The 115,343-nt window shown below is 57.4% G+C and carries 108 protein-coding genes (1 of these 108 only partly in view); 45 read left to right on the top strand and 63 right to left on the bottom strand.

Annotation, left to right across the window (positions count from 1 at the left end; all coding sequences use genetic code 11):
• Nucleotides 1-60 precede the first annotated feature (60 nt).
• Both GFN93_RS04290 and GFN93_RS04285 read right to left on the bottom strand, forming a co-directional pair.
• Nucleotides 61-651: a hypothetical protein gene (locus GFN93_RS04290; protein ID WP_153499207.1), complete on the bottom strand. Its 591-nt coding sequence runs from the start codon at nt 649-651 to the stop codon at nt 61-63.
• Nucleotides 648-1,259 carry a hypothetical protein gene (locus GFN93_RS04285; protein WP_153499206.1) on the bottom strand — a complete coding sequence of 204 codons (612 nt, stop codon included), beginning with the start codon at nt 1,257-1,259 and terminating at the stop codon, nt 648-650. Before GFN93_RS04285 ends, GFN93_RS04290 begins: the two co-directional genes overlap by 4 nt.
• Before the next feature lie 270 nt (nt 1,260-1,529).
• Here GFN93_RS04285 and GFN93_RS04280 point away from each other — a divergent pair, with 270 nt between their 5' ends.
• Nucleotides 1,530-2,210 carry an HNH endonuclease gene (locus GFN93_RS04280; protein WP_235901647.1) on the top strand — a complete coding sequence of 227 codons (681 nt, stop codon included), beginning with the start codon at nt 1,530-1,532 and terminating at the stop codon, nt 2,208-2,210.
• 203 nt (nt 2,211-2,413) lie between these two features.
• On the opposite strand, the gene GFN93_RS17310 is transcribed toward GFN93_RS04280, so the two are convergent.
• Both GFN93_RS17310 and GFN93_RS04270 read right to left on the bottom strand, forming a co-directional pair.
• Complete coding sequence (locus GFN93_RS17310) at nt 2,414-2,710, bottom strand: hypothetical protein (RefSeq protein ID WP_235901645.1); 297 nt, start codon at nt 2,708-2,710, stop codon at nt 2,414-2,416.
• Nucleotides 2,711-2,964: 254 nt separating this feature from the next.
• Entirely contained in the window at nt 2,965-3,195 is a 231-nt protein-coding gene (locus tag GFN93_RS04270; protein WP_153499203.1) for a hypothetical protein, read from the bottom strand.
• A 173-nt stretch (nt 3,196-3,368) separates the two neighbouring features.
• On the opposite strand from GFN93_RS04270, the gene GFN93_RS04265 reads away from it, so the two are divergent.
• Nucleotides 3,369-4,469 carry an alpha/beta fold hydrolase gene (locus tag GFN93_RS04265; protein ID WP_153499202.1) on the top strand — a complete coding sequence of 367 codons (1,101 nt, stop codon included), beginning with the start codon at nt 3,369-3,371 and terminating at the stop codon, nt 4,467-4,469.
• Nucleotides 4,470-4,507: 38 nt separating this feature from the next.
• Nucleotides 4,508-5,098: a class I SAM-dependent methyltransferase gene (locus GFN93_RS04260; protein WP_235901643.1), complete on the top strand. Its 591-nt coding sequence runs from the start codon at nt 4,508-4,510 to the stop codon at nt 5,096-5,098.
• A gap of 218 nt (nt 5,099-5,316) precedes the next feature.
• Here GFN93_RS04260 and GFN93_RS04255 read toward each other — a convergent pair whose 3' ends face one another.
• The 6 genes from GFN93_RS04255 to GFN93_RS04230 all read right to left on the bottom strand — a co-directional run bounded on the left by GFN93_RS04255 (nt 5,317) and on the right by GFN93_RS04230 (nt 10,791).
• On the bottom strand, nt 5,317-5,907 hold the full coding sequence (locus tag GFN93_RS04255) for a GNAT family N-acetyltransferase (RefSeq protein WP_153499200.1): 591 nt from the start codon (nt 5,905-5,907) through the stop codon (nt 5,317-5,319).
• A gap of 217 nt (nt 5,908-6,124) precedes the next feature.
• Nucleotides 6,125-6,859, bottom strand: coding sequence for a sulfite exporter TauE/SafE family protein (locus GFN93_RS04250; protein ID WP_153501815.1), 735 nt, complete (start codon nt 6,857-6,859; stop codon nt 6,125-6,127).
• A 9-nt stretch (nt 6,860-6,868) separates the two neighbouring features.
• On the bottom strand, nt 6,869-7,663 hold the full coding sequence (locus tag GFN93_RS04245) for an SDR family NAD(P)-dependent oxidoreductase (RefSeq protein WP_153499199.1): 795 nt from the start codon (nt 7,661-7,663) through the stop codon (nt 6,869-6,871).
• Entirely contained in the window at nt 7,660-8,598 is a 939-nt protein-coding gene (locus tag GFN93_RS04240; protein WP_153499198.1) for an SDR family oxidoreductase, read from the bottom strand. The genes GFN93_RS04245 and GFN93_RS04240 overlap by 4 nt, the downstream gene beginning before the upstream one ends.
• Nucleotides 8,580-9,500, bottom strand: coding sequence for a bile acid:sodium symporter family protein (locus GFN93_RS04235; RefSeq protein ID WP_153499197.1), 921 nt, complete (start codon nt 9,498-9,500; stop codon nt 8,580-8,582). Before GFN93_RS04235 ends, GFN93_RS04240 begins: the two co-directional genes overlap by 19 nt.
• Nucleotide 9,501: 1 nt before the next feature.
• The gene (locus GFN93_RS04230; RefSeq protein WP_153499196.1) at nt 9,502-10,791 is read right to left on the bottom strand and encodes a flavin-containing monooxygenase; all 1,290 of its coding nucleotides are present in this window, start codon (nt 10,789-10,791) and stop codon (nt 9,502-9,504) included.
• Between the two features lie 126 nt (nt 10,792-10,917).
• Here GFN93_RS04230 and GFN93_RS04225 point away from each other — a divergent pair, with 126 nt between their 5' ends.
• Nucleotides 10,918-11,883 (top strand): AraC family transcriptional regulator, encoded by a 966-nt coding sequence (locus tag GFN93_RS04225; protein ID WP_153499195.1) that lies wholly within the window; start codon nt 10,918-10,920, stop codon nt 11,881-11,883.
• Here the strand turns inward: GFN93_RS04225 and GFN93_RS04220 are convergent, their stop codons facing one another.
• The 5 genes from GFN93_RS04220 to GFN93_RS04200 form a co-directional block, all read right to left on the bottom strand.
• Nucleotides 11,884-13,155 carry an O-acetylhomoserine aminocarboxypropyltransferase/cysteine synthase family protein gene (locus GFN93_RS04220; RefSeq protein WP_153499194.1) on the bottom strand — a complete coding sequence of 424 codons (1,272 nt, stop codon included), beginning with the start codon at nt 13,153-13,155 and terminating at the stop codon, nt 11,884-11,886. It lies immediately after the preceding gene.
• Nucleotides 13,156-13,211: 56 nt separating this feature from the next.
• Complete coding sequence (locus GFN93_RS04215) at nt 13,212-14,078, bottom strand: crotonase/enoyl-CoA hydratase family protein (protein ID WP_153499193.1); 867 nt, start codon at nt 14,076-14,078, stop codon at nt 13,212-13,214.
• A gap of 2 nt (nt 14,079-14,080) precedes the next feature.
• Nucleotides 14,081-14,863, bottom strand: coding sequence for a helix-turn-helix domain-containing protein (locus GFN93_RS04210; RefSeq protein WP_153499192.1), 783 nt, complete (start codon nt 14,861-14,863; stop codon nt 14,081-14,083).
• Nucleotides 14,864-14,906: 43 nt separating this feature from the next.
• Entirely contained in the window at nt 14,907-15,398 is a 492-nt protein-coding gene (locus GFN93_RS04205; RefSeq protein ID WP_153499190.1) for an Mpo1 family 2-hydroxy fatty acid dioxygenase, read from the bottom strand.
• Between the two features lie 156 nt (nt 15,399-15,554).
• Nucleotides 15,555-15,965 (bottom strand): CBS domain-containing protein, encoded by a 411-nt coding sequence (locus GFN93_RS04200; protein WP_153499189.1) that lies wholly within the window; start codon nt 15,963-15,965, stop codon nt 15,555-15,557.
• Between the two features lie 186 nt (nt 15,966-16,151).
• Here GFN93_RS04200 and GFN93_RS04195 point away from each other — a divergent pair, with 186 nt between their 5' ends.
• Together GFN93_RS04195 and GFN93_RS04190 are read left to right on the top strand one after the other, a co-directional pair.
• Nucleotides 16,152-18,893 carry an ATP-binding protein gene (locus GFN93_RS04195; protein WP_153499187.1) on the top strand — a complete coding sequence of 914 codons (2,742 nt, stop codon included), beginning with the start codon at nt 16,152-16,154 and terminating at the stop codon, nt 18,891-18,893.
• On the top strand, nt 18,886-19,689 hold the full coding sequence (locus tag GFN93_RS04190) for a mechanosensitive ion channel family protein (protein WP_153499185.1): 804 nt from the start codon (nt 18,886-18,888) through the stop codon (nt 19,687-19,689). Before GFN93_RS04195 ends, GFN93_RS04190 begins: the two co-directional genes overlap by 8 nt.
• Before the next feature lie 3 nt (nt 19,690-19,692).
• Here the strand turns inward: GFN93_RS04190 and GFN93_RS04185 are convergent, their stop codons facing one another.
• From GFN93_RS04185 to GFN93_RS04155, 7 genes are all read right to left on the bottom strand, one after another.
• Nucleotides 19,693-19,932: a hypothetical protein gene (locus GFN93_RS04185; RefSeq protein WP_153499184.1), complete on the bottom strand. Its 240-nt coding sequence runs from the start codon at nt 19,930-19,932 to the stop codon at nt 19,693-19,695.
• 94 nt (nt 19,933-20,026) lie between these two features.
• On the bottom strand, nt 20,027-20,899 hold the full coding sequence (locus tag GFN93_RS04180) for a metal-dependent hydrolase (protein WP_153499183.1): 873 nt from the start codon (nt 20,897-20,899) through the stop codon (nt 20,027-20,029).
• 88 nt (nt 20,900-20,987) lie between these two features.
• Complete coding sequence (locus GFN93_RS04175; protein ID WP_153499181.1) at nt 20,988-21,932, bottom strand: GGDEF domain-containing protein; 945 nt, start codon at nt 21,930-21,932, stop codon at nt 20,988-20,990.
• A 2-nt stretch (nt 21,933-21,934) separates the two neighbouring features.
• Entirely contained in the window at nt 21,935-22,447 is a 513-nt protein-coding gene (locus GFN93_RS04170; RefSeq protein WP_208993717.1) for a methanogen output domain 1-containing protein, read from the bottom strand.
• Nucleotides 22,448-22,672: 225 nt separating this feature from the next.
• Entirely contained in the window at nt 22,673-23,260 is a 588-nt protein-coding gene (gene rsmD, locus GFN93_RS04165; RefSeq protein ID WP_328594235.1) for a 16S rRNA (guanine(966)-N(2))-methyltransferase RsmD, read from the bottom strand.
• Nucleotides 23,247-24,761 (bottom strand): M16 family metallopeptidase, encoded by a 1,515-nt coding sequence (locus tag GFN93_RS04160; RefSeq protein ID WP_328594234.1) that lies wholly within the window; start codon nt 24,759-24,761, stop codon nt 23,247-23,249. Before GFN93_RS04160 ends, rsmD begins: the two co-directional genes overlap by 14 nt.
• Nucleotides 24,758-26,086: a M16 family metallopeptidase gene (locus GFN93_RS04155; RefSeq protein ID WP_153499174.1), complete on the bottom strand. Its 1,329-nt coding sequence runs from the start codon at nt 26,084-26,086 to the stop codon at nt 24,758-24,760. The genes GFN93_RS04160 and GFN93_RS04155 overlap by 4 nt, the downstream gene beginning before the upstream one ends.
• Before the next feature lie 221 nt (nt 26,087-26,307).
• Here GFN93_RS04155 and ftsY point away from each other — a divergent pair, with 221 nt between their 5' ends.
• The 15 genes from ftsY to GFN93_RS04080 all read left to right on the top strand — a co-directional run bounded on the left by ftsY (nt 26,308) and on the right by GFN93_RS04080 (nt 41,372).
• The gene (gene ftsY, locus GFN93_RS04150; protein WP_153499171.1) at nt 26,308-27,492 is read left to right on the top strand and encodes a signal recognition particle-docking protein FtsY; all 1,185 of its coding nucleotides are present in this window, start codon (nt 26,308-26,310) and stop codon (nt 27,490-27,492) included.
• Nucleotides 27,493-27,637: 145 nt separating this feature from the next.
• On the top strand, nt 27,638-28,327 hold the full coding sequence (gene ftsE / locus GFN93_RS04145; protein ID WP_153499169.1) for a cell division ATP-binding protein FtsE: 690 nt from the start codon (nt 27,638-27,640) through the stop codon (nt 28,325-28,327).
• Entirely contained in the window at nt 28,314-29,342 is a 1,029-nt protein-coding gene (gene ftsX / locus GFN93_RS04140; RefSeq protein ID WP_235901640.1) for a permease-like cell division protein FtsX, read from the top strand. Before ftsE ends, ftsX begins: the two co-directional genes overlap by 14 nt.
• 299 nt (nt 29,343-29,641) lie before the next feature.
• Nucleotides 29,642-30,505, top strand: a complete 864-nt coding sequence (gene rpoH, locus GFN93_RS04135; RefSeq protein WP_153499167.1) for an RNA polymerase sigma factor RpoH — start codon at nt 29,642-29,644, stop codon at nt 30,503-30,505.
• Nucleotides 30,506-30,840: 335 nt separating this feature from the next.
• On the top strand, nt 30,841-31,209 hold the full coding sequence (locus GFN93_RS04130; protein WP_153499165.1) for a DUF423 domain-containing protein: 369 nt from the start codon (nt 30,841-30,843) through the stop codon (nt 31,207-31,209).
• An 8-nt stretch (nt 31,210-31,217) separates the two neighbouring features.
• On the top strand, nt 31,218-31,415 hold the full coding sequence (gene thiS, locus GFN93_RS04125; RefSeq protein ID WP_153499164.1) for a sulfur carrier protein ThiS: 198 nt from the start codon (nt 31,218-31,220) through the stop codon (nt 31,413-31,415).
• Between the two features lie 56 nt (nt 31,416-31,471).
• The gene (locus GFN93_RS04120; protein ID WP_153499162.1) at nt 31,472-32,251 is read left to right on the top strand and encodes a thiazole synthase; all 780 of its coding nucleotides are present in this window, start codon (nt 31,472-31,474) and stop codon (nt 32,249-32,251) included.
• A 276-nt stretch (nt 32,252-32,527) separates the two neighbouring features.
• Nucleotides 32,528-33,244, top strand: a complete 717-nt coding sequence (trmB, locus tag GFN93_RS04115; protein ID WP_153499160.1) for a tRNA (guanosine(46)-N7)-methyltransferase TrmB — start codon at nt 32,528-32,530, stop codon at nt 33,242-33,244.
• 146 nt (nt 33,245-33,390) lie between these two features.
• Nucleotides 33,391-33,558: a hypothetical protein gene (locus GFN93_RS04110; protein ID WP_153499158.1), complete on the top strand. Its 168-nt coding sequence runs from the start codon at nt 33,391-33,393 to the stop codon at nt 33,556-33,558.
• A 68-nt stretch (nt 33,559-33,626) separates the two neighbouring features.
• Entirely contained in the window at nt 33,627-35,357 is a 1,731-nt protein-coding gene (locus tag GFN93_RS04105) for an ATP-binding cassette domain-containing protein (protein WP_153499156.1), read from the top strand.
• Entirely contained in the window at nt 35,341-38,487 is a 3,147-nt protein-coding gene (locus tag GFN93_RS04100; RefSeq protein WP_153499154.1) for a type 2 lanthipeptide synthetase LanM family protein, read from the top strand. The genes GFN93_RS04105 and GFN93_RS04100 overlap by 17 nt, the downstream gene beginning before the upstream one ends.
• 9 nt (nt 38,488-38,496) lie before the next feature.
• A complete protein-coding gene (locus GFN93_RS04095) occupies nt 38,497-39,168 on the top strand; it encodes a sulfotransferase family 2 domain-containing protein (RefSeq protein WP_153499152.1) in 672 nt (223 codons plus the stop codon).
• Entirely contained in the window at nt 39,165-39,908 is a 744-nt protein-coding gene (locus GFN93_RS04090) for a phytanoyl-CoA dioxygenase family protein (RefSeq protein ID WP_153499150.1), read from the top strand. Before GFN93_RS04095 ends, GFN93_RS04090 begins: the two co-directional genes overlap by 4 nt.
• Nucleotides 39,898-40,566, top strand: a complete 669-nt coding sequence (locus GFN93_RS17605) for a CatB-related O-acetyltransferase (protein WP_194285742.1) — start codon at nt 39,898-39,900, stop codon at nt 40,564-40,566. The genes GFN93_RS04090 and GFN93_RS17605 overlap by 11 nt, the downstream gene beginning before the upstream one ends.
• Complete coding sequence (locus GFN93_RS04080) at nt 40,563-41,372, top strand: hypothetical protein (RefSeq protein ID WP_153499147.1); 810 nt, start codon at nt 40,563-40,565, stop codon at nt 41,370-41,372. Before GFN93_RS17605 ends, GFN93_RS04080 begins: the two co-directional genes overlap by 4 nt.
• Nucleotides 41,373-41,493: 121 nt before the next feature.
• On the opposite strand, the gene GFN93_RS04075 is transcribed toward GFN93_RS04080, so the two are convergent.
• Both GFN93_RS04075 and GFN93_RS04070 read right to left on the bottom strand, forming a co-directional pair.
• Nucleotides 41,494-42,132: an outer membrane beta-barrel protein gene (locus GFN93_RS04075; protein WP_153499145.1), complete on the bottom strand. Its 639-nt coding sequence runs from the start codon at nt 42,130-42,132 to the stop codon at nt 41,494-41,496.
• A gap of 139 nt (nt 42,133-42,271) precedes the next feature.
• The gene (locus GFN93_RS04070; RefSeq protein ID WP_153499143.1) at nt 42,272-43,573 is read right to left on the bottom strand and encodes an MFS transporter; all 1,302 of its coding nucleotides are present in this window, start codon (nt 43,571-43,573) and stop codon (nt 42,272-42,274) included.
• Between the two features lie 88 nt (nt 43,574-43,661).
• Between GFN93_RS04070 and GFN93_RS04065 the strand changes: the two genes are divergently transcribed.
• The 5 genes from GFN93_RS04065 (at nt 43,662) to GFN93_RS04045 (ending at nt 47,710) form a co-directional block, all read left to right on the top strand.
• Nucleotides 43,662-44,177 carry a hypothetical protein gene (locus tag GFN93_RS04065; protein WP_153499141.1) on the top strand — a complete coding sequence of 172 codons (516 nt, stop codon included), beginning with the start codon at nt 43,662-43,664 and terminating at the stop codon, nt 44,175-44,177.
• 87 nt (nt 44,178-44,264) lie between these two features.
• Complete coding sequence (metX, locus tag GFN93_RS04060) at nt 44,265-45,443, top strand: homoserine O-succinyltransferase MetX (RefSeq protein WP_153499139.1); 1,179 nt, start codon at nt 44,265-44,267, stop codon at nt 45,441-45,443.
• Nucleotides 45,436-46,026: a methionine biosynthesis protein MetW gene (metW, locus tag GFN93_RS04055; RefSeq protein ID WP_153499137.1), complete on the top strand. Its 591-nt coding sequence runs from the start codon at nt 45,436-45,438 to the stop codon at nt 46,024-46,026. Before metX ends, metW begins: the two co-directional genes overlap by 8 nt.
• A gap of 124 nt (nt 46,027-46,150) precedes the next feature.
• The gene (rdgB, locus tag GFN93_RS04050) at nt 46,151-46,741 is read left to right on the top strand and encodes an RdgB/HAM1 family non-canonical purine NTP pyrophosphatase (protein WP_153499135.1); all 591 of its coding nucleotides are present in this window, start codon (nt 46,151-46,153) and stop codon (nt 46,739-46,741) included.
• Between the two features lie 240 nt (nt 46,742-46,981).
• On the top strand, nt 46,982-47,710 hold the full coding sequence (locus GFN93_RS04045; protein WP_153499133.1) for a hypothetical protein: 729 nt from the start codon (nt 46,982-46,984) through the stop codon (nt 47,708-47,710).
• On the opposite strand, the gene GFN93_RS04040 is transcribed toward GFN93_RS04045, so the two are convergent.
• A complete protein-coding gene (locus GFN93_RS04040) occupies nt 47,701-48,147 on the bottom strand; it encodes a YaiI/YqxD family protein (protein ID WP_153499131.1) in 447 nt (148 codons plus the stop codon). The genes GFN93_RS04045 and GFN93_RS04040 overlap by 10 nt on opposite strands.
• Before the next feature lie 131 nt (nt 48,148-48,278).
• Here GFN93_RS04040 and hemW point away from each other — a divergent pair, with 131 nt between their 5' ends.
• The gene (hemW, locus tag GFN93_RS04035) at nt 48,279-49,430 is read left to right on the top strand and encodes a radical SAM family heme chaperone HemW (protein WP_153499129.1); all 1,152 of its coding nucleotides are present in this window, start codon (nt 48,279-48,281) and stop codon (nt 49,428-49,430) included.
• Between the two features lie 58 nt (nt 49,431-49,488).
• Nucleotides 49,489-50,265 (top strand): TetR/AcrR family transcriptional regulator, encoded by a 777-nt coding sequence (locus GFN93_RS04030; protein WP_153499127.1) that lies wholly within the window; start codon nt 49,489-49,491, stop codon nt 50,263-50,265.
• A 108-nt stretch (nt 50,266-50,373) separates the two neighbouring features.
• On the opposite strand, the gene GFN93_RS04025 is transcribed toward GFN93_RS04030, so the two are convergent.
• Both GFN93_RS04025 and mutM read right to left on the bottom strand, forming a co-directional pair.
• Nucleotides 50,374-50,751 (bottom strand): hypothetical protein, encoded by a 378-nt coding sequence (locus tag GFN93_RS04025; protein WP_153499125.1) that lies wholly within the window; start codon nt 50,749-50,751, stop codon nt 50,374-50,376.
• Between the two features lie 137 nt (nt 50,752-50,888).
• Nucleotides 50,889-51,698: a bifunctional DNA-formamidopyrimidine glycosylase/DNA-(apurinic or apyrimidinic site) lyase gene (gene mutM, locus GFN93_RS04020; protein ID WP_153499124.1), complete on the bottom strand. Its 810-nt coding sequence runs from the start codon at nt 51,696-51,698 to the stop codon at nt 50,889-50,891.
• 144 nt (nt 51,699-51,842) lie between these two features.
• On the opposite strand from mutM, the gene GFN93_RS04015 reads away from it, so the two are divergent.
• Together GFN93_RS04015 and GFN93_RS04010 are read left to right on the top strand one after the other, a co-directional pair.
• Nucleotides 51,843-53,825, top strand: coding sequence for a hydantoinase/oxoprolinase family protein (locus GFN93_RS04015; RefSeq protein ID WP_153499122.1), 1,983 nt, complete (start codon nt 51,843-51,845; stop codon nt 53,823-53,825).
• 136 nt (nt 53,826-53,961) lie between these two features.
• On the top strand, nt 53,962-55,158 hold the full coding sequence (locus GFN93_RS04010; protein WP_407921782.1) for a DesA family fatty acid desaturase: 1,197 nt from the start codon (nt 53,962-53,964) through the stop codon (nt 55,156-55,158).
• A 139-nt stretch (nt 55,159-55,297) separates the two neighbouring features.
• Here the strand turns inward: GFN93_RS04010 and GFN93_RS04005 are convergent, their stop codons facing one another.
• The 16 genes from GFN93_RS04005 to radC all read right to left on the bottom strand — a co-directional run bounded on the left by GFN93_RS04005 (nt 55,298) and on the right by radC (nt 67,832).
• Nucleotides 55,298-55,918: a phosphatase PAP2 family protein gene (locus GFN93_RS04005; RefSeq protein WP_153499118.1), complete on the bottom strand. Its 621-nt coding sequence runs from the start codon at nt 55,916-55,918 to the stop codon at nt 55,298-55,300.
• A gap of 12 nt (nt 55,919-55,930) precedes the next feature.
• Nucleotides 55,931-56,377 carry a hypothetical protein gene (locus tag GFN93_RS04000; RefSeq protein WP_153499116.1) on the bottom strand — a complete coding sequence of 149 codons (447 nt, stop codon included), beginning with the start codon at nt 56,375-56,377 and terminating at the stop codon, nt 55,931-55,933.
• Between the two features lie 39 nt (nt 56,378-56,416).
• Nucleotides 56,417-58,171 carry a hypothetical protein gene (locus GFN93_RS03995; protein ID WP_153499114.1) on the bottom strand — a complete coding sequence of 585 codons (1,755 nt, stop codon included), beginning with the start codon at nt 58,169-58,171 and terminating at the stop codon, nt 56,417-56,419.
• Nucleotides 58,146-58,424, bottom strand: coding sequence for a hypothetical protein (locus GFN93_RS03990; RefSeq protein ID WP_153499112.1), 279 nt, complete (start codon nt 58,422-58,424; stop codon nt 58,146-58,148). Before GFN93_RS03990 ends, GFN93_RS03995 begins: the two co-directional genes overlap by 26 nt.
• A 28-nt stretch (nt 58,425-58,452) precedes the next feature.
• Nucleotides 58,453-59,130 (bottom strand): tetratricopeptide repeat protein, encoded by a 678-nt coding sequence (locus GFN93_RS03985; protein ID WP_235901638.1) that lies wholly within the window; start codon nt 59,128-59,130, stop codon nt 58,453-58,455.
• 28 nt (nt 59,131-59,158) lie between these two features.
• Nucleotides 59,159-60,031, bottom strand: coding sequence for a type II secretion system F family protein (locus GFN93_RS03980; RefSeq protein ID WP_328594223.1), 873 nt, complete (start codon nt 60,029-60,031; stop codon nt 59,159-59,161).
• A complete protein-coding gene (locus tag GFN93_RS03975) occupies nt 60,024-60,944 on the bottom strand; it encodes a type II secretion system F family protein (protein ID WP_153499111.1) in 921 nt (306 codons plus the stop codon). Before GFN93_RS03975 ends, GFN93_RS03980 begins: the two co-directional genes overlap by 8 nt.
• Entirely contained in the window at nt 60,941-62,101 is a 1,161-nt protein-coding gene (locus GFN93_RS03970) for a CpaF family protein (RefSeq protein WP_328594221.1), read from the bottom strand. Before GFN93_RS03970 ends, GFN93_RS03975 begins: the two co-directional genes overlap by 4 nt.
• A gap of 38 nt (nt 62,102-62,139) precedes the next feature.
• The gene (locus GFN93_RS03965; RefSeq protein ID WP_153499109.1) at nt 62,140-63,333 is read right to left on the bottom strand and encodes an AAA family ATPase; all 1,194 of its coding nucleotides are present in this window, start codon (nt 63,331-63,333) and stop codon (nt 62,140-62,142) included.
• A gap of 4 nt (nt 63,334-63,337) precedes the next feature.
• On the bottom strand, nt 63,338-64,498 hold the full coding sequence (locus tag GFN93_RS03960; protein WP_235901637.1) for a type II and III secretion system protein family protein: 1,161 nt from the start codon (nt 64,496-64,498) through the stop codon (nt 63,338-63,340).
• Nucleotides 64,488-65,327: a Flp pilus assembly protein CpaB gene (gene cpaB, locus GFN93_RS03955; RefSeq protein ID WP_153499108.1), complete on the bottom strand. Its 840-nt coding sequence runs from the start codon at nt 65,325-65,327 to the stop codon at nt 64,488-64,490. Before cpaB ends, GFN93_RS03960 begins: the two co-directional genes overlap by 11 nt.
• 68 nt (nt 65,328-65,395) lie before the next feature.
• The gene (locus tag GFN93_RS03950) at nt 65,396-65,848 is read right to left on the bottom strand and encodes a TadE/TadG family type IV pilus assembly protein (RefSeq protein ID WP_153499106.1); all 453 of its coding nucleotides are present in this window, start codon (nt 65,846-65,848) and stop codon (nt 65,396-65,398) included.
• A 24-nt stretch (nt 65,849-65,872) separates the two neighbouring features.
• A complete protein-coding gene (locus GFN93_RS03945; RefSeq protein WP_153499104.1) occupies nt 65,873-66,097 on the bottom strand; it encodes a Flp family type IVb pilin in 225 nt (74 codons plus the stop codon).
• A gap of 363 nt (nt 66,098-66,460) precedes the next feature.
• Nucleotides 66,461-66,628, bottom strand: coding sequence for a 50S ribosomal protein L33 (gene rpmG / locus GFN93_RS03940; RefSeq protein WP_007151127.1), 168 nt, complete (start codon nt 66,626-66,628; stop codon nt 66,461-66,463).
• 22 nt (nt 66,629-66,650) lie between these two features.
• Entirely contained in the window at nt 66,651-66,887 is a 237-nt protein-coding gene (gene rpmB / locus GFN93_RS03935) for a 50S ribosomal protein L28 (RefSeq protein ID WP_035232732.1), read from the bottom strand.
• Between the two features lie 270 nt (nt 66,888-67,157).
• Nucleotides 67,158-67,832: a RadC family protein gene (gene radC / locus GFN93_RS03930; RefSeq protein WP_153499102.1), complete on the bottom strand. Its 675-nt coding sequence runs from the start codon at nt 67,830-67,832 to the stop codon at nt 67,158-67,160.
• 191 nt (nt 67,833-68,023) lie between these two features.
• Between radC and GFN93_RS03925 the strand changes: the two genes are divergently transcribed.
• Nucleotides 68,024-68,815, top strand: coding sequence for a type IV pili methyl-accepting chemotaxis transducer N-terminal domain-containing protein (locus GFN93_RS03925; protein ID WP_153499099.1), 792 nt, complete (start codon nt 68,024-68,026; stop codon nt 68,813-68,815).
• Nucleotides 68,816-68,894: 79 nt separating this feature from the next.
• Here GFN93_RS03925 and GFN93_RS03920 read toward each other — a convergent pair whose 3' ends face one another.
• Nucleotides 68,895-69,245, bottom strand: coding sequence for a four helix bundle protein (locus GFN93_RS03920; protein WP_235901635.1), 351 nt, complete (start codon nt 69,243-69,245; stop codon nt 68,895-68,897).
• A 235-nt stretch (nt 69,246-69,480) separates the two neighbouring features.
• Here GFN93_RS03920 and coaBC point away from each other — a divergent pair, with 235 nt between their 5' ends.
• The 5 genes from coaBC to slmA all read left to right on the top strand — a co-directional run bounded on the left by coaBC (nt 69,481) and on the right by slmA (nt 75,803).
• A complete protein-coding gene (coaBC, locus tag GFN93_RS03915) occupies nt 69,481-70,680 on the top strand; it encodes a bifunctional phosphopantothenoylcysteine decarboxylase/phosphopantothenate--cysteine ligase CoaBC (protein WP_153499095.1) in 1,200 nt (399 codons plus the stop codon).
• A 182-nt stretch (nt 70,681-70,862) separates the two neighbouring features.
• Nucleotides 70,863-71,315: a dUTP diphosphatase gene (dut, locus tag GFN93_RS03910; RefSeq protein ID WP_153499094.1), complete on the top strand. Its 453-nt coding sequence runs from the start codon at nt 70,863-70,865 to the stop codon at nt 71,313-71,315.
• A gap of 33 nt (nt 71,316-71,348) precedes the next feature.
• Nucleotides 71,349-73,748 (top strand): phosphomannomutase/phosphoglucomutase, encoded by a 2,400-nt coding sequence (locus tag GFN93_RS17530; RefSeq protein ID WP_328594215.1) that lies wholly within the window; start codon nt 71,349-71,351, stop codon nt 73,746-73,748.
• 192 nt (nt 73,749-73,940) lie between these two features.
• Nucleotides 73,941-74,840: an acetylglutamate kinase gene (argB, locus tag GFN93_RS03900; protein ID WP_153499093.1), complete on the top strand. Its 900-nt coding sequence runs from the start codon at nt 73,941-73,943 to the stop codon at nt 74,838-74,840.
• A gap of 378 nt (nt 74,841-75,218) precedes the next feature.
• Nucleotides 75,219-75,803: a nucleoid occlusion factor SlmA gene (slmA, locus tag GFN93_RS03895; RefSeq protein ID WP_153499091.1), complete on the top strand. Its 585-nt coding sequence runs from the start codon at nt 75,219-75,221 to the stop codon at nt 75,801-75,803.
• 172 nt (nt 75,804-75,975) lie between these two features.
• On the opposite strand, the gene GFN93_RS03890 is transcribed toward slmA, so the two are convergent.
• From GFN93_RS03890 to rph, 3 genes are read right to left on the bottom strand one after another with little or no spacing between them, the layout of a single operon-like run.
• Nucleotides 75,976-76,593, bottom strand: a complete 618-nt coding sequence (locus tag GFN93_RS03890) for a hypothetical protein (RefSeq protein WP_153499089.1) — start codon at nt 76,591-76,593, stop codon at nt 75,976-75,978.
• A 2-nt stretch (nt 76,594-76,595) separates the two neighbouring features.
• The gene (gene pyrE, locus GFN93_RS03885; RefSeq protein WP_153499088.1) at nt 76,596-77,240 is read right to left on the bottom strand and encodes an orotate phosphoribosyltransferase; all 645 of its coding nucleotides are present in this window, start codon (nt 77,238-77,240) and stop codon (nt 76,596-76,598) included.
• A gap of 9 nt (nt 77,241-77,249) precedes the next feature.
• Nucleotides 77,250-77,966 carry a ribonuclease PH gene (gene rph, locus GFN93_RS03880; RefSeq protein ID WP_153499087.1) on the bottom strand — a complete coding sequence of 239 codons (717 nt, stop codon included), beginning with the start codon at nt 77,964-77,966 and terminating at the stop codon, nt 77,250-77,252.
• Between the two features lie 357 nt (nt 77,967-78,323).
• Here rph and GFN93_RS03875 point away from each other — a divergent pair, with 357 nt between their 5' ends.
• Nucleotides 78,324-79,187, top strand: a complete 864-nt coding sequence (locus tag GFN93_RS03875) for a YicC/YloC family endoribonuclease (protein WP_153499086.1) — start codon at nt 78,324-78,326, stop codon at nt 79,185-79,187.
• A gap of 100 nt (nt 79,188-79,287) precedes the next feature.
• Here GFN93_RS03875 and GFN93_RS03870 read toward each other — a convergent pair whose 3' ends face one another.
• The 3 genes from GFN93_RS03870 to GFN93_RS03860 all read right to left on the bottom strand — a co-directional run bounded on the left by GFN93_RS03870 (nt 79,288) and on the right by GFN93_RS03860 (nt 83,477).
• Complete coding sequence (locus GFN93_RS03870; RefSeq protein ID WP_153499085.1) at nt 79,288-81,681, bottom strand: Lon protease family protein; 2,394 nt, start codon at nt 81,679-81,681, stop codon at nt 79,288-79,290.
• Between the two features lie 118 nt (nt 81,682-81,799).
• A complete protein-coding gene (locus tag GFN93_RS03865; protein WP_153499084.1) occupies nt 81,800-82,717 on the bottom strand; it encodes a nucleotidyl transferase AbiEii/AbiGii toxin family protein in 918 nt (305 codons plus the stop codon).
• Nucleotides 82,704-83,477: a type IV toxin-antitoxin system AbiEi family antitoxin gene (locus GFN93_RS03860; protein WP_153499083.1), complete on the bottom strand. Its 774-nt coding sequence runs from the start codon at nt 83,475-83,477 to the stop codon at nt 82,704-82,706. The genes GFN93_RS03865 and GFN93_RS03860 overlap by 14 nt, the downstream gene beginning before the upstream one ends.
• A 304-nt stretch (nt 83,478-83,781) precedes the next feature.
• Between GFN93_RS03860 and GFN93_RS03855 the strand changes: the two genes are divergently transcribed.
• From GFN93_RS03855 to GFN93_RS03830, 6 genes are all read left to right on the top strand, one after another.
• On the top strand, nt 83,782-85,236 hold the full coding sequence (locus GFN93_RS03855) for a Wadjet anti-phage system protein JetA family protein (RefSeq protein WP_153499082.1): 1,455 nt from the start codon (nt 83,782-83,784) through the stop codon (nt 85,234-85,236).
• Complete coding sequence (locus GFN93_RS03850) at nt 85,202-85,894, top strand: DUF4194 domain-containing protein (RefSeq protein WP_153499081.1); 693 nt, start codon at nt 85,202-85,204, stop codon at nt 85,892-85,894. Before GFN93_RS03855 ends, GFN93_RS03850 begins: the two co-directional genes overlap by 35 nt.
• Before the next feature lie 211 nt (nt 85,895-86,105).
• Nucleotides 86,106-89,759, top strand: a complete 3,654-nt coding sequence (locus GFN93_RS03845; RefSeq protein ID WP_153499080.1) for an ATP-binding protein — start codon at nt 86,106-86,108, stop codon at nt 89,757-89,759.
• On the top strand, nt 89,756-90,883 hold the full coding sequence (locus GFN93_RS03840; protein ID WP_153499079.1) for a Wadjet anti-phage system protein JetD domain-containing protein: 1,128 nt from the start codon (nt 89,756-89,758) through the stop codon (nt 90,881-90,883). The genes GFN93_RS03845 and GFN93_RS03840 overlap by 4 nt, the downstream gene beginning before the upstream one ends.
• A 400-nt stretch (nt 90,884-91,283) precedes the next feature.
• Nucleotides 91,284-92,354 carry a helix-turn-helix transcriptional regulator gene (locus GFN93_RS03835; RefSeq protein ID WP_194285740.1) on the top strand — a complete coding sequence of 357 codons (1,071 nt, stop codon included), beginning with the start codon at nt 91,284-91,286 and terminating at the stop codon, nt 92,352-92,354.
• A 78-nt stretch (nt 92,355-92,432) separates the two neighbouring features.
• Entirely contained in the window at nt 92,433-94,133 is a 1,701-nt protein-coding gene (locus tag GFN93_RS03830) for an MBL fold metallo-hydrolase (protein WP_153499077.1), read from the top strand.
• A 64-nt stretch (nt 94,134-94,197) separates the two neighbouring features.
• On the opposite strand, the gene brxL is transcribed toward GFN93_RS03830, so the two are convergent.
• The 13 genes from brxL to GFN93_RS17290 all read right to left on the bottom strand — a co-directional run bounded on the left by brxL (nt 94,198) and on the right by GFN93_RS17290 (nt 112,989).
• Complete coding sequence (gene brxL, locus GFN93_RS03825; protein WP_153499076.1) at nt 94,198-96,294, bottom strand: BREX system Lon protease-like protein BrxL; 2,097 nt, start codon at nt 96,292-96,294, stop codon at nt 94,198-94,200.
• A gap of 16 nt (nt 96,295-96,310) precedes the next feature.
• Nucleotides 96,311-98,833 carry a PglZ domain-containing protein gene (locus tag GFN93_RS03820; RefSeq protein WP_153499075.1) on the bottom strand — a complete coding sequence of 841 codons (2,523 nt, stop codon included), beginning with the start codon at nt 98,831-98,833 and terminating at the stop codon, nt 96,311-96,313.
• A 1-nt stretch (nt 98,834) separates the two neighbouring features.
• Nucleotides 98,835-100,724, bottom strand: coding sequence for a DUF262 domain-containing protein (locus GFN93_RS03815; protein WP_153499074.1), 1,890 nt, complete (start codon nt 100,722-100,724; stop codon nt 98,835-98,837).
• The gene (locus tag GFN93_RS03810; protein WP_153499073.1) at nt 100,721-101,785 is read right to left on the bottom strand and encodes a hypothetical protein; all 1,065 of its coding nucleotides are present in this window, start codon (nt 101,783-101,785) and stop codon (nt 100,721-100,723) included. The genes GFN93_RS03815 and GFN93_RS03810 overlap by 4 nt, the downstream gene beginning before the upstream one ends.
• Nucleotides 101,785-103,830 (bottom strand): BREX-1 system adenine-specific DNA-methyltransferase PglX, encoded by a 2,046-nt coding sequence (locus tag GFN93_RS03805; protein WP_153499072.1) that lies wholly within the window; start codon nt 103,828-103,830, stop codon nt 101,785-101,787. The genes GFN93_RS03810 and GFN93_RS03805 overlap by 1 nt, the downstream gene beginning before the upstream one ends.
• Complete coding sequence (locus GFN93_RS03800) at nt 103,827-105,746, bottom strand: Eco57I restriction-modification methylase domain-containing protein (protein WP_153499071.1); 1,920 nt, start codon at nt 105,744-105,746, stop codon at nt 103,827-103,829. The genes GFN93_RS03805 and GFN93_RS03800 overlap by 4 nt, the downstream gene beginning before the upstream one ends.
• A gap of 16 nt (nt 105,747-105,762) precedes the next feature.
• A complete protein-coding gene (brxC, locus tag GFN93_RS03795) occupies nt 105,763-109,407 on the bottom strand; it encodes a BREX system P-loop protein BrxC (protein WP_153499070.1) in 3,645 nt (1,214 codons plus the stop codon).
• Between the two features lie 33 nt (nt 109,408-109,440).
• Nucleotides 109,441-110,013 (bottom strand): BREX protein BrxB domain-containing protein, encoded by a 573-nt coding sequence (locus GFN93_RS03790; protein ID WP_153499069.1) that lies wholly within the window; start codon nt 110,011-110,013, stop codon nt 109,441-109,443.
• On the bottom strand, nt 109,994-110,773 hold the full coding sequence (locus GFN93_RS03785) for a BrxA family protein (RefSeq protein ID WP_208993716.1): 780 nt from the start codon (nt 110,771-110,773) through the stop codon (nt 109,994-109,996). Before GFN93_RS03785 ends, GFN93_RS03790 begins: the two co-directional genes overlap by 20 nt.
• Before the next feature lie 2 nt (nt 110,774-110,775).
• On the bottom strand, nt 110,776-111,285 hold the full coding sequence (locus GFN93_RS03780; protein ID WP_153499067.1) for a BrxE family protein: 510 nt from the start codon (nt 111,283-111,285) through the stop codon (nt 110,776-110,778).
• A gap of 364 nt (nt 111,286-111,649) precedes the next feature.
• Nucleotides 111,650-111,997 (bottom strand): HEPN domain-containing protein, encoded by a 348-nt coding sequence (locus GFN93_RS17295; protein ID WP_235901634.1) that lies wholly within the window; start codon nt 111,995-111,997, stop codon nt 111,650-111,652.
• Between the two features lie 237 nt (nt 111,998-112,234).
• The gene (locus GFN93_RS03770) at nt 112,235-112,678 is read right to left on the bottom strand and encodes a hypothetical protein (RefSeq protein ID WP_153499066.1); all 444 of its coding nucleotides are present in this window, start codon (nt 112,676-112,678) and stop codon (nt 112,235-112,237) included.
• An 11-nt stretch (nt 112,679-112,689) separates the two neighbouring features.
• Nucleotides 112,690-112,989, bottom strand: a complete 300-nt coding sequence (locus GFN93_RS17290) for a hypothetical protein (protein ID WP_235901633.1) — start codon at nt 112,987-112,989, stop codon at nt 112,690-112,692.
• A gap of 182 nt (nt 112,990-113,171) precedes the next feature.
• Between GFN93_RS17290 and GFN93_RS03760 the strand changes: the two genes are divergently transcribed.
• Nucleotides 113,172-114,062: a helix-turn-helix transcriptional regulator gene (locus GFN93_RS03760; RefSeq protein ID WP_153499065.1), complete on the top strand. Its 891-nt coding sequence runs from the start codon at nt 113,172-113,174 to the stop codon at nt 114,060-114,062.
• Between the two features lie 453 nt (nt 114,063-114,515).
• On the top strand, nt 114,516-115,343 hold the 5' end (the start) of the coding sequence (locus GFN93_RS03755) for a DUF3604 domain-containing protein (RefSeq protein ID WP_153499064.1). 1,197 nt of this gene lie beyond the right edge of the window; 828 of the gene's 2,025 nt are visible here — the first part of the coding sequence; the start codon lies at nt 114,516-114,518; the stop codon falls past the right edge of the window.

The raw sequence follows: 115,343 nt of genomic DNA, 5'->3' as shown, positions 1-115,343 counted from the left end.
ATGGTTCTCATTTAATAGCAGCAAGGAAACAGCGTCAATGCCGAGTGGCAGCAGGGAGAATCAGTGCAGAGGACGAAGCGGCAACAGGGCTTCGGTGGCACGGCTGAGTCGTGCAGTGGAGAGGCGGCTCCAGTCAATACCATCGCGGTCGGGCATCCAGACATCCCTGAACGCAGCGGCATCGGCCACCGCCATCTCCGGGCTGAGCATGGCTGCACCGTGGCACCCCTCGGCGGCAAACCCACCGACCTGGCGCATCACAGACCACCAGCCAGCGGGGCGGGAATGCAACTTCACCTGACTCAGATTGCAAGACTCCTCCAGTTCTGCCACCGCACATTCCAGCATGTTGTCCTGCTGAGAACTGAGGCCCTGACGCCACAACGCTGATCCCGCCACCACAACGATCGAAGGGAAGGTGCGCATTAACGCCTGAAGAGTCTCTGCCTCACTGAGAGGTTCTCCCAGCACCACCCGGTAAAAAACCGGCCGCTCGGGAGCCACCTGACGGATCACTCCCGCCTCCAGCCAGCGCAAAGTCACATCCAGCGCATGTTCGCCATCACCCGGCAGGCGCTGCTTCAAATCAGACAGGGAAAAAATCCTGGGCAAGCTATCCAGCGATGGCAACATCACGTCCAGCTGTATCATGGCTCCAGCACCCTTGCGGTGGGTAATGGCAGCCCCAACCATTGACGCAATACCATAACGAGCCGCAAAAGCTGGCAACAGATGGCCACCTTGCGCGGCTCAGGAAGACAAGTACGACGCAGCAGGATCGCCTGTTCAAGACGCGCCTCCAGCTGAGACACCTGCGTCGGATTGACCCGACCGGGAAATTGTTTGGCGGTGAGACGGCGAGTAAGCAGTTGCCCCTGCAGGTCCTCCTCCAGTGTCACGTAGGCGCGCATCACCAGACTGAAGCTACCCAGACGCCGCATGGAACGCGCCGAATGACGACGACGGGGTTTTTCCTTTCTGAGCGGAACCATTGGCGCCAACCAACGGACCAGCCAATCCATCAGGCGCACCCAACCTGCGCCACGTTGCTGGCTGCTCAGGTACCACCACCATGCCTGCAGACGGGAGATGTCACTGCGCAGCACCCGGGCCTGGCGCCATTGACACCCACCCACTCCGGACGCCAGCCCGGCACGGTAAACTGCCAGATACTCGGACAGCGCCTGCAGGCGATGCTCCACGGCTTCGAGGGCAAGGCCATTGAGGCTGTCATTGCTCGACGAGCGGGAGGACGTCATAAAAGGCTCCAGGTACTTCGGTTGAGACTGCCATGGACACAATCGAACCCCCGGCCCTGCTCGCATCAGGTCCGGGGAGCCTAAATAGACTAACGTCCGTTTGGCCATCCCCCCAGCCGCAAAATGTGGCTTTTCGTAGTACCGCGTTGCGGTTTGTTTCGTCGTGGTAAATTGTCGGAACCAGTTCACACTATTTTCACCGTGCGCCATCGCTCACACGCTCAACGGCTGATATCTTACGCATTTATTCTTAGCTTAATGGGTAACTTCTTGCGCATCTTATTGACCTTTTTTCTTAGTCTCTCTCCCTCCCTGCTGCTCGCCCATCCCGGTGGACTGGACAACCAGGGAGGACATACTGACCGCCATTCCGGGGAGTACCATTGCCACAGAGACCAATGCAAACAGGCGCACGAAATACAAGGCAACGCAGAGCAAGAAGCCCGCGAAGAACGCCGCGCCTTCAGCACGCTCTATGATCGCGACATGTGGCCTCACTGGATTGATGATGATCGCGATTGCCAGGACACCCGCGCCGAGACACTCATCGAGAAAAGCCAGATCCCGGTCACCTTCAGCGACGCCCGCCACTGCACTGTGGCCAGTGGCCGCTGGTACGACCCCTACACCAATGTCACCTTCACCAACGCCCGCTCGCTGGACATTGATCACGTGGTCCCTCTACGGCATGCCCACGGTCACGGCGGCGACCAATGGAATGAAGCCCTGCGCCAGCAATTCGCCAACGACCCCCAAAACCTGATTGCCGTCTCTGCCAGTGCCAACCGCAGCAAGGGTGCCAGCAGCCCGGATGAATGGTTACCGGACAACCCGGCTTTCTGGTGTGAATACGGGCGCCGCTGGCAGGCAATCAAGGTACGTTATGAACTGATGGTGACGCCGCCGGAACAAGAGGCACTGGACAGGCTGGAGGCAACGTGTCGCGGATGACCGGCTCGCAACCTCTTACTCTAATTGGACCAGGATAGGCACCAATCTGTCACATGAAGCACGCCGTGACTTCCCGCTGATCCGCGATGAACCTAAAAAAAGCCGCCCCTGAATACCGGGAGCGGCTTTTTTAATTCAACAATTCAACACCGGCCCTGCCGGCCGGTATTGTGGCATGACGCAGGAAGTGCGCAGCGCGGCGATTACTCCGCAGCAGCGCCCTTCATGTCATCACCCATTTCTTCCATGGATTCTTCCGACTCTTCCATGGCCTCTTCCATTTCTTCGCCCATGGCTTCCATGTGCGCTTCTGCATCGGCCATGGCTTCGTCCATCTGCTCACCCATTTCTTCCATAGTGCCCTGGGTGTCCATGCTCTCAACGGCCTGATCTACTTTTTCACCAGCTTCTTCCATCGGACCATCGTTGCTGTCGCAGGCTGCCAGAAGAGCAGAAGACGCAAAAATGGCGGCCAGTGCCGCTTTCCCCAAAATACGCATAGATCTTACTCCTGATATTGCATAGTTATTTGCACCGGCACCCTAACCGGGAAGCCCTTGTGCAGACTTTGCATCACACCACAAAACCGGTTTTTTTGGCCTGAACGGCTTAATTCGTCCACTGAACGGCAGAGAGATCATCGCTTGGCAGCCAACCCGTTCACCGCAAACACAAAAAAACCGCGCCCGGGTTCGGGCGCGGCCTTTTAGTGGTGACACACCACAATGCGGTGTGTCGCATGAAACCAGCAGCGTTATTGTTCTGCCGCATCCTTCATACTTTCCATGGACTCTTCTGCACTCTCCATGGCGTTATCCAGGTCTTCACCCATTTCCTCCATGGGGCCCTTGGGATCCATGCTTTCCATTGCTTCATCCACTTTTTCGCCGGCTTTTTCTACCGGACCATCATTGCTGTCGCAGGCTGCCAGCAGCGCCGAGGAAGCAAAAATGGCGGCCAATGCCGCTTTCCCGAAAATACGCATAGACTCACTCCTTGGATGTCTTTGATTCGATCATCCATTACCCTACCGGCACGCCATCGAAGTCACCATGGACCGGCACACAGAACGCCGGCATTTTACGAAGCGTTACGAATGACACCGTGACAGGACCTGCCAACAACGGCTATCTAGTGTCCGACCAGGGAGCACACACAATGAAGAAAGTCGGGCATCAAGTGGGAGGGCTGGCGCAGCTGGTTACCCGCTTTGGCAATGAAATTACCCAGGTGGTGCAAGACATGCACGGCGCCATCGCCAACCCGTTCGGGGTGCGCGGGCACGACTACACCCCCGCCCCCATGATCTACAACCTGATTCGTTATGGCTTTCGTCAGGCGGGCAATGCTGCAGGCTTGGCCGACCTGCTCGCCGACCCAAACCGGGAACTTCGCGACAGCCTGGATCTGCAAAGCATCCTGAATGGCATCTTCGGGCAGCTGCTGGTGGAACAGAACAGTAGCTATGCACTGCCCATGACGCTTCTGCCGAAACAGGAGGCCAGCACCGACACCTCAACCCTGGTGATATTCATTCATGGCCTGTGCATGAACGACGCCTGCTGGAACACACCGGCCGCAGACGGCTTTAGCCAGTGGGCCCGCAGCCATCTCAATGCAGACGTCCACTATCTGCGTTACAACACCGGCCTGCATATCTCCGACAACGGTCGCAAGCTGGCCGGGCTGCTGGCCCACACCGCCCTGCCAGAACGTGTGATCCTGATCGGCCACTCAATGGGAGGTCTCGTGGCGCGCAGTGCGCTGCATCAGGCGCGGCAACGCAACGACAGCTGGGCGGACAAGGTCAGCCATCTGGCGTGCCTGGGCGCGCCCCATCAAGGCGCCCTGCTGGAAAGGATTGGCAACAATGCCAATCGCCTGCTGGCCGCAACGCCCTGGTCGAAACCACTGATGCGATTGGGCAACCTGCGTTCCGATGGCATCCGCGACCTGCGTTTCGGTTACGTGCTCGAAGAGCAATGGAAACACCGCCCCATTGATGAGGTACTTCCCAGCGGCAAGGTGCCGTTGGATCCCACCGTCAAGCAGCTGTTCATTGCCGGCAGTGTCAGCGAGCCTGAGCACCCGAAACCCCAGGGCGACTGGCTGGTGTCCGTGGACAGCGCTCTGGCCACGCGCCTTTACCCGCAAGCACCTCTGCTCACCCGGGAGCTGTTCTGGCAGATGGGACACATGACCATGATTGAAGAAAGCCGCACCTTCGCGCGGGTGCAACAGTGGCTGGAACAGCATTAATGGAGTGCACGCTTTGCCAGGCAAGTGCGGCGACCTTCATGCAAGTAGACGGGCGGGAGTATTTTCGCTGCCCCTGTTGCCAGCTGACGTTTGAGCACCCACAAAAACTGCCCACTCCGGATGAGGAAAAGGGGCAATACGACCTTCACGAGAACCGCCCGGATGACCCCGGCTATCGGACATTCCTGTCACAACTGGCTGCCCCGCTCATGACGAGACTGGCGCCAGGTGCCAGCGGTGTAGATTTTGGCTGCGGCCCGGGCCCGGCGCTGGCAGCCATGCTGAACGAGAACGGCTTTGCCTGTGATACCTATGACCCGATCTATGCACCGGGCCTGTCACGCCTGGCAGCGCAATACGACTTTGTCACCTGTACTGAAGTGATTGAGCACCTGCACCAGCCGGCGCGGGAATGGACATGGTTTGCCGAACATGTGAAACCGGGGGGCTGGCTGGGCATCATGACCCGTTGGCTCACGGACGATACCGCCTTTGCCAGCTGGCATTACCGGCGTGACCCCACCCACGTCTGTTTCTGGCAGCCCGCCACGTTTGAGTGGCTGGGCCGCCAGCAAGGGTGGGAAGTGCACCTGACGGGCAACCCCGTGGTGCTGATGCAGAAGCGCTGAAGCTTCAGCTGGCTACCACCACTGCCACCGCGACGGCCAGCAGGGCCATGGGAATGATGATCAGAACGCTTTTAACCAGACGCTCCGTGAAGACTGACAACCTGTAGTGTAATTCCATTCTTATCCCCTTCTTACCCCTGCCGCGATGGTAGAAGAGATAACGGCCCGAAAAATCCCCCACTTGGGGTATAGGCGCCAGTTTCTAGTCAATTATTTGTTTACAGGCTGTGCATCCAGAACTGCATGCGCTTGTGCGAAGGCTGGGAATCACCCACGTCTGTCCAGTCGAAATCGGCCACCAGCTGGTTCTGTGGAAAATACCCACGGCTGCGCCAGAAGGCATCCAGGGGGCGGTAGTCCGCAGGCCTGGCCGGGTGATCCTCCGGGCGCTGCACGGCGCAGAACGTGGTGTTTTGAAAACCAAAATCCTCGGCATACTGCTCGCGCAGATCGAAGAAGCGATGGCCTATACCCTGCCCGCGCCAATCTTTTTTCAACACGGATTCACCAAAATAAAATACCGTGGACAGATCCGCGCCCAGCATACGAAACGGGGCCTGAAAGGCATCGTCAGCTTCTTTCAGTGGCAGACCGGTTGCTGCACCGACCAGCTTGTTGAATTCCAGCGCCAGCACGAAGACGCTGCGGTCGGACTGGGCATAACGATCCAGATAGCGACGCTCGTATTCCAGATCACCGTCGTAGAGGTAAGGAAAGTCCCGAAACACCTCAATCCGCAGCTGCGCCAGTTCATCCAGCCAGGGCTCCACGGCGATACCGGTAACCGGACGAATTTCCACTGAAGACATGCAGGCCCCTCGAGAGACAGATCAGGAACTGAATCAATAGCACGATGAGCGGGGGGAGGAAAAGGGCGGGGAGACGAGTTACAAGCTGCAACACGAAACAAGGCATCAGATGAATCCGGCGCCGTGCCCGCGCACCCTTTTTCCTGATTCGCGGGCACGGCATAGCGAGTGGTATGGCATTGTCCGCGCTGTAGCTTGCAGCTTGCAGCTTGAAGCTCTAAGGCCGCATCAAGATCAGCCCGGTAATCCACAACACCACAAACACGGCCTGCCGGAAACGCTCTTCATTGACGCGATGGTGGAGCCATTCGCCTAGCAGCATGGCGGCAATGACCACAGGCACCAGCATGCCAATCTTCGGAGCCGCCGGCAGCAAGGAGCCATCAAACAGAAATACCACGGTGAGCAGGCTATTAAGCGACAGCCAGACCAGGATCAAAGTGGCTCGAAAGCGCTGCTTGTCCAGCTGCAGACCACTGAGGGCATAGACCAGCAACGGCCCACCGGAAGCAAACAGGCCATGGGTGATACCGGCCAGGAACATCCAGCAGCGCGACCACCAGTTGGCGTGGGCGCGCACCTCCAGCCCCCTGAACATACGCCACAGCTCACGGCTACTGAACCACAACACCAGCAGTCCAAAGCCCTGGCGCAGATAGTCATCCCCCAGCCAGGGGCGCAGCCCATAGCCGCCAAGGGTACCCAGCACCATCAATGGCAGGATCAGTTTCCACAGGGTCGGCCAGTGAATATGGCGGCGATGCCGCCAGCTCAGGGTGCTGCTCATGACGATATTGAGCGGCACCAGCACCGGCAGAATCTCCGGAATCGGCAGCACCAGCGCCCCCAGTGACAGGGCGATGACGATGCTGCCGAAGCCGGTCATGGCCTCAGTCGTAAAGGCAAAAAAGATGAATGCCCCCAGCAACAGCCAGGGCCACATAACCACCATATCCAAGGACTACTGCTCCAGTTCGGAAGCGAACTTGCGCACCATCATGCGCTGGTAAAGGTCTGGCGCAAGCCGCCACAGCAAGCTGGCAAACCAGGTGAACCGATCCGGAAACAGCCGCTTCTGTTTTTTGTTGTAGGCCAGGAACACGCGCTCCGCCAGATCTTCCGGCGTCTGCATCTTCCCCACCATGGAGCGGGCATGGGCGGCCGGCTTGCCGTCATGGCCCAGGGCATTGGTCTCAATCGGTGTATCCAGAAAGCTGGGATAGACCATCAGGATATGCACACCGTAGCGAGACACCTCGCAACGAAGGACTTCAAAAAACTGCCCCAGCGCACTCTTGGCACTACAGTAACCGGCCCGGCCCAGCACCGGCATCCAGCCGGCCATGGAGCCGATATTGATAATGCCGCCGCGGCTTTGTTTGAGCTGCGGCAACAGAACGGTAGCGAGCTCCACCGGTGCGGCCCAATCTACCTGCATGACCTTGCGAAACACAGGCATCTCGGTTTTTTCCGCCAGCGAGCGGTGAGTAATACCCGCATTGTTGACCAGCAGATCCAGCGCAAAGGGCTGCGACTGTAGCCACAAAGCCAAGGCGGTGATGGCGTCACCATCGGTCACGTCCAGCGTCCGACAGATCACCCGATCTACATCTACCTGAGCCAGGTATTCAGCGCGGGCTTGCAGCAACTCGGCATTCATGTCCGTGAGAATCACCCGGTAACCCAGGGCAAAGGCCTGCCGGGATAATGCCCAGCCCAGCCCTGACGCTGCGCCGGTAATCAGTACCGTCTTCATGAGCCCTGCCTCGCGCCAGCAGCCTCCAGATAGAAACGGAACACTTCTTCCGAACTCTTTCTGGGCTGGTAACCGAATTCGTTCTTCAAACGCTGGTTGCTGAGCACCGGCCGATAGCGCAAGAAGTTGATCTGCGCCGGGGTGTAACCGGTCAGGCCCAACTTGTTGCCCAACCACAGGCCCGCACGCAGCACACCGGCGGGAATGGCGATCACCGGTTTGCCGAGGATGCGCCCCAGCTCATGAATGCTGAGTGCGCCATCACCGGCCAGATTGAAACAGCCGCGGGCTTCCTCGGTGACCCCTTTTTCGATGATACCCAGTACGTCCTGATCCCAGATAAACACAAACGGAGAAGGCGAGCCGGCCACCGCCAGCAAACGCTTGCCTTCAAACAGGCGGGTAATCAGATTCCTGGTGCCCGCGCCCAATACGGTCCCAGGCCGCAATACCAGTTGGGCCAGCTGCGGGTATTGTTGGCGGTAGGAGGCGAGCAGCTCCTCCACCTGGCGCTTGTGATCGGAATAGGCGAATTCGGGATTCCCGCGCAGCGGATCCTGCTCATCCAGCCAGGCGGGATTATCCGCATGGTAGCCATAGGCCGCGCCGGAGCTGGTCACCACCAGCTGGCGCACACCATTGGTCACACAGGCTTCCAGCACATTGCGCGTGCCATTCACATCGATGTCGTAATCACGCTGCCGGTCGCCGGAATCTTCCAGCACGGCCGCCAGATGCACCACCTGCTCAATGCCATGCTCACGGATCAGCTCAGACAACGCCGAGTCGCGCACGTCCATCACATGAAATGGAAAGGTGGCGGTCGGGTCCGGGCGAATATCCACGCCCACCACAAAGTGGCGCTCCGCCAGTGAACGGGCCAGCAGGCTGCCGATGTAGCCACCGGCGCCGGTGATCAGGATACGTCTTTGCATGGCGCATCCTCCGCGGCCTGGTCATCGCCAGAATGGCGTCCCCACCAGAAGGCCAGCAACAAGCCGGTGACCAGATGCCAGACGCCCCAGAAGGCGGCGATCAGAATCATCTCGCTGGCGTCCGGGAAGAAGGTGAACAGGATCGCCAGCCCCAGACCAGAGTTCTGAATCCCCACCTCGATAGTGATGGCACGCCGGTCATTGCGTGGCAGGCCGGTCAGGCCTGCCGCAAAGGCACCCAGGCCCAGTGCCAGCAGGTTTTGCAGCACCACCAGTCCGACGATGCGATCCGCCGTGGCCAGGAACACATCCATGTTGTTGCCGAAGGCCACGCCAACGAACAGGAACAGTACCAGCAGGGTAACGACCCGCATGGGTTTCTGGGCGGCCTGGGCAAACGCCGGAAACGCCTTGCCCATCAACATGCCGATAACCAGCGGCAGCCCCAACACCAGCGCCACCAGCACCAGAATGTCCATGCTGTCGAGCTGGATTTCGGTGAGGATGCTACGGGTGTTCGGGTTGATGTAGCCGTACAGGGCAAAGTTAAACGGTGTCAGGAACATGGCGGCCAGACTGGAGACCGCAGTCATACTCACCGACACGGCCACATTGGCCCGCGCCAGCCAGGTCATGATGTTGGAAAAGGAGCCACCGGGGCAGGACGCCACCAGGATCATGCCCAGTGCCAGCTGGGGATCCACATCGAAATACCAGGTGGTCAGGCAGGTCGCTGCCGGTAACAGGACGAACTGGGCGATCAGGCCAACGATGGGGGCGTCCGGGCGCTGCAGCACACGACGAAAGTCGGCGCCAGTCAGCGACAACGATACCCCGAACATCATGAAGGCGAGGATGACATTCAGGATCAGCAGGTTATTACTGCCAAAATGCACTTCCATATCACACCCCCTTCAATTCGGTGATGTGCGTGCCCACCGCCTTGCGGTAAGTGTCCTTGTGAACATAGTAGGCCATGCGCGCCAGCTTGAGGTAATCAAGACCACCATCCAGTGTCTTGCCGGCTTCGGCGGTGGCTTTCTTCTCAAGGGCCGTAGCCAGAGGCAGCCCTTTCTGTTTGGCCTGCAGATACAGCGCGACCATTTCTGCCTGTTCGTTGCGTCCCTCCCAACCGAGCCCGGCCGCTTCCACCATGCCCATGATGAACAGGTTGCGATGCTCGGGATGGAACACGTTGAGGTACAGCTGTGGCGCATCATGCCCCTGCCAGTTCAGCTCCGCGGCGTCGATGAAGGGATAATCCAGCTTGTAGCCGGTGCCCATCAGAATCAGGTCATACACCCGTGACTGGCCATCGGAGAAGGTCACCGTCTTGCCAGAAATCGCTGCAATATCACCATGGGGGGTGATGTCCCCGTGCCCGAGGTAATGCAGGATCAGGGAATTGATGACCGGGTGGGATTCATACAACTTGTAATCCGGATCAGGCAGACCGTAATCGCTGGGCTTGCCAATCAGTAACTTGATCAGCGCCGCGTCCACCTTCTGTTTCACCGCCCGGGGCAGCGTGAACTTGCCGCCGAAGCTGTCAGTAGGCTTGCCCATGATGAACTTGGGCAGGAAGTAGTAACCCCGGCGCACGGACATGTCCACACTGGCCGCCCGGTGCACGGCATCCACGGCAATATCACAGGCCGAGTTGCCACACCCCACTACCAACACCCGCTTGCCCGCAAACACATCCGCACTGCGGTAGTCGCTGGAATGCATCAGCTCGCCGTCAAACTCACCAGGCAGGCTTGGCATGTTGGGTTTGTGCAAGGTTCCGTTGGCGATCAGCACCCCCTCAAAGCGACGAGTCTGTTGCTCGCCCGCCTTGCTGGTGGTCACTTGCCAGCCGTCACCATCGCGCACCACGTTTTCCACCCGGGTGGAAAATTCGTAGTGTTCATACAGACCGAACTGACGCGCATAGCTCTGGAAATAGCGCTTCATTTCGCTGTGGTGCGGATAGGTGGCAACGCCCTCCGCCATGGGGAATTCCTTGAATTCCGTCATGCCCTTGGAAGAAATCAGGTGAGCGGATTCGTACATCGTGCTGTGCGGATTGTCGATGTCCCACAGACCACCCACATCGGAGTGCAGATCGAATCCAATGAACGGAATGTCGTATTTTTTCAGGTTGCGGGCGGTTGCAAGCCCCATGGGGCCGGCCCCTATCACTGCGTACATGCTGATACCACTCTTGTTGTTTTACTGAGCCGCACTCAGAATTTGTTATGATCTTTACTGTACGGTCAGCCGGCATCTGCCTCACGGCCAATTCAGGACCACCCCACGGTTAATTCGAGACAGGCCATGTCACAACAACTCACGGTCACCGTGCGCTATACCCAGGCTATCAGTCAGGCAGCGGCCAAACTCGGCTTCTCGCTGCCGGAAGATCTGCAGCAGGCATTTGCCGAGCAGGAAAGGGTGAGCCTGGCGCTGCAGGGCCAGATCTGGGAAAGCTTCTGCTCCCAGGCCGAGGATGCGCTGGTGGGGGTGCGGTTTGGGCTGGCCCTGGAGGTAGGCCACCTGGATACCGCCGGCATGGTGCTGATGAGCTGTGACACTGTGGCTGATGCCATGGAAAGCCTGATCGACTATTACCCCATCGTGGGCGAAGGCGGCACCTTTGAATTCGAGATTCAGGGCGAGGAATGCATTGTCAGCTACCAGCCTCAATACCGGGAGCGACAACAGGAACGCGTGGAAGCTGCACTGGCCTCATTACTGCAACTGTCTCGCTGGTCCACCGGTGGCAAGCTGAAAGCCCTGCGTCTGGAGTTTGCCCATGCGGCGCTGGACGACAACCGTCGTTATGAAACCCTGCTCAATGTGCCGGTGCGCTTTCTTTCCAGCCGAAACAGCCTGGTGATTCCTGCCAGCAGTCTCGACCTGCCACTGATCTACGCCAACCCGGCGCTGTGCCAACACCTGCGCACCCTGGCCGATCAGGTACTGCACTCCCTGGATGATCAATCGCTCAGCGCCCAGGTCTCCGAACTGGTCCGCCAGCACCCTCACTGGGGTAAGGAAAAGGTAGCCGACAGCCTGTCCATGAGTGGCCGCCATCTGGTGCGCAAGCTGGGTGAGGAAGGCAGTAGCTTCAAACTGCTGCGAGATGGCCTGCTACAGGGCATGGCCGAAACGAAACTGCAGGAAGGCGCTCGCCTGAGTGATATTGCCGAGGCGCTGGGATTCTCAGACGAAAGCGCTTTTTCAAAAGCGTTCAAACGCTGGACCGGCATGACGCCGGCCCAGTTTCGCGGAAACGGCTGATCAGACCTTGTCGAGGGCCTGGGTGATATCCGCGAGGATGTCATCGATATGCTCGATACCCACAGACAGCCTCACCAGATCAGCACTGACGCCGGCACTTTTCAGTTCCTCATCATTAAGCTGACGGTGGGTGGTAGTGGCCGGATGACAGGCCAGTGACTTGGCATCGCCAATATTCACCAGGCGCTTAATCATCCCCAGCGCGTCAATGAATCGCGCACCGGCTTCACGGCCGCCCTCAATGCCAAAACTGAGGATGGACGACGGCACCCCACCATCCATGTATTTCTGCGCAGCCTGATAGTCCTGATCGGTTTCCAGCCCGGCAAAATTCACCCAGCTGACCTTGTCATGATCGCGCAGGAACGCCGCAACTTTCATGGCGTTTTCGCAGTGCCGTTCCATCCGCAGGCTAAGGGTTTCGATGCCTTGCAGAATCAGGAACGCATTCATGGGGGACAACGCCGCGCCCATGTTGCGCAGTGGCACCACCCGGGCACGACCGATAAACGCCGCCTCGCCCATCGCTTCCACATACACCACCCCATGGTAGCTTGGATCCGGCTTGTTGAATTGCGGGAAGCGCGGATTGTCTTTCCAGGGAAACTTGCCGGAGTCCACAATCGCGCCGGCAATGGTCGTGCCGTGGCCACCCATATATTTGGTCAATGAATGCACCACGATATCGGCACCGTGTTCAAACGGACGACACAGCGCCGGCGTAGCCACAGTGTTATCGACGACCAGGGGCACCCCTGCGGCATGGGCCACTTTTGCCAACGCGGCCATGTCCACCACATTGCCGGCCGGGTTGCCGATGGATTCACAGAACACCATCTTGGTGTTGTCATCGATGGCTGCAGCAATGGACTCAGGATCACGACCATCGGCCATGCGCACCTCAATGCCCTGGTTGGGCAAGGTGTGAGCAAAAAGATTGTAGGTGCCGCCATAAAGCTGGCTCACCGAAACAATATTGTCTCCAGCACGGGCCAGCGTCTGCACCGTGGCGGTGATGGCGGCCATACCAGACGCCATGGCCAACGCCCCGATGCCTCCCTCCAGCAGAGCCACTCGTTCTTCAAGGACCGCATTGGTGGGGTTCATGATGCGGCTATAAATATTCCCCGGCACTTTCAGATCGAACAAATCAGCCCCGTGCTGGGTGTCATCAAAGTAGTAACTGGTGGTTTGATACATCGGCACCGCCACCGCATGGGTTTGCGGATCGCCGTCAAAACCGCCATGAATGGACACGGTTTCCTTTTTCATCTTTCTCTCCCTGCCAACCATAAAAAAGGCCGCCGTAAGGCGGCCTGAAGAAGGTGTTATTCAAGCGGAGGTTCCAGCCAGAAATCAAATTGTTTCGGCACATCTGCCAGTGACGTCTCAAAACGCGGCGCACGTTTTTCCAGGAACGCGGTAAAGCCATCGCGGCCATCCCAGAAGGTGTGGGACCAGTAAATCATTTTGGATTCCACCACATGCGCCTGCATTGGGTGATCCAGCTCCGGGTTCCGCCACAGCATATGTCGCGCCAGCGCCACCGCAACAGGCGAGCTCTTGGCAATCAGTTTTCTGGCCATGCATCGTGCCACGTCCAGGACTTCACCCTTGTCGTGGGCACTGTGGAACAGCCCTGCTTCCACACCTTCCTCGGCCATGAAGATGTCACCACTGAGCACCCACTCCAGCGCTTTCTGTCGTCCCACCACTCGCGGCAGGAACCAGGACGAGCAAGCTTCCGGAGTAATGCCACGCTGGGTAAATACAAAGCCAATCTTGCTGTTCTCCGCCACCAGGCGGATATCCATGGGCAGGGTCATGGTAATGCCCACCCCCACGGCGGCTCCATTAATGGCGCCGATTACCGGTTTGCGACAGTTGTAAATCGCCATGGACAACTCACCACCGGAGTCACGAATCAGCTCCAGCGGGGGATCCATCCCCTCGGCATCGTCATAACCGAACAGGTTGCCGCCATCTTCCGGCTCCATCTCCATACCGGCGCAGAACACCTTGCCCGCCCCGGTCACGATAATGGCGCGCACCTCGTCATTGCTGTCAGCGGCCTCCAGCGCATGGATGAGCTCATCCTTCATCCGCAGGGTGAAGGCATTCATTCGCTCAGGACGATTGAGGGTGATGGTCAGGATGTTCTCGGATACTTCGGTCTTGATGTCCTGGTATTGCATGGCTACTCCAAGAAGGTTGTTCTTGTTTGGGCAGGAAGATTGACCACCTGCACCGATTGACCCCGAGCATAGCGCGATGGCAAGGCATCGAACATGGCGCGAAGCGTCCTGTTCAGGTGAGGTTGATCGTAAAAGCCAGCGGCCACCGCCAGCTCGGTCAGCGTCATGCCGCTTTCCCACAGGGCAAGGGCCCGCTGGCATTTCAGGTGAAGGACAAACCGCTTGAAGGTAACGCCCAGCTGTTCACTGAACAGGCGCCGGAAGCGGGAGGCCGACAGATTGGCTCCGGCCGCCAGCGTTTCCAGGTCAAGACTGTTATTTTCCCGCAATTGCTGGCAAGCCATGACAATCCGCGCATCCGGTGGACTGGCGGGCGTCCTCCCCCGCAGTGCTTGTACGAAGGCCTGCGCCTGCTCAGCGCGGGGCTGGTCATCCGCCAAGGCCCACAGGTCTTCACGCAACGACGCCAGCGGAAGCGTCTGATCTGCGTCGGCTCCTCTCAGTGCCCACCACGCCGGCTCATCCGGATCCAGGTGCATCACTGCCAGCGGGGCGTGACTGCGCAGGGACTGACGGACCTCCGGCGCCACGGTCACCAGCGGCTGGCTAAGCGATGTGTCGTTCAGAGACACTTGCAGGGCATCTTCCAGCCCGACCAGAAGCGAGGCTGCCACGTGCTGGTGGGGCCGGTTCTCCATGGCGGAGAGCAGCACCAGCCAGCCCCCCTGCCAGATGTAGAGGGGCGACAACAATCGCGAAGTGAAATCCGGCGAAGAAACAGTCATGCCGGGATAATGCCCGGCGAGAGCCGGGCGAACAATCTGCCGATCAGGCCGAAACGCCTCCACGGCGCAGCCCCAGCTTGTGAGCCAGCTCGATGGACACAAACATGGGCCCCACCAGCAGGAAGACCAGGTCATCCACAAAGGACGGCTTCTTGCCCTCTACCTTGTGCCCCCACACCTGCACCGCCCAGGCAATCAGCCATACTGCTGCACTAGTCCAACCCAGCGAAAGACCGCTACGATCCACCGCCACAATCGCTGCCAGCGACAACGCCAGCCAGCCCGACATCAGCACCGTCATGCCCATGGACATACGCAGGTAGAAGGGCATACACAGGGCGGCCAGCAAGGTGCCGCCATTGATCCAGTACGCCAGTGAACCCTCAAGTCCCAACCAGCGCCCCAGCGGAATCAACCAGAACAGACCGATGGTAGAAACAAAGATGGCCGGCACACAGACGATGTGCACCCACTGGTTGACCGGGTTGCGGTGACTTTCACTGTAATCAGCAAGAAAGGTATGTAGATCACGCATGGGAGCGCTCCCGAATTGTTTTATCAATTCGCAGACTACCCACATGGCAAGAAGGAAAATTGTACGCAGGGGCCAAGAGGAAAGCGGGACGACTGGTGCCAAAAGCCAAACGATGACTCCCCCAGGCTTTCAAGGGGCTGGCATCAGGTGCTCAAGTCAGGCATCGCAAGCGCGCCGGGTATCCTTCAGGGCTCTCAACACCTGATGGCGACTGAGCATGCCCACCAGCCGGTTCTGATCATCCACCACCGGATAAACCTTGGGTTTCTGGGTCACCATCAGTTCCGCCACATCTACCAAAGAATCTTCCTCGCCCACCGTCAGAGGCTGGTCGTGCATGAATTCATCCACGATCAACGAACCCTCGCAGTGGTAGCTGGAGATCAGCAACTTGCGCAGACAATCCTGCTCCGACACAAAGCCCACTACCCGGTGGTGCTCATCCACCACCGGCAAGCCGGATGCCTTGTTCTGCAGCAACTGCTCTACCACCTGGGTAAGCTCGGTACCCAGAGCGATGGCGGAAGGATGCTTGCCCATCAATGCACTGACTGTCAGATCACTCATTGTCTTGTCCTTCACATACGCCTTCCCTTGACTATAGCACCCTGCTGCAGCGTTGCCTGCGGTATTCCCCAATGGCATGAATAAACGCTCGTTATGACAAAAGGTGACGTCAACTCCCCCCCTTCCTACAATGGGGCTCGCTGCCACCCCGAATTCAGGGCCAGACCAAGGAAACAGGAATCGCGAATGGGATCGCACCGCACACCACTGCCCGGCTTTGTGATGGCGCTCTGCCTGCTACTGTTGCCAGTGGCAGCTGCCGCCTCGTCGGCCTGTGAAGAAGCGGGTCAACTGCTTCTGACCATGGAGCGCGAGCAGCAACAGTTAGCTGACGACCGTGACCAGCTTCAGCGCTACCTTGATGGCCAGGTCCCCACCCGCCAACAGCTGGTCGCTCTGGTTGGCCAACCGCTGGATCGCACTCTGCCTGCCCTGCCGATCAAGGCACCGGCCAGAAATCTTGAAATACCCGAATGCCCGGCGCTCAAGAATGACCTTGAGGCCATGCAGCGGCAGCTGGGCAAACTGGACCAGCGTCTCCTTACCCTGCGGCACCAGTTCACGGATCGCACCCTGGCGCAACGGCGAGTCATGCTCGCCCTGATCGAACTGAACCAGACGCTTGAACCCCTGATCAATGACAGCACCATGGATCCGGCCATCAACCAGGGCGCACTGATTCTGCAGGGGATTCTGACTCGTACCTGGACCCTGATACCGACCCTGACGTCAAAAACCGAGCGACAGTTCTGGCAACAACTGGATCAGCTCTGGTATGACCACCCGGAACTACCCGCTCCGACCCAGGTGACCCCGGAGTATCGCGTCCTGATCAAGGCCAGGCTGGACCTGCAACGGCAGATTCGCACCCTGCGCGGGGATATCTGGCAACAACGCCAGATACTGAGGCTGATCAGCGATATTGGCGGCCTCAGTGAGGCCCCGGCGCTGCTGGCGCATGAAGCCAAACGCATCGGACAACGGGCGCTGGATACCCTGGTGTTGATCCGTTACGACCTCAACGCCCCGATTCGCGGCAGCGGCTATATGCCTCTGGTGCAGAACCTGCTGGCACTGGTGCTGGGCATTGCCGGTTTTGTGCTGCTGGTGAAGCTGGCACAACGTACCCGTGTCTGGGCTATCGGCCTGCATGAAAAAGTCATTAGTGTCAGCGGCCAACGTCGCTGGGTCCGCAATGCCAGTCGCCTGATCAGCGGCATCGCCCCCATGCTGCCCTGGATTCTGCTGTGGATGATCCTTACCCAGCTTCGTCTGCAACTGAACACGCCCCCTACCAAGGTGCTGTACTGGCTGCTGCCCTTTGCCAGGCTGTATGTCATCTATGGCCTGCTGACTCTGATGGGGGAATGGCTGATCGGCCGCGTTGCCCAGAGCGCGGGTACCTATCTGAGCGGCGATCAGGCCCAACAGAACCTGGATCACTCCCGCCGCATTGCCCGCTGGCTGATCATCCCCTGGTTCCCGTTGCTGGTGGTGTGGGAAAGCCTTGGCCCGTCGTTGCTCTACTACCTGATGCAGGCCGTCGTCATCGTCTGCCTGTATCTGGCGCTGGGCCGTTTGCTGGCACTGCGCAGCAAGGATTACCTCGTCTGCCTGCAATCCATTCTGCCTTCTCGCCTTGACCCGCTGGCGGAACGATTGCTGGGCGAAAAGGGCTTCCCGGTGTTTGCACCGCTACTGCTGCCGGTGGCCCTGATCAGCTTCCTGGAAAGCTTTGTCGACCGGATCCTGATGGATTTTGAGTGGTACATGAGCTTCAAGGCGCGCTGGTTCCGACTGCGCACCCGCATTGCCAACGAAGAAGAGGATGAGTCCACCCAAGGCAATGAAGGGCCCACCGAAGGCGATTATGAACGCTGGTTTGCACAGAATGTGCCGGAAGGCACCAAGCTGCCGATTATCGATACCGGGCTGGTGGGGGCCATGGAAAAAAGTATCCAGCGCTGGCACGACAACAAGACGGATGAAAATGCACTGGTCGTCTCCGGCGAAAAGGGCAGCGGCAAAAGCATCAGCATCAACAAGCTGAAAAGTGCGCTGGAAAAAAGCTGTGAAGACCTCAGTGTCATCGATATCAAGGTACCGGCACGCACCACACAACCGGCCGATATTCTGGCCCTGATTGGCAAGACTCTGGACGTTGACCTGGCAGAAAACGGCATTGCCGAACTGGTTAACAGCGATGTCGATCGCAAACCGACGCTGGTCGTTCTCGACGAAGCCCAGAATTTCTTTCTCTCCCAACAGGGAGGCCTTGAAGGCTGGCGGCAGGTGCTCAGCTTGGTCAATGCCAGGCTGGATAACGTGTTCTGGCTGCTGCTGATCAACAACCAGAGCTGGGCTTACCTGTGCAACGTCTTTGGTCGTGACTATCAGTTCCGCAACACCATCAAGGTGAAGCGCTGGCCCCAATCGGACATACGCTCCCTGATCCTGTCGCGCAATCATCTCAGCGGTTACAAGGTACGCTACGATGAGGTGCTGTTATCGTCACGCGGCCCGGAAGCAGGCAATGTCCGCAATGCAGAGCAGCGTTATTTCAGCTTGCTGTGGGATGCCTGTCGCGGCAACCCCCTGGTGGCGCTGCGGCTGTGGCTCACGTCCATCAAGGTCCAGGGCCGTGAGGTACTGGTGGGCCTGCCTACCCCACCCTCGGCGGGCATCCTCGACACCATGGGCGAGAACGCCCTGTTCGTGTATGCCGCCATCGCCACCCATGGCACCCTGGCCAGCCACGAAATCAGCAGTGTCACCTGCCTGCCGGATAACGTGGTGCGCTATGCATTGAAAGGCGGTTTTGACGCCGGTTTTTTACAGAAAGCCGAAGATGGGCGCTATCGTCTGGTGCCATTGTGGTACCAGCCGGTGATCAGTTACCTGACAAGGAAGAATCTGCTCAATGAATGATGGGAATATCGTCAATGACCTGGCGGTAGTGGTTGAGCTGTTCAACATCTACGCCATCGTGCTGCTGTCCATCGGCGGCTTCCTGCTGTGGGCGCTTAACTGGGGCATCAGCAAGGCCAGCCAGAAAATTACCGAGAAACTGCCGACCCGACGTTTTCTCATACTGCAGATCACCACCCTTGTCGGCTTTGTTCTTTATACCGTCGGTTCCATCGCCTTGATCGTTGGCGTATTGCAACCGCCAAAGGAGTTCATGCTTGCCGCTGGCGGCTCCATTGCCGTCGCGCTGGGCTTCGCCCTGAAGGATATTGCCGCCTCACTGGTGGCGGGTTTGCTGCTGCTGTTTGATCGCCCTTTCCGGGTCGGCGACCGGGTCAGCTTCGATAGTGTCTATGGAGAGATTGTTTCCATTGGCCTGCGTACCGTGCGCCTGCAGACGCTGGATGACAACCTGGTCACCATTCCCAACTCCCGCTTTATTACTGATGTGGTCGCCTCCGGCAACGCCGGCGAGCTGGACATGATGGTGGTTACCGATTTCCATGTGGGCCTGGATGCGGATCTGGAAGAGGCTCGCGCCATCATTGAGGAAGTGATCTTCACCAGCCGCTTCGCCTATCTGAAGAAACCGGTGACGTTTGCCATCGAGGAAATTGAGGTGGGCTACCGTCTCGCCATCCGCCTGCGCGCCAAAGCCTATGTGCTGGACGTGCATTACGAGAAAGCGTTCCAGAGTGACATCGTGGTGCGCGTATCCAAGCGCTTCGCCGAGGCGGGGGTGATCCGGCCTGCCTGATGGCTACCGGCCAGACTTTTTCTGCTCTTCCAGCAATCTTTCCACCTCCTCACGGGGCAGGTAGTCCAGATCCCAGTGGTTGGTGAATGTCTCTTTGAGCCGGCGACGGCCGCGATGCAAGTCATCCGGCGTCTCCCCGCCATGGGCAGGATGGTATTCCACATGAGAGGGATCAGAAGTAGCGTCTTCTGGCGGCTCCGGAGAGGGGAAAAACCGTTGCTTCAGTGCTGTTAACCAACGCATGAGCGCCTCCGCACAATGTCGATACCCCCACCCTGCCAGAAGGGGCGTGAACGTTCCATTGTCAGGCGCTCTGCATCAGGACTCTAGCGAATCATCATGCGGCCAGTTCAGGGCGCCCCATCATGTTGGCAAGGCGAATCAGCGCCCGCTTGCGCAGATGCTCGCTGTCACGTTTGGAAGGATGGAAATCTCGCTTGTAATACGCGACGTAGGATTTACCCAGCTTGCGCAACCAGCCGGGTTTACCCAGCAACCAGTTAAACCCGTTGAGCACGGATTTCCAGTCGGTGGGATCATCCATCTCATTACGCAACTGCCAGTAATGGAAGAAGGTGAAGCCGATAAACTCCACCGTAGTGAAGGCCATTTCCGAACTGCGCACCCAGTAGCTGTCGACCTGGTCCTGGAACACATCAAACGCCACGGCTTTATGCTCACTTTCCTCAATGGCATGCCAAAGCCAGAGCGGCACCATCCGCTCATCCATGCCTTTGATAAATTCCGGATTCTCCAGAATCATTTCCGCCAGCATGGCAGTGAAGTGCTCCAGCGCACAGGTTTTGGCCAGCTGCCGCTCCGGAGATAAAACCTTCGCCATGAACTTGAGTCCATCTTTCACGAAGGCATCCACTTTTTTGGTGGGCACTCCTTTTGATTCCATGAATTCATTAAAGGCGTCGTGCTCGTTGCCGTGATGCGCTTCCTGACCGATGAAGCCCTTCACCTGTTCACGCAGCAGTGGATCCTGAATGTTTTTCTGGAAATGTCTAACCGAGCGAACGAAAAAGCGCTCGCCCTCAGGGAAGGTACAGGACAACGAGGTAAGCAGTGTGGACTTGAACTGGTCGTTGTCGAACCAGTAACGGGGCATGGAAGGATCAAACTTGAAGTCCATGCGCCGCGGTTGTATCTCGCTCTGGTTTATTTTTTTCTTGGCAGAAACTTGCGTATTGGTCTGAGCAGTCATGAGCGTCCTCCTGGGTCCCATTCAATATGAGCCACAGGAAGATGGGACACTAGTGCAAGTTGTGCCATTTTTAACCGCCGCCGGATGCTCAATTGTCCGTTTTCAGTAACGCTGCCTGGTCTCTGCCCTGGGCCTTCGCCAGGTAAAGTGCCTGGTCAGCCTCTCGCATCAGTGCAGCGGGGGACAACGGGAGCCCAGGCAACCAACTGGCGGCGCCGATGGACAGCGTGACTGGCACCCAGCGCTCGTCACAACCCTCATCTGCGGTTTTTTTGTTCGCGCTACGCAAGGCCATTACCAGCCGCCAGGCCACATCTTCTGCCCCCCTGCGGTCCGTATTCGGCAGCAGAACAGCAAACTCCTCACCGCCAATTCGCGCCACCTGATCCCCTTTGCGAACCAGCGACGCTGACAGCAGTGAGGCCACGGCACACAGCACCTTGTCTCCGGTGTCATGACCGTAATCATCGTTAATCCGTTTGAAATAATCCAAGTCGACCAGCAACAGCGAAAACGGGAAAGCATTGTGCCTCGATTCCCTGCAAAGCTGTTCCAGCCAGCAATCAAACGCGCGACGGTTGGCGATGCCGGTGAGAGGATCCTGATTGGCCTGGGATAAGGCGGCACGTTCAGACTCCCTTGCCCGCACATAACTTCGTTGCAACGACGCCTCGCGGCGACGAATCTCGGAAAGACGACTCATGCCACCGACCACCAGATCACGCGGGAAAAACTCAATCAGGTAACAATCCTGCCATTCGTCATCAAGGCAGACGCGGGAACTGGCCGGATAATATTCCGCCAGAGGACCAATAAGCCGGGTCGCCAGATGCGCGCAATACCGGTTACGACGAACCATCCGGAGAAAGGATTCCGTGCGGATCGAGACCAGCGCATCAATACGCGAAGGCTCCTCGTCATTCAGCAGGCGACGGGTATGAGCGTTGATCGCCTTGATGCTGCCCTGCCCATCCATCAACACTACAGGCAAAGAGATCGCGTTCAGAATAGCGAGGCATTCCTGCGTGACCATGGTCAGCCATCCGCTGAGAAATATTCACGCCCGGAGGCCCCTTCTTCAGGAGTCAGGCTGACAACCACTCGACATTGGGAGTCACCGTTGGCGATGGCCTCGGTAATTTCCACCCTGGCATAGCCGGTATTCTCTGCGGCGATCACGCCAAAGACATTGGATGTCATCATGCACAGAGCAGGGCGCCCCTCAACATAACGCCCGAACGGGCATCGCCAGTTGCCGAGGACAATTCGGTCTTCGTGCTGCTCGATGATGTAGAAATCACCACCGATACGGCGCTTGAGATCCACCATCACGGCAGCGACCTGAGACTTGTCGAGCCCTGACACATTCAGTGCAGAGCGATAGCTGGCATTAATCTCGTCACCCATTTTCTGGCCGACAATCGAGACCAGCCCTTCGGCCTGCTCCAGGCCAGCCACATCCTGTATGGCCTCGGCAAGGTAGCCAAGCAGTTCACGAAGAAAGCGGTCCTGATTGAGCGGAATTCGTGCCGAGCTTACCTCGTCCATGGTCATCCCTCCCCGGGCGCTCCGCCCGGAAGTCACCCCGGCAGGGCGCCGGAATATTTGAGACACATTTCACACTATTCTGATTCTGGACGGGATCAGACAGAAATGCGCCCAAATGTTCATAGCTTTGGATGAATGGTGATCACCATTGCCCTAAAGGGTAGCGGTGACCGTGACGCCGACAGCTTGCACCTCGGGCAACTGGCTTGCTTCAGCTCTTAACCCCTAGGCCCGCCGAAACAGCCGGGCATGAATTTCTCCCGCCTGTTTTTCCCGATGCAGAGACCAGTTCGCCGGCACCCCAGGCACCGCCCCCTGACGGCGGGATTCCACATAGATAAAGGCGTCATCTGCCAGCCAGCCGCGAGCCTCGAGATCCGCACAGGCGGGTTCAGCCAGCCCCAGGTCATAGGGTGGGTCCACAAACACCAGATCAAAGGGCTGGGCGGGCTGGTGGAGCCAGAGCATAGCGTCATGACACTGGATGCTGACCCTGTCTGCAAACATGGGCTGCAACTGGCGCTGCAGATCCGCTACCCGGTCGCGCTGCTTCTCGATCAACACCGCCTCACGGGCGCCACGGCTGAGAGCCTCGGCACCCAGCACCCCGGAGCCGGCAAACAAATCCAGCACGCGCAGGCCGGGCAATTCGAACTGCAGCCAGTTAAACAGGGTCTCTCGCAAGCGATCAGAGGACGGGCGCAGATCGCCGCCATGATCGACAAACTGCAACCGCAGCCCACGTTTGTCGCCGCCGATGATCCGCACCTGCCCTTTGCTGGCCGCGCTGGCGCGGCCTTTATTCTTTGCCACGGCCAGCCTCATCTGCCACGGCCGCCAGCTCACTGCCGGGGGCCTCATCGACCGGAACAATTTCCGGCGCTTTCGGGCCGATGCTGACAATAGCCAGATTGTCGGCATTCAAGGCTCGCTGGAACGCCTGACGAATTTCTTCCGCCCCCACGGCTCTGACTTGCTGGCTGAACTGCTGCAAATAATCCAGTGGCAGATCATAGAAACCAATAGCGCCCAGCTGACCAATGATGTCACTGTTGTCCGCCGTTCCCAGTGCAAAGCCACCGAGGATACTGGTACGCGCCTCTTCCAGCTGGCTGTCGGTAGGCCCTTGCTGGATAAACTGCTCTACCAATTGCAGAGTCAGGCTCAGTGCCTGATCGGCATTCTCATTGGCCGTCTGGAACGACACCCGGAAAGGCCCACCGGACGCCATGGCCGAGAAGCCACTGCCAATACCGTAGACATAACCACGCTTCTGGCGCACTTCGTCGGTCAGGATGGACGCAAAGCCTCCCCCACCCAACACCATGTTGCCCACATACAGGGCAACGTGATCCGGATTACCCCGCCAAGTGCTCTGGTTGCCGATCAGAATGCTGGTCTGGGCAGAGGGAAAAGTGATGTGTTCCCGCTTGCGGCTCTGCAGCGGGGTGGCACGGGCCAGTGTCGGCGCGGCTTCACCAGCCGGTAATGCTGCGCTGATCTGTGCCGCAATGGCTTCCGCCTGTTCACGGCTGACGGCCCCCACCATGGCAATCACCGCATTGCCAGCGGCATAGTAGCTCTCATAGAACTGCTCAAGCTGCTTGCGCTGAATGGCTGGCAAGCTTTCCAGTGTGCCATCACTGGCGATGCCGTAGGGATGCCCCTCATACAAGGTGGCCATGAACGCCTTGTTGACCTGGGGACCCGGCACCTGCTTTTCCATGCGAAGGCCTTGCATCATCTGGGTACGAATACGGGCCAGCGCCTCTTCAGGGAATGAGGGCGTACCGATCACCTTGCCAAACAGGTCCAGCACCGGTTCGCGGAACTCCGGGTCCGACAAAGTGCGCAGGCTGATCACGCCCATGTCGCGATAGCTGCTGCTGGAAAACTCGGCACCACGATCTTCAAAGCCGCGGGCAATATCATCCACGTTCAGGCCCTTGGTACCTTCCCCCAACAGCGCACTGGTCATGGAGGCCAAACCGGCCTGATCGCCATCACGGGCGCTGCCTGCGTCCATCACCAGACGGATGTCCAGCATCGGCAGTGCATCGCTGGCTACGAACAGCACTTTCGCACCCTCCGCCGTCTGCCACGACTGGATGTCCAGTACCGGCGCCCCAGGCTGGCTGGCCGCCACCTGCGCTTCGGTGGTGGGGAAGTTCGCCGCCGGATTCAGGGAAGCACAGGCGCTCAACCAAATGGCCGACACCACAGTAGCGACACGAAGCAGCAACCCGCCGCACCATGCCGCGCCCTGCACCGCACTGTGTTTTTCGAAACTCGTTACTCGCAACTCGATACTCACTTCCCTTCCCCTTGCTCCGGCTGAACATGACCGACAGCAAGGCGCTCCGGCACAAGCCATTGCTGCGCCACGCGCTGTACATCTTCCGCAGTCACTTTGGCCAGTTCGTCGCCGAACTTCTCAGAAAGCGCCAGATCCAACCCTAGAGTACTCAATGTGCCCAATTCCATGGCCTGCCCCATGACCGAATCCTTCTCATACACCTGGCCTGCCAGCACGCCGGCACGTACTCGCGCCATTTCTTCCTCGCTGGGCAGGGTGGTCTGCAATTTCTTTATCTGCTCACGCAGGGCACTTTCCACTTCATCCAGGCTGATACCCGGGTTGGGTGCCGCTTGCAGGGTAAAGGTGCCGTTGCCGCGCTGAATACCGGTGTAGGAGGCACCTGCGCCGGCCACCAGCTTTTGGCCCCGCACCAGGTCCGTTTCGATCCGCGCACTCATGCCGCCGTCCAGCACGCCTGACAGCATGGTCAGGGCATAGAAGTCGCGCTTGTCCTCAGCGGTGACCAGCGACGGTACGTTGTACGTCATGAACAGCGTGGGCACTTTTACCGGCAGTGTCAGATCGATTCGCCGCTCTCCCGCCGGCGGATTCACGGTCTGCTTCGGCCGCGGCGGCGTTTCCCCTGCGGGCAGGTCATCGAAGAACTTCTTCACCAGCGGCTCTACTTGTTTGCGGGTCACATCCCCGGCGATCACCAGGGTCGCGTTGCCCGGCACATAGAAACGCTGGAACCAGCTACGGGCCTGCTCCGGCTGCAGCTGGGATAACAGTGAACGCCAGCCAATGATGGGATGAGCATAGCCGGTACCCGGACGGGCCACCGCCTGAAACTTTTCCCAGGCCAATGCATTGGGGTTGTCATCGGTACGCATGCGACGCTCTTCCAGAACGACCTGCAGTTCCCGGTAAAACTCGTCGTCATCAATCTGCAGATTGGCCAGCCGCTCGGCTTCCAGCTCCAGCGCCAGGGGCAAGCGAGACACTTCATACTGCTGAAAATAGGCGGTGTAGTCATAGCTGGTGAAAGCGTTATCGCTACCACCATAGCGGGCAACCAACTTGGAAAAATCCCCTGGCTGGAGTTTCTCAGTGCCCTTGAACATCATGTGCTCAAGCACGTGGGCCAGACCGGTTTCAAACGGCGCTTCGTCAATGCTGCCTGCCTTGAACCAGACCATCACCGTGACCACCGGCGCCCGGTGATCCTCCCGAACCAGCACCTTGAGCCCGTTATCCAGCGTAAAACTGTGGGTCGCCAGTGACGCACTGGCCAGACCGGCCCACAGGCCCAGCGTCAGGCCCAGTATCCATTTCTTCATTGTGTATCCCATAGTCATTCGCCCCGGCGAAATGCCGCCGTGAAAGCTGCTCCCCTCTTCCCTTAATGGTAGGATAGCCGCGCACTCCGTCTGTGAGTGCCTGTTCCTGCAAGCGGGCGCTTTTTTATCGCCGGCATAGCATACCGGCTATTCGCCCCGCACATGCAGCCTGATTGTTGAGGAAGGGGATGTCACCCCTTCTTGTTTGGATATGACTGATCATGAGCGACGAAGTTTCCCGCGACGACGATAACGGCCAGCCAGAACCGAAAAAAACCGGTTTCTGGAAGCGCATGTTTGTGGGGGTAGAAGAGGAGTCTTCTCCGGAAACACCTCAATCCCCGGTTTCTGAACAGCCCAATGAGCCTGCCGAGGCTGCACCCCCGCCCCAGCCGGCCACCCCGCCTGCTTCGGCACCGCCCCCTGCGCCTCATTCCGAGCCGCTCGAGCAGTCCACTGGTGAAGCCGACGATGATGACGGCGGCTTCTGGACACGCATGAAACAAGGCATGAGCAAGACCCGCAAGGGGCTTGGCAAGGGCCTCGCCGACCTGCTGGTTGGCGCCAAGGAAATCGACGACGAGATTTTCGAGGAAATCGAAACCCAGTTGCTGGTCGCCGACGTGGGCGTGGAAGCCACCGACGTTATTATTGAAGCACTCACTGACCAGGTCAGCCGTGAAGAGCTGGTGGATGCCGACGCCCTCTACGAATCCCTGCAAAATGAGCTGCGCAAGCTGCTGGTACCGGTAGACCAGCCCATGGTGATCGACGGTAGCAAGAAGCCCTATGTGATCCTGATGGTGGGCGTCAACGGTGTCGGCAAGACCACCACCATTGGCAAGCTGGCCTGCCGTTTCAAGGCCGAGGGAAAGAGCGTGATGCTGGCCGCCGGCGATACCTTCCGCGCGGCCGCCGTGGAACAGCTGCAGGTGTGGGGCGAGCGCAATGACATTCCTGTGGTGGCCCAGCACACCGGTGCCGACTCCGCCTCCGTGGTGTATGACGCCGTGCAGGCTGCCCAGTCCCGCAATGTGGACATCCTGATTGCGGACACCGCAGGCCGTCTGCACACGCGCGGCAACCTGATGGACGAACTCACCAAGGTTACCCGGGTAATGAAGAAGCTGATCCCGGATGCCCCCCACGAAGTCTTGCTGGTGCTGGACGCCGGCACCGGGCAGAACGCCATCAACCAGGCTGAGCAGTTCCGGGATGCCGCGGGCGTGACTGGGTTGGCACTCACCAAACTCGACGGCACCGCTAAAGGCGGTATCCTGTTTGCCTTGGCCAAACGTACCGGCCTGCCGATTCGCTTTATCGGTGTGGGGGAACGCCTGGAAGACCTGCGTCCATTCCACGCAGAAGAATTCGTTCAGGCGCTGTTTGAAGATGTAACGGGGTAAAACCAGCTTCGAGTGACGAGTATCGAGTTGCAAAGAGCGAAAATCCTTTGCCTTTCGAAACTTTCAACTCGCTACTCGAAACTCAAGCGGTTGGCACTCTCTGCCACGCTTAAAATAAACACGACGTTCTTGCACAAGGGCATCCATGATTCAGTTTGACCGGGTCAGCAAACGCTACCCGAATGGCAAAGACGCGCTCAGCAAGGTGAGTTTCACGCTCCCTGCTGGCCAGCTGACTTTCCTTACCGGGCACTCCGGGGCGGGCAAGTCGACGCTGTTGAAACTGATCATGATGATCGAACGCCCGACCCAGGGGCAGGTACTCGTGGACCACCAGAACCTGAACGGTTTTGGTAACCGTCACATCCCCCTGCTGCGCCGGAAGATCGGTATGGTGCACCAGAATCACCAGCTGCTGTTCGATCGCACCGTGTTCGACAACGTGGCGCTGCCATTGATCATCGCTGGCTACTCCCGTGCCGATATCGGCAAGCGGGTTCGTGCGGCGCTGGACAAGGTCGGCCTGCTCGACAAGGAAACGCTCAGCCCGATCATGCTCTCCGGCGGTGAACAGCAAAGGGTGGGCATTGCCCGCGCCGTGGTCAACAAGCCGCCGCTGCTGCTGGCGGATGAACCCACCGGTAACCTGGACCCGGCCCTGTCTGAAGAGATCATGGATCTGTTTCAGGATTTTGCCCGGGTCGGCGTGGCGGTACTCATCGCCACCCACGACCTGAGCCTGATCGCCCGCTACAACCATCGCCTGCTGACCCTGCGCGAAGGTCGATTGATCCATGATGGCGATGAGGGGGAAGAATTCCATGGCGGCCAATAAAGGCAACAGAAGGGCTACCCCCATCAAGCCCCAGCGCCAGAAAGCGGAAAAACCCCGCCGAGTCGCTGGAGCGCAGAGCGCCAGCGCCTCCATGGCGGATCGCTTCCGCAGCTGGCGCGCCCATCATCGCGACTCCTTCCGCGACGCCCTGCAGCGACTCAATGCCAGCCGCGCCAGCAGCACCATGACCATCCTGGTCATCGCCATCGCCCTGTCGCTGCCCGCCGGTCTGGCGGTGCTGCTGGACAATGCCCGCGCCATTACCAGCGGCTGGGACGGCAACGCCCACCTCTCTGTATTTCTGGACATGGACGTGGACGAAAAGCGACAGCGGGAATTGGCACGCCAGTGGCTGGCCATCGATCATATCGACGACACCAAAGTCATTACCCGCCAACAGGCTCTGGAGGAATTCCAGGCCCTGTCCGGCTTCGGTGACGTGCTGCAGGCCTTGCCAGACAACCCCTTGCCGCCACTGATTGTGGTATTCCCGGACAGCACCGACCCGGTCATCCTGCGTGCGCTGGAGAACCGTCTGAATCAAGAGAAAGGCGTAGATCTGGTACAGCTGGATGTGGAGTGGGTGCGCCGCCTGCATGCCCTGATCGAACTGGGTGAACGACTGATTTCGGCCCTGACCCTGGCCCTTGCCGCCGCCGTGGTGCTGGTGGTGGTGAACACCATCCGCCTGGGCATCGAAAGCCGCCGGGATGAAATCGTGGTGGTGAAGATCGTTGGTGGCACCGACGGCTTTGTTCGCCGCCCCTTCCTCTACACGGGCTTCTGCTATGGCTTTGCTGGCGGTCTGGTGGCCGTGATTCTGGTCCAGTCAGCCCTGTGGTGGCTCGGCGGCCCCATAGACGAGCTGCTCACTCTTTACAATAGTGAAGACTCACTTACCTCAATGGCCTCTTCCAGCCTGATTATTCTGCCTCTGTTCAGCGGTGTACTGGGCCTACTTGGCGCCTGGTTGGCGGTTGGCCGGCATCTGGGCGATATCGAGCCGAACTTCTAAAGGCAGCTGCGAGGCGCGGGGAAGGCCCTCTCAGCCAGCAACGCCCTGCCCGCGAGCCGCAAAGACACCAGCGCAAAGCCTGAACGTTCAGGGCCCTCTGCCCTCTAATCGGGTTGTAGCTCGTAGCTCATTATGCGCCCCGGTTCACAGCTTGTTCACCGAGTCAGGCTATGCTCCTCATTACCCATCGAATCAGTCGATCAAAGGGAACTTTTCTGCCTATTAGCACTCTATGAATTCGAGTGCTAATATCGAGCACAGATGGAATTAAACGAAGTCTTCACGAGGAGACATTGCGCATGACCAACCCTTCAAACCCCGCACAGGCGCTCACTCTGGCGGTACCGGGCAATGACCTGGACGCCTACATGCGAGCCGTTAATGCCGTGCCGGTGCTCAGCGCAGAGGATGAACAACAACTGGCCGAGCGCCTCTACTACGAGCAGGACCTGGACGCTGCCCGCAACCTGGTGCTTGCCCACCTGCGCTTTGTGGTGCACATCGCCCGCAGCTACACCGGTTATGGTCTGCCCCTGGGCGATCTGGTCCAGGAAGGTAACGTGGGCCTGATGAAAGCCGTCAAACGCTTTGACCCAACCAAAGGTGTCCGACTGGTGAGCTTTGCCGTGCACTGGATCAAGGCCGAGATTCACGAGTATGTGATCAAGAACTGGCGCATCGTCAAAGTGGCCACTACCAAGGCCCAGCGCAAACTGTTCTTCAACCTGCGCGGCCAGAAGAAACGTCTGGGCCGCCTGACCCTGGAAGAAGCCCAGCGCGTGGCTGACGACCTGGGCGTGACCGCCGAGCAGGTGAAGGAAATGGAAGGCCGTCTGGGTGCCTATGACGCCAGCTTCGACGGCCCCGCCAATGACGATGAAGACAGCACCGTAGTGTCTCCGGCGGCTTATCTGCAAAGCGACAACAGTGACCCGGCAGATATCATTGCCGAGCAAGATCAGCAGAACCGCGAAACCCGTCAGTTGAGCTCTGCCCTGATGGCCCTGGACGACCGCAGCCGCGACATTCTGGAACGCCGCTGGCTGGCAGACCAGAAGTCCACCCTTCAGGAACTGGCCGACGAGTACGGCGTCTCCGCCGAGCGCATACGCCAGCTGGAGAACAACGCTATCAAGAAGCTGCGTAACGCGATCGCGGCGTAAGAGACGCAACTGGCAACACGCTAAAGCCCCTCTTCGAGGGGCTTTTTTGTGGCCGCTCCGCGGCTGCCTGACGCCAAAAATGGGGGCTGCTGCGGGGAGCCCTAGGTGCTCGTCAGGATATGCCTGCAAGCGATGCCACATTGGTCGAAGGCAAATCGCTTGCAGGCTAGCTCCCACAGCAACCTGGAACACAGCACCAACACATCATCGCGTTTGGAACTTTAAACTCTGAACCAGCTTCCCTGCTCCCGCGAAGATACCCGCCGGCGAAAGATTTCCGGTACACTGTCCAGCCCTAGGCGGCACCTGAAATGACCGTCAATGCGGAGCGATAAATGAAAGTCCTGCTTATTCTTGGCGCCATCAACGGCGCTCTGGCCGTGACCCTCGGCGCTTTTGGTGCCCATGGCCTCAAAAACCGTGTGGACGAATCCCTCCTGACCACCTGGTCCACCGCCAGCGAATACCACTTTTACCATGCCCTCGCCCTGTTGCTCACCGGGCTATTAGCCAAGGCCTTTGGCGCTTCCAGCATGGTCACCGCTGGCTGGGTAATATTTGCCGGCATGGTGGTCTTCAGTGGTAGCCTGTACGTGCTGGTGCTGAGCGGACAAAAGTGGCTCGGCGCGATTACCCCGCTGGGCGGCACTGCCCTGATTATTGGCTGGTTGATGCTGGCCTGGTCCCTTTTCAAACACGCTTGATCGAGATCATGAAGCTCACCGTAAATGGCGATACCCTCACCCTGACTGGTCACACCGTTGCCGACCTGGTGGCTCAGCTGGAGCTCACCGGCCGCCGCCTGGCGGTGGAAGTGAACCGGGAGATCATTCCCAAGAGCCAGCATGGCGATTTCACCCTGAGCGAAGGCGACGTGGTGGAGATTGTCCACGCCATTGGCGGAGGCTGACCTCCTTTTCCGCCAAACCATGCCTATTAACTACTCACCAATCTTTTGAGGCCACCATGTCCGATCTGCTTACCATCGCCGGAAAAACCTACTCCTCCCGCCTGCTGATCGGCACCGGCAAGTACAAGGATTTCGACGAAACCCGTGACGCCATCGAAACCAGTGGCGCAGAAATCGTCACCGTGGCCATTCGCCGTACCAATATTGGCCAGAATACCGACGAGCCCAACCTGCTCGATTACATTACCCCTGACAAGTACACCATCCTCCCCAACACCGCGGGCTGCTACACCGCAGAAGAGGCCGTGCGCTGCTGCAAGCTGGCCCGGGAACTGCTTGATGGCCACGACCTGGTGAAGCTGGAAGTGCTGGGGGACCAGAAAACCCTGTACCCGAACATCATCCACACCGTGCAGGCGGCAAAAGAACTGGTGGATGACGGCTTCAAGGTGATGGTCTATACCAACGACGATCCGATCGTGGCGAAAGAGCTGGAAGACATGGGCTGTGTGGCCGTCATGCCGCTTGGCTCGCTGATCGGTTCCGGCCTCGGCATTCTCAATCCGCACAACCTTCGGCTGATCATGGAAGAAGCCAAAGTGCCAATCATCGTCGATGCTGGTGTGGGCACCGCTTCCGATGCGGCCATCGCCATGGAAATGGGCTGTGACGGGGTACTGCTCAATTCTGCCGTGGCCCATGCCCAGAACCCTGTTTTGATGGCCTCCGCCATGAAAAAGGCCATTGAGGCGGGCCGTGAATGCTTCCTGGCAGGCCGCATGCCCCGCAAGGCCTACGCCTCGGCGTCTTCTCCACTTGATGGCGTGAGCAAGTAAACGGCGCGGTACGCTTCACCCAACATGCGATACACCAATGCGCCCCCCTGCGTGAGGGGCTGCGGAGTTGATTCTGAGAGCTGCGTGAAGCGCACTGCGGCCGCAAAGCGGCCAAAAAAATGGCACTGTCCGGGGGAGGAATCAGTGCCAGGGGTAAGTCATGGGGCAGATCTTTGTAAAACCATAATCTACCCCCACCCATGAAAAGCACGTGAACACGCCCATCTTCGGGTTTCTGCTACAATCACACCCCCAATTCATGACAGCCCCGTTCCCATGCTCGATTTCATTAAACAGGATAAGGATCCTGAAACCGGCAAGGTCATGCGCAAAGTGCGCAGCTTTGTTCTCCGCGAAGGCAGACTCACTACCGGGCAGCGCAATGCGCTGAATACACTCTGGCCTGTATTTGGGCTGGAGCGAGACCAGGGCATGCTGGATCCTGAAACCGTCTTCGGTCGCGATGCAGAACGCGTTCTCGAAATCGGCTACGGCATGGGCCAGTCACTCGCCGCGATGGCTGCAGCGGAACCGGAAAAGGATTTCATCGGCATCGAAGTCCACCGCCCCGGTGTGGGAGCCCTGCTGATGGAAATCGAGCAACAGGGCCTGACCAACCTGCGCAGCTATTGCGATGATGCCGTAGAAATTCTGGAGCTGTGCATTCCGGACAATAGCCTGACCCGGGTACAACTGTATTTCCCTGACCCCTGGCACAAGAAAAAGCACCACAAGCGCCGCATCGTGCAACCCGCCTGGGTGGAAAGGGTGCGCCAGAAACTCAAGCCCGGAGGCGTCCTGCACATGGCAACGGACTGGGAAAACTATGCCGAGCACATGACGGAGGTCATGCATCAGGCAGAAGGCTTCACCAATCTGGCTGGTGACAGCCTGTTTTCATCCCGTCCAGGCTGGCGCCCGGAAACCAAATTTGAGCGGCGCGGCGAGCGCCTGGGCCATGGTGTGTGGGACCTTTTGTATGAAAAGCGTTAATCCGGGGACGAACGGGGCTTTTACCCCATTTAAGGTATTGATTAGCCTCGGAGCGACTGGTATCTATTTAACTCAGTACTGGAACATGAACAGTTTCACACTTTCAGTATAAAAATCTCGAATAAACCAGCCCGAAGGGAACGACAATGATCGAATTCAAAGACGATATCGAAGCAGAACTGGTTGCCGCTGAAGCCATCGACCAGCAAGCAGAGCAAACCGTGAACAGCAAGCTGCTGGAAACCGTGTTCAAGCCGACCATGGGCAGTGAAGAAGCTATCTGCATCAACCAGTCCCGCAACATCACTTGCTGATCCGTTTAGGCTGACAGCAAACAGGCACCCATCACGGGTGCCTTTTTATTTTCCACTCTTGCCAGGCCATGCTTGCTTATCGTCTGATCAGGGACACCCTGTACCGTCATGCCATTGCCTCGGTGTCGACCCTGGGATTACTGGCGTCTTCCCGGGCCCTCCAGGCCTGCATCCCATTATTGTTTGCGGCACTGGTATCACAGTTTGATGCCACTGACGCCTCAGACATTGTGTTCTGGTTACTGGCGGGCTATGTGCTTGCCTCCCTGTCGGTAGTGGTAACAGACGAAGTTCGACAAATTCTTTTTTTACCGCTGATACAGCGTGTACAACGGCAGTTCATGGTTCAGGCTCTGGCAGCACTGCACGCCAAGACCAATGGTTTCCACTCCAGACATGCCTCCCCCAGGCTCACCCAGATGTTGACGAGAGCCGCCTGGAGTCTGGAATCGCTCGGTAGCGTGGGTCTATTCAATCTCGTGCCGAATGCGCTCTACTGCCTTATCGCCGCCATCGTTCTTGGCTGGTCACTGGGCCCGGCCTTTGCTGGCATTCTTGTCGGAACGCTGACCATCTATGTACGTTTCACCGTCCACATCGCTGGCACCCAAAAACAGCTTTATGCCAAGCGAATCCAGGCCGACAATCAGGTACATGCGATGATTGGCGACAGCCTTGCCAACCATGAAGTCGTACAGCAATTCGAGAATTCCCAGAGCGAAAGCCAGCGCCTTCTCACCCGCCAGCATTTACTCCACCAACACTGGAGAGAACAACAGCAACACCTCTCGCGCAGCAAAATGATTCAGTCGCTGATTGTCCATTCCGGCCTTGGACTCATGCTGTTCCTGACGGTCAAAGACATGCAAAACGGCCACGCCAGCGTCGCGGACCTGGTAATGGTGAACATGTACATGCTGCAGGTATTCGCCCCGCTGCAAGCGGTCGGATTACTTTATACCGCATTTATTCAGGCAAGGACTGACATCCAGAGTCTGGAAGCACTGGAGTTGAAATTCCCGACACCAGAACCCGGCGTACCAGCGCCTTCCCGGTCTATCTCAATTTCGAAGGTAAGCGTTTACAGTGACGAGGGTGAGCGTTTGCTCAATGACGTTTCGCTGGATGTCACTGCTGGCAGCACTGTTGCCATTGTTGGCCAGAGCGGCGCGGGAAAGTCCGTGCTAATGAAGGTGCTCGCCGGGGTCATTGAACCCGCACAAGGCCACCTTTGTTATGACGGCAACCCGGTCAGCGCCCGTGGCCGCATGCAGCAAACCCTGTATGTATCCCAACGCACGGGCATTTTCGATGATACGCTGGAGTACAACATCCGCTTCGCCGCGCCGGACTGCAGCGAAGACGAGCTGGCCGCTGCCCTTTCTTCCTGTCAGCTCGACAGCGTCATGGCGCAACATGATGCTGGCCTTAACTCGCCCTGTGGGGAGGGCGGCAGTCTGCTTTCGGGTGGTGAACGCCAGCGAGTCGCTCTGGCCCGGGCCTGGTTAAGCAACAAACCCATCCAGATTCTGGATGAAGCCACCTCACAGCTCGACCGCATCAACGAAAGCGCCATTCTGAAACGTTTCCGGGAACGCCCGAACGGCGAAACCCGCTTCATCATCACCCATCGCCTGGACAGCATTATCGACGCAGACCGGATCGTGTTGATGGAAAAAGGACGCGTGGTTGCACAAGGCTCCCATTCCCATCTGATGAACCACGCACCACTGTATCGACAGCTTCACGAGGCAGCCTCAACGTCCTCTCGGAACCGCGGCAATGAAAATGAACGCTGATGCTTTTCAACGCATCCTGACGGCTCGCACGCTGACATTGTCGCAGCACCTCTCCGGGGAGTGGGTGCAAGCCGATATGAGTGAGAGCGCCCGTAGAACAGCCGCTCGACGCCTGCAGCGATGGCAGGAAGTCCTTGATCGTTTCTCTCCGGGAAGCTTGGCAAAGCGACTGCAATGGGATCACTACACACTTGAGAGTGACCGCCTGCTGGACCGGCTTCGCCCTGGCAGCTTGCGAGAGGATGCCCCTTGCGCCGACTGGACGGCAACGGCCTGGCAGATGGCAAACACCATCATGCACCCGGACGCTGACGCCGACGATCAAGGCTATCTTGATGCCAACGACCCGATTCCGTTTGAGGGGCTGTTTGTTCCTGTCATTGCACAATACAGAGCCGCCCTGACCAACAACGCTCCTGAATGGGCCCGACAGTTTTCTCCACAGGCAAGAGACGCGCTGTGCAGGGAACTACTGCAACGGCTCTCTGCGAACCTGGCGCGCTGTCTTGAGCATGAGTTCTCCCTGTTCCGGTTGACCTCACCTGCAGGGGGGGCTCAGGGACATGCTCTCTACGACCAATTCATCAGCAATCTTCGTGACGGTGACATCGCGCCCTTTTTTCTCAAATATGGCTACGCCACGAGGCTCGCCAGCCTCGCGATGTGCCAGTGGAAAGACACCCAGCATCGCCTGTCATTACATCTTGCAGAAGACCGGCTCTTGCTGAGCAAGCACTTTTCCATCGCGCCGGACAAGCCGGTTACTGCCGTTCGATGCGGTCTGTCAGATCGACATCACAATGGCCAGAGCGTCATGCGGATCCAGTTCTCCGGGGACCAGGCTCTGTACTACAAGCCTCGCGGGATGAAACTGGAAAGTTGCGTTGCCCAATTATGTGAAAAGCTGGATGCGTCACTGGTCAATATTGTTCCACCAGTGCTGAGCCGTGATGACCATGGCTGGGCCTCTGAAATCAGCGGACAGGCAGGAGATCCCGAGCAATATTATCGGCAAGCCGGCAAAGTGATCTTTGCTGCCTGGATGTTCGCTGGCACGGATCTGCATGATGAAAACGTAATGGCCTCTCAGCAAGGCCCGGTCATCATTGACGCCGAGATGTTGGCTTCCCCTGTTCCGTTGGCTCACGGCAACGCCGACCCTGTCATGCCGAGTACACGGGTGGAAGACGCCACGGTATTGCGCTCAGGCTTACTGCCGCGCTGGCTGTCCTATGGTGATGGCACCGCTATCCAGATAAGCGGCATTTCCGCCGGAAAAGAATATCTCACCGACCTGAAAACACACCGCTGGGCGCACATCAATACTGATCACATGGCGCTGCAGACCGAGTGGGTTCGGGTTGAAAGCGCCAATAGCCAAACCTTACTTCCCCCTCCCTGCGACTACGAGGAGAGTATTCTGGCGGGCTTTTCCAGCCTGGTAGAGCCCGCCAGACGAATGGCTGCCTCGCCAGCACTGGAGCAGCAACTTGGCGAAAAGCTTGCTGACTGTGAAGTCCGTTTTCTCGTCAGGGATACCACCCTCTATGCCACCCTGGAGCAGGCCGTTCGCCATCCCCGGCATGCCTTGACACTGATCGATGCCGAGATCGAGCAAGAGTGTCTTGCGGCCACGTTCCTGAGCCATGACACCTGTCCGCATGTGTGGCCATTCCTCGCAGAAGAAAAGCGTGCATTGCAGAATGGTGATATTCCCCATTTCACCCTGCCGGTGAATGAAATCCACTGGCAAAGTACCGATGGCAAGTCTGTCACGCTGTTTTCCCGCTCCGGACTGGAAGCCATCCAGGAACGCTTTGCGCAACTGTCCGATGCAGAGATAGCTTTCCAGACCAGCCTGATCAAGGCATGCCTGTTCACTACTCGGACGGAGGAAACATCAACCATTACCTCGCAGGGAAAGCGGAGCGGAATCAAGACGCTTTCTGCACTGCAGGCAGCGAGCCATATCGGTGATGCCCTGCTGAAAATGGCCGTCAGTCATTCCCCTTCTCCCGTCAGCATACCAACCTGGATTGCGCCGCAATCCCTGGGCGCCGACCGTCCCAGCACCGTTCGCGCTCTTGGGGCGAGTTTGTACGATGGGCAAGCCGGGATGGGGCTGTTCTTTGCGGCCCTGGCAAAACGCACAGGGGCATCACGGTTTCACGACATCAGCGAAAAGATCTTTACGGGCTTACTGGAAAACAGCACCGGGTGGAGCGAAGAGCTCGATAATCGTCACGGTGGCCTGGTTGGCCGAACGGCTGTTTTCTTCGCGCTGCACCATGCCCTGCGACTGATTGAAATGCCCTCCCTTGAGGCTGGCTGCGCAACATTGGGCGACACCATTGCCAATGCGGATTTCCAGCCTTCAGGCACCAGTACTGACTGGATCAGCGGCCAGGCAGGCGCCAGTGCGGCCGCGCGCGACTGTCTGTCAGCGCGACACCAAAAAACACACCTGACACAGTTGCTCAGCCAATTTGTTATCACAGCAGACATGCCTCCGTTGGTCGGCTGGCCGGATCCGGGACAGCGTGACCCAGACGCCCCTGCAGCGTTTCAGACCGGTGCCGGTCATGGTATCTCAGGGCCCTTGAGCTCTCTCTGCCAGTTACTGGAAGCACTCTCTGGGGACGCACAGACCCGTCAGGCCTACCAGGCGATAGAGGATTGCGTGCAGTTCCTTGATCACCAGTGGATACCGGAAAAACGTAACTGGAAGATTTCTGCTGATAAACATGCCCCTGCGGACAGTGACGGATGGGCCCATGGTGCAGTCGGTATACTTATTGCTCTTAACGGCGCGACTGCGCTGACAGGTGTCCGTAACCCGGCTGCTGAGATCGCCCTGCAGCGTCTGCGCGAACGTCCACTGATGCAATGGGACCATCTCGCCATGGGCAATAGTGGTCTGATCGACATGTGGCTGCTGCTGAACGAACCTGAGCGTGCCCATTATCTGGCCTCCCAAATGCTGCAGCGTTATCAGTCCCAGCTCAGCTGGGCAATTCCCGGAGGAGAGGCCATGCAACCCGGAATGATGACGGGTATGGCGGGCATCGGTTATACCCTGCTCAGGCTGGAGCAGCCGGATTTGCTGCCCTCACTGCTGACGCTGAGATAAGGAACGACCATGTTGCAGTATGATGCCGACAAGCTGCTGGTCTCTATCCATATCCCCAAATGTGGGGGAACCAGCTTTACCACATGCCTGAAGAGCTTCTTCAGCGACCGGCTCTTTCTCCATTATCCCGACGATCCGGAAGGCCCTCCGAGGAAAACCACAGCCCGTCACCAGGCCTGCGTGCATGGGCACTTCTACCATCATCAGTGGGCCATTGGTGCGCTGGATTACTATCCTGATGCTACCCAGTTCATCACCATGCTCCGCGATCCCATGGAAATGGTTCTGTCAGGGTATTACTTTCGGCGCAGGCTGGGCGACCTTGGCCACGTTGGTATCCACCAATATCTGGAACAAACCCTGCAAAACCCGAAAATATTCAATTATCTCGGGCTGCCATTCGACCTTTGGGGGAGTAGCGAAGAACACATCCAGCAATGGCTCGAGCGACGCTTTCTGTGGATCGGTCTAACCGAGAGGTTTGCGGAATCTCTCCAGCTTCTGGCATTGAAGCTGGGACAGCCAACTCCGAACATTCCCTTCGAGAATACCAGTCCAAGGGAAGGCGAACTTGCCGACCTCGCACAATACCGGCAACAATTCCGGTTACGCTTTCATCGGGAGTTTGCCCTTTATGATTATGCAAGCCGCCGTCTGGAATGGGAGCTTGAGCAGTCATGATTGATCTTCAGCAGGCGACTCAAACGCTGCGGGAAAAGGGGGTTGTCGTATTTCCCGGTCTCTATGCTGACCTGTCGGCCGCATTACTGCAGGAGCACCATCGCTGCTTTGCCGAGACGTTACCAGGCCTCAAACTCGCCCCGCCCATGGATGGCGAAAAGATCCTGCCCGCCCGCGCCATTGATTTGGTGAACCATCAACTCACAACGCTCCATCAATGCCTTTTCCCTGACTGGTTCCGCCAGCTCGGCGCGCAGTACTTTCAATGCAGTGACAGCAGAAATGATTTCGCCTCTATTTGTGAGGATACGTTCAAGCAGGATCGCCAAGGCCCCGGCAACCACCACCCACATTGGGATCCCACGCTTTCCCTTCGCTTGATGCTTTATGTATCTGATGTCACGGCAGAAAATGGAGCCATACAGGTGAAGCCGGGGACTCACTATCGCAATCACCAGACCCGGCTTGATCAATGGAAAAACCATATTCCCTATCAGGACCCATGCCCCTGCAGTGGCACGACGCATCCCTACGAAAGCATTGAGGGACGTGCCGGGACGGCTGTCGTCTTTGATGTTTCCGTAACACACCGAAAGGGAACGGTCAGCAAAGAGGCTCGTCGTAGCGTGGCGTTTTCTCATATTCACTCCCCGCTGGCTCAGCTCCAGTTGGCGGGTACTCCTTTTAATGCTATCCCGCCATCCTTGCTGTGGCCCCATGGAAATCCCGATGATCAGTAACGAACAGAAGATGAACCGGTTGAAGGCGCTGGCCAGTTACGCAGACTGGCTTCACCCGGAAGAGCTCTCGCTCTCGGCCTTTGATGGTGATCATGAGCGGGCCTGCTTCCTGGAAAAGGAAAGCAGGATCAGTAACGACTATCAGCCCTTTAACCTGTTGATGGGACGCAATGCTTATTACCAGTGCCGAACACAGATGCCGACCAACCTCATTATCGGCCGTCACAGCTCCATCAGTGCCCTGGCAATCCTCGGCGCAGTCAGCCATAACGTGGACATGCTGACCACCGGGATGCTGGACCTTGAACAGGAAATGGGTGGCGAGATGGGCCCGGAAGATATCTATCGGGCTGGCGTCTACCCCACGGTCATAGGGTGCGACGTGTGGGTCGGCCACAACGCGGTCATTCTGCAGGGTGTTTGCGTCGGCCATGGAGCATGCATCGCTGCAGGCGCCATCGTCACAGACAATGTACCGCCTTACGCAATTGTGGGCGGAGTCCCGGCCCGGGTGCTGAAATACCGCTTTGACGAAGCGACCCGTGAGGCCTTGATCGCCAGTCGCTGGTGGGAGCTCCCTCAGGAGATTGTCTGCAACTTGCCGCGCAAAGACGTGGCAAAGGCACTGGCCATTGCCAATGAGTATTGGCAGTCATGACCACGCTCAGCCACTTAACAGGCCGCGAACATGCTCGTTTTCTGGATAGCGTCCGCCAGGCAAGCGTCATTACGGAGCCCTTCCCCCATGCCATTATCGACGGCGCCCTTTCTGCCGACTTCCTTGCGCAGGCGTATCAGAACCTGCCAGAGAAGTCCCTATTCAACGATGCCGGGCATGGGCTTCTAGCGTTCCAGATCTGGGACAAAAGTGAGGACCTGACACAGTGGCGCAGCCCTCGAAAAGCATTCTGGCAACAGTGTAATGAGCAGCTGTTTGATGATGCTATCGCGGGTGCGATCCATGCGTTGTTCACCCCCGCGAGGCAGGCACTGTACCAGCGCCTCTTCGGCGATAGCGCGGACAACAAACAAGACATGATTCAGCTGCAACCCTGGGCTACCTGCGGTGCTCTGAATATTCGTGCTGCGGGTAGCAGCCTGCCAACACACATGGATTGGCCAAATCGACTTTATAGCCTGATCGTTTATCTGGACCCTGACGAAACGGCCTCACCAGACTGGGGAACCCGACTGTTTCATGGACCGCAAATCATCGGCAGTGAAGGAGTTGAAATCATGGCCAAGCGCGCCCCTGACCATGTGAAATCCTGTACGCCAGAAGCCGCCACACTGATTCCATTCAAAGCAGGACGCATTGCCATCTTCATGAACACCCCCTGGTCTTACCACGGTGCGCAAGTTCAAGGAGCGGACGGCGCATCACGCTTCTGCCTCGTGAAAGGCATCAACATGACTCTGGACTCCACCGAACAACTTTTCGGACTTCCTCCCGAGCTGAAATGAAACACCTTGATGACAAGAGCCCAACTGATTGAGATGGCTGAACAGTGAGAATCCCGTCAGCAAAAAATTAAAAAGCCCCCAGTGCATCGCATTGGAGGCTTCTCAACACCATCGAATGGCTTTACCGGAAGTAACCTTCAAAACCGATGCTCAAGGAGTTATACTCAAGTTCCTCACCATATTCGTCTTCAAAACTATACAGGGAATACCCTGCCACCAACGCGCCCCGGCCCTCGTTCACTAACAATTTTCCCCGCAGGCCATAAAAGAAATCACGACCATCCGTGGACTCTGTTGAACTGAAGAAGGCGTTTCGGGCTGTCACTTTTCCATCCCAATTCTGCAATCCCAACGTGCCGCCCACAAACAGCGTTTCATTGAGAGGCAACAGCAGATCCACTGCCATGTAGACCCCATCGGCTTCCAGGACGTAATCTCCCGTTTTGTTGCCAAAGTAGGTTACGTCACCCGATTGTTCACCAAATTCACGATAACCAAACCGGAAAGAAGAGGCACCACCGAACACGTAACCCAGATAAAGGTCTTTACCGATATCTGCCCCGTCATCATCCACATCAAACCCCGGCCCAATAAAAGCCAGTTCATCCTCAAGCTCCTCGGAAAAATTGCCGGAATCAAAACCCAGCCCTGCCCCGAGCATGAACCCCCCGGACTGAGTGCTCGCAGGAGCACTGGTTTCAGCCCATGCATTCACAGCACAGGTAGCAGCAGCGATCAATGCTGGTAGCAATATCTTCATGTAGCAGTCCCCCTCCATTGGCAAAGCGGTTGAGATTAATACTTCCAGCTAACGGGTAACATGCTTTGCGGCCAGCTTAAGATATTGCTTACAACATCTTGAGAAATTGACCCACAGCAATGGCACGCGCCTCTAGCCCTCAAACTTCCTCCAGCAACATGGCGCTGAGCACGCCAACGGCCCCCATCACGCCCAGGACCAATAGCGCCCAATCATTCCCAAAAGTGGAGACCACGGCACTCAGCCCCCCCACCGCCAACAGCAGCACACCAATCACGGTATTGCTCACCGAGGTGTAATCGGTCCGTTTCGTGCCGCCAGCCATATCCACCAGATAAGTCTTGCGGCCAATACGAATGCCCGCATGAGCAATGGCCAGTACAAAGTAGGCAACAGGAAACAGCCAGTGCAGCCACGATACGGTCGGTCCCCACAAGGCAAAGCCCCCCGCCAGCATGCAGACAAAAGCCGCCAGGCCGCCGCCACGAATCATCACGTTGCGGCTGGAGGTGTCAGCCATGTAGCCCCACACCGTGGCACTGACGGTGCTGGCCAGACTGGACGCCAGGACAAAGCTGCCCAGCAGCAACGGCAGGGAGGATTGGTCCTGGGCCAACAGCACCAGAAACGGTGAAGCCAGCGACGATGACATCAACAGGGCCCGAGTCATGACAAAACGGCGGAAGGGCCTATCGGTTTTCAGCAAGCCAAGGCTGGTCAACGCCTGACGGAAGGCATTGTGCCCTCCTTCGCTGGCCCCCGGCGCCTCGTCCACGGTGAAAAACACCCAGGCCGCCAGCAGCCAGGCCATACCGGCACCGGTCAGAAGTGCCGTGTAAAACGCGCGCGTCGGATCGCCCTCTCCCTGGAAAATAATCAATGACAGGGCAAAGGTAATGGCCCCGGACAGGGTGGCGGACAGGCCGGTCAACCTGCCCCGGCGAGATTTGGGAATGCATTTCCCCTGCACATCCTTCATGGCCACCGAACAAAACCCGCGGCTGATACTAAACAGAATCAACAAGGCGATGATCGCCATGCCGGCCTGCATACCTTCCAGCCACCACACGGCCAGCGCCATACCCAGCACCGCCAGCCCCTGCAAGGCCGACCCCAGCACCCAGAAGCCCTTGCGCACCGGGTGGCGACGCACCAGGGCTCCTATCATCAGCTGCGGAATCAGCGAGCCGGACTCGCGGATCGGCACCAAAAAGCCGGCCAGCCAGGCCGGCGCACCCACCGCAGTGACCAACCAGGCCAGTACCGTCTTGGGGTTAATCAGCAGATCACCGATCTTGGTCAACGCATTGGCGGTGATGATACGAAAGAAATTGCCAGGCACCTCACGGCAGGCCTCTTCACTGATGTCCGTGCAGGTGCGGGCATCCTCATCATTGGCAACTTGTGCGTACAGCTTGTCCAGTAATTCCTGTTTTGCCATGCTTCACCTGATGCTGATCAAGTTTTGATCAATCCTTCACTGATACCCGTCTAGCGTGGATGAACTATTACGAAGGAGGGAATCGCGTATGTACAGGATCTACTATCTCGTCCCCAATCTTCAGCAAGTGCGTAACGCGCTTGGCCGTCTCGATGATGCCGGCTTTGGCGGCGACCGGGTACATGTGATGGCCCGGGACAACGGTGAGCTGGAGCGACTGGGCATTAACAGCACGACCCCATGGGAAGACACTGACTTGATGGCCGACGGTTACAGTGGCGCCACGCGGGGGTTCTTTATTGGCCTGATTGCCGGCTACGCGATAGCGTTTGCTGACCCCTGGGGCATCGATGCACACCTTGGCATCTGGGCACTCACCGCCCTCTTCTTTACCTGCTTCGGCGCCTGGGTGGGAGGTCTGCGCGGCATCTCACACACAAACCACCATCTTGAGCCTTATATCCAGTCGGTCAAGAACGGTAACTATCTGATCCTTGTGGACGTGGATCGCAAGGTGCAGCGCAATCAGGTTCACCGTGCCCTGGATGACTATATCGATATCCGCCAGCACCACGAAGAAGAGAACTATAGCCCGCTGTCATGAGATAACTCTGCGCTTCTCGCCGGTGGCCGATTGCACGGCCACCGGGCGAGCTTTAGACTTTGCGGCAACAGACGCAAGCGAGTCATCATGCCGCAACAAATCCCTGCCGATTCCGTCGGACTGGTAGAGCCGAAAATTCATCGATTCGACACGCCTCTTGAACTGGAGTGCGGAAGAACCCTGCCGTCCTACGAACTGGTATACGAAACCTATGGCACCTTGAATCGTACCGCCACCAATGCGGTGCTGATATGTCATGCCCTGTCCGGCCACCATCACGCTGCTGGCTACAACAGCATGGACGACAAGCGCCCCGGCTGGTGGGATACCTGCATTGGTCCTGGCAAAGTCATCGACACCAACCGCTTCTTTGTGGTCTGTCTGAATAATCTGGGCGGCTGCCACGGCTCCTCTGGCCCGTCCTCCATCAACCCGGAAACCGGACAGCCCTGGGGCCCGGATTTCCCGATGATGACCATCAAGGACTGGGTTAACAGCCAGGCGCGCCTGGCCGATGTGCTGGGCATCCAGCGCTGGGCCGCGGTGATTGGCGGCAGCATGGGCGGCATGCAAGCCTTGCAGTGGTCCATTGATTACCCCGAACGCCTGGGGCACGCCGTGGTGATTGCCGCAGCACCAAAGCTGTCAGCACAGAACATTGCTTTCAACGAAGTGGCCCGCCAGTCGATCCTGACTGACCCTAATTTCCATGGCGGGCGCTACTACCTGCACGACACCTACCCACGGCAGGGCCTGATCCTGGCGCGCATGGTCGGCCATATCACCTACCTCAGTGATGACGCCATGCGCATGAAATTCGGCCGCGACCTGCGTGCGGGCCGCTTCCATTACGGCTTTGATGTGGAGTTTCAGGTGGAATCCTACCTGCGCCATCAAGGCGAGGTATTTTCGCGCAACTTCGACGCCAACACCTATTTGCTGATGACCAAGGCTCTTGACTACTTCGACCCCGCCCGGGAGTTCGGGGACAATCTTGAAACTGCCCTGGCCCAGCCCAGCTGCAAGTTCCTGATCGTGTCCTTCACCTCGGACTGGCGCTTTGCCCCAGAACGCAGCCGCGAAATCGTCGATGGTCTGGTGCATGCGGGCCGAGATGTGAGCTACGCGGAAATTGATACGCCCAAGGGGCATGACGCCTTCCTGCTGGATATCCCGGAGTACACCAAGCTGTTCGGGGCCTACATGCACAGGGTCGCCAACGAAATCGAAAACAGGGCCAACGACGTGGAGGCCAGCCATGCGTGATGACCTGCAACTGATCAGCGACTGGATTCCCCAAGGCGCCACATTGCTCGATCTTGGCTGCGGTGACGGCACCCTGCTGGCCTGGCTCGGTGAGCACAAGCAGACCCGCGGCTACGGACTGGAAATCAACCAGGACAACCTGGCAGCCTGCTTTGAAAAAGGGGTCAACGTTCTGGAGCAGGATCTGGATGGGGGCCTGGGCAACTTTCAGGACCTGCGTTTCGATTACGTGGTGATGACCCAGGCCCTGCAGGCCGTACTCCGCCCGGACCAGATCCTCAACGAAATGGTCCGCGTCGGCCGCGAAGCCATCATTACCTTTCCGAATTTCGGACACTGGTGGGTACGCAGCTATCTGGCCCTGAGAGGTCGTATGCCGGTGTCCTCGACGCTGCCCTACGAGTGGTACAACACCCCGAACATTCACCTGTGTACAGTGCAGGATTTCGAGACTCACTGCCGCAAGAACAACATCCGTATTCTTGAGCGTCAGGTCATCAATCGCCATCATCGCAGTGGGTTCCTGGCCAAATTATGGCCAAACCTGTTCGGGGAAATCGCGATCTACCGGGTAAAAGCTTAACAACAGCTACGAGCTGCGAGCCAAACAATCACACAACGACGCGCCGGGAATTCAGGTTCCCGATGCTCTCTTTCCCCGTAGCTCGAAGCCAGACGCTCGCAGCTAACGACTCAGGAGCCCCCCCATGGAAAAGCTGGTCCTCGCCTCCGGCAACAAGAAAAAACTCGCTGAGCTGCAGAACCTGCTTGCGCCCCTGAATATTGACGTGGTGGCACAGAGCGAGTTTGAGGTACCGGAAGCCGATGAAACCGGCACAACCTTCGTCGAGAACGCCATCATCAAGGCCCGTAACGCCTGCAAGTACACCGGGCTGCCCGCCATCGCCGATGACTCCGGTATACAGGTCGCAGCCCTGCGTGGCGCTCCGGGCGTCTTCTCCGCCCGCTTTGCGGGCGTGGGAGCCACCGACGAGAAGAACAACAAGTTGCTGGTGGAATTGCTCTCCGACATGCCGGAAGTAAACCGTGATGCGCGTTATGTGGCTGTTCTGGTACTGATGACACACGAAGACGACGCCACCCCGATCATTTGTCAGGGCACCTGGGACGGAGAGATCGTTCTCGAGCCCCAGGGAGATCAGGGCTTCGGCTACGATCCGCACTTCTTCGTTCCGGAGAAAGGCTGTACCGCCGCACAACTTCCCGCCCAGGAAAAAAACGCCATCAGCCATCGCGGCAAGGCCATGGAAAAATTATTGGCACAGCTGAGCAGCTAAACCGTCAAGGCTGCCCGCTCGGCCCTCGCTACCACCATTTTTCCTGTTTTGAATGTATGAGGCCGCTTCCACAACCGTGGCGCGGCCTCAATGCTTCCAGATCACACGACGCATCTCCGCGCCGCTATTAATCATTAACTATTCACTGTTCATTATTTCCACCGGTTACCCTTCTTCACTTTTACCTGCCACGCCGTCTGTTATCGTCATATGTCATGATGACCACACAAGGATTCGTGCGTGTCCCTTAAACGTCCCCCCAAACGTCAGTGCCTCAAACGTCCCTCATCCCAGTTTCCCAAACTGCTCAGCCTTCTCCTGTGCTTCCCCTTTCCCGCGCTAGCCGCTGGCCTGCAGGGCAATGTGCATACACAGTGGCACAGCCGCTATATTTCTGAAGGGCGTGACAACCTTGATGGCGCATCCTTTTACACCGCCAGTCTGGATCTGTCGGTAACCGACCTGAGCACAGGGGTGTGGCAGGGTTGGGAAGAGTCGGGACCTTATCGGGAGAACAATCTGTATGTGGAGTACGCCCCTCTGATGGGGGACTGGGAACCCTATGTGAATCTCACCTACCTGCAGTTTCATCCTGACGACCCGGACGATCTGGAAGCCGGTGTTGGCGTTTCACGTCAATTGACGCGTATCTTCAGCGTGGCGCTGGATGGCACCTGGAGCAAACAGGCTGAAGGCAGTTTCTACGGATTATCGCTGTTCGCCGAAAAAGACCTGACTGACACCCTCAACACCACCCTGCGCCTGACACAGACCTACGATCACGGCTATGCCAGTGAGGCTTACAACGGATTGAATAATAGCGAAGCCGGCATCCGCTTCAGCTGGAACAGACTGAAACCGGTGATGCTGCATGCCGGCTGGCAGTACAGCTGGGCTGGAGAAGATGTGCGTCGAAGCGGCGGAGCGGATGAACACTGGGGCGAGATCGGGCTCATGGCCTATTTCTGACGCGCGAGCCACCGATCCAGCGCATTGGCAAAACGTCCTTTATCCTGCGCCGTAAAGGTCTTTGGCCCACCGGTCTCCATGCCGGCCGAGCGCATCTCTTCCATGAAATCTCGCATGTTCAGCCTTTCGCGGACGGTATCCTTGTCCAGCCAGTGCCCTCGCGGTGTTACCGCTTCACAGCCCTTGGCCACCACTTCCGCTGCCAGAGGAATATCCTGGGTGACCACCAGATCGCCCGGCGCACAGCGCTGGACAATTTCATTGTCGGCCACATCAAATCCCTGTCCCACCTGTATAGACCGGATCAGCTCCGAGCGCGGCACCGCAATGGGCTGATTGGCCACCAGCGTGCAGGGCACCTGCACCCGCTGCGCCGCTTTGAACAAGACTTCCTTTACCGGCCGAGGGCAGGCATCGGCATCAACCCAAATATGCATAGAAGACGATGAACAGTTAACAGTGAATAGTGAACAGCGAAGGCAAAACACACACTTCGTCCGGGCGGTTTGCTACCATACCGCAAGCCGGTGAATTTAGCTGTTCACTGTTAACTATTCACTGTTAACTGATGCCCATGCCCCCCCTCTCCCTCTACATTCATACCCCCTGGTGCGTGCGCAAGTGTCCGTATTGCGATTTCAATTCCCATGAACGTAGGGAGTTACCCGAGCAAGCGTACCTGGCAGCATTATTGCTGGACCTGGAAAGGGATATTGCCATCACCGGCGAGCGACCCGTGGAGACCGTTTTCATTGGCGGGGGTACGCCAAGCCTGATGTCCGCTGATTTCTACCGGCAACTCTTTGACGGTATTCGCGCACGCCTGCCGCTGGCGGCCAACGCGGAGATCACCCTGGAAGCCAACCCGGGTACCACTGAAGCCGCACGCTTCGAGGGTTTCAGGGCAGCCGGCATCAACCGCCTTTCCATCGGCGTGCAGAGCTTCAATGATGCCCACTTGCAGGCACTCGGCCGCATCCATGACGCCCAGGCGGCCATCACTGCCGCCGGCCAGGCACGGGCGGCCGGTTTTGACAATCTCAACCTGGACATCATGCATGCGCTGCCAGGACAAAGCCTTGAACAGGCCATGGAAGATCTGGAACAGGCCATTGCGCTCAAGCCTGCTCACTTGAGCTGGTACGAGCTGACCATTGAGCCCAACACCGTATTCTACCGCTCACCACCGACGCAACCCGACAGCGACAGCATGGCCGACACCGAACAGGCGGGGTTCAGCCTGCTGGCCAAAGCAGGGTTTGCGCGTTATGAGATTTCCGCCTTTTCCCAACCCGGCAAAAGCTGCCGGCACAACGTCAATTACTGGCAATTCGGAGATTACCTGGGCATCGGTGCCGGGGCCCATAGTAAACTCTCCACCCTTGACGAAAACGGCAATCTGGTCATTACCCGATACCAGAAAACCCGCAAGCCTGAGGATTATCTGGCGACACCCGGAAATGTTCGCCGAAACCCGCAACGTGTTGAGGGCAACGACCGGATTTTCGAGGCGCTGTTAAACGGGCTAAGACTAGTCGATGGCATCTCGTTACAAACCCTGGACCGAACTACCGGCATCAATCCGGCACAATGGATACCGCTGCTGAACACCCTGCAGCAGCAGGGCCTAATGACATTCGACGATGAACGGCTTCAGTGTACGCCGAACGGCTTACAGCATCTCAATAGTGTGCTGGAAACCCTGGCCGAGACATTGTAAAACGGAGACATAAGGCTCACCCTTGCAACCAGACGAATCAGGGATAGAAGAAACACACATGATCAAGACACGTAGCGGCCGGGAACAGGCCCTCGCTGAGCGGGAAAAACTTTTTATCGAAGCCACCCGACAGCAACTCTGCAATGAAGGGCTTCTCGGAATTCAAATGGCAGCTATCGCCCGCAGCTGCAATTTCGCCACCGGCACCCTCTACCACCACTTCGCGTCCAAAGAAGATCTTCTCATCGCTGTCTGCACCGAACTGACCGGCACTCGCCAGGAATATTTTCGGCGTGTTGCAGAATCCGATCTGAGCACCCGCGAAAAAATGCTCGGTTTTGCCGTCGCCTACACCCTTTTCGCACAGCACCACCCCGAGCATTTCCGTCTGGAGCAATATGTCATGACGGAAGTGGTCTGGCTGGCCTCCTCCACCCATCGCCGGGAACAGCAGATGGAAGCCAACATGCCCATTGGCCGCATGGTCGAGAGCGTGGTGGTGGATGCCATCAACAAAGGCGAACTGGAAAGCCACGGCAAAGCACCGCTGACATTCAGCTCCGGCCAGTGGGCCATGAGCATGGGCATGCATACCCTGATCAATGCCGAAGGGGTGCTGGACATGTATGCACTCAACGAACCTTACCGCCTGCTGCTGCGCCACATTGAGTTGCTGCTGAATGCCATGAACTGGCAACCGGTAGTCAGCAACCCATTCGATGATGATGCCCTGGATGCCAAGGTCAAAATGCTTTGCGATACCCTGTTTGGCGATCTCTGCAGCGATCACAACTGCATCAAGATGAGCAAGTCTGCCGCTGCCGCAAACGGCTGATACAGAAAGCGTCTCCATGATCCGGGCTGATGAAAACGACAGCACCAAAAAAGGCCATCCTGCGGTGCAGGATGGCCTTTTTCATGAAGCGAAGGAAGCGGGCCCGGATTACTCCGTAGCGGCTACAGCTTCTTCCTCAGAAGCTTTGGTCGCCTTCTCGGCTTTCAAACTTTCATGCTGGGCAGGAGTGCAACCAAGACAACGGATAAACGTGCTCTTACCCGGATTCATTACCAGCACCTGCCCCGCTTCACCGATATTGCCACCCAGCAGGCTGAACGGCGAAGTGACCAGCCACAGACCGGCCCCTACAATGGTTGATGCCAGCAGCACCGGACGCGCGATCAGCGAATCAGCGATCATCGCGATTTCCCCCGGACGATCCTGTGCTGGAGAGCCCGCAGAAGCCTGCAGCGGCGCCATTGCGGTCAGCATCAGGGTGGAGGCGAGAACAGATGCCAGTACCGGGCGCTTTGCTCGCTTCATGGTCAGTCCCTCTTGAAGTTCTTATAGTTAAAGTAACGCTGACATTCTTTCAGCTAAGTCGTTAATATTCCGACAATTACATCACAATCTACACCTTTGCCGTCAACCCGGCAATACGCAAATCGCTCAATCCCTGATCAGCGCTGGCATTGCGGGCAATAGCTGGTACTGCGCTGGCCGTGCCGATCCGCCTTAAGCAAGGCCTTGCACTTCAGGCAAGGCTCGCCGGCTCTCCCATAGACGTTCAGGGACTGGGCAAAATAACCCGGCTGCCCATCCGCCTTGGTGAAGTCCTTGAGGGTGGTGCCGCCCGCCTCGATGGCCTTCGCCAACACGGCCTTGATCGCCTCGGCAAATTGCTGATACCGGGCTCGGGAAATCTTTCCTGCCGCACGGGAAGGGTGGATCCCCGCCAGGAACAGGCTCTCCTGAGCGTAGATATTGCCCACCCCCACCACCGTGGCGTTATCCATGATGAAGCTCTTTACTGCCACCTTGCGGCCCCTTGAGCGCTCAAACAGCCAGTCACCATTGAAGGCGTCACTGAGCGGCTCCGGACCCAGTTTCGCCAGCAGCTCATGGGGCTCAGAGCCCGGCTGGAACAGCACCGAGCCAAACCGGCGAGGGTCGTTGAAGCGCAGCACCTTGCCACTCCCCAGGCGCAGATCCACATGGTCATGCTTGCGAAGCGGCACGCTCTCATCGACCACCCGCAAGGTGCCAGACATGCCCAGATGAATCAGCAGCTCTCCCCCCTCCAGTTCGATCAGCAGATACTTGGCGCGCCGGCGCAGGCCCAGCACCTGACGGTCTCGCATGGTCAACAGCGCTTCACTCACCGGCCAGCGCAAGCGCCGCTCACGCACGACCACATCGCGCAGCACCTGCCCCTCAAGATAGGGACGAATACCACGCAAGGTGGTTTCTACTTCGGGTAATTCGGGCATGGGAAAAAGCAGTGAACAGTTAATAGTTAACAGTGAATAGTTAAAATCCACTCGCTTCCGGTATGGTAGCACCAGCGGGCACCGACGTTGCCCCCCTGTTTTCGCTGTTCACTATTCACTGTTAACTGTTAACTGTTCACTGATATGCCTCTCACTTACTGGCTCGGCGTCGATACCGGCGGCACCTTTACGGATTTCGTTCTGCTTGGCGACGGGGAACCCCGCATTCACAAGGTGCTGTCGACCCCGGCAGCCCCTGAACAAGCCATACTGCAAGGAATTCGGGAACTGGGTCTGGCAGCCGCCATGTCAGCGGGCCAGCTGTCCATTGTCCATGGCACCACCGTGGCCACTAATGCGGCCCTGGAAAACAAGGGCGCCCGCACGGTGTTTGTCACCAATAGCGGCATTGAAGACATTCTCCGTATTGGCAGGCAGAACCGGCCCGAGTTGTACAACTTGACCCCAGCTCCCCACAAAAGCGCCCTGACCGACCTTCCTTGTGAAGGCGCACCGTGCCGACTGGATGCCGCCGGCGACGAAATCCAGTCGCTGAGTGATGAGGCACTGGCGGAGCTGGTTCTCCGGGTCAAAGCCCATGGGGCAGAATCCGTGGCGGTATGCCTGCTGTTTGCCTACCTCAATGGGCACCAGGAGCGGCGCATCGCCGATGCCCTCACGCGGGAAGGACTGGAGGTCAGCACCTCCCACAACATTATCCCGACCCGTGGCGAATACGAACGCGGCATGGCCACCTGGTTGAATGCCTGGCTGTCGCCCAGAGTAGCGGCCTATCTGCAGCGCCTTGAACAGGCTACCGACCCCGCACCGCTGGCCATCATGCAGTCCCATGGCGGCACCATTGCAGCGCAGCAGGCACGGCAGCTGGCCGTCAATCTTTTGCTCTCCGGCCCTGCCGGCGGACTGGCTGCCGCTCAACGGCTTGGGGAACAGCTCGACCAGCGCCAGCTGATGACCTTCGACATGGGTGGCACCTCCACCGATGTGGCCTTGCTGGACGGCGAAATCCGTCTGACCCAGCAAGGCCGTATCGGCCCTTACCCGGTGGCCGTTCCCATGGTCGACATGCATACCATCGGCGCCGGCGGCGGCTCACTGGCGTACGTGGACGAAGCCGGCTTGCTGCATGTCGGGCCGCAATCTGCCGGCGCTGACCCTGGCCCTGCCTGTTATGGCCGAGGCGGACAGCAGGTCACGGTCACGGACGCCAATGTGGTGCTGGGCAGGCTACAGCCCGATTTCGCCCTGGGTGGCTCGCTCGAGCTTGATGTCCACGCCGCCGAGCAGGCCATGGGCATACTCGGCCAGCAACTCGGCATGGATGCCCAGGCTGCCGCCGAAGGGGTGCTGGCGCTGGCCAACGAGCACATGACCCAGGCACTGCGGGTGATCTCTATCCAGAAAGGCCATGACCCGCAGGATTTTGCCTTGATGAGCTTCGGCGGCGCCGGAGGCCTGCACGTTTGCGCCCTGGCCGACAACCTGGGGATGCACCGGGCCATTGTCCCGCAACGGGCCGGCGTGTTGTCCGCCGAAGGGCTGGTCTATGCGCCCCGTAAGCGAGAGCTGCTAAAGGCCTTGCCCGATGGCCTTGACGGCGACGCCTGCCGAAACGAGATTCAGGCCTTGCAGCAACAGGGTCAGCGGGAGCTGGCTGCAGAAGGCGTCGCCAGCGACCAGATCCGCTATCAGGTCTATCTGGACATGTGCTACCGGGGCCAGTCATCGGTACTGCAAATTCCCTGGCAGGATAACCCTGGCGAACGCGAACAGGCCTTTCACCGAGCCCATGAACAGCGCTTTGGTCATCGCCTGGGCTTGCCCGTACAGCAGGTCAACCTGCGAGTGCAGTGCCTCGCCGAACAACACCCTCCCGCCACTCCGGCACAGCCCCTGACCCAAGGCCAGGCGCTACGCAGCACCCGACTGCCGGGCGTTGACGAGGATGTAAGCATTTACCAACGCGAAGACCTTGGAAACGGTCAATGTCTTTGGGGGCCCGCCTTGATTGCTGAGGCGGTAGGGACCACCTGGCTGGCCCCGGGCTGGAAAGCGCAGGTTGATTCCCGAGGCCACCTCCTGCTGGAGAAGGATAAACACCGGTAAGCCGCTGCGACTGCCCTTCATCCTTTTAAGACGTCCGTCCGGTCGATAAGGGCCGCGAAAGTCCGAATTTGACCCACCCGACACCTTCTTACTGTCACCTGGACTGGGCACAATAGACTCTCCGAATTCTATGTGTATGAACCCGATGCTTGATTTTATTGAACACGGCCTGCTGGCCCCGAGTCTGGGTGCGCTGGTGCTGATTACCCTGGCCATGACCCACGCCACCATCGTGAGTGTGACCGTCTACCTGCACCGCTATTCCGCCCACCGGGCCCTGGAACTGAGCCCGATCCTGAAACACTTCTTCCGTCTCTGGCTGTGGTTGAGCACTGGCCAGAACACCCTGGAGTGGACCGCCATCCACCGCAAGCACCACGCCAAGTGCGAAACCGAAGACGATCCCCACAGCCCCCAGGTGAAGGGTATCAAAAAGGTATTGCGTGAAGGTGCCGAGCTGTATCGCGAGGAAGCCGATAACAAGGAAACCCTGCAGAAGTACGGCGCAGGCTGCCCGGACGACTGGCTGGAGCGTAATGTCTACTCCCGCTTCCCCATGGGTGGCGTGACAATTATGGCCGTGATTGATCTGATGTTGTTTGGCGTTTACGGCATCACTATCTGGGCCATCCAGATGATGTGGATCCCGGTCTTCGCAGCCGGCGTGATCAACGGTATTGGCCACTACTGGGGTTACCGCAACTTCGAATGCGCTGACGCCAGCCGCAACATTTCCCCATGGGGCATCCTGATTGGCGGTGAAGAGCTGCACAATAACCACCATACCTACCCGAACTCTGCCAAGCTGTCCGTACGCCGTTTCGAATTTGATGCCGGCTGGGCCTGGATTCGCCTGTTCGAAACGGTTGGCCTGGCCAAGGTGCGCAAGGTCGCGCCCAAACCCGTCATCGACAGCAATGCCAAGGGTATCGATCTGGAGGCCCTGCGTGGTGTCATGCAGCATCGTTTCCAGGTCATGGCCAACTACCGCAAGACCGTCATCGTGCCGGTATTCAAACAGGAACAGGAACGCGCCTGCGAAGCCACCCGAGATCTTTATGCCCGCGCCAAGGCGTTGTTCCACAAGGATCTGTCACTGATCAAGCCCACCCAACAGGAGCGCCTGGTCAGCCTGACCCAGAGCAACGAAACCCTCGACGCCATCTACCAGTTCCGTCTGCGCCTGCAGGACATCTGGTCGCAGACCAGCCGCAATTCAGCCGAAATGGTTGAGGCACTGGAGCAGTGGTATCACGATGCCCGCGAATCTGGCATCGCCGCCCTGCAGGACTTTGCTGACCAGCTGGCTCGCTATCGCCACGCAGCTGCGTAAGTCCCCATGGCAAACAAGAACGGCCGCTGATGCGGCCGTTTTTTGTTCTTGAGTTTGCCCCGCCTGACGGAAGCAGGGTCGAGCAAGCTTTCCGCAACGCGCTCATTCCTCTAGGAAGAGGCAAGAAGTTGCGATGCAACTAATCCCGACATAGCTCCGGCGCATCCCGGGCCTCTCCCGCCGCCGCCGCCCAGCTCACCAACCACCAGATCAAGGTGGTTGTCAGGATGGCAACATAACCATCCACGGCGTAATGCCAACCGAGGTGCACAGAGCCAACCAGAATAAAGCTCACAAAGATCCGGCCCAGCCATTTCATCCAGGCAACCTCTTTCCGCACCAGCAAAAATATCAACCAGGCTACAGATACATGCATACTCGGCATGGCAGATATCCCTGCGCCTATTCCCATCGCATTGCTTTCATACAACCCCCAAAGAGCATCCTGCGTCGGTAATGCCCACACCGGAAAAGACTGGTTAACCTCATTCAGGTATGCCATCAAACCAGCGAAGGGGTTCGGCTCGCCCGGGAGTAACCGATCAAGAAAACAAGGACCTGCTGAAGAAAACAACGCGGCAAGCAAGGATCCATTCACTGCCCAGATCAACACAAAACAAAGCAGAAAAACCCGCCGCCTCACCTCATTCGCGGCATCCAGCATCTGCCAGAAAAGCACCAGAAACATGATGAAAAACCAGAAGTTGTAGACCACATTGATCAACCACGTCAGCACCGGGTAGCCCAATAGAGGTTGCAACCACTCCCACGGCTACTTGCCACCGTGCAACCACTGTTCCACAGCGATGAAACTGTTATCCCAGACGAACGCCTGAAACGCAGGAATCAATGTTTTGAAAGATGACGCAGCAGAAAAAAACAACGAGAAAAAAGCCAGCAATGGCAATGATCGAAAAAAAGCCTTACTGGCAAGCAGCTGGCAAATCCCCGCAAACACCCTGGTAATCGGCGAGGCAGGTTTTTCTATCAACATCACATAGGCAGAAAAAACCACAAAACCACTGCCACCCATGACCATCACAACCATGACTGTTGTGACGGGATAGACCAATACAGAGAATCGATCGCCAACACCCGCGACTTCCGCCGCGATTCCGGCGATGGCAATATAGAGCAGAATAGTCAGGTAGATGACCATATCCTTGCGGACGATCTCCCAGCCCAACTTGGCCCATTGTTCTAACCGGCCACGTTCCATCGTAAATCCATTTACCCTGATTTTGGTCAGGCTCAGATTTTAATTCCCCGCCGCCAGCACCGGCACATTCTCAATCACCTGGCTGCTGCCCTGGGTCGCGTTGGAAAGAGTGACCTTCACACCGCCAAGCCCGACACCCATTGCGTCCAGCAACGGATTGATAAGCGTCGCTGCGAGACCTTCGACCACCTCGCCTAAAACGCTCTCGAGCAGATTCACCAAAGGCGTCAGAAGGACACCAAGCGGCAAACCTCCGCCCAAAGCTACCGTATTGCTCAAATCCACATCCAGATCGAGTCCACCGACCCCATCCCCGGTGTCTGAGTATTCATTGCTGCTGCACCCGGCGACGCTGTCACAATACAGCGGGTAATCATCACTGATCACCACATTACGCTCAGTAACGCCTGGCACCTCACCACTGACCATCACTTCCCCCTCCAGTACAGGCACCGGCAACAGGGCGCCGCTCAACACTGTCAGGGAAACCGCTTGCGGGACGATCTGACCATCATCCGGATCAATAGCGCCGGAGCCCAATCGCGCAACACTGCGCTCCAGATCCAGAATCACTGCCACATCATTTCGGGTACCCGTGGCGCAACGGGCGCCTACAAAGGCTCCTTCAGCGCCTCCGGCATTGACCGCCAGAGGCAGTGTCAGGGTAGCGGCATCCACCAGCCCAAGCGAAAGCAGTTCTATCTGTGCCGTAACCAGAAGGCTGACATCCGGGGAATAAAAGCGGGTTCGCCAGTTACCCTCGCTGTCCTGACGGGCAGGCCCGGAAACCACTTTCGGTGGCTCTCCTACATGCAGGTCCACGTCGGCCACCACGTTGGCAAGACCGGTGTTGAGATCCAGGTCCAGCGGCACATCCAGGAAACCGCCCATGCCGTCCTGTTGGGTTTCGGCCACATTCAGGACCAGGCTGATGAGCATGTCGTAGAGAGGAAACTCGCTATCCGCAGGCACCTGGGTACCTTCCACCACCTCCAGCACCTCACTGACCTGCACCGTGCTGATACCATTGGCGGCCAGCAGATCATCCAGCACCTGTCCCACGGGTGACGCCACACCCGCTACATCACGCAACCCGGCGGCCAGTTCCTGGCCATCCAGCGTCAACAGTTCCGCCACATCCGCTACCCCCAGTTGTGTGAGCAACTCACCCAACTCCACCGTGGTATTACGCAGGCTATCGAGATCGGTGGGATCCAGCACGTAACCCGGGTCACCCAGCACCGCGCCGAGCAGCGCGCCCACCACCCCGGCATCTACGCTGGCCGTACTGCCTGCGGCACTGAGTGTGGCAGTCACTTCCTTACGGGCGGCGGCATTGACGGTGATATCAAGGGTGCCGAATACCGACTCCGGCAACAGCAGGGAAATGGGTTCACTGCGAGTATAAGAGACCAGCACCGCATTGCTTTCTTCGATGAAACTGACCGGGCGGAAAGCGAGCACGTTATCCCCTGCCGGGGCTTCGATCACACCGGTCTGCACCACCAGCGCGTCCTCCTCACCACCGTAACCCTGCGCCAGGGCCGCAGTGAGTGCACGCTGGCGAATCAATGTGGTGGAGGGTGCCAGCCCGCCACAACTCTGCGTGGCTGAGGCCCCGGCCTGCGCCGCCACATTGACCTGGGCCTGCATGTCACCCCTCAGGCTATACAAGCGCGCCCCGTCCAGCGCCATCACGGACAGGATAATCACGACCAGCATCAGCAGGGGGGTAATGATGGTCAGCGCCCCCCGCTGGCGGAAGGGGCTAGTTATCGTCCCGGGTCTGCTCACCGAAGGTTTCCGGGATCGCCGTGCGGAAAGAGTCAGCCAGACGACGCTGGCTATCCACATACAGGGGGGCCGGCAGCTCACTCTCGTCCGGAGACTGCGCCGTGCGCTGCTGGCCAAGCAGCCACTCTGTGTCCGTGCCCGGCGGCTTGCTGACCACCTGATCAGACACCCCGAAGCGATACTGCGCGGCCGGCTCCGCCGCCAATGCCACTACTGGCAGTGACAGGCCAATCAAAATCCATCGTGCGCTCATGGCACTCTCCCAATGGTTGCCGTGCTCATTACTCCACCCGACCAAATTGTTGCTGCAACGCCCTCGCGTAAGCCAGCTCATCGTCGGTAAAACCATATTCTGATTTCAGCGCCTCCAGTCCCTGCTGGTCATCAGTTAGCAGATAGGCCACCGCCACATTCTGACGGACCGGGCCCTGGCCATTAGCCAGCTCCAATGCCGTACGTAACTCAAAAGCGGCATCCTGATAGCGTCCCACCAACAGCAGAGCGTACCCATAGTCGTTACGCACCTGGGCCGAGGCCGGAGCCATACTGCGCGCCGCCTCCAGATGGGTAATCGCCGCATTCACCTGATTGCGCTTGAGCAGCACCATGCCCAGACCATGACGGCTACGACCATCTTCACACTCGCTGACCATGTCCCGGAATACCCGCTCGGCGTCGTCCAGCTTGCCGGTAGAAGCCAGCAGCTGGCCGTATCTAAGCCAGTAGTCGATGCCCTCCATCGGCTTGCTTTCCAGCCGTGCCAGCGCCGCATAGTGGCGCCCTTTGGCCATGAGGGTATCGATCATTTCCAGATCCACACGCTGCTCTGGCTGCACCGCTTCCTGGCAAGCAATGTCACTGGTATCCACTGTACTGCTGGAGGTCGTTTCAGTGGGCTGGCCGGCACACCCCACCAGCATCACCACCGCCACCCAGATCCAGCCTCGCATTGGCATCATTCCTTTCCTTATCTGTGCGTTCTGTTAACTATCGTGCCAGCGCGTCGGCGATAGACATCACCGCCGGCCCACCGATCAAAATAAACAGTGCCGGCAGCATGAACGCCATCATCACCACCGTCATCTTGGCACCAATCCGGTTGGTTTCTTCCCGGATCCGGCTACGTTCCACGTTCTGGGCTTCCTCGATGATCTGATCCAGGCTGGTCGACACCCCGGAACCCAGCAAGCTGCTCTGTTTCATCAGTACCACATAGCTGCGCAGTACCGGTATCCGTTTGTTTTCGCCCAGCTCATCCAGTGCCTGACTGCGTTCGGCACCGGACTGCATCAAGCGATTAAAGCGGTCTATGCGCGGAATCAGCACCGGCAACAACGGGCGGCCCTGAACACCGATGATGCGCATCACTCGCTCCAGCGACAGCCCGGCTTCCATCAGCATGCGGGTCATGTGACACAGCTCCACCGCTTCCAGGTTCTGGCGCATTTCGGCGTGGGCCCCCATGCTGCGAATGGTGCGCCGCGGCAAGATAAAACCTGCCACAGACAACAACACCCCACCAAGGGCGCCGAAGAACAGAAAGCCAACCAACGCCACCAGGACCGGGAGCATCCAGCAAGCCAGCAGATAAATGACCTGGGACTGCTCGCGGCTCTTGCCCATGCCCGCCATGGCCTGACGAATTTCCTGATAATCACTGGCCGCCAAAGAAGACTCGGTCAGCGCCGCCGACATTCGCCATAACCAGAACCGGCCGCTTTCGCTGTCCGCGCTGCGGCTGCCGGTCTCACTGAGACGTTCACTCACCCGCGCCTGCATTTCCCAGTGACGGGCCCGGAACAGCAACCAGATCGACAGCGCCACCAGGATCAGTGACAGGATCAGCCATACATTATTCACGGCCGACCCCCTGTACCATGCGCCAGATAACGATCACACCAAGCCCCTGCAGAATGCCGGCAATCATCAGCATGGTGTGCCCGGTATCCGTGTGCAGCAGCACTTCTGCATACTTCTCGTTGATCAGCATCATGTAGGCCGCCATACCCAGCGGCAGCAGGGTAAATGCGCCTGCGGTAAAACGGGTTTCCGCCGTGGAGGCCATGAATTCGCGTCGCAGCTCCTGCTGGGAACGCAACGAGCTGGCCACTTGCTGCAGCACCGGCCGCACCGATGAACCAAAGCGGGTGGACGTACGCAGGGCAATGGACACCATCACCAGCGACGGCACCTGATAAAGCTTTGAGAAATCGTCGAACAGGCCGGTGTAATCCCGTCCCGCATCAATGGCGCTACGCAGACGAAAGGTCAACGGCGCAAACACGTGGGGAGCATCATTGAAGGACTCCTGCAATGACGCTTCCAGGGAACGGCCTGCGTCCATGTAACGGAGGGTGGAGTCCATGATGCCAGGCAGTGATTCAAAAATGGTGCGACGCTGCTGCTGGAAGCGGAAGCGCCAGTACAACCAGGCGCTGGCCACAATCAGCGCCAACACCACAATCGCAGCAACCAGGCCGCTACTGGCCAGCACCAGCGCCACCAGAATAAAGGTCAGCACACCCAGCATCGCCAGCTGGGTGCGCGAAAGTCGGATATCTGCCCGCAACAGCACTCGCTCCAGGGGGCTGCTGGCTACCCGGGCCTGGCTTTGCTCCACCGGGATATCAGTGCGCTGCTGAAGGCGCTGGCGCACCCGCTCACCGAGCAGCACTTTTTCGCGCCGCCGGAACCACAACACCTGCACCAGCACGGTCATTACCGCGATGATACCCAGGGTCTGGGCCATGCCAAGCAGCGCCAGGGCACTCATGGCTCACACCTGTAAAGGTAATCCAGGTTGTACTGCTCATCATCGGTGGGCGACAGCGCCACCACTTCACTGACCCGGCGCCGACCATCCGGCAGGCGCTGCAGCTGAATAATCACGTCCAGTGCCGAGCCGATCAGACGACCAATGGCTTTTTCACTGGCTTCATAACCACTCACCGCCAGCAGGGTTTCGATCCGCACCAACGCGTCCTTGGTGCTGTTGGCGTGGATGGTACTCATGGAGCCTTCATGGCCGGTATTCATGGCCTGCAGCAGCTCAATAATTTCATTGGAGCGCACCTCACCCAGAATCACCCGGTCCGGGCGCATCCGCAGGGAGTTGATGACCAGCTCCCGAGCCGTCACCTGACCTTTGCCTTCCGTATTGGCCGGACGCGTTTCCAGTGACACCACATGGGGGTGATTGAGCACCAGTTCGGCAGAGTCCTCGATGGTGAGGATCCGTTCCCCGCGGGGAATGTACTGGCTGATCAGATTCAGCATGGTGGTTTTACCGGTACCGGTACCACCACTGATGATGATATTACGGCGGGTTTCCACCGCCGTAATCAGCGTATCGAGGCAAGCCTGGGTCAGCGAGCCGCTACGAATCATCTCGTCAGCACTGAGGTGATTACGGGTAAATTTACGGATACTGATGCTGGGGCCATTCAGGGCCAGCGGCGGAATAATCGCATTCACCCGTGAGCCGTCTGGCAGGCGGGCATCCACCATGGGGCTCGCCTCATCCAGACGCCGACCCAACGGGGCCAGCATACGTCGAATCACCCGGATCACATGGTCGTCGTTGATGAAACGAACCTGCGCCTTCTGCAGCACCCCGGCCACTTCAATGAAGACATTGTCCGGGCCATTCACAAGAATATCGTTGATCCGCGGATCTGCCAGCAGCGGCTCCAGCGGGCCAAAACCCAGTACCTCATCCAGCGTGTCCTTGACCAGCTGGTTGAGATCCTGAGTGGAAAGTGGCACCCGGTTCAAGGCAATGTGTTGCGCCACAGCATTACGGATAAATTCAGACAGCAGTTCACGGTTGGCATTGCTGACCTCAATGCCTTCTTCATCCAGCCGCTCGACTACCCAGCGATGGGCGCGGTCCTTGAGCTGTTGATATTCCGCGTCAATGCGTCCTGCCACTCTCGACTCCTGGTCAGTGCAGTATTAGTGCAGCGGGCTTAACCCGGGCTGCGAATTCGTTGCCACCAGCCTTCACTGTTCGAGCTGCTCTCAGGCTGCATTTCCAGCTTGTTCACCAGGCTATGCAGGGCGCGACTGTAATGACAACGGGGGCTCTGTTCCTGAATCGGCAAGCCGGCATTCATGGCCAGCAGGCGATGATTCCAGTCCATGGGCAGCTGCCCCAGTACTTCGGCACCCGTCGTCTCAGCCAGCTCATCCAGCGAGGGCGGTACCCGGCTGTCAGCACCATCCACGACCAGATTCACCTTGCTGTCGCGTCCCAGGTGAGCACGCCATTCATTGCCCAGCGTGCGCACCGCATGGGCCTGATCCACCAGTGGATGCATGCCGATCAGCAGATGACGGGCATGGATGCCCAGCGCCCGCACCCAGTGCCGCCGCTGCATGGTGCCCACATTGATAATGATGCGATCAAACATCTGCATCAGGTGATTGAGCGCAATGAACAGGTCCGCACTGCGATCCCCTTCCATGTCCTCACGGTTGATACCACCGGCCAACAGACGCAACCCCGGGCGGTACTCTTCCAGGGCCGTACCAATCAGGGTGTCGTCCAGGGTCTCCGGACTGGCCAGCAAGTTCTCAAGGCCATATTCGTTATGAACATCCAGATAGAAAATGCCGCGCTCGGAGGGTTGCGTATCAATGGCGAGGGTGCGCTCATGGGGGAACAGGCGGTTCACCCCCAGTGCGATATTCTGGGTAAGAAAGCGGGTATCCACGGTGGGACTGGCCGATGCCACCAACACCAGATTATTGGTGGCCGACTGGATACGGTCATCGTAATGCCCCACCCGCATCAGCTGATGGCGACGCAGTCGCTCACGCACATCACTGGCATCACTGCCCGCCACAAAACAATCGCGCGCACCCGCACGCATGGATTGCAACAACAGGTCCTGATTGGCGCGGGAGCAGACGGTGATCACCGTCACCCACGGGCGCGCCGTGGTCAGCGCGGTAATGATCGCCAGCGACTGATCCAGATCACTGTCAGAAATTTCCACCATCACCACATGCGCAGTGGTGGCCTCCAGCAGGCGCAATACCCGCGTCAGGTCTGTGCGGCTGACCTGTTCGAGGCGAAACGGCTCTTCCACCACCCGTTCCAGCCAGGCTTCCAGGCCACTGTCGTCAACGACGGAAAGAACGATGTCGTGGTCACTCATGGGGTCACCAGCTCAGGCCGTGGCGGATGGGCTGGGAACCGCGGCGCACCTGTGTGGCCATATCCAGCCAGCCCATGCTGCTGTTGTGGTAACCGGCTCCGGGCAGAGTCGCCGGCATGTCGGATTGCTTCTGCGGCGTCACCAGATGCGGGGTCACCACCATCACCAGCTCCTTGTCGTTCTTTTCAATGCGCGAAGAACGGAAGAAGGCACCTAGGATCGGCAGGTTACCGATACCGGGCAGGCGATCACTATTGCTGACGGTATTACGGCTCACCAAACCACTGATGATAAAGGTCTCCCCCGGCGCCAGTGACACCGTGGTCTCTGCACGACGGACGCGCAGACCCGGTACCGCCACACCACCGGTTTCCACCCCGGCAGAGAAATCCAGCTCCGAGACTTCCGGCGCCACCTTCAGGATGATCTGGTTTTCATCAATCACGGTGGGGGTCAGGCTCAGGCCAATACCAAATTCCTTGAACTCGATTTGCACCCCGTCGGTGGTACTGCGGGTAGGAATCGGGAACTCGCCGCCAGAAAGGAAGCTGGCACTCTGCCCGGACAGGCTGGTGAGAGAAGGCTCGGCCAGGGTGTAGGCAAAACCGCCCGCTTCCAGTGCATTAATCGCCAACACCGAATTGGAACCAAATCGGAACAGGTTGAAGCCATCGCTGCTGATGGGTGTCGGGAAACTGCCCGGCACCTGAAAACCGGTGCCCGGTACGGCAATCCCCGCGGCGGTATTGCCGCCATCCCACATGTTGCTGTAACTCATGCCCAGCTGGTTCAGCTCGGAACGGCTGACTTCCAGTACACGGATATCGGTCTGCACCTGGGTGCCGAATGGCAACGATGAACCCAAGGTGGTCGCCACCACCACCGTGCTGCGCAGAGGCTTGCTGTCACCACGTAACCAGATCGACAACACCGCTGACCCTTCCGCCTTCGCAGTGAGCAGCAACTCTTGCGCGCCGGTCACCGTCAACGCCGCGACCTCAGGATCCGATGTGGCCACTTTGGCCACCGGCGACGGGAACGTCAGGACCTTCTGATCACCTGGCGCTACCCGCATGGACCCCTCCAGGCCCTCTGCCTGAGCCGGTGCCAGCCACAAACCGGCCAGCACCACCAGGGCCATTCTGAACAGTCTGCTAACGCACATAGGTGCTCCTTGAATCCGATCCTTCGTAAACTTCCACCCGCTGGCCCGGCGCCGACTTGCGCACTGGCGCCGACTTGCCCGGGAACAGGTCACGGTAGTACACCGGCTTGCCACTGCCACCGGCCGCCAGACTCTTGTCTTTGCTGGCCACCACGGCCAGCCGCAGCGCCCCTTCTTCTTCCGCCAGCAACACCGCCGGCATCTTGTCACTGGGCACCGCCAGCACCACCGTATTGTTGCGGCGCTGTTGTTCCCGGTCCTGACCGGACTGGGCCTCCGCCATGGCCCCCTTCACCGCCAGCACCTGAACATTACTGAGCAGCACCATGGCGGCTGGATTATCGCGCTCGCCATCGCCCTTGCGAAACGCCACAACCACATCAACCAGATCACCCGGTGTTACCAGGCCACCGGCCATGACCACGTCATCCACGGCCACCGCCAAGGCACGATATCCCGCCGGCAAGGTGCCGGGCAGGGTTCCACCAGGTTCCAGATGATTGCGGGAAAGCAGCTCGCCCGGACGGGCAAACTGGCGTAATTCCTTGCCCACCACGTCTTCGTCCGCGGTCAGCACATTGGCGATAGGCGCCGGCGAGGACACCACCGCCAGAGAATCTTCCGTCAGCTCATCGCCGATATTGAGGCTTTCGGTCACCACCCAATAACGGAATGCCGGAGCCTGTTGCTCCTGAGCAACTCGCGCCTTGTCATCGGGTGCCACTGCCAGAGACGAAGCCGGATTACGACTCAACCCCACCACCGCCAGTATCAGGGCAACCAATGCCACCACCAGAGCGGGCAGCATGTACAGCAGTCTCGATCCCATGTTCTCTCCGGAACATCCTTGTCTGTTCTGTTTTTTATCCTGCTTGCTTTATAGCGCAGTCAGACCGTTTAAAACGCGGCCCTTGCATCCACATCCAACTGCGCGGGCAATGGGGGAAACTCCCCCAGCATGCCGAAATTCAGCGCCGGCGCAACGGGATTCGCTGCATAGTTACTGTACACCAACTCACAATGGAGCATTTCGATACCGCCCACGGTCTCCAGGGAGCAGGCCGAATCGGTATTGAGGTTACGCAGACTCTGCGGCAACTGCGCCACCAGCCCGGCCAGTGCCGTGTTGGCACGCTGGGTTACCGCAGCAGGCAGGGCGTCACTTTCGTAGGCAGAACGATCCAGGTACAGAGCAGTGGCCACGGCGGTATCGACCGCGTTCTGCATCCGGTATTGGGCAAAAAAGGTAAGGCCGTACACCGCTGCGCCATACAGCATGGCAACCACAAACGGAAACAGCATGATGAATTCGAGTGCTACCGCACCGAATTGCTGGTGACGACCTTTCACGAGGAAACTTCCAGCCTGCTCAGCTCAGCCGCCTGCGTTGGAGGCGTCTGCGAACAGATTTTCGAACGCCGAATTCAAGGCGTCCTGAACCGTGGTATTGGTCGCCAGCCCGCCAATAATGATGATCAGGGCTGCTGCCAGCACGATGTATTCCAGCGCACTGGCGCCCCGCTGACCATGGGCACGACCCGGCATACGGGTAAATAGTCGAGCCATAAGGGATTGATAAAATCGGGACAAACTACTCATGATTAGTCTCCATCGACATCCTTGTATGCATGCCAAAGCAGCATATGAAGCCGTTTTATATGCTAGGCATCTGCGGAAAGGGGCTCAACCAACGCTGCGTATGCATTCTGTAAACCAACCTTCTCACACGGTAAACGCTAACACTGCCGTCCCATAAATACGCGTGAACAGCCTCTCACCGGCCTTATAACCACGACAAACGGCGAAGTATGCATTTTTGTGATAAACATCACAACGACAAGGGGGCATAATTATGTTATGTGCGCAAAATTGAATTAATGGCAAATCCTGCCAAACAGGCACAAAAAAACCCGGCAGAGCCGGGTTCTTTCAGTCCGTATTGCCAGGCAGCCAGATCAAGGGTTACTTAATCTTGGCTTCCTTGTAGGCAACGTGCTTGCGCACAACCGGATCGTACTTCTTGGTTTCCATCTTTTCAGGATGGAGACGCTTGTTCTTGGTCGTGGTGTAGAAGTGACCAGTGCCAGCAGAGGACACCAGACGGATCTTTTCACGAATCGGACCAGCCATGGGTTAACTCCTTAATTCTGTCTTAAACGCGTTCGCCGCGGGAACGGATATCGGCCAGAACGGTATCAATACCTTTCTTGTCGATAATGCGCATGCCCTTGGAGCTGACGCGCAGGCGAACAAAACGCTTCTCGGACTCAACCCAGAAACGATGGTGGTGCAGATTCGGCTCAAAACGACGCTTCGTCTTGATGTGCGAATGCGAAATATTGTTGCCCGTTACAGGGCGCTTACCGGTAACCTGGCAAACTTTGGACATTGTCTTGCTCCGTAATTCTTCTTGCGGGGGAAGTTAGAGCCCCGGAAAAGGCGCGTTTTATACCAGCCCACCGTTCAAGATTCAAGCGAATTCGTGAATAGAAAGCCCCGTCAACCAACATTCAAGGGCTTAGCGCAGAAATAAATTCAGGCACCGGGCTGACTCTCGCGGCACAGCTCATCCAGCAACCCGGATCCGCGACACTATACACGCCTTATGCCGACAAGAACGAAACCTGTGGAATATTGGGCTTACCAAAGGAATCCCCCCTCACAGCGCACCTCGTGCCGCCAGTGATACCCAGCCTCCATCACCAATCACTAAATGGTCCAGCACACGAATATCCACCAGCCCCAGCGCCTCTACCAGCCGCCGTGTAATGGCGTGGTCCGACCGGCTTGGCTCGGCCACCCCGGAGGGATGATTGTGAGCCAGGATCACCGCCGCCGCATTGTGCTCCATTGCCCGCCGCAACACCTCCCGGGGGTAAACGGCTGCCGCATCGATGGTGCCCTGAAACAGCTGCTCGTAGGCAATCAGCCGGTGCTTGTTATCCAGAAACAGACAGGCAAATACCTCATAGGGCAGCCCACGCAGGCGCGCGGTAAGCAATTGCCCAGCCTTGTCCGGGTTGTCCAGTGGCAACCCTCGTTCCAGCGGCGCAGCCAGGTAACGCCGGCCCAACTCCAGCGCCGCCAATAACAGGGCGCGCCGGGCCGTCCCCATTCCCGGCAAACGCGCCATCACCTCCGGGCTGCTGTCCAGCAGGGATCGCAGGCCACCTCCGGCCGTTAACTGCTTGCGGGCCAAGTCTACCGCCGTCATCCCTTGCTGCCCTGTGCGCAGAAAAATCGCCAGCAACTCTGCATCACTGAGTGCTTCCGCCCCCCTGGCCAGCAATTTTTCCCGTGGCCGCTCATCCGTGGGCCAGTCTGTTATTGCCATAACGATCCCTGTCCTTTCCTGTTCCTTTACCGCGCATCGCACCAGACGCGGGCATGAAAAAAGCGCCATATCGGTACATCAGTCATCACACCCCCTTGTAAGCCGTTGTTTTTATTGCCAAGCCCTGCTGGCCCAGTCCTTGCTGCCAGTCACCTGAACGTTTTCACTGACTGTCCTATCGGGATAAAAACATGACTCGCCAAATCCTGCTTATCGCCGTACTGATTGTCGGCATGATGACCCCCATTCCCTCTCTGGCCATGGAAGATGCCGAAGCGGTGAACGTCTCCGGCCGCCAACGCATGCTCACCCAGCGCATGATGAAGAACTACCTGCTGATCGGTGCCGGCATCCAGGCCGACAAGGCGCAACGCCAGCTGGACGAAGCCGTGGGCCTGTTCGAGGAGCAACTACTCCAACTTCGCGACTACAGCCCCACCGACGCGATCAGCCGCCAGCTGGATACCGTCGAATCCCTCTGGCTACCACACCGCTTGCGTATCATCAGCGCGCCCAGCAAGGCCGGCACCAGCAGCCTGATGAAGGACAACCTGACGCTCCTCAAGGCCTGCGATGATGTGGTCAAGGCCATTGAAAAATACGCTGGCATCGACAGCGCACGACTGGTCAACCTGTCTGGCCGCCAGCGCATGCTGTCCCAGAAGATCGCCAAGATTTACGTGGCCCGCGCTTGGCGCATTCGCAGCGACTGGCTCAACGAGGAATATGAAGAGGCCATCACCCTGTTCGACCAGTCTCTCGCCGAGCTGGAGCACTACCCCAACAACACCCAGGCACTGCACGATGCCCTGCAACGGGTACGCAACCAGTGGGACTTCTCCCGCACCGGCTTCGAACTGGAAGACAGCGGCCGCTACGTCCCCACGGTCATCTCCGTCACCACCGATTCCATCCTGGCCAAGATGGACGACATCACGCATCAGTATCAGCGTTTGATGCAGAGTCAGACGGCAAGTCGCTGATTTGGGGGCGAGACCATTGAAAAGCACCAGTGGTTCGCAACATGCATCACGCTGCACGCAACACGCTAAACAGCAGCGCTTACGCACCCTCCAGCTTGCGAAGCATACCGGAGAGCAAGGCAAATACTTTCTCGATCAATGGCTCCAGGTCAGCTCTGGAGCCATACCCCAGTCGCTCGGCAACAATGAGCTGGGTTTCCAGCTCAAACAACGACCCTCGCGCGATACGCAGAAAGCGCCTGAACTCCACATCACCTCCCCGTCCGTAACCTTCCGCAATATTGGACGGTACACTCAAGGCCGAGCGCTGCATCTGCTGAACCAACCCAAACCGCTCCGAATCCGGAAAATGTGTCACCACACCATACGCAGCCTCTGCCATCTCCATCGCCGCCTGCCAGACTCTCAAATTCTGATAACGTCGCGCCAAACTCTTTACCTCCTTGCAGCAAGCTCGTCCTTTCACCTGCATCACAAGCCCATGAGACGCCAATTTTCCACCCAAACCTCAACACAACGATGGGGCTGCGTGTTGCTTGTTGCATGCAGCGTGTAGCGTCGTCTTTACAGTGCTACCCTATGCGCCAGAAATTAGTAGCAGTTCTGGGGCAGCACTGGCAGTAGACATTCGCCATGATTGCCGTCAGCCATATAAGGGTTTTCGCATGCAACGACTGGTTAACAAACGCATCCTGCTGGGCGTCACCGGCGGCATTGCTGCCTACAAGGCGGCGGATCTGGTGCGCCGCCTGCAGGACGCTGGTGCACAGGTTCGGGTCGTCATGACCCAGGGCGCCTGCGAATTCATAACCCCGCTGACCATGCAGGCTCTGTCAGGCAACCCGGTGCACACCACCTTGCTGGACCCGGCCGCCGAAGCCGCCATGGGGCACATTGAGCTGGCACGCTGGGCTGACCTGGTGCTGATCGCCCCCGCCTCGGCCAACTTTATGGCCCGCCTGGCCCACGGCCATGGTAATGACCTGCTCAACACCCTGTGTCTCGCCACCGGCGCCCCCATTGCTATTGCACCGGCCATGAACCAGCAGATGTGGGCGGACAAGAGCACCCAGCAAAACCTGCTCATGCTGCAGGAAAAAGGGGTCCACGTGTTCGGTCCAGGCACCGGCAGCCAGGCCTGTGGTGACGTGGGCGCCGGACGCATGCTGGAACCGATGGAAATCATCGAGCAGGCCGCCGATGTCTTTGATTACGAGCTACTCACGGGCAAGCACGTGGTGATCACCGCCGGCCCCACCCGGGAAGCCATTGACCCGGTGCGTTACATCACCAACAAAAGCTCCGGCAAGATGGGCTTCGCCCTGGCAGAAGCGGCCGCGGAAGCCGGAGCCCGCGTCACCCTGATTGCCGGTCCGGTCAATCTTCCCACCCCCAACCGGGTAACCCGGATTGATGTGACTCGCGCCGTGGATATGTTCGAGGCGTGCATGGAGGTGGTCGCGGAAGGGTGCGATGTATTTATCGCCACCGCCGCCGTGGCGGACTATCGCCCCACCGTCACCGCCGATCACAAGATCAAGAAATCCACCGAGGAAATTCACCTCACTCTGGTCAAAAATCCGGACATCGTGGCCTCCGTGGCCGAACACGACAAACGTCCCTTCACCGTGGGTTTCGCCGCCGAAACCCAGGACGTGATGGCCTACGCCCAGGGCAAGCTGGTCAACAAGAAACTGGACATGATCGCCACCAACGACGTGTCTGGCAGCAATGTGGGCTTCAACAGCGACAACAATGCCCTCACCGTGATCTGGCCCGGCGGCCACAAAGTGCTGCCGCTGGCCTCAAAGGCACAAATCGCCAAACAGCTGATCGAGTTGATCGCGATCAGGTATAAGGATTGATGCTAGATGCCGGACGCCGGATGCCTTACGCCAAAACATAGAGTCTCTGGAATCCGGCACTTCGTATTTAATAGTGGGTTGCAACTGCAAAGCCGGTGACACAACCCCATAACCGTTCGGGCAAGCGTCGTTTTTTGCGTCAGGCTTCAAGCGTCGAGCGTCCGGCAATCAGGAACTGATCCATGAAACTGCAGTACCGCGTACTTGATCCCCGTCTGGGGGATAACATCCCGCTGCCTCATTACGCCACCGAAGGCTCTGCCGGTCTTGACCTGCGTGCCATGGTCAAGGAACCGCTGACGCTGGCACCGGGCGACACCCAGCTGCTGCCCACCGGCATGGCCATCTATATCAGCGACCCGGGCTATGCCGGCATGATCCTGCCACGCTCCGGCCTCGGCCATAAACACGGCATCGTACTCGGCAACCTGGTTGGCCTGATCGATTCCGACTACCAGGGCGAACTGATGGTGTCCTGCTGGAATCGTGGACAGCAGCCTTTCACTATCGAACCCGGTGAGCGTATCGCCCAGCTGGTGATTGTGCCGGTCATGCAAGTACAGCTGGAACAGGTGGATACTTTCACTGGTACCGAGCGTGGCAGCGGCGGGTTCGGGCACAGCGGTCGACAATAAAACAGATACCAATAGCAGCTTTCGGAGGGGGATATGGGGAAAAAGGTCAACGCAGGCGCCACCGAGAAGCTCTCGGCCACCGCCATGAAACAACTGCTTCCCTTGATGCTCACCGGCATGCTGGCGGTGATCGGTAGCGTTGCCACCCTCTATACCTGGCTGAACAGCACCGAGCTGCAGCAGCAACAGCAGAACCAGGCCACCATGGTGGCCGGCGCTCTGGCCCAGCAGGTGAATAGCTATCTGAGCGACACCCGCCAGCAACTGTCCCTACTCGGCGAGCGCCCGGACGTGGAGGCCGCACTCAGTAGCGGCAACGTGGCCAGTTTCAATGCCTCTGCGCATCTGTGGCTGTCTGATGCCACGCTGACCCTTTTGCCCGGACGCAACAGCAATACCGACGCCCTGAGCTACACCGCACAGGAGCTGATCAAGCAGATCCGCCTGGGCCAGCAACCGGCACCGGTGATGATAGCCGGCACCCCACCGGAACTGGTCATCGCCCAGCCCTCCAAAAACAACACCGGCATCCTGCTGCTGACCCGCTCCCTGGCCTCGCTGAGCACACTGATCCAGGCCAGCATTCCTGCGGGCACTCAGGTCACCATCAAACATGGTGGCACCGTTATCTTCAGCAATAGCCAGCAAGCCAATGGCGCCTCCGCCACGGCCTCCGCGGGTGCCGTATCCGCAAGCTTTACCTTGCCTGCCCCGACCAGCAACCTGACTCTACTGGCCGGTGGCGCTCTGGGCCTGTCACTGGCCGCCCTGTTGATTGCCACCGTGCTGGTTAACCGGCTCCTGGTGCGGTCTCTGCGCCAGGATGCCGCTGAGCTGATTCGCTACAGCGAAGAGCTGGCCCGCCAGCCCGGTGTCACCGCCCGCAACCGCTTCCATTTTGGTTTTTTCTGTTCTGTCACCGACGCCCAGGCCAAGACCGCTGACAAGCTACGCAGCACCACCACCGTCACCACCAGCAAAGCCCAGACCAGTGACGCCATGGTGGTGGAAGACAATGACGACGATGGTATTTTGCTGGTCGACAACAGCAAGGGCGAAAGCCTCCCGGCTGAGATCTTTCGCGCCTACGATATACGCGGCGTAGCCGGGGTGACCCTGACTGCCCAAGGGGCCTACCTGCTCGGCCGCGCCATCGGCACCGAAGCCAGTGAGGCCGGCCAGCAAACCGTTATTGTGGCCCGCGACGGACGCCTCTCCAGTCCCGAGCTGACCCGCTCCCTGATCAAGGGTCTGACCGAGTCAGGCCGCGATGTGATCAACCTGGGTCTGGTGCCCAGTCCGCTGCTGTATTACGCCACCGAAGTACTGGAAACCCGCAGCGGCGTCATGGTCACCGGCAGCCATAACCCGCCCACCCACAACGGCATGAAGATCGTCATCAATGGTGACACCCTCCATGGCGATCGCATCCAGAACATCAAGACCCGCATCGCCAGGCGCGACTTCAATGAAGGCCAGGGCCGCGAACAGGAACTGGATATCTCCGAGCGTTACCTGAGCGACATGGTCAACGACATCGTATTGGCCAGGCCTCTGAAGATCGGCATCGACTGCGGCAACGGTGCCAGCGGCGAACTGGCACCCAAGCTCTTCACTCAACTGGGCTGCGAAGTGTCCGCCCTGTACACCGAGATCGACGGCAACTTCCCTAACCACGCACCCGACCCTGGCAACCCGGATAACCTGGCAGACCTGATTCGCCTGGTGGACACCGAGAAGCTGGATCTTGGTCTCGCTTTCGATGGCGACGGCGACCGCGTGGCGGTGGTCACCAATCGCGGCGAAATTATCTGGCCAGACCGGCTGATGATGCTGTTTGCCCGCGACGTGCTGAGTCGCTCTCCCGGCGCCGATATTCTGTTCGACGTGAAATGTACCCGCGCCCTGCCAGCCGTGATCCGCAAAAGCGGCGGGCGGCCACTGATGTACAAGACCGGCCACTCGCTGATCAAGGCCAAGATGAAAGAAACCGGTGCGCCCCTGGCCGGCGAAATCAGTGGCCACATTTTCTTCGCGGATCGCTGGTTTGGTTGTGACGACGGCATCTACGCTGGCGCTCGCCTTCTGGAAATCCTGTCCCTGCTGGACGACCCCGCCAGCGAGGTGTTCAACGAATTGAAAACCGGTCTCACCACACCCGCGTTGTACATCGATGTGGATGAAGAGAAAAAATTCAATCTGGTGGATGCACTCAGCGCTCGAGCCGAGCAATTCACCGGCGGCCGCCCCACCACCATCGATGGCCTGCGGGTGGACTACCCGGATGGCTGGGGACTGATCCGCGCCTCAAACACCACCGCCTCCCTGGTGGCCCGGTTCGAAGGCCGTGACGAGGAAGCGCTACAGCGCATGAAGACCCTGTTCCGCAACCAGCTCAAGGCGGTGGACGAGAGCCTAAAGGTTCCGTTTTGAGGTAGAATTGCGAACATCAGTTGCAAGGAGCAAGTTTCAAGTTGCAAAGCGCGCCGGGGCACCTCATAACGTCCCCCCTGTTCGCGCACACGGTTTCGGCGCGGAATTAATCGGTATCAATTGCGACAAAAATCGCCCCCGTTGAAACTTGCATCTTGAAACTTGCTGAACCCAACATTTCCAGGAGCACCAATGGACACCACCAGCGCGCATGACATTGCCCGCGTTCTGATCGAGGCGCTGCCCTATATCCAGCGTTTCGCCGGCACCACCGTTGTCATCAAATACGGCGGCAACGCCATGGAAAACGAGGAGCTGAAAAACAGCTTCGCCCGTGACGTGGTGATGATGAAACAGGTGGGCATCAATCCAGTCATCGTCCATGGCGGCGGCCCGCAGATCGGCAGCCTGCTGGAACGTCTCGGCAAGGAATCCAAATTCATCCAGGGCATGCGCGTCACCGATCGCGAAACCATGGATGTGGTGCAGATGGTGCTGGGTGGTCTGGTCAACAAGGACATCGTCAATCTGATTCAGCACAACGGCGGCCAGGCCATCGGCCTCACCGGCAAGGACGGACGCCTGATCAAGGCCCGCAAGATGCTGCTCAATGCCCAGGACGAAAACAACCCGGCCCTGAAGACATCCGAGATTATCGACATCGGTCACGTGGGCGAAGTACAGGGGATTGATACCCGCGTGATCGATCTGTTTGCCGGCAGCGACTTCATCCCGGTCATTGCCCCCATCGGTGTGGACGATGACGGCGTCAGCTACAACATCAATGCTGACCTGGTCGCCGGCAAAGTTGCCGAAGTCCTGCGTGCCGAAAAGCTGATCCTGCTGACCAACGTGGCCGGTCTGAAAGACAAGCAGGGCAAGGTACTTACTGGCTTGAGCGCGGACCGCGTCAACGAGCTGATCAAAGACGGCACCATCCACGGCGGCATGCTGCCCAAGATCGCCTGCGCCCTGGAAGCAGTAGAAAACGGCGTCCACACCTCACACATCATCGATGGCCGGGTGTCCCACGCAGTTCTGTTGGAAATCCTGACGGACAAGGGTATCGGCACACTGATCAGCAAGGATTGAAAAAGCAGCTGCCAGCCACGAGCTGTCAGCTGTGAGGAACGACCAGCTGCAAGCCTCAAGCTACAACGCGGAAAAGGACCCCGGCTCGATACGATCACTGCCCGCGAACAAAGGTTCGGACGCGGGCAGATCGGCGGAAAAATGAAACACCCGCCCCGCGCCTTGTAGCTTGAGGCTTGCAGCTTGGAGCTTTTATTCGCGGCAAAGGGGATTGCCGCTTGATGACAGGCAAAGAGCCGCTACAGCACGCAAAATAAACCGCAGCAACAGGCCCGGGATCGTTGGGCGCGGGCATGGCATGTGATATACCTCTAGCCACACTCGCACTACCACGTGAAGCTTGTCGCTTGCAGCTTAAAAAAACGGGAACGACATTTCATGACCGAGAAAAAACCGTCGCGTAAAGAGCAGATCCTGCAGTCGCTCGCCCACATGCTCGAAGCAGGCCCCGGGGGGCGGATCACCACCGCCGGGCTGGCACGGGAAGTGGGGGTCTCCGAGGCGGCGCTGTACCGGCATTTTCCCAGCAAGGCGAAAATGTTCGAAGGCCTGATCAGCTTTATCGAAGATGCCATCTTCTCGCGCATCAATCGCATCACGGAAGAAGGGAATGCCGCCACTCAGGTAGAGCAGATCCTCACCCTGATGCTGGCCTTCACCGAACGCAACCCGGGCATCACACGACTGCTCACAGGCGATGCCCTCACCGGCGAGAACGAACGGCTGCATCAGCGCATCCAACAGTTCTACGATCGGGTCGAAAACCAGGTCAAACAGGTACTCCGCGAGGCCGAAATGAAGGAGGGCCTGCGCACCATTGCTACCCCCACCATTACTGCCAACCTGCTGCTGGCCGTGGTGGAAGGCCGCATCGCCCAATTCGTCCGCTCCGGCTTCAAACAAAAGCCCAGTCAGGACTGGCCCGCCCAGTGGGAACTGCTGCTCCCCACCCTGTTCAGGTAAAGAGACGCTTCACGCAGCACGCCTCACGCAACAACGCGACGGCAAGTTTGTCGCCAGCAGAGCCATAGAAGCCGCGCCCAAATCATGGGCGCGGCCTCTTTCCTTCCTGCTGCATTCACCTTTCACTGCGGGCGTGCCGCGTGAAGCATGTTACGTGCAGCGTTTCCTTTATCTACTTCTTACCTTTCTCAATCTCGGTAAGGCGCTCGATAATCGGGGTGTACTCCGCATTCACGTCCTTGACCTCCCGATCAAAGTCCGCCAGCTTGGCCTCGGAGTTCCCGATCTGGCGCTTGAGACGATCGATGGCTTCCTGCACCCCGTCCGGTACCGGCTTGCCGGCCTGCTCACTGCGCGCTGCCGTGGCAATCTCGTCATCCAGCTTCATCTGCAGCTGGGCAAGATTGTTTTCCTCATAGCTGATGCTCAGCTCCAGTGCATCGATCTTGCGATCCCGCGCTCGCTCCGCATCATCCGGGCCGGCATAAAGACGCAGAAGCTCCTTGTCTTCACGGGCCTGACGGGCGCGCTCCATCCGCAACTTGCGCGCCTCTTCGTCGTTCAGGTTGACCCCTTCCACCTCTTCCAGCACCCGACCGTGGGAGTCCAGCAACTGGTAGCCGTTACGGATCGCGTTGGTGCTCAGCGTACGGTTGAGATGCACCACCCCATCCGGGGTGACGTGTCGAAAGTAAGCGCCTTGCGGCATCACTTCACTGGCCAGCTTTCCTGACCGGGCCCACAGCGGGGCCGACACGGCGAGTGCCAGCACCAGGACAAGTTTCTTCATTATTATTCCACTCCGTAGCGCTCCCGATAGGCGCGCATCTGCGCCACTTGCGAGTCGCTATCCGGTTGTTGTTCCAGCCAATCGATAATATCGCCCATACAGACGATGCTACCCACCGGCACCCCCAATGTTTTTTCGACTTCCTGAATCGCGGAAAGCTCCCCATTGCCCTTTTCCTGACGATCCAGCGCCACCATGACCCCCGCCATGGTCGCCTCGGTCTTCTCGAACAGGGCCGCTACCTCACGGATGGCCGTCCCCGCCGTAATCACATCATCAATCACCAGTGCCCGCCCCTGCAAGGGGGCACCCACCAGCCAACCGCCTTCACCGTGGTCCTTGGCTTCCTTGCGATTGAACGCCCAGGGCAGGTCCATGCCATGGTGCTCGGCCAGCGCCACCGACACCGCCGCCACCAGCGGGATGCCCTTGTAGGCAGGGCCAAACAGCATGTCGAACTGGATCCCGGACGCCACAATGGCATCCGCGTAATAACGACCCAGTCGCGCCAGCGCCTCACCGGTGTTGAACGTCCCCGCATTGAAGAAATACGGGCTCACTCGACCGGACTTGAGCGTGAACTCGCCAAACTTCAACGCCTCACGCTCCTGGGCGAAACGCAGAAAATGCTTCTTGTAGTTCTTCATGCCCATGACTTACCAACCCAGCGCGTCTTGTTGTGCCTTGATGATCTCGTTGATGCCCTTCTCGGCCAGGCCAAGCAGGGTATCGGACTGCTCACGGGTAAAGGGCGCACCCTCCGCAGAGCCCTGGATCTCGATAAAGCCACCTTGCTGGGTCATGACCACATTCATGTCGGTGCCCGCATTGGAATCCTCGGCATAGTCCAGGTCCAGCACCGGAGTGTCCTTGTAGACGCCCACGGAGACTGCACCCACCAGGCCATTCAGCGGGTCATCCTTGATCTTCTTGGTTTCCAGCAGATGGGTAAACGCATCCACCAGTGCCACACAGGCTCCCGAAATTGAGGCCGTACGGGTACCACCGTCTGCCTGAAGCACGTCACAATCCAGATAAATGGTCCGTTCACCCAGCTTGCTCAGGTCCACAGCGGCACGCAGGGAGCGGCCAATCAGACGCTGAATCTCCAGAGTCCGACCGCCCTGCTTGCCACGGGAGGCTTCACGACCGGAACGGGTATGGGTGGAACGCGGCAGCATGCCGTATTCCGCGGTCAGCCAGCCCTGCCCCTTGCCCTTCAGAAAGCGCGGCACGCCTTCCTCCACGGAGGCAGTGCACAGCACCTTGGTATTCCCGAACGCCACCAGCACACTTCCCTCAGCATGAACGGTGTAATTGCGGGTAAAGCTCAGTTCACGCAGCTCATCAGTAGCTCGACCGGAAGGACGCATGGGATCTCCTGAAACAGTGAAAAACGAAAGGGGGGCCATTGTAGCAAACACAGACCACAATGCCTTCCTTGCACCCACCCCAGTCTCGACTAGACTAGAGACCGCCCGCGGTGATTACTCCGTAGGAGCCCTTGTGCTCGTCAGGGTATGCCTGCAGGCGAAAAACAGGACCAGAAGCGAGTATCGAGTTACGAGTTGCGAAAACCAGGCCCTCACGCCAGCAGGTTTTGCCTTTCGAAACTCGCTCCTCGTGACTCGTAACAGCTTTTCGCCTGCAGGCATACCCTGACGAGCACAAGGGCTCCTACGGCGAAAGCCCGCGCGCCCCCATTCCATGGCCAACAACGAGGTTCACCCATGATCTGCAGTATGACCGCCTTTGCCCGCGCCGACCGTCACCTGGAAGGCTTCAGCCTGGCCTGGGAGATCAAATCCGTGAACCATCGCTACCTGGAGATCAGCCCGCGCCTGCCCGATACCCTGCGCGCCCTGGAAAACGGTGCCCGCGACAAGTGCCGTCAGGCCCTGGCCCGCGGCAAGGTGGAAATCACCCTGCGCTACCAGCAGATCGACAGCGACGTGGAGCTGGAACTCAACGAAGCCCTGGTGAAAAAGCTTTCCGATGTGTCCCGCCGGGTGGGCGATCTGGTGCAGCATTCCGGCCAGGTGAACCCCATGGAAGTGCTCCGCTACCCCGGCGTGCTCAGCAGCCAGGAACTGGATGTGGAGCGGCTGCAGAAAGAAGCGCTCAGCCTGCTGGATGAAGCCCTCAAGGCCCTCATCGATACCCGCGCCCGCGAAGGCGAACAGCTCGGCAAGCTGATTGAGGACCGCCTCGACGGCATCAGCACCCAGGTGGAGATCGTCAAAGCGGCCATCCCGCGCATCAAGGAAGCCCAGCGCGAGCGCCTGCGCAAACGCATCCAGGACGTGGTGGAATCCCCGGATCCGGATCGCCTGGAGCAGGAACTGGTCATGCAGGCTCAGAAAATGGATGTGGACGAAGAGCTGGATCGCCTGGTCACCCACGTCAGCGAAGTGCGCCGCATCGTCAAGAAAGGTGGTCACATCGGCCGTCGCCTGGACTTCCTCATGCAGGAGCTCAACCGCGAAGCCAACACCCTGGCCAGCAAGTCAGTGGACAGCGAAACCACCGCCGCCGCCGTGGAACTGAAAGTGCTCATCGAGCAGATGCGCGAGCAAATCCAGAACATCGAATAACCCGACCCTTCGCTCAGCAAGCTGAATCTCCTACACAGCACTTATGGACTGTAGGAGCCCAGCTTGCCTGGGCGAACCACCTTGGCATATTTACCGCTCGCTATGCTCCTCCCTCATCTTTTTGCTCACGCCAGTGCCGCGCAAAAGCACGCAGACGTTGCTGAACCACCCCGTTAACAGACCCCTCCGGAAAACCTCCCTCGCCATCCGCTACCCCAGCCTCCATCCCGAACAGCAGCGCGATGGCATCATCCACATGCTCGATGGCATGGATCTCGAAACGCCCCTCGCTCACGGCCTCCACCACCCGGCTATCCAGCATCAGGTGCGCCACATTGCTTTTCGGGATCAGCACCCCCTGCCGCTCGGCCAGACCACGGGCGCTGCAGAGATCAAAGAACCCTTCGATCTTTTCATTAATGCCACCCACCGCCTGCACCTTGCCGTGCTGATTCATGGACCCGGTGACGGCGACATTCTGACGCAGAGGCACGCCGCTGATGGCCGACAGCAGGGCACAGGTTTCCGCCACCGAGGCACTGTCTCCTTCTACCCCACCGTAGGACTGCTCAAAGGCGATGCTGGCCGACAGCGCCAGCCTGTCCTCGGCGGCATAACGTGCACCGATAAACGACGTCAGGATCAGCACCGCCTTGGAATGCACCGCACCGCCCAGCTTCACTTCGCGCTCAATATCGATCACGCGCCCCGTCCCCAACCGGGCCGTGGCGGAAATCCGTGACGGCCGACCAAAGGCATCATCACCCAGGCTGATCACGGTGAGCCCATTCACCTGCCCCACCGCCTCGCCGTCGGTACTGATATCGATAATCTCGCGCAGGGTCTGCTCCTGCATCCGTTCGCGCAGCCGCCCGGCCCGCCCCCGGGACTGATCTATGGCATGAACCACATGGGAGAGTTGAATGGTCTCTGCGTTTTCTTCCCCCGCCCAGAAGTTTGCCTCCATGATCAGGTTTTCCAGCTGATGAAGATGCAATGTCAGCTGCTCACTGTCTTCCGACACCCGGCTGGCGAACTCGATCAGACGTGCCACCGCCGCAGCGTCCAATGGCCGTGCCCCGTAGCGTCGTCCCAGGGTGGCAAGAAGATGCGCATACAATTTTTCGCTTTCCGCGCTGCGCGGCATGTCATCGGAAAAATCCGCCTGCACCTTGAACAGCTGGGAAAATTCCGGGTCGTAGGCGGCCAGCAGGTAATACAGGATCCGGTCGCCCACCAGAATCACCTTGATGTCCAGTGGGGCCGGCTCCGGCTCCAGGGTGATGGTGCTCACCATGCTGACCATCTGCTCCAGGGATTCCACCGTGATGCAGCGTGAGAACAGGCTGCGCTTGAGGGCATCCCAGGCCACCGGCTGCATCAGGATCTTGTGTGCATCCAGCACCAGGTACCCGCCATTGGCCCGATGCAGTGCCCCGGCCCGGATCAGGGTGAAGTTGGTCACCAGCGCCCCATCCTGCACATGGTGCATCACCCGCCCGAGCAAGCGCTGCACGTTGGGCCAGTCTTCGGTAATCACTGGCGCGCCATCGAGCGTGCTGTTGTCCACCAGCAGGTTGGCCTGGTAACGCGCCAGTATCTGCTCCGCCAGCGACTCCTCGCGGGCCGAACCGATAAAGGCCTCCACGTTGCTGGTCAGGTCCTGACGAATGGCCTCAAGATGGGCTGCCGCTCCCTCATGCTCACGGTAGACCTCCCTCGGCTCGCACAGCACCTGCTCCACCACCTGCAGGGCGGTTTTCTCATTCAGGGCGCGAAGCTTGTCGCGCAGTTCCTTGCGCCACACCGGGAACCGCTCGATCATTTCGTTGAGGAATTGCTCAAGCCGCTCGATCTCTGCGGAAATCCGCTCACGCTCCTTGTCCGGCAGGGCATCAAAGGTGTCCTGATCCAGCACCTCGCCGTCATGGCGCGGGGTGAGCGTGAACCCGGTATCGGTACGGTTAAGCACCACATCCTTCTCATCCGCCTGGCGCTGCAGATCCTCGATGGCCAGATCCTGGCGCTGCTGGTGCGCCTGCTCCAGCTCCTCCACCCGCGACTTGTACTCATCACTCTCAAAGGCCGCCGGAATGGCATCCGCCAGCTCCGCCTGGAGCTGTTCCATATCCTGGGCAAAACGGCCGCCATCACCGGCGGTGAAATGCAGCAGGCGCGGCTGTTCCGGATGATCGAAATTGAAGACATAGCAGAGATCCGGCGGCACCTGGGCCTCCCGGGCCTTGTGCTCAAGATACTCCAGCACCACCCGATCCCGGGCCGCTCCCTCCGGCGCCATCACAAAGGCATTGAAGCCCCGCGCCTGCACACCGGTCGCTACCCGCAGCGCCTGCATGGCCCGATCCTGGCCAATGGGGTCCAGCACATCGGGTAACTCACGGGTATCGGTAAACCCCAACGCCTGTTCAGACACAGGCCGATAGAGCTGTTCAGGAGTCAATGCAGAGGAGGTAGGTGAAGTCGAACCGGGCATGCGTCCCTCGCTGTTGGTCACGGATCAGACAGACCTCCAGCAAACCATGCTTTCCCCCACCGCGCCACCATCTCCGAGCGTGTCGCTTCGTCTGCTGGGAAGCTGCCATTTCCCGAACCTACTCACCTCCCAAAACTTCCTTCAGTTTGCCAAGCGATGCCGCACGCTTACCCGCGTCCATCCGCGCCACGTTTCTCAGTTTCCATCCCACTGCAGGCAGGCTTGATACGCCCTCCAAGCCCAGCAGCGACCAGTCAGGTTCGCTTTCATAAATACTGCAAAGAAAACGCCTCTCTTCCTCCGTCAGCCCTGCCAGAATCGCATCCAGCACATCCTCAACCGCAGCCTGCATCTCTGCCAACTCCGCAGCAACAAACGCCATCCCGCGGAACTCGGATTCGAACAAGGCACCCTGCTCTTTCCAATTTGGCGCCAGCAATTCCTCCATGGGCCTCGAATGACTGACCAGATAAACCAGAAAGGCCTTGCGCAAGGCTTCTGTCACTCCCTCATTTCTGGCCAGTAACATCACATCAAACCAGTCTCTGGGATGCTGCCTGTCCAATGCCGCACACAACTTACCGGCATATAAGTCTGCCAGCGCCACCACAGGCACCTCGGCAAAGCCAAATTCATCCTCCACCGTTTCAACCACACTACGCGTTTCCGGCGGGTAAACCGTGCCTCTCAGCACCGGAGACAGCTCGATTTTGACCGACGCTTTCTCCTGAGAAACAATCAAACGCAGCGCATCGGATTTGTCCTGATAACTGCGCGTCACCGTCACCCCTTCAAGGGCCTCAACAATACTGTCCGCCACCGTGTCCAACGCGCGCCGAATATCCGACAACGCTTCATCCCTGCCCTTATCAGGTAGATAGACCAGATCGATATCCACTGACAAGCGAGGAAAATCTCTCACAAAGAGATTGATGGCTGTTCCCCCTTTCAACGCAAAGCAGTCTTCCTGAAACACGAACGGCAAGACCCGGATCAGAAGCTGGACCTGCCGGTAATAAGGGCTAGCTCTGTCCATGAAACGCCTCCGGCACAGTAATCAGATAGGTTGAATCCAACATCCCGCCCGCCACGATATGGCGCTTGCCGCTGCCTAGATCATAATCATCCGGGCTGAGTCTTCTCCGCCAGGGGTAGTCATAACGATCGGCAAAAAAGAAAAAGAGCCGCTTAACCTGCACATGCCGACAGGCTTTCAGCAATGCATCCAGACGCTTTGGCGACAGGCTGCTCAACCCCTGCATCAGGTTGTCTGCATGCTCAAAGCTCATTGCTTTTGGCACATCCAACAGTGCCTCCAGAAACGCCTGCTCTGGTGACGCCAGCAACCAGACACCCTTGTCAAGAGCCTGCTCCCGAAGGCTCCCAGCCGCCATCAACTGCCTCATGTCCCAGAGTCTGGCCGTACCGTGCCACTGAAGATCCAGATCGAGAGGAAGGCGGGCCAGCCACGAAGGCCTGGCAGCGGAGGAATACAGATGCACACGACTGGATCCTTCCAGATAGTGCGTCAGGCCCATTTCGGCCAGGGCAGACAGCCCCCCCAGCCAGACCGGCTCAGCCAGCACCCGGTTCATGGAAGCCAGCGCGCCCTCCCGGCTCACCGGCCACTCCGGACGAGCAACCACGCCCCTGGTCAACGCCACCAATTTTCGAGACTTCAGCGCATTATCCAGCGCATGCACCGACACCGCCTGCCCCAGCACCCACTGGCGCGTGGCAAACTGCCCTGGGGGGATCACGGAAAGCCAGTTAGCAGAAGAGTCCGACGCTGACATGGTTTACTTGCCCTTGAGTAAACGGCGAAAGCGCCGTAAAAAAATGAAAACATAAACCACAGCACCCCCGCAAGTTTACTAATGTCAATTTTTACGGCGTAAAACGCCGTAAATACGCACATTTTCAAACTTTTCACGCTCCCGGCCCGTACACAAGCACGGTCGCCAGGGCACCAAGCCCCCCTCCCGCGCCTTGTCTCCCGGAACTTGCAACTTGCCACTCTCTTCCCCCTTGGAGGCCCCCGCCCAACCTGATTAAATGGCCCATTGCCTCAGACACTCATACCTCTAACGAAAGCGAGCCATGTTCTTCAGCGACGAGCGCGCCCAATTCTTCAAGCCCCTCACCGGCAAGTACCGCGAACAGGTGGTCGAGTGCCTGCGCCTGCTGCACGAGCGGCTGTACAGCGCCAAGGCGGATTACGGCGAATCGCTCAAGCGTGACCAAGTGCTGGATGTATTCAGCGAAGCCCTGGAACGGGCGCCACTGCTGGACGGCGACGAAGACGGCGGCCGCTTTCGCAACAACCGCGAGCAGGCCGGCTGGATCCTCAACCTGCTGGTGGAACACGGCTGGCTGAAACGGGACAAGGACGAAGCCTCCTTCCAGTCCACCTACCCGTTCAGCCGTACCGGCCGCCTGTTCACCCAGACCCTGGCGGAAGTGGACGGGCGCAGCGTGCGCACCCGCCACCGCAACACCCGCAATACCCTCAATGCCCTGGCCGCCTTCGTGGATCGCGGCGAGGTCTACGATCTGCTCGACGCCCACGAACATTCCGAGCGCATCATCGCCGACTTCACCGACATCATCGCCGAGCTGGAAGAACGCAAACGGGAACTGGTGAAAGAGGTGGAATCACAACAACTGGTCCAGCAAGCCAGCGACCAGTTCTTCGACTTCATGGAGAAACGTTTCCAGCCCGACGTGGCCATCCGCATGTCCGCCGACAGCGTGGAAAAGCACCGCGACCGCATTCAGAACACCATCGAACAGATCAAGCGCAAACCGAAAGCCTGGAAAAAAAATGCAGAGGAAGAACTGCGCCGGCTCGCCCCGGACCTGATCGTCAGCCAGGATGCCTCGGTACTGTTCCAGCTGCTGGACAGCATCGAGATGCGCATGCGCAACGCCTCGGAAATCATGCTGCCCGCCCTGCGCCGCACCCTGCAGGGCTTCACCCGCCGGGCCGACATCATCATCCGCCAGCTCAGCTACCTGCACAGCCAGAAGCACAACGACATCGTCGGCCTGTGCAAGGAACTGTCCGAGCTGGATGAAGCCACTTACAACCAACGACTGCAGCAAGCCGGCGATGCCCTCGCCAGCCTGCACCTGGGCTTTATCGACCCGGCCCAGGTGCGCCTGCGCGAACAGCGCAGCCAGCGGGTGGTGCACAGCCGAATGGTGGAACTGGACGACCCGGACGCCGCCACCCTGCGCGAGCTGGCCACCCAGCAGCTGCTGGAAAAGGCCTTCAACATCAATGGTGGCGCCCTGCGCGATTACCTGCGCGATGCCCTCGGCGCCAGCCGCCGCATCGACAACCGCGACCTGCCCATCAATACCGCCCGCGACCTGCTGGCCCTGAGCCACGTGATCGAACTGGGCAGCGCCGACCACGCCGCCAACGGCTTCCGCCTGCGCATTACCCCCACCGACCCCATCACCGACGAGCACTACTTCGTGCGTCGTGATGGTTTCCTGCTGGAACTGGAGCACGATGAGCCAAGCACCGCTACAACACGCCCTGAGTGAGGCCCTCAACGCCCGTGGCGTCACTCAAGCGCAATTCTCGGAACTGATGATCCGCCTGCTGGATCACGGCGTGCTGTGCCGCAGCGAAAGCAAAAAGGAAGCGGAACTCTACGACCGCTACCTGCAGATTCCCGAACTGGTGGAAGACTACCTGAGCGTGCTGCACATCCGCCTGCATCATGAACGCCGCTTCACCTCCCTGCGCCTGTTCCCGCCCGGCGCCGAAGTCCCCGGCGAAGCCGACACCGACGACGGCTTCAACAGCGGCCTGCGTAACCGCCTCAGCCAGCAGGAAGTGGCCCTGATCCTGGTGCTGCGCGCCGAATACGACAAATCCCTGCGCGACGGCCAGATCGACGAACACGGCCAGGCCACCCTGCCCCTGGAAGCCATCAACCTGGCCAGCAAAAACCTGCTCGGCCGCCCGCTCCCGGAAGGCCGCACCGAACGCGACGCCCTGTTCCGCCGCATGCGCCAACTGCGCCTGATCCGCAGCGACGGCGACAACAGCCTGGAAGACAACGAAACCTGGCTCACCATCCGCCCGGACATCACCAGCCTGGTCACCGACACCGTCCTCTCCCAACTCCTCGGCGAAGGCGCACGCCCAGCCAGCAACGACGACGCCGAAGACGATATCGAAGAGGAGCAAGAATGACCGCCACTCCTCTCACCCGTAGGAGCCTGCCCGCAGGCGATTCCCTCTGTGGGAGCGTGCCTGCACGCGATTCTTCACCCCATCGCCAGCAAGCTAGCTCCCACATAAAACCAAACACCCAACCGTGGGAGCGGTGGTTCCACCGCGAAAAAACCGCTTTTCGCCACTCGACACTCGCAACTCGAAACTGCTCTTACCAACAGGTCCACCCATGTATTTAAAACGCTCCATCACCGTCAACTGGGGCAACCTGCCCCCCGGCGAACTGGAATACGGCCCGGTGAACCTGTTCTCCGGCGGTAACGGCTCCGGCAAGACCACCGCCGCCGACGCCCTGCAAACCCTGATGACCGCCGCCCACGACAACCTGTTCAACTACAACCCGGGGCAGGACGAAACCACCCAGCGCGGCCGTGGCGGCAAACAGGTGCGCACCCTGGCCTCCTACGTGCTCGGCTGTGACGACGGCGCCTACGCCCGACCGTACGACAGCGACGGCTACATCGCCGGGGTGTTCCACCCCACCAAAGGCGAAACCGCCGAACCCTTCACCGCCGTCATCGGCGTGCGCGCCCACCTGGACAAGGCCGGCAGCACCAGCCAGGCCCGGCAGCAGGAACTGCTGCTGATGATCGTCCCCGGAGAAATGCTCAACCTGTCCCACTTCGTACGCGAATACGGCGGCGAAAAAGCCACGGTGCCGATCACCGAGATCGCCAACCAGCTGCGCCAGCAGTTCGGCAAGAAAAACGTGGAAACCTACGACAAGAAGGGCCAGTACCTGGCGCGCCTGTACGGTGCCCTGCGCGGCAAGCGCGATGCGGTCTCCCAACAGGAAGCCAAGAACGCCGCCCGCACCTTCGCCCGTTTCATGGCCTACAAACCGGTGGAATCCATCAACCAGTTCGTCGCCAGCGAAGTGCTCGAACCCCACGACATGGGCGACACCCTGCGCCGCATCCGCGACCTTATGCGGACCGTCCACGGCATGGCCGAAGAAGCCGAACAACTGCAGCAGAACGTCAACCTGCTCGCCCAGGCACAAAGCCACACCGACACCTACCTGGACACCTGGCTGGAACGCACCACCCAGGCCTACGGCGCCGCCGCACAACAATTCCAGCGCAACCAGAAACAGTATCTGGAAAAGAAAGAAGAACAGAACAGCCTCAGACAACAACAGGAAGGCAACCGCGAAGAAGCCGAGCAGGTACAGCAACGCCTCGACCAGGCCCACGCGGAACTGGTGGAGCTACAGGCGCGCATCCTCGGCATCCCCGCCCTGCGCGACAAACAGCAACTGGAAAGCCAGCGCGACCAGCTCACCAGACAACTGCAGGACGGCGCCCGCCCACTGCTGGAACAGGATCAGCAGCGCAACGCCAACCTGGAAGCCCTGCGCAACATCCAGGGCCTGCTGGCCCGCCACAGCATCGAACTGGAACTGCCCAGCTTCGCCAGCAAACACTGGCGCAGCACCAGCAAGGCGCTACTGGCCGAACAGAGCAACGCCCTGCCGGACCTTAACCAGATGCTGGCCCGGGACTGGATCGACCTGTCCCCGCTGGAAGACGGCCTCACCCGGGTGCGCAGCGAACAGCAGCTGCACAACCAGCTGGCCGAACAACTGCACAGCGAACGGGAAGACAAACCCGGCCAGGAAGCACTCTCCGTGGCGCAACGGCTGGACCGCATCGTCAGCAAGCGCGGCCAGGCCCTGGAAACCCTGGACCAGCAGCAAAAGAAAATCGAACAACAGATCCGCAACCTGGAATCCAAGCGGGTCAACTACCCGCAGGATGTGGAAATCGCCATCCACGCCATCCGCCAGGAATGCCCCCAGGCAGAACCGCGCGTGCTGTGCGACCACGTGGAAGTGCAGAACCCGGACTGGCAGATGGCCATCGAAGGCTACATCGGCGGTGCCCGCTTCGGCATTCTGGTGGAACCCGACCATGAAGCCGAAGCCATCCGCATCGTCCGCCGCCTCAGCGGCAAACAACGCAACCGCGCCCGCGTGATTCAGGGCGAACAGGCCCGCCGCGATGCAGAACGGGTGCAGCTGCCCGACGACTCCCTGTTCCACGCCCTGCGCTTCAGCCACCGCACCGCCGAGCATTACCTGAAAGCCTCGTACGGCAGCGTGGTCTGTGTGGAAGACACCGATGCCTTGCGCCGCACCCGGCGCGGCATCACCGCCGATGGCCTCGGTTCCGGTGGTTACGCCATGTTCCGCTGCGACCTGCCGGACAGCGATCTGGTATTCGGCGAAGCCGCCCGCGAACGCAACCTGCACGCCCAGCGCAACGCGCTCTTGGAACTACAGGAAAACTACCAGCGCGCCGCCGACGATTATCAGGCCGTGCGCCAACTGCACACCCAGGTAAAAACCTTCCAGCCCCTGCACTGGGTCAACGCCGCCACCCAGTTGCTCGATGCACAGCGCCAGTTACAGGAAACCGAAAAGGCCCTGGAAACTCTGGACCTGAGCGATCACGAAGAGCTGGAAGAAAAGCAGCAACAGGCCAAAACCCTGCATCAGGAACTGGAAGCCAAACAGAAGCAGCTCACCGAAGAGAACGGCAAGCTCAGCGAAAAACTCAGCGCCTGCAGCAAGACCATCACCACCCTGGCCGACCAGAGCGAACAGTTTCAGGAAAAGCAGGACGAGGCCGAAGCCAACCTGCACGGCTGCACAAAGTACTGGCCGGGCCTGGATGTGGAACCGCGCATCGCCGCCATGGATGAACGGCTGCAAAACGCCCACGGCGACATCGACTTTATCGCCGAAGAAACCGCGCTCACCGAGCAGCTCACCAAAACCGCCGTGGCGCTGGAGAAAACCCTCAACCAGTACAACCAGCAGGCCCAACCCGCCGACCAGATCCTGGCAGACAGCGCCGACGCCCTGCACAGCGCCCCGTTCTTCGGCCACGTGCAAAGCCTGCACCAGCAACTGGACAACCTGCACAACCGGTTGCGCAATAACGTGCTGCTGGAAAAGCAGGAAAAACTCACCAGCCTGCGCGACACCTTCAACACCACCTTCGTCAGCGACCTGTGCAGCCAGATCCACCAGGCCATCCAGGACGGCGAGCGCATCCTCAAGAGCCTCAACAGCGAACTGGAACACCACCAGTTCGGCGCCGACCGCGAGCGCTTTTCGTTTGAATGGCAGTGGATACCGGAATACAAGGAATACTGGAACTTCTTCAAGGAAGTCATCGACATTCCCAACCTGGGCGACGGCACCAGCCTGTTCGACACGCCACTGTCCGCCAAGGCAGAAGCGGTACGCGACCGCCTGCTCAACCTGCTGCTGGACGGTGACGAACAACAGGCCCTGCGCGAACTGGAACGCATCAGCGACTACCGCCGCTACCGCCAGTACGACATCCTCAAACACCCGCAGGGCAAACAGCCCATCAGCCTCAGCCAGTACGGCACCGGCTCCGGCGGGCAACTGGAAACCCCGGCCTACATCATCCGCGCCGCCGCCATCACCAGCGCCTTCCGCTTCAACGAAGGCGACAGCCACCTGCGCATGGTCATCGTCGACGAAGCCTTCATGCACATGGACGAAAGCCGCTCCAAGAGCGTCATCAACTACCTCACCAACACCCTGGGGCTACAACTCATCTTCATCATGCCCACCAGCAAAGCCGGCCCCTTCCTGGACCTGATCAGCAACCAGTTCGTATTCAGCAAAGTCCCCAGCCCCATCGCCGTCGGCGAACTCAACACCCGGGTACTGGTAGACAGACAGCAGCTCAACCAGGAACGCATCAGCGAACTGTGGGAGCAACACAGAAGGGTGATCCGCCAGCAGGGGGCGCTGGACTTTATGGATGAGATCAGCCCATGACCACGCCCATCTGGCTCAAGGACGAGCCGTGGCTGGCGAAGTGGTTAGGCTGGTTTTTGGACAAGCTGGATAACCGTGATGGCGAGCCATCGCAACGCGCCATCACCCGCCGCATCAACAAGCACAAACTGCCAGCGCTCTACGACTTCAACGAAGACACCCAGAGCCGCTGGCAACTGCTGCAACACATTGCCCGCGACCACGGCCTCTTCGAAATCGTTCTCGACAAAAAACGCAGCGCTTTTCAAGAGCCCTACGAAAACGCCCAGTGCCGCCTGAACCCGGACTGCGAAGCGCTATTAAGAGAGTGGCTGAACCGCCCCAAACAAGACCCGGTGGCACAGGCATGGCAACAGGCCATCAACCAACACGCAGACACCTTCATCGACAACGGCGAAGCCCTGCTGAATCAAAAGCCACAGATTCCCGGCCTCACCCCCGCTGAGATCGTCCGCGCCTTCGCCAACATCGATCCCTACCTGAACCAAAACCTGACACTCAGAGAAATCGCCGCCCGCTGTTTCAACGGCGACTCAAAGGCGCTGGATAACCGCTTCGAACTACTGCTCAAACTCTACGGCGACAACGCCAACGGCATCCAACCCCGGCCACTGCTGCTCACCGCCTGGGCCCCACCCGGCTTCCGCAAACTACTCATCGTCGAAAACCAGGACAGCTTCCTGCGCCTGGTAGACAACCCACCCAAAGACTACGCCCTGCTCTACAGCGGCGGCTTCCGCGCCAGCGCCACCCGCCTCAGCAGCGAACACACCCGCTTCGCCTTCCTCCCCGGCAGCGACCCGGAGCGGTTCAAAGCACTTTTTATAAATATGGGGCTAGATGAACAAACGGAATGCCACTTCTGGGGCGACCTGGACTTCGCCGGCATGGGCATCCTCAAAGCACTAAGAAACAGCCTGCCCAACCTGCAAGCCTGGCAACCGGGCTACCAACCCATGCTGAAAATCCTAAACACCGGCGGCGGCCACACCCCAAAACAAACCGGAAAAACCGCCCAAACCGACCCCGGCACCACCGGCTGCCCCTACACCGACACCACCCTGCTCCCCGCCCTAAGACAAACCCACAACGCCCTCGACCAGGAAACCATCCAAATCCCGTAGGATGGAAATTGGCGTAAGCCAATCTCCACTAACTGTAGGAGCCCCTCTCGAGGGGCGAACCACACACCACGGCAACATTTTGTGGGAGCGGTCGTTCGACCGCGATCCGAGCCCCAACGAGGCCAAAACCCATCGCGATGGAACCACCGCTCCCACAGCAAACCAACAAGGCTAGCCACATTCGCCGTAGGAGCCTGCCTGCAGGCGAAACCACCCAATCCACACACCATCGACAGCAGGCTAGCAACTAAAGCGTCGAACCACTTATCAACCAATAACAGTCCAGCAGCCCTGCATAAAATCCAACCACACGACATCATACATCACATATGTGATCTTGAATGTGATGTATGTGGAGTGCATGCTCCGCTCATCTACTTACCAAGGCAGGAGCAAAACAATGGCCAGGGACATCGAACTCGACACAACCATCCTCAAAGAAACACGGGGCAGCCTATCTCAGGAAGCGGTTGCAGAAAGGGTAGGGATCTCTCGTGAGGCCTATCATCGACTCGAAAAGCGGGGAACCTGTCTTAAGACAACCGCAGAGAAGATAGCTGAGTTTCTGGGCGTTACGGTGAAGCATCTGCAGGGGTTGGAAAGAGATGAATTGTTCTCGCCTTTCTTTTGTGAAGTGCAGCACCCGGGTATCGACGAAGGCAGACCTCAGCAACATCTCTTCAACAAGGACTCCGAAGTCGTTCCCTTCATTAAGGATTACATTGACTGCGAGCGCCCCGTTCCAGTCAAGGACATGACTGGGGGCCGCCTACCAGAGTTTCCTACCGGCCCCATCCCCTCTTGGTCTATTTCGCCAGACAGTAAAGAAGGCTCTCTCCAAATCCCTATCCGCAACAGTGGCGAACAATTCGTAGAGTTTGTGCTGAAAGAGCTTCATTACAGTCAGACCACTGGTTATATCTGGCGGCCCATGACGCAATGGCCAAAGCACGCATTGGGGCGAGACATCCGAAGAATCTTGTCCAATTTCTACCCCGAGTTTTATGACAACGGCAAACACATCGGCGAGCAAACCCAATTCATGGTAAGCCTTCGGGTATATGAAGAAGTTGGTCCCGCTAATACCGTGTTTCTTCAGGACGAAACCCTGGTTCTTTGGTTCATTGTTTCCCTTTGCCGAAACATGCCTGAGTGCACAGTAAACGCTTTCTCCATTGAGGGCGGAATTTCATTAGACCTGATGCTGAAACAGCCTTACTGCAATGCGCACATTTCTATCACTCGAGTCCATACCGATGATCTTTCCATCGCCCCATTCCCCAGAACTTGGGGGCAGCGCATCGCCGTAGCCCTTGAGCTTGATAAAAATCCGCAATTTGGAAAGATCGGCTCGTCGGAAAACAAAGCGTTACCGAAACTTAGCGAACTAATGGACTGCATCGAAGAGGTAAAAGAAGTATACGAGCACCGACGCCAGAATCTGAAAGCCGCTGAATTTCGCGAGTCATAAAGCGGCCTATTTTCTAAGTCTATCTGAATGAGCTGTTCATAATTTTGATTGAACTCTCGATGAAAAAAGGAAATCAATATGGAAATCAAATTCATTGGACCGCTGGGAAAAGTAACGGGATCCTGCACCTGGATGCGTGACAATGAGAAAGGCTGGAGCTTCTTAATCGACTGTGGAATGCAGCAGGGTGAAATTACTGCGGATCAGTGGAATCACCAGGAGTGGCCATTCGACCCGGCAGAGATTCAATTTATTGTGCTCACTCACGCACACATGGACCACAGCGGGCTAATACCCTCTCTTTACGAATCAGGCTTTGATGGAAAGGTGTATTGCACTGAAGAAACTGCAGCGATCGCGGAGATCCAGTATAAAAACTCAATGCATTTGAGTCCCAAGCTGTTCAAGCAGGAAAATATCGACAGCATTAAATGGTGTCATTTCAAGCGAGAACCGCTTCTAGGCAGCTATCACCCCGTTGACCAAGACCTTTTTGTCCAGTTCCTTAGAACTGGACACATACTTGGCGCAGTATCTGCCAGTATCTTCTGGGGCACACCTAGGTCACCGGAACAGAGAAGTATAGTTTTTTCAGGAGATATCGGTCCTCAGCGCGAAGATTACGAGACGTTACCAACCATTCGCCACTTCATGAATCCAGGAAAGCACAACTATGCTGTCATGGAGTCCACATACGGCTCCATCAACCGCGAAGACATGGAAAAGGACCCGGTTATCCGCAGAAATCAACTGAAGACACTGATTGACAGAATTATCAGCACTCAAGGAACACTGGTCATTCCAGCATTTGCTTTAGGCCGCAGCCAGGATATCCTTTTTGACTTGCATACCATCGTTGCTGATAACCCTGAGCAATACGACGAAGTCGACTTTTACTATGACTTTCCGCTCGGTCGTGAAATCCTGGATGAAACGCGCAGATTCTGGCCGAAAACGGAGAGCAATCCCAAGAAGACGAGGCTTATGTGGCTTGGTAAACAAGTGTTCAATCTTTTGGGACTTACCAACATACACCCGGAACACCTTAAAGAGGCAGCAAAGGCCATGGATGCCATCAGTCTCTATAAAGAAAACAGTAAGTGGGAAGGGTTGCTGGAAGGCAACCAAATAGCCCACAATTGGAAGCCCATTATATCCCGGAACATTCCCTCACGGGAGAAACTTGCCTCCTCTAACCGTCCGACGGTCATCGTAACAGGATCCGGTAACGGTGACGCTGGGCGCGCTGCTTACTGGCTTCCGATGTTGTTAACTAACAAAAACAACGTTGTGGCAACGACGGGATTTTGCGGAGCAAACACCATTTGCGGGAAGCTGTTATCCATTCGGGGCCTTCCAATCCCTGACAGGAGAATGAACGGCAACATAATCCACTGGCCGAATAGCAAGCAAAGCATCGCTATCGCCGAAATCATGGCTAACATTGAGGAAATCAAAGGTTATTCAGCCCACGGAGACCAGGAAGATCTTTTGAATTGGGTGCTGTGCAACGCAAAAGAGGGCTACTTGCCTGCCGGAGACACCATTTTTCTTCAGCACGGAGATGACAGAAACAGGCATGCGTTAAGAGATGCACTCTCCTCTAAATCAGCTGCACTTGGCATGGACGTGGACATACAGCTACCCGGGGAGGAATCCGGCTGGATATCACTGGAACCGGAGGGAAACAACGGCGAAGACAAGGATCTGAAACAATTATTATCCATCCTTAAGCAACGACCTGATTTGAAGCAGCATATAGAAAGTCTTGCAAAATAGTTAGGGACAGATTTAACTTATGGCTTCTGATAAATGGGGCAACCCATTCACCAGAAGCCGTTAGTTAAAATGATCCGTGTTTAAATATATCCACCTTCGTCTCTAAACACTTTCTCGCACTCAAATCATTTGCCCCAATACCAAACCAACTATCGGGTTTTTGGAAAAAATCAAGTCCACGCCCAATCTTGATAGTCCACCCGTTATCGATACGGATTTCTCTGTCGTGCATGTGCTCGTTAACCTTGATCTCTAATTCGATATCTAGCTCAAGCAGACTTTGTTTCAGCTCACTCAGGTTCTCTGACATCTTTGTAACGTCCGTATCGCCGTCATAACTGGTAACTAGACGTATCTTACGAACCGTTGGAGTCTTGATGACTGCTTCGCAGAAACGGACAAAATTGTGGATCTGGTGCGTCACCCGAATATAGGGATCTTCAATTTCAATTGACTTTGCACCGTACAGATAAGGACCAATAATTGATTCGTAGCTGAATCCCGTGTCACCGTAATGAATGGTGTAGTGCTGCTCTTTCAACTTTTCATTCACAGGTTCATCTGCCGACGGCGATTCAGGGGTGTCAGCGATGTCCGTGGTGATTGGGTCGTGGGTTACCCCTGGCCCTGATTTTAGCGTTGCTTTAACGGGTTTATCCGGCGCCTTGTCCGAATGAATATCACGCCGAATAGGTTCTTGTGTCGCTGTTGCCGACTTCGATTCGGGGCAGTAAACGATTACCTCTTTGCCATCCGCACCGATATAGGACAGATTGATCTTGGCGAACTCGTCATCCGACTTGCGCTTGTTCATCTGCTCCTTCACGCGGCGCCGACACTCGACCGCGTATTCCACATACTCGTGAAACTCCTCATCGGAAGGAGCGCCATCGGGGTGGAGAATCTTCAAAAACGCTGCAACGGTTTTTTTAATTCCCTTCTCGTCCCGACCTTCGACTGAAGAACCTAGACGAATACGTTTGCTGACCTCTTCAAAGCGGTTGGTCTGCTTGAGCTGGTAATGGAAGGCTTCGGCCAGGTAATCGGTGATGAAACCATAGTTACTGGTCAAGAAATCACTACTGTTTTTCGGCATCTCCCAGCCGGGAAGATAGCAGGCGAAACGATCCATTACTGCAAGATCAAATTCCTTGGGTAGCGGCTGGAAAAGATCGTAGACTTCAGAATTCACGATCTGGGAGACGGAGAGGTCGAGATTACCGACAAATGCCATGGAAGCGTCAGCGATCACCTCCACCCCACGCGAGAACCGGCCATTGGCCATAAAGTCCTTCATGATCTGAATGGTGTCGGGGTCTTTGACCTTAATGCCGCCAACTTCATCAAATGCGACGGTGTCCCAAAATCCCACAAGACCAATTTTCTTGCGCTGGTTGTTATAAAACAGCGTAGCTTTCGTAGCCTGGCCACCACTAATCAGCGTGGAGTACGGTGAAAATTCGCTGAAGAAATAGGATTTCCCAGTACCTCGAGGACCAAGCTCGATGAAGTTAAAGTTCGGCTCAACTAGCGGTAGTAACCGGGCCACAAAGTGCATCTTGATCCGGTGGGCTAATTTACTAGGCTCCAGGCCAACTGAGCGCAGAACGATGTCGATCCATTCATCGCGTGAGCATTGCGCCCTACCTTCACAGTAGCGCTCAAAGCTAAACCTGCTGAGCTGAATCGGGCGCAGGTCCTCGATGTAAAACGCGTAGTCGTCGTCCTCGATCTCGTTATAGGCGATGGTAACTTCACACCACAACCCACCCTGTAGCAGCCGATCGTTGTCTCGGTAGAACTTTTCGGAGATCGCGACACGCCTGGAATCGAAGTTTTCCAGGGCGGCCCAATGGCGTCGGTCTTTCTCCACGTAGTTGACATGGACTTTGTCGATGAATTTGTACTTGCCCTTAGTCGCGACTTTTGATTGTGCTCTGTTTGCCTCGTTGGGCCGCACATAATTATCGTTCAAGGTTTCAAGCACAGCCTCCAATCCACCCTGGATCTCAGCTTCGTCGTCACTGGCACAGTACCGTGCTAACAAAAACTCCAGCACGAAGGTGGGCACGTTGGTGCCTTTTTTAATTCGATGGAGCAGGTCCTTTCTTACGACCTTGCCATCAAATATACCCGTGACCTTCTTATCCAATTCATCCATCGATTACACCGCTTTTTTAAACTGTATAGTCGGTCTCTAAGTCCAGCTGGCAGAACGCCACCATCGTGGACGGATTGAGCGCTTTCACCTTGAACTTGCCTTCGTATTCCATCTGCATCTTCAAAGTGACCTGAACCTTGTCACCTGGCTTCAGCGTGATTGTGCCGGTGGCGGGATTAACCAGTCCGCCAGGCTTTGCTTCACCCACCACTTCGCCTTTCTTGTCGTGGGCTTCCAGCAAGATCTCGAAATCATTACCGACAGAGAACATATCCTGGGTATCGAGGCTGATTTCGATCACGGGCAGGCGTGTGGTGATACGCTTAGCACCGTTCTTATAATTCAATGAAACCGTCGCCTGGGAGACCGGAGCCTGCTCTTGAGTCTCCAGCTGAAGAGTAATGACCGGTACAATGCACTCAGGTAGCGAGGCACCACCATGGTAATAGAGCATCCCCGACTTATAAGAAGCCATACTCAATGGCCCAGCGATACTGGTAAAGTCGCCGCGAACACCGGCTTTCTCAGCACTCAACAAATAGTGATGGCTATCGGCACTTCCCTCGCCCAACAAACAGCGCTGGTGTTCGTTCAGCCAGTCACCCTGCAGCTTGCCACAGGTGTCTCCCGCCCCAGCATGGGTATTCATAAAGAAGCCGTGATCGGTTGCGATCACCACTTCGCTAAAGCCCGCATCCTTCAACTTGTGCACAGCCACTCGAATACGCTTGAGGGCATTGATAATCTCAGTAGGTGCGGTATCCGGATGATTTTCGAAGTGACTGTCGATCTCAACTGAGCGCAGCACCAGTAATTCAACATCGCCGTCAATCTCGAACCGGTTACGGACAAATTCCTCTAATCGCCCTTCCTGGAATCGTTGGCCGTATCGCTTACGGAGAATCTCCATCCGCTGGCCAACGGTGGCTACCGGCTGATCGCCAAGAAACGGGGTATAACCACTTTCATTCTTTACCAACTTCAACCCGGTACCCGCACCTGGCAACAGGCTAGCCATACCGACCAGCGTAATACTTGGCAACTGCGCGAGCGCTGGCTTCAGTTCAACCTTGCCATCCTCAGCCAGCTGTTTTTCGAGCGCGACACCCAGCTCATAACGGAGGGCATCTACCATCAAATACGCCACCTTGGTACCGCTTTGCTGAAGTTTGGGCGCTACCAACTTATCGAACACGTCGGCGTTTGCGAGCCGTCCAACGACCGGCCAGCCAGATTGCTGCAAATGCTTGGTAAACAGCACCTGGACCTTTTCGATCAATTTTCCGTACTGCTTTCGCGCCTGCTGTTGCACCGGTTGCATAATGCCCTGAACATCTTGCCAGTCATAATCACTGACCGCTTGCTCAAATTCGCGGTGCAAGCGATCGACCTCACGCAATTGGCTCACATACAACTCAATCAGGCTATCCATGCTCCGCGCATGCTCGCTGAGCTGGCGGTCGTTATCCTGGCAACACTCCATCAGAGAAAATGCCGAGCGAATCAAGTCCCATTGTGCCTGGCTCTCCCCCTTACCGGTCCAAACCGATTGCGCGTGGCGCCCAAAGATGGCTTTTACCATGTCGGTATCGTCGCGTGCCAAAGCCTCCATGGCGCGCAGCAAGAAAGTCCGCTCCTCAAACGGGAAGGTGTCCCGCTCACCCAAATCCGCCATATGGCCGCAGATGTTGGGTAGATCTAGCTCTGCCTCAATCGCTTCAGCGCGCTCGATATAGGCATTCTGGGTGCGGCGATCACTGCGCAGTCGCTCACACATATCCTCTATCAGCGGCTGTGCCGCTGCCGAAGCACACGGCACATCCTGCAGCCCCGGTGGCAATTCCTCCGGCAGGTCAAAGACAAACTCACTGAACAGCACAAAGCGCCATAACTCATCACCAATAGCCGACCAGGTCTTACCACGGGTTTTGAGTCCTAGACCGATACTGGCCTGCAGCAACGCTTTGGCTTCCGCTACCCAGCTATCGGTTTCTTTCAGTGCAGACTGCTGGATATCACTAGGCACCAGCAGCGCAAACAATATGTCACGGGTGGACTCCACCTTGAGCAACGCCCGTAGATTGGGCCAGCTGAGACCACCGCCGATGGCATCAATTACCGCGAAGCTGGGATTAGGATCCTGGTCAAAGACTGCCCGCACTTGCGTCGCATGGTCAGGTTTGGCCTTAAGACACAAGCTCAGGTAGTTATCGCCATCCCCGCTCGGAAAAACATCGCCACACACCCCATATAGGGAAAAAGGATCTTTCTGCTTATCCTCGTCTTCCAGGGGTTTTGTAGCCGGCACATATACCAGCAACTGCTCGATTTGGTGATCACCCAGCTTCCCGAGGTCCGCTATCGCCTCTGCTCGGCTGGTAATACTCGATTCGGAACCATCCACCACCGATCGCTTCTCAGTTGCCATCCCCAGGCAAACATCTCGGTAGCGCCCTTCAGGGTCATACACCACCATCACTTGTGATTTCGCGAGCCGCGCTTCCAGTACTGAGCTTTTGAAGAATTCTGCAAAACTCATATCAGCTCGAAGCCTCCTGCTGTGCCTCTACCGCTAGCTCGGCTGAAGATGCGGCCCAAATTGAATCCAAAGATGGCTGACCTCCAGCAGCAAGACGAACGACTGCTTTGTGAACCAGCTTTGCTCGATCACGCATAAACTCGCGAAAATCCGCCTCCAGCTGGGTTTTAAGTACTTCGCCTTCCAAGCCCTGGTAATGTGCTTTGCTCAATAAGTCGAAGGAGACCAAGTGCGTTTTCAGCCGGTTAGATACTGCGTGCTCGTCTGCCCACTGGACGCGTTCTTTCAGGTAGTCCAACGGGTCCTTACGACCGATAATGCGGTTAGTCTTCCAGGTAATCAGCGCGCAATTAAGTGCGTAGTAACTATCGATACCCGCCTCAGAGAGCAACGCATCCGGGAAGATGTGGTGGTATTCGCGCTTTTGAATACTCTCGTATGACGCCGGCTTGCTGTCAGCAAAGTCATGGGCGCCAAAATAGTTGGAAACCGCCAGGATGCCCCGTGCCTCAATACCCATTTTCTTCGGCCAGCCTGCCGCCATCAGGGCGTCCTCATCCGCCAGCTCATGCTCCTTGCGATTGAAGACAGGCACTTCGGATAACGCCTTTTCATCAAAATCTGGCGTGCTCAAAAATGCCTTGATGCCCCGGTGTTTGTCCTTAACACCAATAAAATCGGCGTAGGCCCTGGAGGCTGCGGAATTCTCGTAGCGGTCGGTAAAGAAGGAGGACCACAAATAGGCCCGCAACAGCTTTTCAGCCTTGGCGACAAAATCGCCATGCTCAGGCACCAGCTCATAGGCTGCCGCGACGACCGCCAAAACATTGCTGGTAGGCAAACGCGCTTCATCAAAGACACCCTGGCTTTCCAGCAGGTTGGCCATGCGCTCCAGGCCGTGTTCCAGCTTTTCCCAATTGTCGAGCAGCACTTGCTTGTCCATCTCGACCATGCCCTTGTTATTGGGCGTCTTTTCCTGCAATAGCGCCGAGGTCGCCAATATCAGGTTTCTGACATCGCCAAAGCGCGCCGCCTTGGGGCACTTGCTGACCAGGTGCTCTTCCAAATCGTGCAGGGACTTGCCCGCCACACTCTCCACTTCTGCGACGATAATGTCGTACAGGGAAAGCGGTTTACTGTTGGTATTCATATTGATGAATACCTGTAGGGCAACATCTTTTGGCGTGTTGGAGGGCAATGAAAGATACGGCAGGTTGAAGTGGGTCACCCGCTCGCGCAGGGTGTTGATCTCCTGCTTCAAGCTCTCCTTGATTGCCGTGTAGCTCTCCAACTTTTCAAATGCATCCGGGTCGTCCTTAGAGGGTTTCAGACCCAGCGTGGCCGTCTTTATCCATTCATCGACCGCTGTTGCCTTATCGCCCGGGCACAGTAAATCAATGGGGAACAAACCTCGCTCTAAGCACTTCGCGGTATTATCAGCCCAAACAGGGAATCTGGTTTCTTTTTTGTTTTCCCATCGTGCCTGACAATACACCTCAATATCTGCGGATTGCTTCGCCTCTCGCTGATCAAACTGCGGCAAATAAATAAAATAATCTTCATATTCGTAGTTATTGTGCATCGCTCGCCAAAACGCAGTCAGTCGCTGCTGACCATCCAGCAGGTGCTGCGTCACCGTTCCGGGCACGGCGGGATCAGCGGATACGATATAACGGGAGATAAACTTTTCCTCACCCGCCACATCCAGCGCGAGTGTTACGCCCACCGGAAGGTTGTTGATGATGGTGTTGAGAAAACTGGTAATCCGCCCGCGATCCCAGGCTTCGTAGCGTTGGAAACGGGGCAGTTTTACCTGGCCCTGCTGAATTGCCTGAAACCACACACCCAGCGTTCGATCCTGAGCTTTACTGGATTGCTGCATGATCGTCATTGTGCTTTCCTTAATTCTTCACAGGTTTTTCCTGAAAACATACCTTCTGCTTCTTCTTTGATCAGCGGCTGTATCCAGTCTTGTAGCTCGACAAGTGACAAGCCTTCCGGATAGGTATTCTCCGCCCAAGGCCTGCATTGCAGCGTTGCCATTGCAAAAGCATCACAGGTGCGACGAGGGTGATAGAACAATTGGGTTTTTTGAAGCGAATCGAACAAACCGTAATGCGAACGAACAAAAAACTCTTTCCAGTTTGATTCAAGAGCAGGCCTATCAGTCCTTTTCAATATATCCACAATGTCGATTTCGGAAAGCTCTTGTACTGGGTTTGCTTGCCATTCATCTAGCAGCATTGTCCGAGCTTCGGCATCGGTTCTGGGCGCCGAATAGCCAAAGACCGTGACGTAATAAGCCCTTTGCATGTGCCACTTGAGCCTCTCCCACTCAGCGACGATAAATTCATCGCTGGCGTAGTCCTTCTTTCCAACGGGGTAAAGCAGCTTAGATGGATTAAAATCGTTACTGCACTTTGTACATCCATTTCGCCGCCAGCCCATAGTCTTGCAATCATAGCAAACACCAATGGCCACATTGCCATGCAGGAAAGCGATCTGTGGCATGCGCTCATAACCAACAACGTGCATATTGCGCGCGAAGGCTTGAGCTAGAAAGGGGTCCCAATTAAAAGTGGCAATAATATCTTTTTCACGTAGGCTCAAAACGAGGTAATCATAAAGAGTGACTTCATCGGGTAGCTTTAAATCAGAAAAATACCCATAGATTGCTTGCTCTAACTCAGCGAGCAATTCTGGGCACCGGCCTGACCGGGACAACCCATCATAGAAGGCCTCGAAATTTTGGCCATTGTAGGTAAGTCCATACCTGTTGATGAGAGGTTCTAAACCGAGGGTATCAACCAGATTTGCCATACCGGGCAATAGCTTGCCATATTTCTCAGGATTACGGATCGTCGAAGCAATACTGGCACCAGCACCCAATATCACCACGTGAGGCGAATGATTCATTTGGGTTTTGGTATCCAAAGCCGGTAGAGAAGGCATTATTCCGCCCTTGCAGCCAACTGCTTAACCAGGGCTATGAGCTCTGCTTCGCTGAAATCTTTCGGCCGCCATTCAAACTTAGTCTCACCAGTAGGTTTTCTGCCGCGCTTTACGGGTACTTCGACCTCATCCCAAAAATGCACTTCTACATCGCGGGCGATGGCCAAGCTGCGGTCCTGGTGGCATTTGCGCAGCACTCGCTCTGGCCAATAGTTCATCGCGAGATGCGCCCAGTCGTAGTCACCCTGCTCCAGCTTTTCCCAGGTGTCGTTCAGCACCTTCTGCCAAGGCTTGTGACGGAACAGCTGCCATAGCGGGGCCGCTGTGATCTGCACACCATCGTCGTGATTTGGTGAATACTTCGGCGCGATTGCCAGTAAAGCGTCCCGCAAGTCCGCCAACTCCTGGCTTAAATCTGAAGCCACCTCAAGCCGCTTTTCCTCCTGCTTGCTACGTGCGTTGCCTTTCCCACGTAGGGAGTCCAAGTCTCCACGAACTTGCTGGAGCTTAGGCTCGATAAAATCGTTCACAGCAGTAAACAAGGTCTGGCTGGTCAGATCTGGGTAATAGAGCCAGAGGGTGTAACTGCCGGATAAGGTGGACAAGGGCCAATAGATAGGCGCTTTTCGCCTGCTTTTGGAATAACGCTGAAGATGAAAAGGAAAAAATTCCCGTTGTAGCCAACGGCGCGTATCCACATGCACCGGCGCATCGACTCGTTGCAGAACCTCTTCCAAAAGGTACGCCAGGTCATGGGGGTGTCCCTCATCGTCAACCAGGATGCCGGCGTGAGCATGGAAAGGTTCTGTACTATCGGGTAGCATTCCCGGGCTTTTAATAGGCAGTGGGTCAAAGGGGTTGGGTTGAGCTGGCACTTCGCGCTCACGTGTGGCCAAACGCCAGTCGAAGCGACCAAAAGCTACCCCGACAGCCCACGACTGCATCCCATCACATGGATCTGTCTCTACATCAGACTCTATATGGTTGTCACCATCATCCTCGTCGCCTTCACTAAGTTCACCATCTGATGCTCCTCGATCACTATGATATTCGCTCTCACCAGACATAAACCCGTATAGCCTCGTTCCTATGCATTCGATCTGTTGACGAATGGAGGCCTCTTCTTCCCGGTCTTGCTTCACATTCATAAGCCCCAGCTTGGCAAGTAAAAATGTCGGCAACAAAAACTCCCTAGAGGTCTCGACCGCGCTAAAAGTACGACGGGCTATACTCCAGGCTCTATGACTCAACTGCGCCAACTCTTTCGCGTCATCTTGGGGAACTGGTGGAAGGGGTGTGCGCTGAATTACACCCACTTCAAATGAATGCGCCGCCCCGCCCAACTGTGCATCGGCGGCAGCAAGCTGGACCTCAACTAGCTCGTAAAACTGAGCTGTATTACACAGACCCAGTAGCGCCAGAAGTTGCTCAGGGTCGTTATTCTCACAGAACACACTGGGGCCCTTGTTTGAAAAAGCGCAGCCTGAGGGTAAAACACGCACGGAAAGGCGACTTTTCGTCCGGAGGCTCCAGGTAAGACCCGGCCGGAAAAAATAGTTTGTATTCTGCGGACGCGACATGAGCTTACCGCTGGATATGTCTATAAAATTCTTGATTTCTGCACCACCAAGTGCCCAGTTGAGCACTAAGTGGATGTCGCCATAAAACGGCGAATAAGGCCCACCTTTCGCAAACGGCAGCCATTTTTTGTCACCATTGAGTGGTTCCCACCACCCTCTAACGAAACGAAAATCATCGGAGGTCTGCAATCCAATACGCGCCTCTGGCCAAATCTCTTCAACAGGCTTGCATATCTTCTCTAAACCGGTAGGCCGCGCTTCCTCAAACAAGGGGAATCTTTCAAAAGCACTCCGGATTGCTGGGGGAATCCAGTAGGCAAACGGTGCCCCCGGTAGTTCAGCCAACAAGTCTGGACGAACTTGAAACACCTTTTTACTGTCCACACCAGTGCGATACACTTGGATGATCTCGCGAATAGAGTTCTCTTTGTCTTTATCTTCCAAAACTCGGAGGAACCAGGTCATTCCACTTTCTCCAATACGTAGGCAGCAGCCTCAACAAGCGCATCGTCCATCACCCCAAGTCCCAGATCAGCAATGCATTGAGGCCGAGACTTAGTTAAGATCACTTCTTCTCTCCAGCGTGTGAAGCTAGATAGGAAAAAGCAGGTCCGAGACGTAATAGCACCTATACGGCCACCGGCGGACAACAATTCGAGGCCGCGCTCAACCATAATTGCCAATAGATCATTTTTACTGTTCGGATAGGCCTTGCTGAGTTCTGCTTTTGTATTTGCTGCCAGTGCACCAAAAGGAGGGTTCATTACCACTACATCGAAGGCTTCGCGGCACAGATCGATCAACCGCAGCCCTTCCAGAGCATCCTGGGCGTATAGTCGATTCTGAAAACAACCTTGCCCCGCTTCTGCAAACTCCGTCAGAGCAGCACGCAATCGTATTTCTGCCTTTTGCCACGCTTGCTCGTCCGCTTCTTTAAACAAGCTGCCGTGCTCACCACAAACCTTCCGCACCAGCCGAGGCAGTTCCTGCTCGACTTGCAGTAAAACCCCCTGTTCGGGAACACCTTTTAATAATTGCAAGGTTTGAGTAAATAGCTCGGCATCTAACGTATCGAGTTGGGCGGCAAAGCGCTCTCGCAGATCCTGTTCGGCTGGCGGCGCAACAGCCGCTAAGACATGCCCTCGGGCAATTGTGGGTCGGTCTTGTGCCTTGATCCCCGCCTCATGCCATGCCCGTTGAGCACGCAGCCAAAGAGCCAAGGTGGCGATCTGGGCTGCTCGGGGGTCGATATCTACGCCATAGATGTTATGCTCGATAATTAACCTTGGCACATCACGCAGATAATCAGACTCTGAAGCGTAAATCTGTCTTAATGGCAGCAACACATCTTCCACATGAGTATAAACATCGAGACTTCCTGGCCCGAGCTCTTGTTCCCATGCCCAAGCCTCTCGGTATATTTCCAGGAAAAGGTCGAATGCATACAGCCCAAAATGCATGGAGCCGCAGGCCGGGTCTAACAGTTTGAGCGTGCGTGGGTCACGCATGGTGGTCGGTGGCGTGTTAGTGCGCTTCTCTCCCAACTCCTCCGGCTGGACCAAAAGACATTGACAACGCTCATACAAGTTGGTCCTCCCGGCCGTTGCGTCAAACCAAAGCCTGCCTAGTGTGTTGTCTACCAAGAATTCTACGACATAGCGCGGCGTGAAAAATTGGTTCCTTACGGCCAACTCGCGACTGGAGCGTGGCGCCTTGGATTCTTTGCGCATTTTTTTGCGCTCTTCCTGCGAGTTGTAATACTGGTAGATCCAACCGATGGTTTCATCCTCGGCCCACAGGTGCTCAATTTCGTGATGATTGACCTGTTCCAGCAGCTCCAGCAGTGCCGTTTCTCGCGGAAAAAGCTGGCCCTGGGCACTGTGCCGACTAAATAGCAGCTCCAGATCAACGCTGAACTCATCGAAGAGACTGAACAGGTAATTCCGGTAAGCATCACCGGTTTCGCCATGGCTGGTACCGGCCACCATCTTATAAAGTTGGAAACCCTTGGAGTTGTAGCCCTTGGCGACAGATTCGATTAAGAGGCCACGAGCCTCTGCCATCCGCAAAGCTGCGATGCGATTGAGAATGGTAAAGCCCTGCTCGCGCACAAGGCGATCCAACGCCTGGCGACTCTTCTCTTTTTCATTCTTACCTGAACTGTTAGCGACGTAATGATTGACGATCTCACGTAGTAAATTGGCAACTTGCCGCTGCCGATTATCCAGATGTGTCAGCGAATCGACAGCCGCGACAGAACCGGCCTTGGGATCAAGGCCATAGGTTGCCTGCAACTGCCGAGTAAATTCCTCGGTTAACAGGTTTCGTGCATCGTTAACAAACTTCTGCAGGCGGTTGCGGGTACTCTGATCAAATGCCATTTACTGTACAGCCTTGTTAGGATTCTTGTGGGTCGTCGTCGCCAAGCCCAATAACCAGTTCAAACTCATGGGCGTATTTCAGCTCGCCGCGCAGCTGTTGCAGCTCGGCAATCAGGGCATCCAGCTCGGCGATGGAGGTAATCTGCGGTTTCGGTTTAAGAGTGCGAGAGATCTTCTTCTTACCCTCCGCAATGGCCTTCTCTTGCTCCTCGCGCAACTTGTCTTGCAAGCGCTGTTGGCCAATACGCTGGATACGCTGTTTGATATCCTGCACCTGGCTTTGAATGGCGTACTCCTGATTAACGAGCAGGCGCAGGCCCGTGAGATCTTCGCTGGCGGTAACAGCCAGCTTTTCCAGGTCGGCCAGCAGGTTGTTCTGTTCCTGCTGAGTCAACTCCGGCCACTCTGACAGCCGACGCAGGTCTTGCTCGGCATCGGTAATGCGCTGTTGCTGCTCGGTTTGCAGGGCAATGGCGGTATCGCGCACCCTGGATTTCAAGGTCGTTAAACTGCCGGCGAACTCGGTGCTGTACTTGAAGAAGTCCGCATGGTTTAGGCGCTCATTCAAACCCGCGATTTCATCCTGCAACTCGGTTTTTAGTTGGCCAGGCGTGCCACTGGCAGGGAGGCTATCCAGCTCACGGCGATGTTGCTGCAGCTCGCCCAGGGTTTGCTCCAGGCCCTGCTCCAATGCGCGTTTCAGGTCAGCCGCCCATTTGAGGTTGGCGTAGAGCTCGGATTCTTCCCCACCCAGTCGCTGGGGTGCATCGGAAGCGTCGGTGAACAGAATATCCTTGATATCCTGGCTGAGGCTTTCCAGACGATCTGAACCGGGCAGCTTCAGGCCCTTCAGCTTTTCTGCCAGGGGACCGTATTGGTGCTGCAACTGGGGGAAAAGCTTGGTGGTCGCCTTGCTGATGTCATCCTCCAGTGGCACGACCATGTCGCCACTGAGTTCAGTCAATCGTTCAGCGGCCTTGGCCAGGATCTCATTGCTGGGCCGTTCTTCGCGCAGGGAGACGCCAACAGACTTGAAAGCGTTATTGGTTTTCAGGGCATCGATAGCCTGCTGACCATTTACCGTGACTTCTCGGCCTGCGACTTTTAGTTTGATCTCTCCGGCAACCAGCATGGCCGCCACCAGGTAGCGCAGCGTATCTTGTGACCAGCCATAGGGCGCGTCGGTGAACAGATCGATCAGGCGTTTACCCTCGATGGAACCCTGGCGCTCGATCATGTCCCGAATACTGGTGATAGCTTTATGGCCGGTATTGATGGACGGCCTGCCGCCCTGGGTTTGCACCAAGCTCAAAGGGTCTGTCGCATTGGTGACACCGCTCAGGTTACCGAGACGAAGGAATTTCTCTGCTAGGTCGGTTCCCGCCCTCACCGGTGCCTCGTTGTACCGATCAAAGACTTGCTCGGCCACGCTGGCGAGATGCTTGCGCGCCGCCTCGATCAGATCCTGGTTGATGCTCTCTACTGCGGTGACCTCACCCCGGAAGATAAACGACCCTTGAACCAGGCTGCGCTTAATCAGTCGTTCCAATTCACCCATCAGGCGATTGGCGCGATCGGTTTGGCCGTTGCAGTATTCCTTGACCTCTTGATCCGGCTCGTTGCGGTATTTATTGACGATCTCTTTGCTGCGGTAGATTTCTGCGGTCAATTCCTCCATCTCTGGCGAGGTACGGCCAAACAGCAAGATGGTGTAATTGGCGCTCTTGTGGCGGCTCTCTTCGGTCAGCCTGGCCTTGGCGGCTTCGTAGTCGGTGGGGTCAACCAGCTCGACCACGGTTTGTACAGTATTACGTTCACCGGAAAGTGAGGCAGGCACGCCTCCGGACGTTTGCGCCTTGAGCCCCGTTTGTACCGACAAAGTGCCATTCAGGTGGGTTGAGGGCAGTGGCGAGTAGGCCTCGCGCAAGGTTTCATTTTGAATACGGCGCAGCTCTACCGCCCGCAGGGGGATCGTGCCCCGCTCCTGCTCTATGTCGTTGAGTTTTTCGCTGTGGAAGCACAGATTGCCATCTTGCTCACCCAGCGGCACGATGGCATCACTAATCAGCTCTTCGACCGCCTTCTTTACCTGATCTGCCGCCGATACATCGGCAACACCACCATGCATGAGACTGGTGACGTTCTGAATAGAGATGGGTAGATTGCCCAGGATTTGCAGAACACAGACCGTCTTGGCGATATCCTGGTGCAACTTGGAGTCAGGAAAGCGAATCTTTACTTTGCCCACCGATTGGTAGAGCGACAGGTAGCCTTTTTCGATGTCCTTCTTGAGTGCATCGAACAGAGTGACCGTGGTGGCCAGCCATCCCACCGGTTGGTTGGCTATGGGGGTACTGTGGTCAGCACCCTCTACCAATACGTCCTGAATCACCTTAATCGCAGAACGTAGGCCGATACCGCCAGTGGATTTCGCCAGTGCGCCCAACAGATGCAGCAGGATATCGAAGTGCGCCGGCAGGAACGGGTACAGATTGATAAAGGTCTGCTTGTCAAAATCGGCGCCATAGGCGCGAGCGTCCACCAGCTTGGTGTTGTGACGCAGGGCCTGGCCATGCTTATCGAACAGGGTACCGAGTTCCGTTTCACCACTCGGTGATTTGCCCAGCAAGCGGCTGTAGCAAATCTCTTTGATATCGTTGGCTTCAAGGTCAATCTGAATGGGGAAGCGGTCTTTTAGCTTGTACAGCTCTGGTGAGTTCAGCGAGGCTTTAGGATCATCCTCGGTCAAGGTTTGCTGAGCCGTACCGACAATCCAGACTTTGCCATCGCCGATGTTTTTGAGGTTTTTGGCCAGGCCGTCCAGGTTCAAGATCAGGTTCTGACGGGAACCCACATACTGGCCCACCTCATCCACAATAAAGATGATGTATTCCTTACCAGTCGCCTCACGGGCAATCTCCAGCATCTCCTCTACCTGCCGGTCGGTAAACACCACCCAGTCTTCGGTTACTGTGGAGAATGATTCGGCGGTTTTGAAGTAATTAGGGTACATCTGGTGCGCGATTTCTGGCACCACACTATCTACAACCAGGGGGTCGTTGCGATAGTTAGCCCACTGCTCGCCGCCGAGTTGGTCGGAGAAGATGTTGAGAAATTCCTCATACCGGCCTTCCTTTTTCAGCCTGCGCTCAAAGGCGGCGACCTTGAGGTTTTGCGAATAGCCCGCCCATTCCAAGATCTTGTAGTAAAGAACTGTCGATACCTCTTTCATGCTGGCATCGGCAAGCTGGGTACTGGCCAGGTCAAGCATAACCACGGCCGCGGGGAATCGCTTTGCTACGGTAGATAGCAACTGCTTAGTGGTTTGCTTCTTAAAACGATTCTGTAAATGCTGAATGAAAGGGGTTCCGTCGATGGTAACGCTATCATCAAACGCCAGCCCCAGGTACTTAGTAAATGAGCTTTTACCCGAACCATAAAAGCCCGACACCCAGACGCCGACTTCATTTTCCCCACCGGCTTCCATGGCCGACTGCATCTTTCCCAACAGTTTTTCGAACTGCTCTTCGATGCTTTCCGTCACCACGTACTCAGAGATTTCGGCCTTCAAGCGCTGTTCTTGGGACGCACCGTAGGTGATAACTTTTTCGATTGTTCGATAGATATCTTTGTTACTATCGAATAACTGTTTAATTTCCATCGTTTTTCCCCAAAACAGTACTCATTCTATGTTTTAGCCGCCTACATGAACTGATCGATAGTTGCCATCTTCCGGGTAGAACCCCAGGAACTTCAGCTGAGTTTTTCCGGTTCTTACACCAGGATAGAAGAAGACAGTAGGCACATGAAATTTTCCCTGCAGCTGACTCTCGATAGAACCAATTCGCATGTAAGGGTGAAGTGCTTCTACATCTGTCACTAATAAAATAGCACTGGGCTGACCTTCGAGATCGTGCAGCACAGCTTCTAAGCGCTCCTGTAGAGAACCGTTAGTCAGCGCATTCGCCAATGCCTTGTTAGTTTTTTCCCACTGCAACGGCGCCTTGTTATCTGCCGCGATCCAGATCTTTTTCAATGGCGCCGCATCGAGAATTTTCTGTATTTCTTCAGCAATGGAAAACTTATGCACGCTCCACCCGTCGTTACGAAGCTTCGCTTCCCATGCAGGCATTTGCCTTTTGACTTCCAGTATTGAAGAAGGCGAAAAAACCAGGTAAAAAATGGGCTCAAAGCTTGCGTGACCAAAATCTCTACCGGCCTTGATGCGCTCCATTAGCTCATTGAAATCAGCCTTGAGTGACGACATTGACCACCTCCTCCATGGTTTTGAATTGCCAGCTTATTCGTGTCACATCGCCCGCCGACTGCACAATGATCCAGCCATTTTTTGCCAACCGTTTTAATTCTTCCCTGACATCTGCGCTCTCGAGACCAAAAAGCGACCAAGCCGCATGACTAATTACTGCGTTGTCACCAAACCCCTTAAAATGAAGGTCATAGGACAGATATAGCGCTGTTATTTCTTGTATTCGAACTGGCTGTATATGGCGCTTGGAACCTCTTCTGGATGACAACAGACCATAATCCGCACAACAGCCAAGCAGATATGATGAGACTCTTTTTATCGTGGTATCTGACCAAGCTTTTTGCGTCATCCCATCTCTAACGGCATGCAAGACAAAATCTTTGGCATCATCGGTGCTAATAGCATCAAAACCACCAGAGTAACGCTCCCAGTACACTTCACGAATGAAGTCCAGAAGAATTTCATTTGCGAATGCTGTATACAGCAAGAACAATTGATTGATAGTCGAAGACTGCAAGTTGGGCACCAATCGCTTCAAGTACTGAGCCGATTCGGTTTTTATATATCTTGGGAAAAAGCACTCTACGACGATATTCCTTAAGCGCCGAGCTGAAACCTGCGGAAAAAAGCCCGAACTCAAAGCCTTCTCATAAAGTTGGCTGCTAGTGAGATTCTTTTCATAAAGTGACAACAATAGCCTTGTCTCTTCAACAAGGCCGAGCCCCGCTTGCAGCTGAGTTGTATATACGGCCCTGGACACGCTCAGGTCGCCTCACGCAAATAAGGAAAACATTTGTAGCCTTGAGTAAATGCCATCAGGTAGTGCTGCGCAGACTGTCTCATCGTGGCATCTAGATTTGCGTCAGAATAACTCCCTACCACCACCGGCCCCTCGACCTTCTGTTCTTGCCCGTCGGCCAGAGTCTTTAGCCTATCCAACGCGGCACTACTACTGCACAGCACTGAATCCAAGAGCCGTTTTTCCTCTAAACCGGCAACCTCTTGAGCCACCGCACGCTCAATAGCATCGGGGAGTCGGTATAAGTGAAAATTTTCTCCCAGACCAATATGTTCATCATGCACAATTGTTGCTGCTTCGCAGACACCATGGTAGCGAGCAAGCATCGTGGTACGAGAAAATACTGGCGCCAAAAATGCCCCACTAGTGCCACCTAAGAAATTGCTTCCCCACCAGTCGCTCTGGGCCTTTTCGCCCAGAAATCCAACAACTAGCCGGAGCTCTGCTACTAACCTCACCACGCCATTGTTCATTTATTGACCAATAATGTAATTTAAGTGCTCTCGCTCGAACCTTGGACCAAATTGCCCGCAAACTGGCTTTACATTCCATCTCAAACAGAAGAAATGCACCTTTTAAGATCCGGTCCGATTGAGACTCGACCTTTAATCGCCTCGGAAATAGCTTGATTAGAGGCAAAGTTCAAATATTGATGTGCGAGCCACGCAGGCAGCGTTATGTCTATATGGAATCATTGCAGCATTTCCTTACTCACGACTCAAAACTAGCAACCCGCACCCAGGATTCCCTACTGAACTGGCGCGATCGCCGAGCACACGCCTAATGCTTTCGACGCATCTTATTTGCCCATCAGCCGTATTGGTATGCTACAGCAGATCACACTCCCGTTCTCGGCCAGCAGGGCACCCTGTTTTGCCAAAGTCGGATTGGCGCTTTTTTAACCACACCCAAGCCACAGCTCCACTGCGCTCCGGTTTTTTTGCCGTTCTGGTAATTCCGCAAACAGAAATAGACACAGGGTGGATCCAGCAGGACGCGAATAGCTTTGGCATAGCCGGCGTTGAAGGCGATCCACAGGAAGATAAAGCGGCTGTCCGGGTCGGCTTCCTGTTCGGCGCGGTTGAACCAGCTGAGGGCGCGGTGGACGCGCAGGCCCAGGTTGTCGGGGTAGTTATCCCGTTCCTGGCGCTGACGGTTCTTGAGTGTCTTGTAGTCGATCCCCATTTTTCTTCCTTTTCCCTAAATGACATCAAATCGACATCATTCGAGCCTTCCTGGCCCGCTGTGAAGCCTGTTCATTGTTTTTGTGGACAGTATCACATTCGGGTGTGAGGTCTAGTGTCTGGTGGTACTTTTTCATGAGCGGGTCCGTCAGGTTAGAGGATCGCCTGCAGGCATACCCTAAAGGGCACGCAGGGCTCCTACGGCGGGTAGTTCGCACCTTGAGCGGTGCTCCTCCTGTCAGGGCCCGATCTCGAACTGGCGGGCGTCCTGCTCCAGGGGCGCCTGGTGGTAGCCGGATGTCATGACCTGCTCGAGATACACATCCATGAAGGCACCAATGGAGCCGAGCACTTCGTATTGGTGGACGTGGCGGAATTCGTGGCTGTAGAGCCGGGCGGACTGGCAGCCTTTGACGATATAGATGGAGTGGCCGAATGTGATGCCCGTGACCTGACCGCTGAGCATGCCGACGCTCTTTGCCAGGCTGTAGACCACCGGGTCTTCCTGGAAGGGGATCTCGTCCACCAGCATGATGCGGATGCGTTCTGGCTCTGCTACGCCCACGCTTCTGGCCATTTCCATGCCTTCTTCGTTGAGCTCAGTGCCGTGCTCCTGGATATGGTCATGGTGCTTTTTGGCCCACAGTACAACTAGCGGGAGATAGGTGCGCAGGTCTTTCATGTTGACTCCCACTAGCGGCCGTTCCGGCTAATCAGGACTTGCGCTTCGCGCACCAGCTCCGGTTCCGCACGGCCAAACAACAGCTCGCAGGCGGAAAAGGGGTCGGAGGTGGTTTTGCCGGTGCGATAGAGATCCAGAAGCACGCCGGGGCTGACCATTTCCATCGGAATGACTTCGGCGACGAGCTCTGCCATTTCTGTCCAGCAGTCCCGGCAGTAGACCAGAATACGCCCTGCACCCTGCCCTTCTTTATAGGGGATCGTGACCAGGCTGAGCCCCTTGCTGTGGGTGCGCTCTTTATCACCTGCCATCCCGCATCGTGAACAACTCGCCATAACCTGCGACTTCCTTTTTTCCTGAATGTGCAGCATCCCTGCTGCGGTCTCATCAAACCCTTGATGACAGCCCCACATTATGCATTTACTATCGTCATGCCAATACTGACTACATGAACATGTCGCCTTTCGGCATGTGTCGCTTTTTGGAGCACAACATGGCGCGTACAGCGGGGAAGAATGCGGCTGACTGGCCGCTGCGTTGGGATTTGTTATTGCGGTACCGGCTGATTGAGGTCATTGCCCTGTGGGAAGGACGACTGACCACCAATCATCTGGTGCGCGCCTTCGGCATTGGGCGCCAGCAGGCCAGCAAAGATATCAATCTCTATCTGAATGAGTATGCGCCGGGCAATCTGGAGTATGACCTTTCACTCAAAGGCTATAAGCCAGCCAAAGCGTTCAAGCCGGTATTCACTCGCGGCAAGGCCGATGAGTATCTGCAGATGATGCATTCCCGGGAAGATCTGAGCTGCGCCTTCGAGGCACTGGACGTACGCGAGCTGAATACCGAGGTATTGCTGCCACCTTCACGAGACCTACGCCCGGCAGTGTTACGCCCCATCTTGCAGGCCTGCCGGGAAGGATTGCGGGTGGAGATTGAATACACCTCCCTGAACAATCCCGAGCCGGAATACCGGGTAATTCAGCCTCATACCGTGGTGCATAACGGCATGCGCTGGCACGTGAGAGCCTGGTGTGAAAAGAACAGTGATTATCGGGATTTCGTTCTCAGCCGGATCATGGACAAGCCTGAGATCACCCTGCCGGGAGAACAGGGCGCAGACCAGGATAAAGCCTGGCAGAAGTCACTGACCTTGAAGGTGGTACCAGATCCACGCTTGTCTGATGCGCAACAGAAAGTCATTGCCCGGGATTACGGGATGACGCGAGGCGCATTGGCGATACCTTGCCGAGCGGCCATGGCGAATTACATTGTTCAGCTCCTGCGGCTTGATGATCATGATCATCGTGGCCCGGAGGCGCAGCAGGTAGTGCTCGGGAATTATGATGTGGTTAAGAAGTGGTTGTGGACAGGAACAAATTGAGCCTGAAGCTTGAGTTTCATATAGCCATAGCATTGCAAATACTGGCGCCTGTTGATCTCGCTTTACTTTCAGTTCGCCAGTATCAATGACTCTTCACTTCTCCCACCTTCAGAGGCACGCCAGATCCATGCTTATTTGTAAGCATGCTTTTCTTGGCTAAAGCCTTAAATTCGTTCTCTTCTCCAGCCAGCCATCACAGCGTGGCTGTTTCCAAGCTGGCACCAAAGTGCACAAAGCGTGACAAAGCCCCTACTCAACGAATCTGACCTGAGCCTGCCGATCCCCTACGTTTAGGGGTTACCGCCACTAACGTTTCGCGTGAGCGAGAAAGCTGTCAAGGCGGCTCAAGATCACCCTATGTGTGCGGGTGGTCGGGTTTGGATGAATCGCCGCGTTTGTGGGCGATGCTTTTGATCGGTACGCCGGGCGTGCTGATGATTGACGGGACTTGCCATGAAAGCTGTACTGCCAACACTCCTGGGTTGTTTGTTGCTGGCCGCCTGTGGCGGTGACAGCAGTGACGGGGCTGCCCCCTCCACGGCCGCGGCCGACACCCGCCCCACGCCCAACCAGCCGCAGACACCTGCACCGCCTCCGCCGGAAGTGCTGACCTGTGACCGCACGCCGCCGAACCCGCTGCGCAATGCCTACTTTGGTGAACTGCATCTGCATACGGTGTATTCCCTGGATGCGGTGGCGGCGCAGCTGACGCCGGAAGGGGCGTACCAGTTTGCGCTGGGGCAGCCGGTGGCCGCGCCGCCCTATGATGCGGCGGGCAATTCCCTGATTCCGCCCTACCAGATTGACCGGCCACTGGATTTTGCCGCCATTACCGACCATGGCGAGTGGCTGGGGGAACGGCAGTTGTGTGAAGACCCGGCTCTGGATCCGGTGGCGTATGCCTCGCCGGAGTGTCAGACCTATCGGCAGGACCGGGAGCTGGGCTTTCTGTTGTTTGGCGGCGGCTGGGCCGGGTTTGGTCAGTTGGTGCAGTTTCCCAACCTCAGCCTTGAAGAGCCACTGCTACTCACCGACAACGAAGTGCATCGCCCGCTGTTCTGTGGCGTGACCGGAGAAAAGTGCCGGGCGGCAGCACGGGGGCCGTGGCTGGATATCCAGCTGCAGGCAGAGCGTTTTAATCAGCCGGGGTGTTTCACCGCATTCAATGGTTACGAGTACACCATGTCGCCCATGAGCGACAACATGCACCGCAATGTGATCTTCGTGGGCGATGAAGTACCCGAGGCGCCGGTGAGTGTGTATGAGGCCCCGGACCCCTCC

The organism is Alcanivorax sediminis, from assembly GCF_009601165.1.
Taxonomy (GTDB): Bacteria; Pseudomonadota; Gammaproteobacteria; order Pseudomonadales; family Alcanivoracaceae; genus Alcanivorax; species Alcanivorax sediminis.
Note: the sequence above shows the minus strand (reverse complement) of the source record. Positions and strands in the feature narration are given on the sequence as shown.

What these genes read in the sequence shown, in the direction of transcription:
- GFN93_RS04290 (WP_153499207.1), bottom strand. Translation starts at nt 651, where the DNA reads ATGATACAGCTGGACGTGATGTTGCCATCGCTGGATAGCTTGCCCAGG.
- GFN93_RS04285 (WP_153499206.1), bottom strand. Translation starts at nt 1,259, where the DNA reads ATGACGTCCTCCCGCTCGTCGAGCAATGACAGCCTCAATGGCCTTGCC.
- GFN93_RS17310 (WP_235901645.1), bottom strand. Translation starts at nt 2,710, where the DNA reads ATGCGTATTTTGGGGAAAGCGGCACTGGCCGCCATTTTTGCGTCTTCT.
- GFN93_RS04270 (WP_153499203.1), bottom strand. Translation starts at nt 3,195, where the DNA reads ATGCGTATTTTCGGGAAAGCGGCATTGGCCGCCATTTTTGCTTCCTCG.
- GFN93_RS04265 (WP_153499202.1), top strand. Translation starts at nt 3,369, where the DNA reads ATGAAGAAAGTCGGGCATCAAGTGGGAGGGCTGGCGCAGCTGGTTACC.
- GFN93_RS04260 (WP_235901643.1), top strand. Translation starts at nt 4,508, where the DNA reads ATGCAAGTAGACGGGCGGGAGTATTTTCGCTGCCCCTGTTGCCAGCTG.
- GFN93_RS04255 (WP_153499200.1), bottom strand. Translation starts at nt 5,907, where the DNA reads ATGTCTTCAGTGGAAATTCGTCCGGTTACCGGTATCGCCGTGGAGCCC.
- GFN93_RS04250 (WP_153501815.1), bottom strand. Translation starts at nt 6,859, where the DNA reads ATGGTGGTTATGTGGCCCTGGCTGTTGCTGGGGGCATTCATCTTTTTT.
- GFN93_RS04245 (WP_153499199.1), bottom strand. Translation starts at nt 7,663, where the DNA reads ATGAAGACGGTACTGATTACCGGCGCAGCGTCAGGGCTGGGCTGGGCA.
- GFN93_RS04240 (WP_153499198.1), bottom strand. Translation starts at nt 8,598, where the DNA reads ATGCAAAGACGTATCCTGATCACCGGCGCCGGTGGCTACATCGGCAGC.
- GFN93_RS04235 (WP_153499197.1), bottom strand. Translation starts at nt 9,500, where the DNA reads ATGGAAGTGCATTTTGGCAGTAATAACCTGCTGATCCTGAATGTCATC.
- GFN93_RS04230 (WP_153499196.1), bottom strand. Translation starts at nt 10,791, where the DNA reads ATGTACGCAGTGATAGGGGCCGGCCCCATGGGGCTTGCAACCGCCCGC.
- GFN93_RS04225 (WP_153499195.1), top strand. Translation starts at nt 10,918, where the DNA reads ATGTCACAACAACTCACGGTCACCGTGCGCTATACCCAGGCTATCAGT.
- GFN93_RS04220 (WP_153499194.1), bottom strand. Translation starts at nt 13,155, where the DNA reads ATGAAAAAGGAAACCGTGTCCATTCATGGCGGTTTTGACGGCGATCCG.
- GFN93_RS04215 (WP_153499193.1), bottom strand. Translation starts at nt 14,078, where the DNA reads ATGCAATACCAGGACATCAAGACCGAAGTATCCGAGAACATCCTGACC.
- GFN93_RS04210 (WP_153499192.1), bottom strand. Translation starts at nt 14,863, where the DNA reads ATGACTGTTTCTTCGCCGGATTTCACTTCGCGATTGTTGTCGCCCCTC.
- GFN93_RS04205 (WP_153499190.1), bottom strand. Translation starts at nt 15,398, where the DNA reads ATGCGTGATCTACATACCTTTCTTGCTGATTACAGTGAAAGTCACCGC.
- GFN93_RS04200 (WP_153499189.1), bottom strand. Translation starts at nt 15,965, where the DNA reads ATGAGTGATCTGACAGTCAGTGCATTGATGGGCAAGCATCCTTCCGCC.
- GFN93_RS04195 (WP_153499187.1), top strand. Translation starts at nt 16,152, where the DNA reads ATGGGATCGCACCGCACACCACTGCCCGGCTTTGTGATGGCGCTCTGC.
- GFN93_RS04190 (WP_153499185.1), top strand. Translation starts at nt 18,886, where the DNA reads ATGAATGATGGGAATATCGTCAATGACCTGGCGGTAGTGGTTGAGCTG.
- GFN93_RS04185 (WP_153499184.1), bottom strand. Translation starts at nt 19,932, where the DNA reads ATGCGTTGGTTAACAGCACTGAAGCAACGGTTTTTCCCCTCTCCGGAG.
- GFN93_RS04180 (WP_153499183.1), bottom strand. Translation starts at nt 20,899, where the DNA reads ATGACTGCTCAGACCAATACGCAAGTTTCTGCCAAGAAAAAAATAAAC.
- GFN93_RS04175 (WP_153499181.1), bottom strand. Translation starts at nt 21,932, where the DNA reads ATGGTCACGCAGGAATGCCTCGCTATTCTGAACGCGATCTCTTTGCCT.
- GFN93_RS04170 (WP_208993717.1), bottom strand. Translation starts at nt 22,447, where the DNA reads ATGGACGAGGTAAGCTCGGCACGAATTCCGCTCAATCAGGACCGCTTT.
- GFN93_RS04155 (WP_153499174.1), bottom strand. Translation starts at nt 26,086, where the DNA reads ATGAAGAAATGGATACTGGGCCTGACGCTGGGCCTGTGGGCCGGTCTG.
- ftsY (WP_153499171.1), top strand. Translation starts at nt 26,308, where the DNA reads ATGAGCGACGAAGTTTCCCGCGACGACGATAACGGCCAGCCAGAACCG.
- ftsE (WP_153499169.1), top strand. Translation starts at nt 27,638, where the DNA reads ATGATTCAGTTTGACCGGGTCAGCAAACGCTACCCGAATGGCAAAGAC.
- ftsX (WP_235901640.1), top strand. Translation starts at nt 28,314, where the DNA reads ATGGCGGCCAATAAAGGCAACAGAAGGGCTACCCCCATCAAGCCCCAG.
- rpoH (WP_153499167.1), top strand. Translation starts at nt 29,642, where the DNA reads ATGACCAACCCTTCAAACCCCGCACAGGCGCTCACTCTGGCGGTACCG.
- GFN93_RS04130 (WP_153499165.1), top strand. Translation starts at nt 30,841, where the DNA reads ATGAAAGTCCTGCTTATTCTTGGCGCCATCAACGGCGCTCTGGCCGTG.
- thiS (WP_153499164.1), top strand. Translation starts at nt 31,218, where the DNA reads ATGAAGCTCACCGTAAATGGCGATACCCTCACCCTGACTGGTCACACC.
- GFN93_RS04120 (WP_153499162.1), top strand. Translation starts at nt 31,472, where the DNA reads ATGTCCGATCTGCTTACCATCGCCGGAAAAACCTACTCCTCCCGCCTG.
- trmB (WP_153499160.1), top strand. Translation starts at nt 32,528, where the DNA reads ATGCTCGATTTCATTAAACAGGATAAGGATCCTGAAACCGGCAAGGTC.
- GFN93_RS04110 (WP_153499158.1), top strand. Translation starts at nt 33,391, where the DNA reads ATGATCGAATTCAAAGACGATATCGAAGCAGAACTGGTTGCCGCTGAA.
- GFN93_RS04105 (WP_153499156.1), top strand. Translation starts at nt 33,627, where the DNA reads ATGCTTGCTTATCGTCTGATCAGGGACACCCTGTACCGTCATGCCATT.
- GFN93_RS04100 (WP_153499154.1), top strand. Translation starts at nt 35,341, where the DNA reads ATGAAAATGAACGCTGATGCTTTTCAACGCATCCTGACGGCTCGCACG.
- GFN93_RS04095 (WP_153499152.1), top strand. Translation starts at nt 38,497, where the DNA reads ATGTTGCAGTATGATGCCGACAAGCTGCTGGTCTCTATCCATATCCCC.
- GFN93_RS04090 (WP_153499150.1), top strand. Translation starts at nt 39,165, where the DNA reads ATGATTGATCTTCAGCAGGCGACTCAAACGCTGCGGGAAAAGGGGGTT.
- GFN93_RS17605 (WP_194285742.1), top strand. Translation starts at nt 39,898, where the DNA reads ATGATCAGTAACGAACAGAAGATGAACCGGTTGAAGGCGCTGGCCAGT.
- GFN93_RS04080 (WP_153499147.1), top strand. Translation starts at nt 40,563, where the DNA reads ATGACCACGCTCAGCCACTTAACAGGCCGCGAACATGCTCGTTTTCTG.
- GFN93_RS04075 (WP_153499145.1), bottom strand. Translation starts at nt 42,132, where the DNA reads ATGAAGATATTGCTACCAGCATTGATCGCTGCTGCTACCTGTGCTGTG.
- GFN93_RS04070 (WP_153499143.1), bottom strand. Translation starts at nt 43,573, where the DNA reads ATGGCAAAACAGGAATTACTGGACAAGCTGTACGCACAAGTTGCCAAT.
- GFN93_RS04065 (WP_153499141.1), top strand. Translation starts at nt 43,662, where the DNA reads ATGTACAGGATCTACTATCTCGTCCCCAATCTTCAGCAAGTGCGTAAC.
- metX (WP_153499139.1), top strand. Translation starts at nt 44,265, where the DNA reads ATGCCGCAACAAATCCCTGCCGATTCCGTCGGACTGGTAGAGCCGAAA.
- metW (WP_153499137.1), top strand. Translation starts at nt 45,436, where the DNA reads ATGCGTGATGACCTGCAACTGATCAGCGACTGGATTCCCCAAGGCGCC.
- rdgB (WP_153499135.1), top strand. Translation starts at nt 46,151, where the DNA reads ATGGAAAAGCTGGTCCTCGCCTCCGGCAACAAGAAAAAACTCGCTGAG.
- GFN93_RS04040 (WP_153499131.1), bottom strand. Translation starts at nt 48,147, where the DNA reads ATGCATATTTGGGTTGATGCCGATGCCTGCCCTCGGCCGGTAAAGGAA.
- hemW (WP_153499129.1), top strand. Translation starts at nt 48,279, where the DNA reads ATGCCCATGCCCCCCCTCTCCCTCTACATTCATACCCCCTGGTGCGTG.
- GFN93_RS04030 (WP_153499127.1), top strand. Translation starts at nt 49,489, where the DNA reads ATGATCAAGACACGTAGCGGCCGGGAACAGGCCCTCGCTGAGCGGGAA.
- GFN93_RS04025 (WP_153499125.1), bottom strand. Translation starts at nt 50,751, where the DNA reads ATGAAGCGAGCAAAGCGCCCGGTACTGGCATCTGTTCTCGCCTCCACC.
- mutM (WP_153499124.1), bottom strand. Translation starts at nt 51,698, where the DNA reads ATGCCCGAATTACCCGAAGTAGAAACCACCTTGCGTGGTATTCGTCCC.
- GFN93_RS04015 (WP_153499122.1), top strand. Translation starts at nt 51,843, where the DNA reads ATGCCTCTCACTTACTGGCTCGGCGTCGATACCGGCGGCACCTTTACG.
- GFN93_RS04010 (WP_407921782.1), top strand. Translation starts at nt 53,962, where the DNA reads ATGAACCCGATGCTTGATTTTATTGAACACGGCCTGCTGGCCCCGAGT.
- GFN93_RS04000 (WP_153499116.1), bottom strand. Translation starts at nt 56,377, where the DNA reads ATGGAACGTGGCCGGTTAGAACAATGGGCCAAGTTGGGCTGGGAGATC.
- GFN93_RS03990 (WP_153499112.1), bottom strand. Translation starts at nt 58,424, where the DNA reads ATGAGCGCACGATGGATTTTGATTGGCCTGTCACTGCCAGTAGTGGCA.
- GFN93_RS03985 (WP_235901638.1), bottom strand. Translation starts at nt 59,130, where the DNA reads ATGATGCCAATGCGAGGCTGGATCTGGGTGGCGGTGGTGATGCTGGTG.
- GFN93_RS03975 (WP_153499111.1), bottom strand. Translation starts at nt 60,944, where the DNA reads ATGAGTGCCCTGGCGCTGCTTGGCATGGCCCAGACCCTGGGTATCATC.
- GFN93_RS03965 (WP_153499109.1), bottom strand. Translation starts at nt 63,333, where the DNA reads ATGAGTGACCACGACATCGTTCTTTCCGTCGTTGACGACAGTGGCCTG.
- GFN93_RS03960 (WP_235901637.1), bottom strand. Translation starts at nt 64,498, where the DNA reads ATGTGCGTTAGCAGACTGTTCAGAATGGCCCTGGTGGTGCTGGCCGGT.
- cpaB (WP_153499108.1), bottom strand. Translation starts at nt 65,327, where the DNA reads ATGGGATCGAGACTGCTGTACATGCTGCCCGCTCTGGTGGTGGCATTG.
- GFN93_RS03945 (WP_153499104.1), bottom strand. Translation starts at nt 66,097, where the DNA reads ATGAGTAGTTTGTCCCGATTTTATCAATCCCTTATGGCTCGACTATTT.
- rpmG (WP_007151127.1), bottom strand. Translation starts at nt 66,628, where the DNA reads ATGGCTGGTCCGATTCGTGAAAAGATCCGTCTGGTGTCCTCTGCTGGC.
- rpmB (WP_035232732.1), bottom strand. Translation starts at nt 66,887, where the DNA reads ATGTCCAAAGTTTGCCAGGTTACCGGTAAGCGCCCTGTAACGGGCAAC.
- radC (WP_153499102.1), bottom strand. Translation starts at nt 67,832, where the DNA reads ATGGCAATAACAGACTGGCCCACGGATGAGCGGCCACGGGAAAAATTG.
- GFN93_RS03925 (WP_153499099.1), top strand. Translation starts at nt 68,024, where the DNA reads ATGACTCGCCAAATCCTGCTTATCGCCGTACTGATTGTCGGCATGATG.
- coaBC (WP_153499095.1), top strand. Translation starts at nt 69,481, where the DNA reads ATGCAACGACTGGTTAACAAACGCATCCTGCTGGGCGTCACCGGCGGC.
- dut (WP_153499094.1), top strand. Translation starts at nt 70,863, where the DNA reads ATGAAACTGCAGTACCGCGTACTTGATCCCCGTCTGGGGGATAACATC.
- GFN93_RS17530 (WP_328594215.1), top strand. Translation starts at nt 71,349, where the DNA reads ATGGGGAAAAAGGTCAACGCAGGCGCCACCGAGAAGCTCTCGGCCACC.
- argB (WP_153499093.1), top strand. Translation starts at nt 73,941, where the DNA reads ATGGACACCACCAGCGCGCATGACATTGCCCGCGTTCTGATCGAGGCG.
- slmA (WP_153499091.1), top strand. Translation starts at nt 75,219, where the DNA reads ATGACCGAGAAAAAACCGTCGCGTAAAGAGCAGATCCTGCAGTCGCTC.
- GFN93_RS03890 (WP_153499089.1), bottom strand. Translation starts at nt 76,593, where the DNA reads ATGAAGAAACTTGTCCTGGTGCTGGCACTCGCCGTGTCGGCCCCGCTG.
- pyrE (WP_153499088.1), bottom strand. Translation starts at nt 77,240, where the DNA reads ATGAAGAACTACAAGAAGCATTTTCTGCGTTTCGCCCAGGAGCGTGAG.
- rph (WP_153499087.1), bottom strand. Translation starts at nt 77,966, where the DNA reads ATGCGTCCTTCCGGTCGAGCTACTGATGAGCTGCGTGAACTGAGCTTT.
- GFN93_RS03875 (WP_153499086.1), top strand. Translation starts at nt 78,324, where the DNA reads ATGATCTGCAGTATGACCGCCTTTGCCCGCGCCGACCGTCACCTGGAA.
- GFN93_RS03870 (WP_153499085.1), bottom strand. Translation starts at nt 81,681, where the DNA reads ATGCCCGGTTCGACTTCACCTACCTCCTCTGCATTGACTCCTGAACAG.
- GFN93_RS03865 (WP_153499084.1), bottom strand. Translation starts at nt 82,717, where the DNA reads ATGGACAGAGCTAGCCCTTATTACCGGCAGGTCCAGCTTCTGATCCGG.
- GFN93_RS03860 (WP_153499083.1), bottom strand. Translation starts at nt 83,477, where the DNA reads ATGTCAGCGTCGGACTCTTCTGCTAACTGGCTTTCCGTGATCCCCCCA.
- GFN93_RS03855 (WP_153499082.1), top strand. Translation starts at nt 83,782, where the DNA reads ATGTTCTTCAGCGACGAGCGCGCCCAATTCTTCAAGCCCCTCACCGGC.
- GFN93_RS03850 (WP_153499081.1), top strand. Translation starts at nt 85,202, where the DNA reads ATGAGCCAAGCACCGCTACAACACGCCCTGAGTGAGGCCCTCAACGCC.
- GFN93_RS03845 (WP_153499080.1), top strand. Translation starts at nt 86,106, where the DNA reads ATGTATTTAAAACGCTCCATCACCGTCAACTGGGGCAACCTGCCCCCC.
- GFN93_RS03840 (WP_153499079.1), top strand. Translation starts at nt 89,756, where the DNA reads ATGACCACGCCCATCTGGCTCAAGGACGAGCCGTGGCTGGCGAAGTGG.
- GFN93_RS03835 (WP_194285740.1), top strand. Translation starts at nt 91,284, where the DNA reads ATGGCCAGGGACATCGAACTCGACACAACCATCCTCAAAGAAACACGG.
- GFN93_RS03830 (WP_153499077.1), top strand. Translation starts at nt 92,433, where the DNA reads ATGGAAATCAAATTCATTGGACCGCTGGGAAAAGTAACGGGATCCTGC.
- brxL (WP_153499076.1), bottom strand. Translation starts at nt 96,294, where the DNA reads ATGGATGAATTGGATAAGAAGGTCACGGGTATATTTGATGGCAAGGTC.
- GFN93_RS03820 (WP_153499075.1), bottom strand. Translation starts at nt 98,833, where the DNA reads ATGAGTTTTGCAGAATTCTTCAAAAGCTCAGTACTGGAAGCGCGGCTC.
- GFN93_RS03815 (WP_153499074.1), bottom strand. Translation starts at nt 100,724, where the DNA reads ATGACGATCATGCAGCAATCCAGTAAAGCTCAGGATCGAACGCTGGGT.
- GFN93_RS03810 (WP_153499073.1), bottom strand. Translation starts at nt 101,785, where the DNA reads ATGCCTTCTCTACCGGCTTTGGATACCAAAACCCAAATGAATCATTCG.
- GFN93_RS03805 (WP_153499072.1), bottom strand. Translation starts at nt 103,830, where the DNA reads ATGACCTGGTTCCTCCGAGTTTTGGAAGATAAAGACAAAGAGAACTCT.
- GFN93_RS03800 (WP_153499071.1), bottom strand. Translation starts at nt 105,746, where the DNA reads ATGGCATTTGATCAGAGTACCCGCAACCGCCTGCAGAAGTTTGTTAAC.
- brxC (WP_153499070.1), bottom strand. Translation starts at nt 109,407, where the DNA reads ATGGAAATTAAACAGTTATTCGATAGTAACAAAGATATCTATCGAACA.
- GFN93_RS03790 (WP_153499069.1), bottom strand. Translation starts at nt 110,013, where the DNA reads ATGTCGTCACTCAAGGCTGATTTCAATGAGCTAATGGAGCGCATCAAG.
- GFN93_RS03780 (WP_153499067.1), bottom strand. Translation starts at nt 111,285, where the DNA reads ATGAACAATGGCGTGGTGAGGTTAGTAGCAGAGCTCCGGCTAGTTGTT.
- GFN93_RS17295 (WP_235901634.1), bottom strand. Translation starts at nt 111,997, where the DNA reads ATGGGGATCGACTACAAGACACTCAAGAACCGTCAGCGCCAGGAACGG.
- GFN93_RS03770 (WP_153499066.1), bottom strand. Translation starts at nt 112,678, where the DNA reads ATGAAAGACCTGCGCACCTATCTCCCGCTAGTTGTACTGTGGGCCAAA.
- GFN93_RS17290 (WP_235901633.1), bottom strand. Translation starts at nt 112,989, where the DNA reads ATGGCAGGTGATAAAGAGCGCACCCACAGCAAGGGGCTCAGCCTGGTC.
- GFN93_RS03760 (WP_153499065.1), top strand. Translation starts at nt 113,172, where the DNA reads ATGGCGCGTACAGCGGGGAAGAATGCGGCTGACTGGCCGCTGCGTTGG.